Source organism: Sphingobacterium sp. NGMCC 1.201703 (genome assembly GCF_047784615.1).
In the GTDB taxonomy this organism is placed as follows: Bacteria; Bacteroidota; Bacteroidia; order Sphingobacteriales; family Sphingobacteriaceae; genus Sphingobacterium.
Genome location: NZ_JBLOHD010000001.1, coordinates 922,745 through 1,038,087, shown reverse-complemented (window position 1 = coordinate 1,038,087; position 115,343 = coordinate 922,745). Strand labels below are relative to the sequence as shown.

Sequence of the window (115,343 nt, the reverse complement as noted above, 5' to 3'; positions counted from 1 at the left end):
TATACGATCAACCAGACAGACCTCCCTACTCGATGCATCAAAGGAGACAAAGGAAGGGTAAGGACTGGTACGTTTTAGGAAAGTATACACACCGCGTCTGAACTGATCTTCGCCTTCACTTTTCACCCAGGACTCACCGCTATATACAGTCATCCAAACCCCATCCGGTTGATAAGGCATGACACTAGGGCCATACATTTTATTGCTTAACAAGCCACTGACAGCCAAAGCCTGATCGCGGATCTGCTCTGCGGAAAGTCGGAATCGGGGTCCTCTTGCCAGATAATAATTCTGTGGATCTTTTTTTACATTATCACTATTTAGTGTCGAAGATTGCCTATATGTACCTGAGAGGACGATTTCACGAATCAACTTCTTCATGCCCCATTTTTTTCCGTTCATAAGATCCAGGGCCAGATAATCCAATAATTCACGATGGATTGGCGGTGTGCTCTGAGTGCCCATATCACCTAGAGGTTCAACCAGTCCCCGACCAAAGAGCTGCGCCCAGACGCGGTTAACCAAAGTACGGGCAGTCAATGGATTTTCTTTACTCACAATCCATTGTGCAAAGCCCATACGATTTCGAGGGGCTCCCTTAGGGAAATCATTTAGTGACTCCGGAACCATGGGCTGTACTTCCGCGCCGAGAGACAAACGATTTCCACGGATAAATACATTGGTTTTCCGCTGCATATCTTTCGGGTTTTCGATCATAACAGGCACACCTTCGGGCTGTAGATTGACGAGCTGCAAAAAGGTACGTTGCAGATGCTGATTTTCCATCGGTTTCCCAAGAGGAAAATCTTCGCGAAAAGCAAACCATTCAATCATACATATTGGCTGACCAACTGCAACTGCTGCATTTTTAAAGACCAGGTAGAGATCATGTACGCCTGTTGTCGGTACAATCGCTGCCTGAATAACCTGTCTTCCTGAAGTTTTCGGCAACTCTACATTGCTTAACAGGGGTCCGTTGGGGCTATTAAGATGCACCTCCATTTTCCCGCCGACGGCATCAGTCCAGAAGTTCATAAAGAGCTGTCTTTTGCCGTCCAGCGTAATTGCTTTCAGACGTGCCGATCCACTGTTGCGTACACCAAGCCATTTTGTATCATACAATGCACCATCCACAATCTGATCGCTATAATGCGCATGAATCTTGGGTTCTAGCGTATGCAGAAACAGGTCTGCTGATTTCACCAAGTTTGTATTTCCATTTGCTGCCAGCCAATGCTTAATGCTATCGATGCGTTTTTCGTCCTGCGCAGCGTAAAAACGTAACTTCGGATGATCCCCCTGGGTATCTTCATCTCTTGTATTATTGAAAAATGCCAGCGATTTATAGTATTCTTCAAATTTAAACGGGTCATAGGTGTGGCTATGGCATTGTACACACTCAAATGTTGTACTCAACCATACCTGATAACTGGTATTTAAACGGTCCAGGACAGCCGCCATACGAAACTCTTCACTATCAGTTCCCCCTTCATCATTATTCATCGTGTTACGGTGAAAAGCTGTCGCAATAAGCTGATCTTTTGTTGGCTGAGGCAAGAGGTCTCCGGCCAGCTGTTCAACCGTAAACTCGTCGTAAGGCATATCTTTATTTAGTGCTTTAATCACCCAGTCCCGATAAGGCCAAATGCTACGGGATCCATCTTTTTCATAACCTTTGGTATCTGCATAGCGCGCCATATCCAACCACCAACTAGCCCATTTTTCACCATATTTGGAGGAGGCTAATAAGCTATCAACTCTACGGGAATACGCGTCGTCACGCTCATCTTCGATAAAAGCACGGGTTTCGGCCAAGGTGGGCGGTATACCGATGAGATCCAAATAAAGTCTTCTTAATAGGGTGGCCCGATCGGCTTCATCAGCAAAAGTCAGATCTTTGGACTTTAATTTATCCTGAACAAAATAATCAATGTCATTATTCACCCCTTTGGGTTTTATTCCAAATAATCCTGCAAAAGAAAAGGTCTTGGGTACCTCAACTTCTTTGGGTAAAGTATAGGCCCAATGTTCGCCCCACTTTGCACCTTGATCAATCCACCTTTTTAGAATATCGATCTCATCATCACTCAGTTTGGGTGCGTTGTAAGGCATACGTAATTCGGGATCATCCGATAGCAATCTCTTGATAAACTCACTATGTTCCGCATCCCCCCGGATAATCGCCGATTTGCCAGACTCAGCTTTAGCAAAAGCTTCATTTTCGAACAGAAAACTAAGCCCGCCATTTTTCTTCACGCCGCCATGACAGGTAATACAATGTTTATTCAATATCGGTTTGACATCTACACTAAAATCTATTGTTTCTTCTTTGCGAAATGTAAATATTGCAATGCAGGCTACAACTAAGGCCAATGATGCTAACACCATTATTTTTCTATTCATAGCAATAAGGTCTATTCTATATTAATTAGTTATTAGGTTTATTTATAATTCTTATGTAGCTATTCAAGTATCAGTTAATTTGGATAGTTACAAGTTAGTCAACATCAGTTTGGATATTGATTTATAAATTTAAAGAAGAACAATGGGATATACTAAAACTAGATTAACAGAAATATAATCGATATTACCCTTACACGGATCAATCTTCGTTTTTACCCCTATTCGCGCCATACGTCTACATTTACTGCCTATAACAATTTGGTTACGATATCGTAGTCAGCATTGCTTTTTATACTTTTATTCTGGTGCTAAGTTGCTGTTGTTTCTATCATACGACCTATTTACCCTATCTTTCCAGCGATAGCTGATAAGGTGGGCTATTATTAATTGGTCAGGGCGTGGAAGCATCAGATTTGCTCTTGGAGATATGAAAGGAAAAATAGCATACAAGAGGCGAAAAATAAGATACAACAAGGGTAAAATAAGCTATAAAAAAGCCTAAATAGTGTCAGCATTTAATCGATATGACTACTAAATTTGTAAAACCATCCACATAAATTATGAAATACGGCTTTCTTATATTCTTATTTTTCGCTGCGCATCTAGTTAGTGCCCAGCCATCTGCTGTTTATAATCTCAATCTTACGGATCTCGCAACACGATGGGATGAGGCCATCCCTTTGGGTAACGGTCAATTGGGTGCATTGATCTGGAAAAAGGAAAATACGATCCGGCTATCCTTGGACCGTGCTGATCTTTGGGATGAACGAAAAGCTTTTGAGATCGAAAAACATGATTTTAAATGGGTACAGCAGCAATTGAAAAGCAACAGCTATCAAGCGGCCCAACAGTGGGGCGATTCACCCTATGACCGTTCCCCCTATCCCACCAAATTACCTGCGGCGGCGATGACCTTTAACTTAGCTAAGTTCGGAAAAGTTGTATCCAATGTACTGGATATACAAACTGCTGTACATACACTGAAATTCGATGATGGAAAAACACTGACCTCTTTTATCCATGCAACCAGTCCAATGGGTTATTTTGAAATTACAGCGAAGGACATTGGCGACCTTGGCCCTGAGCTTATTCCACATCAATATGAAACCAAGACCAATACGGATGAGCAAAAAAGTGTTGTCGATGGTCAAAGTTTAGCCCGATTGGGCTACAAACAGGGGAATATTGTTAAAATGGGGAATGCGCAGCTATTACATCAGGAAACGTATGATCATCACTTTTTTGAGGTCATGTTATGTTGGGAAAAAGTCTCATCGACCAAATTGATCGGCTATTGGACAATCAGTAATGATGAAAAGGTCAAGAAACAACCGCTATCACTCGAACAATTTGAAAAAGCAAAGCGAAGCCATCTCGCATGGTGGACAAGCTATTGGTCTAAATCCAACATTTCCATTCCTGAAAAAGATCTCGAAAAACAATACTATCTGGAGCTTTATAAATTAGGGGCCACAGCACGTCAAGGAGCGCCGGCAATAACCTTGCAGGCGGTCTGGACAGCAGATAATGGTGGACTACCACCTTGGAAAGGCGACTTTCATAATGATCTGAATACCCAACTGAGCTATTGGCCAGCTTATACAGCCAACCGAATGAATGAAGCACAAAGTTATACGGATTGGTTATGGAAAATCAGACCGAAAAACCTTGCTTACACCCAACAATATTTTGGTGTCGACGGATTGAATATCCCGGGTGTGCTGACCTTGAACGGCTATCCTATGGGCGGTTGGATTCAATACTCCCTCTCGCCTACGGTCAGTGCCTGGACAGCCCAACATTTTTATTGGCAATGGAAGTACAGTATGGATCCTACTTTCTTAAAAGAACAGGCGTACCCTTATATTATAGCAGTAGCGACCTACCTAAAAAATATTACTTATCTCAAAGATGGGAAACGCTATCTACCCCTGAGCAGCAGTCCAGAATATAATGATAACAGCACGGCCGCGTGGTTTAATAGTTGGACCAATTTTGATCTCAGCCTGGCACATTATTTATTCGCTATAGCAGCCGAGGTCAGTACAGCTAACGGCAAAGCCGAAGCAGCAAAAGAATGGACAGGGTATGGCGCAGAATTACCCAATTTTGCCATCGATGAAACTGGTCTCCGCGTTGCAGAAGGTTTGAGCATGAAACATTCACACCGGCATATGTCACCCTACATGGCTATTTATCCCTTAGGCATACTTGACATCAATAACACTCAAGATAAATCGTTGATTGAAAAATCGTTATCACATTTAGAACAATTGGGTACACGGGCCTGGGTCGGATATTCGTTCTCCTGGATGGCCTGTCTCCATGCGCGGGCGAAACAAAGTCAACAGGCTGTCGTAAACCTACAGAAGTTTGCGCATAACTTTTGTTCCATCAATTCATTCCACCTCAATGGGGACCAAAATGGTGGTCAATATTCTGATTTTACTTATCGGCCTTTCACGTTAGAGGGAAATTTTGCCTTTGCACAGGGTATTCATGAATTGTTAATTCAGAGCAAAAATGATTATATCGAAGTTTTTCCGGCCACCCCTACGGATTGGAAAAATGTATCCTTTAAAAACCTGAGAACAATGGGTGGATTTATTGTGAGCGCTGAAAAGAACAACAACAAAATCACGCTGTTGAAAGTAACCGCTAGTCAAGATGGTATCTTCCGTATTTTTGAAAATACAGATCTTCAGGATATTTCAACTAAAAAGCGGCTTCCAAAAGATAAACAGCTTCAATATATCAGACTGAAAAAGGGTCAGACAGTTCAGCTAAGTAGCGTTTAACAAAATCCGTATTATCAATTCGTTATGATCAACCGAAAAAAATTCATCCAGTTAGGCGGTCTAGGCATAGGCGGTCTCTTTGTCAACAAGAGCCTTAAAAGTGCACCTACAACCTCGACAAAAAGCACTGTACTCAAAACTAACAACGTTAAATTTGGCGTTATCGCGGATCTCCATTATGATCTGATGCACGACGGTGCACGACGGGCCCAACTCTTTATTGACGCGATGAAGCGTGAAAATCCCGACTTTATTATTTCCTTGGGAGATTTTTGCGTCCCAAAAGCCGAAAATAAAGAATTAATGGATATCTGGAGCGGTTTTACAGGGGAAAGGCACTTTGTCATCGGCAATCATGATACCGATGGTGGATTCACGAAAAAACAGGTAAACGATTTCTGGAATAGCCCGGCTCCATACTATTCATTTGACAAACAGGGATTTCATTTTGTTATCCTGGATGGTAATGAAAAAAGCCAAAGCAAGAAAATTGCAGGTTACCCCCGCAGTATCAGTCAGCAGCAACTGGAATGGTTAAAAAAAGATATCCGCGGCACCAAAGACAAAGTGATCATTTTTTGCCATCAAGGCTTGGACAATGACAATGGCGGATTAGAAAATGGTATGGCAGTCAGGTATCTGTTAGAGCAGTTGAATATCGAGGCCGGATTCAATAAGATTTTACTTGTCCTGACTGGCCACCACCATCTCAACTATCATAATGAGATCAATGGCATTCACTATGTACAAATCAATAGCGCCTCCTATTACTGGGCAGGTGATACATTTGAAAGCAAAGCATTTGATGGAGAGTTCTACAAAAAGCATAACATTCTAAGACGGACATTGGTCTATCAAGACCCTATCTGGGCGACTGTCAGCATAGATCATAAAAAAAATATCCATATCCAGGGAGCTGAAACCACCATGGCCGGAATACCCTTGTCTCAGGTGGGTATAGATATCCATAAAGATGTATATCCCATCAGTTCAAAGATCGATAACAGACACCTGCGGTACTAATCGCAATCGATAACTCATTTTAGGACCGATCCATAATAACAATGGCCAAAGTATATCCGAAAAGATCTCTTTGGCCACTATTAATTTTATAATCCTGTTATTAACAGAACAATAGTTATCCTAATATCACCCCCTATTTTACGGTAGTTGAATCAAAAACTCGTCTTTCGGCACCCTAAATTTCTTCAGCTTCAACAACCAGTCCTCCTCACCTAAGCGATAGCCTAATGGTAACAAAACAACACTTTTTAAGCCTCTTTTATCCAATCCCAACAATTTATCCAGCTCATCGTTAGAAAATCCCTCCATTGGTGTAGCATCTACTTTCAGTTCTGCTGCTTGAGCAATGGCCATTCCAAAAGAAATATAGGCTTGTTTAGCAGCATGTGCTGCTTGCTGTTCTTCAGTAAGCGCAGCAAACATCTCTTTCAACCTGTTTTTGTATTCATCGGTTGTATCCAATGGTAATCCCCGGTGATTGTTCATATGATCAAAAGTTGAATCAATCCGCTCGTCTGTGTATTTATCCCATGCCGCAAAAATCAAAAGATGTGAGCTTTCTGCAACAATTTGCTGCCCCCAGGCAACTGGCACAATCTGCTCTTTCAATTGCTGATCGGTAATCAATATAACACGAAATGGTTGTAAACCTGAAGAACTCGGTGCCATGCGAGCTGCTTCGATAATTTTATCCACGTCTGTTTGATCAACTTTTTTTGTTGAATCGTATTTTTTGGTCGCATAACGCCATTCCAGTGTTTCTAATAATGCCATTTTCTTCTGTTTATTTACTTGTCTAATTTGTTTTTCATCCCCTATAATTAAGAGGTTTTCTATTCTAAATTTCATAAAAAAAACTAAATCTAGAAACAGTAGATGAACGAATGTTCCAATTTTTATTTTATATTACATTATAACTACATAAATGTTCAAACACAGAAAAAAATATAAGAAAGCTGTATGTTTTGAAAGACCGGGGCGACGTTAGTCTTTTTCGATGTCGCATTGTCTATTTTTTTTAAGACCTTTGTATATCACTGATTAAACAAGCAAATACGAGAAGCGGAATGTCTATTACCAACGAGAACGAATTGACTGGAATGCAAAAAGCGAGTGCGGCGGTTGCCCAGACGCTTAAAGCGATGTGCGACTATGCGAAAGTGGGCATGTCAACCAAAGAATTGGATGAATATGGAGCGAAGATACTAGAACAATTTGGTGCAAAATCTGCACCAGCGCTGACCTATAATTTTCCGGGTTGGACCTGTATCAGTGTAGACAACGAGTTTTGTCATGGTGTTCCATCCACAGATCGCTTCTTACAAGAAGGAGAACTTATCAATATCGATGTATCGGCCGAACTGGATGGCTTTTGGGCTGATAATGGGGCTTCTTTTGTGATCGGTCAGGATATTCACCATCACCAAAAATTGGTTGACGCTTCGAAGGAAATACTTCAAAAGGCTATAAAAAATATACGTGGTGGTGTTAAAATTGCTGACATTGGCCAACTAATGGAAACAGAGGCTAAAAAGAGAGGCTATAAAGTGATCAAGAATCTCGGTGGCCATGGTATCGGACGCAGTCTACACGAAGAGCCAGATGAGCTGCTCAATTATAGAAACAAATCCGATCAAAGGCGATTTAGAAAAAATTCAATTGTTGCTATAGAAACCTTTATCTCGACAACTTCGACCTATGCAGCGGAATTAAATGACGGTTGGACGATGGTCGGTGACAAAGGTGGATACATGGCGCAACATGAGCATACCATTATGATTACCGATGGTACCCCAATTATTTTAACAGCAGAAAATGGTATTTTCTGTTAGAAAAATTATCCCCGAAGATCTATTTTCCTTTATCATCCAAGGCGATAATCTTCGGGATAAATTACTTTTATAGAAATCTCCTTTTAAACTGACCTCTTCACAAAATCTAAAGACTTATCTTCATCAGTATTGGCATATTTTCACTTGTAGACGCTATAAAAAATATAAGGGGCCTCTCTTGACGAGAAAACCCCCAAATAATATATTTTTATATGGCTATCTAATCTTTCCTATAACAATCAAATAGTTCTTTTTTAGGATAAGAAATGTAAAGCACTTTTAAGTCAGTATTCACATGGGAAAAATATCACCATTAGGTTTTGCCTATTTGATTATGACATAAAGGTAAATCAATTCTTTCAATAAAAAAGTGACGAAAATCACATTTTTCATAAATCTCTTAATTATTTTAAAAAAATATTTTTATCCAAACTATTAAATAGACATAAGGAGGCTTATCGGCAAATTATGTTGATGCAAGATTGAACATATAGTACCGTATTTAGCGCTAACATTAGTACTTTTGACTTATAAAGTATACTGCTATTGAGAACGATAAAATTCCATAAAGGTGAATGTGGCGTTGAATTTCTATTAAACGTACTAAATCAACAGGAAACGGACTATACCCATCGCGAGACCTATCATAAAGACTTTTTTGAAATTTTATTTTTCAAAAAAGCTAAGGGACGTTTACGACTGGGGCAAGAAATCATCAAATTAACGGACAACAGCATTATATTTATTTCCGCCTTTCAGAAGCATACCTGGGAACTGGATCCTACGCATCTGGAGTTCACCACACTGATTTTTCAGGAAGATTTTCTCAATGAGTTTTTTGCAGATAAGCTTTTTACGTACCGACTGCTGTATTTCTACCAGTTGCACCATACGGTAAAAATAGTTGCTGATGATGTACATCTATCTAAATTTTACACACTGCTTGCAGAAATAAAATCGGAGCTTGTTTACACACAGCCAGACAGTGCACATATTATCCGTTCTTTGCTCTATTATTTGCTACAGACCTTGAATCGAAAATATGCCCGGTTGAATGGACTTTCTCTGCAAAAACCTGAGAATAATTTTGCTTATCAGTTCAGGATGTTACTCGAACAACATATTCAACAGAAACAACGGATCAACGAATACACGGCATTGATGGGCATTAGTCGTATCACCTTAAATCATGCCGTTAAAGCACAATTCAATACCACAGCAACACAATTGCTCAAACAGCGATTATTATTTGAAGTGCAGGAGTTATTGATACATTCAGACAAATCTATCAGTGAAATTGCTTTTGAACTGAATTTTTCCGAGCCTAACCACCTGATGCGCTTCTTTAAGGCGCAGACAGGTAAGACCATCAGTGCATTTATCCAGGAATTACGGTAATAGGTCTATTACGGGTGTCACGAACCAGATACCCATAGTACGAAAAAGCTGACAGTATATAACAACGCTGCTATATACTGTCAGCTTTTTTAGTTTTGCGCCAGATAGGTTTCTGTCGTCTGAATCCGCGCATAGAAGAAGTCCAATGCTGCAAGAAAGGCATGATGTACATCGTCAGCTTTTACCGTAACACCGTTAATTTCCAGGTCACGTGTCGCACAGGCATCCCCTATCACTGTGCATGGGAAGCCAAAATCAACCGCAGCCCGCGTCGTGGCATCAATGCACATGTGCGTCATCATGCCAACAACAACGAGTTCAGTAATTTGATTGGCTTTCAGATAATCAAAAAGTTCGGTTTCCCTAAAACCATTTGGAAAGTGTTTTTGAATCACTTTCTCTCCCACTAGCGGTTTAACGTTTGGATGGATATCAGCTGCACTGGTGCCCGCCACAAAAAATGGCATTTTTGCAGGCTCCGGAGAAATATGCTGAATGTGAATAATTGGTGCTTTCATTTCTCTAAAATGGCCGATTATTTTTCCTGCATTTAGACTTGCGACAATAGGGTTTACGAGTTCCATTCCGCCATTTTCAAAATATTCGTTTTGAATGTCTATGACAATTAACGCTGTAGTATTCATCTGTTTTTCTATTATTATGTTTTCGTTACTACAAAATTAGCTTGTCAACCAGGGAAGGCACTACCAAATAGCTCATCGACACTACCATTTTGATAAGAAGGGATGTTTTAGCTATCTTAGCCATCGAAAAGGCCCTTATAAGGCCATTTCAATTTGTTTAAAGGAGAAAACTATCGTGAAAGAATTACTACACAGCAAAATATACGGCGCGGAAAACGGTGGGACACCGCTTCTTGTTCTGCATGGCCTTTTTGGTATGGCAGACAACTGGGGATCTTTTGGACGTAGCTTTGGAGAAAAAAGACAGCTGCATTTACTTGACCTGCGCAATCATGGCCGAAGTTTTCACAGTGAAGACATGTCCGTGGAGGAGATGGTCGAAGATCTGCGCCTCTATATCGCTTCGATCGGAGCAGAAAAAGTCTTATTATTGGGCCATTCCCTCGGCGGTAAAGTTGCCATGCAATTTGCCATTGAGCATCCAGAACAGGTTGAAAAATTGATTATTGCGGATATCGCTCCCAAGGCTTATCCGCCACATCATGAAGATATCTTTAATGCACTTTGTGCGGTTGATATCAATAGTATGGACAACCGAAAAGATGTACAGACAAAACTCGAAAGCTTCCTTAATGATCCAGGAGTAATTCAATTTTTGTTAAAAAACGTCTATATAAAAGAAGACCGCAAACTGGGCTGGCGTTTCAACCTGGATGTGCTGCAGCGGAAATATGCAGATTTCATTACAATAGGCGTAAAAGCTGGAATTTATACCGGCCCTACCCTTTTTCTAGCAGGCGAAAAATCGCGCTACATTCTTCCTGAAGATAAAATCAAAATCAAGGAGCAATTTCCAGATGTTAGCTTTGAAACAATACCAAATGCGGGACACTGGGTACAAGCTGAAAACCCACAAGCATTCGACGCCTTTGTTGCTGATTTTTTGGACCAATAAAAAATCTACTATTAGATAGACCAATCCCACCTAGGCCGATAAGGTATGGTGGGATTGGCCTATACTAAGTCGTCGTTTACTTCAATGCTGCTGCATAAGTTTTTAGCGCACGTTCTCTGGCTGTCGGATGTGCTATTATTGGTTCGGGATAATCTGCTGTCCCAAGTTCAGGAATCCATTGTCTACTATATTCTAGTTTTTTATCAAATTTTTCGGCCTGAATGATTGGGTTAAACACCCTAAAATAAGGAGCGGCATCACAGCCACTTCCTGCTGCCCATTGCCAATTCCCGTTGTTCGAAGATAATTCATAATCGTTGAGCTTTTGTGCAAAATAAGCCTCTCCCCAACGCCAATCAATCAATAAATGTTTGCATAGAAAACTAGCTGCAACCATACGTACGCGATTATGCATATAACCGGTGCTGTTCAATTGCCGCATGCCCGCATCAACCAAGGGATAGCCTGTTTTTCCTTGACACCAGCGTTCAAACTCAGTTTCATTATTACGCCACTGGATATCGTCATACTTCTTTTTGAAGGATTCAATGACCACATTCGGAAAATGAAATAAGATCTGCATAAAAAACTCCCGCCAGATCAATTCAGACAGCCAGACCTCATTATGCTGTATTGCAAAAGCAACACAGCGACGAATACTAATTGTCCCAAAACGAAGCGCAATCCCCAAGTTGGTCGTCCCCTCTAAGGCGGGATAATCACGATATTTATCGTAGCTATCAATAATCACTGCATTCAGTTGTGGTGTTTCAAAAGTCAAATCCGTCTTTTTAAACCCTATTTTTTCCAAAGGAATTATCGGCACGTAGGTCTGCTGAAAAAAATGCCCATCTATTTGATCAGTGGATTGATAATCTCCTAACGTTAATTTCTCCCGCCATCTTTTTGCATAAGGTGTAAAAACGGTATAGGGTGTACGATCATTTTTCAACAGCTCATGCTTATCAAAAATAACCTGATCTTTTACTGCTTTAAATGGAATCCCTACTGTTTTAAAAAAATCAAATATCACACGATCCCGTTGAATCGCCTTAGGTTCGTAATCTCGATTACAATAGATTTCCTGAATATCGTATTGCTGATGCAATGTTTTGAAAATTGTCAAAGGACTACCATGAAAGGTCGTTAAAGTAGCCCCATATTTCTTTAGTTTTTTATTTATTCCATCAAGGGCCTGATGGATATAATCTACACGTCGGTCCAACTTATCTTCCAATCGCCCTAAAATATCCTCATCGAATATAAATACTGGCCATACGGGAATCCCTGTAGCTAATGCACGGGATAATCCGGCATTGTCTTCCAACCGAAGGTCCCGACGGAACCAGAACACCACAACTTTGCTTTTCTCCATAAAAATAGAGGTAACTCGATCAATTACCGTCGAGCTCCAACTGTTTAATTTGATAACACTAATAAAATAAACCCCAGGAAAAAACGCTGGTTTAGTTGTTTTTTAAACTATCCATATCGATAACAAAACGATATTTCACATCGCTTTTTAACAATCTGTCGTAAGCCTGATTGATATCTTGCATACGTATTAATTCTATATCTGAAGTGATGTTATGCTTTCCGCAGAAATCCAGCATTTCCTGCGTTTCGGCAATTCCGCCGATCATCGATCCGGAGAAACTTTTACGTGTAGGGATTAAGCTAAATGGAGCAACTGGCAATGGGTGTTCAGGAGCACCGACAAGTGTCAGTGAACCATCGCGTTTCAATAAGCTTAAGTAGGCATTGATATCGTGTTGCGCGGAGACACAATCTAAAATAAAATGCAAAGTACCAGCATTTTTTTTCATCTGCTCCTGATCGGTAGACAAAATGACTTCATCTGCCCCCAGGCGTTTGGCATCCGCTACTTTACTTTCAGAAGTTGTTATCACGACGACATATGCGCCCATTGCCTTGGCGATTTTTACCCCCATATGTCCCAAACCACCAATGCCCACGATGCCTACTTTTTGCCCAGGACCAACCTTCCAATGCCGTAACGGTGAATATGTTGTGATACCTGCACAAAGTAGCGGTGCAGTTGCAGCTAAATCTAGGTTTTCGGGAATATGTAACACAAAATCCTGATCTACCACGACACGCTCCGAATATCCCCCAAAGGTCTGTTTGTCCAAATGCTTATCATGGCCATTGTACGTTTGGATGTTTCCATTCTCGCAATATTGCTCCAATCCTTCTTTACAGCTCTCGCATTCCCGACAACTGTCAACCATGCAGCCAACACCAGCAAGATCGCCGACTTTAAATTTCGTTACATCGGAGCCTACCTTTGTAATCCGTCCCACGATCTCATGACCGGGAACATTGGGGTAAACTGTTCCACCCCATTCATTGCGAGCCGTATGTAAGTCAGAGTGACAAACACCACAATATAGAATATCAATTTCTACATCTCTTGCCGTTACCGCACGACGTTCGACCTCCAGTTGTTTTAAGTCTGCCGTCGGTGCCTCAGTTCCGAACGCTTTTATTGAAAATGTACTCATATTAAAATAATGATCTATGATGAATTGTTTCGTTAAAAATAACCCCTGATAATCAAAAAAGTTTAGTTTAGAACAGTAATATTTGAAAAATAATCTGTTTAAACTCATTATCAGCAAACGATATATTGAAGTTTCAATGCCACTTTTGAAATCATCACGCTGCTTTTGAAGCTATTTTATTATTTTTACTGTTATGATATCCGATACTTTCCCAATTTTAACAACAGAACGTCTTTATTTACGTCAAATCCAAGATGCAGATGCTCCCGCGCTATTTTCTTATTTTTCAAAAGATGAGGTAACATTATATTTCGATTTACCAACATTCCAGCATCTGGACGAGGCTTATGAGCTTGTAAAAACCTGGCAGAAAAACTTTCTGGAAAAAAAAGCCATCCGTTGGGCAATCTGCTTAAAGGACAACCCAGATCAGCTCATTGGTTCTTGTGGTTTTCATAATTTTTCCACCGAGCATTTTCGTGCAGAGATCGGCTATGAACTTCATCCTGACTTCTGGCAACAGGGCATGATGACAGAAGCGATTTCCACTATTATTTCTTTTGGTTTCGAAAGCTATAAACTCAATCGAATAGAGGCTTTTATTGACCCGGACAACTTAGCTTCCCGTAGGTTGCTGGAAAAAATGAATCTTGTTTCCGAAGGAATTCTCCATGACTATTTTTTTGAGAAGGGGCGTTTCGTGGATGGTGAAATATTTGCCTTGCTTAAAAAGAACTATAGCCAGCCTACTTCCTTTCGCCAGATTGTATAATCCATATCCTGCTGATCCAAAGTCGCCAGCTGGTCTAAATCATACACTGTATCAAGTTTCATCTGGGAAAGCTCAGGTAGATTCATCCGCAAACGTTGTTTATTGAGGTTCGCTTTGTCTTCGACCGGATAGATTCTACCATCAGCGGTCAGTTGTGTTCCAAAACGCTGTGCTTTGCCCTTAAAATAATGTATTCTATCGTATAAATAGGCTATATGAGCAGGGTTGATGTCTTCTTTTTCATTGATCATCAATTGATAGCAGTGTTGCATAAAATCGGGTTCTGAGATGGCATGCTGTACAATTAACCATGCCGCCTCACTGGCCTTTGCTCCTACTTTTGAAATACCGGGGTAACCTATCTCGGCAATTATCTCCCGTAATCGCTTCGCGTTATCACGGTGAACGACCGCCATTGCGGGATGATAGCCCTTTTGAAGTTCCCCCTTCTCGGCCAGTTCGTTCCGTAATAGGAGATCATCATCTGCTAATTGGACCAGTTCGTTCGCTAACTTTTTGTATAATATCATACCGATTGTCTCTTATATACTCACAACTAGATGTTATTGTTTGGTCAAATGCCAAGAAAAACCACATTTGACATGCGAGCACCTGGTTTATAGCAGCTTTATCATTTCAACTTGATTGATGCCATTGACCAGTCCCTGTTTTTCCAAAAATAATTTCACATCTTCCGCTTTCGCATCAACGTTGTTGAAACTTATTTTTTCCGCAGGCATTTCTTCTTTAAGCGTCTGAAAAAGCTGCGTTCCAATTCCTTTCCGCCGATATTCGGGTGCTACAGCGATTTGATATAGCCGATTGTTTTCAGAGGTAAAAAGAATGTAACCCACAAGTTTGTCGTCGATATAGGCTCCTAATGCACGGGGTTGCAAACGATCCATACTCTGTGCTGCGCTTTGCCAACTGGGTAAAATATCCCAAAACGATTGAAATTCCTGCCAGGAGAAATTAGACAGCGGCTGGATTCTCGCTACATTGCTCACCGTAACTGGCTGAATCGTACCATTGAAACATAGCAATTGTCTGTTGATCGAAAAACCATTTTTCATATAGGCCCGGATGGCCGCTTCATTGCTTTCTATTGCTTCCAAAACAATCCGTCTGACCTTATTCTCATTAAAAAAAGGAATTAGATAATGATACATTTTTCCGACTAACCCATGTCCCCGGAATTCAGGCAGTACACCCGTTCCACCATTATAGACCACAAGCTGATAATCTATCTCCCGCAGACCATGCATCATAAATGCGACAAGTTTGTTCTCCGTAAACACGGCAACAGACCAAGCTAACTGAATATCTTCCGTTCTGATTTTCTGTCGCAATTGTTCTATATCGAGCTGAAATGGAACAATATAATCCTTAAAAGCTCCATTAATAGTTTGCAGCAGCTCAGGAATATCCGATTGTGTTAATTGTCGTATTTTCATTGACATAGCATTTGTTTATTGCCAAAAAACAAAACAGTCCGAAGTACAGGCAAAAGCCGGAGGAATGGACTATTCTGAACAAGGCGATTTCCCCGATTTATCCCTGAAATTTAATGAGCGTCCCGATCTCCTTACAATAGGCTTCCAGTGTCGCAATTAATTTAGCAACATGTATTCCATCACAGACCGCATGATGCACCTGAATTGCGATGGGCATTAAGATTTCATCAGCTTGTTGCTGATACTTTCCAATTGTAAAAGAAGGTGCAAAATAATCTGTGAAGTCGGCAATATGGAGATTAAAACTATCAAAATTAATCCAGGGAATTGCCGAAATATTAAAATGATTCTCCGGCGGTGTCTCCGGGAAAAAACGTAAATCGTCGCCATGGCGTTCGGCTACGCGATTGTAATTGGCCATAAACGCTGCAAAATCCTCATCGTATACAGTCGATAGCGCTGAAAAAGTTTCCGTTTCCGGATGCAGCTCAGTATATATCGGATTTACATAGTCCCAGACAATGAGCCTCCCTTCCTTCATTGCCATCTTAAAAGCATCATGATTATTTACGGCTTTTGTAATTAGGTAAATCATGACAGGATAAAATTTATAGCCATTTTCCTTTATAAAAGGAAGTAGGTTAGTGATATTAATTTTTGTCGTTAGGCTAAAGCCACATTTCATCTGGCTACGATAGATCGAAAAGTGCTCCTTTCGCTTCCAGTCCGCTAAATTTATCGTTTTATAATCTGATCCTATTTTTCCCATTTTATTCTACTCATTAGTTAATATATACTGATTGGTATCCTCCTGAAAATCACCAATTCCTGTCGAGATCTTCTTTCCAGTCAAAAGGCAATAATTCTTTTAAGGATTTGAATACCCCATTTTTCACTTCCACGATTGCATCCAGATTAGTCTTGGCAAGCTGACTTATCAATTCTCTACAACGTCCACAGGGAGGCACTGCATTTCCCGCAGCATCCACCGCAACAAATGCCCTGATGTGAAATTCATGATGTTTCAGCATTTCAGCAACCGCGCTATGCTCGGCACAAAAACCCATAGAGCAAGCCGTATCAATGCTGATTCCAGTATAAATATTGCCTGCCACCGTTTCTATAGCAGCTGCCACACCAGCATATTCAACAAAGTCATTTAATTTTTTCGTACCAGCAAGCCCGCTTGCTATTTCTTTTAATTTGTTTGTCATATCTTCCTCCGATCAGATGCTAGGTATGTGATAAGGTTGCCACTTTCATGCGCTCTTCTTCTCATTGCATCCTCCCCTTGTGCCATGCCAAAGCGATTTTTTCCTGCGCTTTTAAAAATAGATCTTTTCCCTTATTATAATCATTTCCATCCCTCCAGTCGAGTTGGGTTAATTTTTCCTTAAGTTCCTGATAGCTTTCCCGTATCGCCGGATGTGCGATTAGATAGTCGCGTAATGCGAGGTGTCTTGTCCAATCTGACGAACCTTTTACAAATGCATGCAAATGTGCGATACGAAGGTCATGATCATGTAAGATGGCAGGTATATCATCCGCTATTTTTACAATATCTGGAACGTTGATTTTATACAAAGGTTCTTTCAATAATATAAAAAATCGGCGTTCTGGCCAGTCCTGATTATATTTTTCATAGTAAACAATATTTGGTAGTTTCAATAGAGCGGGTAACCGGTCCAGATCAGTTTCGTTCCCAAGCCCAATCTGTATATCAATTATTGGCTTCGCGGAAAGACCTTCCACCGCAGTACTGCCGATATGATCAATTTGAGGGTTGAGGGATTTCAACAGGAATTGAAGCTCTAGTTTAATGGACTCAAATTGTTTTTTCCATTTTGGATTATAGGGTTCAAAAGGTAATAGCATTTAAATAATTATTTAAAATCCAATACATTATTTGTTTTATACTGACCTTATCTATCAAGTTTTTAAAAATGGACGCGGGTGCTCCGATAGATCGGATTTACGCCGTAGTTGCCAATAAGTTGAAGCCGGTAAAACAATAAAACTTTGGAGGCCAAATTAAAGTTTTTTTCGATTTTCAATAAGCATCCATTTTTTTGTACAGCAAGTGCAAATTATAAGATTTTATAGGCTACAAAGCTTTTTGACAGCAAACTAGTCCATCAATATAGCGAATAATCACACTGGCTGCCTCACTGTAGATGTTTCTCTACAAGAAAAACTTCATCCACCCAACAATACTTCTTAAACAAAAAGTTCCATTTAATTTTGCGCAAGAAAAAAAATATTTGCCACGATCATTATCTATTACTGACACATCAAAACAACACACAGCTATTATCAACATATTCTTCGGGATACTGTTAAAAGCCCATAATAGCATAAAATTACATTAAAATAAAGAAATCCATTACATAAAAAGCGAATTACATGAATTTAAAATCTTATCGTAATCTAAAAAATATACTAATACTAACGTCCATTATACTAACAGGTTCTAGCCTTTACTCGTGTAAGAAGAGTGGTGAAACCACAGATTTAACAGGAGAAACAGTCGTAAAGATCAACCTACAGGGTGTTGAAGCTTATATGGAGGATGAGGGTAATGCTATTGGTCAAAAACAGGGGTCTACAAAAGCGTCTTTAGCTTCGAACAATACATCAGATGTTCAGGAAATGACCATCCCTTTTGGCAACGGATGCTCCATTGATGTTGTGCTGACAAACAACTCAGCGGCTGCCGTTAAAAGAGGGTTAGTTGCCTCATCGAGCCCCAAAGTTGCAGCTGCACAAGTAGCTGAAAAACCACTGGATAAAGATGTCAAGTATAAAGTTGTTGTTTATGACAGCCAAGGTAACTACGTTACTGAAAAGATCTACAGCTACGGCGGTGAATCAACTGCAGCAGGTATCGCTCTTGACGCAGGAAAAACTTATACCTTCATTGCTTATTCCATCAACAGTACAAGCACAGTACCCGCTATTAATAACCAAAACAAACTTTCTTCGGCAAGTTTAGACAACATTAGCGGAGATTTAATGTTCTTCACGGGTAACCTAACGTTGAATACAGGTGTAAACAACCTGAATGTTGTATTAAAACACCGCTTCAGTCAGATCGTCACGACTTTGACAATGGATCCGAACATGACGGGTGCAATTACCAGACTTGAAAATGCAGTGTTCAAACCAAGCCATTCAACTGCGAACTTCCAATTAGCAAATGAGGCTCTTACTTACAATGGTCTAAACGAAACTGGTGTATCGGCTCAATTTCCAAATTTAGGTATCGGTTTACGCACAGTGGTTAGTGCTCCTTCCCTATTGATCCATCCTGGAACTAGCAGCGGAACACTTAACTTAGGAACGATGACCATTGACGGTGAAACAAAATCAAATGTTACTATTCCTAATGTGAAGATCAATCCGGGACTAAAATATGACCTCAAACTTAATTTCAAAACCTGCACACAGAACGTAACAAGTGATGGCTTAAACTGGAGCTATCCTGAAACCAGTTCTGGTCGCAGAAAAGGAATTATGAAAGATGGTACATTCTATGCAAATGGAAGTATGATCTCCAACACCTTCACTGCTCCTGTGGCAGACTATGGTTTTGTATTTGATATTACTGAATTGGACAATGCTTTCAATATGGAAGTAAACGGTATCAAATTGGCAACGCAGGAAATTCAGTTCCAAAATGCGGGTGCCTCTTCAGCTCAAAATATTCAGTTTGCTGATGGAAGCAAATATGAGGGAACCGACGTTGAAACAAATAAAAGAGTCGGTAACATCTATGACTTAAGAGGCACAGCAACAAAGCCCTTGATTAAACTTGTAATCAGCAGAACTGGCCAGGTGACCATGTTTGGTAGCAAGACTTCTGGCGGTGAGTTGTATCCACTTGTATTAACGAATGGTAATGCATTCAATACTTTCCCATGGAATGGTACACAAAGCAATTCTGTGAAAGTGACCCAACTTGTTGATGGTAGAACCGTGATTAAAGGTGTTGGTGCTGGCAAGAAGAAAATACCTTGTAATTAATTAACTGGGTATACATGATAAATGCAGCTCGACAGCAAATTTATGACTTGTCTGCGATAACAACCATCGCACAGTCTATACTTAATCCTATCTAAGACTGTATCATAACAAAGCCAGCAAAAAACTTAAATGTTTTTGCTGGCTTTTTTGTTTTTCTTTAAACCTCTTTCCCCAAGATCTTGGTCAGATGACTGACATCTGTCAATCCAAATTCATCAGCAATTTCCTTTAAAATCATTCGTCCGGCAGCAATACGTTGCCGAATAAGTGTATTCCGATATTGGTGTATATATGCCCTTATGGTTATACCAGCATGACGTTTGAAATAGGTACCTAAGTAATCAGCAGCGATATTGAAATGCGGGGCCATTATCTGAGACCGCAACAGATTGGGTGTATAGATATTTTTGTGAATATAACAAAACATGGCCTGTAGATCGCGAGTTCCAGCACCATCCGTTTGTAATTCAGGCATATTTCTTGCCAGCAGCATTGAAACGCTGAGCAGCTGATGCCATATTAAATCCTGATTAGCAAAGATATCGTGTTTTAGAGACGCAATCACATTAAACAACAGGCGAACAGTTTTTAGATCAGCTGCAAGAAGTGGGAATCCATGCTGATGAGTTTCCCTGCTTTTAATTAAATACTCCAATTGACGGGTTAAATTACCCGATTCGGCTGTAGTTCGATAGATGTAAGCATCGGTAAATTTTAAATAAATAAAATGCGTCTCTTGTTTGATATTAAAATAATGATATTCTTCTGGTCCGATAAAAAAAACAGCATCATTTTGATAAGGTATGGCATAGCCATTGATCACATGAGTTCCTTCCCCGCTCACAATAAAGATAAGTTCGTAGTGATTGTGATTGTGCTCCGGATGTGTCCAAGCGCTGGATTTAAATTCCGAGATCAGGATAGGTTCAAATTGTCGATAGCGTTCCATTCCAGAAATTTACAAAATTATAGCCGATTTTTACCGCTCTTCGATTCAAAGCAACACTAATTTTGTTTAAAAAGCAATTCATATGGAAACTATAAAAAATACGGCATTGATTGTGGGTGCGAATGGTGTGATTAGCACAAATCTTATTGAACATCTTAGCAATCTTGGCAACTGGGATATCATCGGTCTCTCCCGCCGTGGTGGAACCGATCATGGTCCAGTTCGTTATCTCGCTGTAGATTTACTGGATTTAACAGACACGGTCAACAAACTAAGTCCATTAACTACGGTAACGCATATCTTTTATGCAGCTTATCAGGACAAAGATAGCTGGGCAGCATTGGTCGAGCCTAATTTGAGGATGTTGGTCAATGTAATAACGGCTATTGAACCCGTCGCCAAATCCCTGCAACATGTTAGCCTTATGCAAGGCTATAAAGTCTATGGTGCGCACCTTGGTCCATTTAAAACACCGGCCAAAGAATCTGACGCCGGTATCATGCCACCTGAATTTAATAGCAGCCAACTACAATACCTGCAACAGCAACAAATTGGCAAACGATGGACCTGGTCCGCTATCCGACCATCGGTTGTAGGTGGAACGGCACCGGGTAACCCAATGAATCTTGCTCTGCTGATAGCTGTATATGCCACTATTTCCAAAAAATTAAATATTCCACTTCGTTTTCCGGGCAAAATTGGTGCATACGACAGCTTACTCGAGATGACGGACGCTACTTTATTAGCTAAGGCAACTGTATGGGCAGCAACAGAACCTCAAGCGGCCAACCAGGCTTTTAATATTAATAACGGTGATTTGTTCCGCTGGAAAGATCTCTGGCCAAAGATAGCTCAATATTTTGATATGGCAGTCGATATGCCGCTCCCGCTAAACCTGCAAACGATGATGTCCGATAAAGAAAATATATGGGAAGACATCCAAAAACAACATGGATTAAATTACAATTATCAGGAAGTCTCGGCCTGGGCATTCGGCGACTTTGTCTTCTCCTGGGATTACGACTTTTTTGCAGATGGCAGCAAAGCACGGAGATTCGGTTTCCATGAGTACATTGATACCGAGCAGATGTTTTTTCGGCTTTTCGATGAGATGCGGAAAAAAAATATTATACCTTAGTCACAATTCCCGGTGTTACGGCAGCGATAGCGGCTGCCATAACACCGGGAATACGATTTCAATAATATCATAACAAAATCAACTAAAAATCAACTAAATAAATAATTTAAATTAGTTATTTTTAAATTATTGCAACCTAAATTTCACTTATGGGTCTTATTTATCCGTGAACACAGAAACAGCCATACAACGTCAAGCAGACCGGGCATTAGTCTCTCAGATCCTCAAACGGGATCCGAAGGCATTCCGCAAGCTTATCGTTGATCATGAGAAGCTCGTCGCCCATTTGGTTTACAAAATGATTCCAGTCGTAGCAGACCGCCGGGACATTATACAGGATGTTTATATTAAAGTTCACAATAATCTAAGACAATTTCGTTTTCAGAGCAAATTGTCGACCTGGATCGGACAGATCACGTATAATACGTGCTTGCATTATCTTCAGAAAAAACGGCCGATCCTGATGGAAAGTTTTTTTGAAAATGCTGATTTGTCCTATACCGATTATAAAATGGTACATACTGCTACCAATGAAACGGAAAATAGACTTTTTGCCCGTGAACTCAGCCAGACAATAGCACTAGCTGTAGCACAGCTCTCCGCATTATATCAAACACTGATCGGTTTACATTATCAACAGGAACTAAGTCTACAGGAGATTTCAGAAATCACACAATTACCGGAGGGTACCATAAAATCTTATTTGTTTCGCGCACGTAAGCAATTAAAAGACATTCTACTCAAATCACAAAAAAGAGAGGAACTATGAACAGTATACATTTAACAGAAGTACAATTGCAAGCTCTTGCTGATTCCACCGACGCTACAACAAGATTGGAAATGGATCATATTTCTACCTGTATGGCCTGCAGAATCAAATTTGAAAACTATCAGTTGATCAACTCGACTATCCATGAATTACCCATAGCAAGCTTTGATCCCGATCTAACCGATTATATTGTCGATATGCTAATGCCCAAAAAGGCTCCAATTCATTGGGCAGCCCTCCTTTCGGCAAGTTTAGGTGGTCTATTGGTTGTAGTTGCTGCTGTTATCTTTGGGAAACAATTTATTGCGTTATTTATTCAGCTTCCCGATATTTTACGTTATTTCTTTGCCCTCCTACCGCTTTCTTTAATCAGCATACAGACCATACTCTCCCTCATCCGGTATCGACAAAAAATGAACACCATCATAAAAAAAACAGATTCTTTGCAACCTAAATTGGATTGGTAGGTCTGATGTACTATAAAATTAATGATATGAAACGCATTTTGAACTTAACATTGATACTGCTTACGGTCAACACGATGCCTACGATGGCTGCGCAACAAGCTACTTCAGTGATGGCAGATAAAGAAGTAATTTTTTTCTCGCTCAACGCGATTGCTGTTTTGCTGTCCATTTGGATCGCTTCCTCTTTTTTGCTCAAGCTTATCAAGCTATTCTTAAACGATCGTTTGCGCAAAACATTGATTGAAAGGAATGCACCTTTGGAGATCGTTACTGAGATCCTTCCAAAAGAAAACAATCTTGTAGAACAAGCCTTAAGCTGGTGCTGTGTATTATTTGCAGGCTCCGTCGGACTCGCCTTATGTTATTTTACACAACCTCTTGGCTTTCACTCAGCCATTATCTTGAGTATGAGCTTAGCATTCGGTTTACTCACCTATTATTTCATTCGTAAAAATAAAAATCAATCATGAAAACAAATTACACCCTTATCGCAATAGCTATGCTATGTATTGGCCTATTTGCATCCGGCAAACAGTTGTTCGACCAGTACGTTCCCAATCTGTCCAGAACCACCGTTGTATACAATGAAATCGGCCCACTCTGTACCTTAACGGCAAACTTTCCAAAGGCAAAAACGGCCTCAATTGGCCAATACGTTAAAAATTGGAGTCAAAAAGCTGGTAAAACTTTGGTTTTGTCGGGTGACACAGCGATACTATCCTCGTTCAACGGCCCCCGTTACAAACTCTATATGGATGAGACCAACCTAAAAGTCATCGCAAATCGCAATCAGTTTGACCGGACAGCATATGCCCGCATGAAAGACGACTATAAATCGCTTACAGATTTTATTACAAAGGGGAGCGAACCGCGTAACTAAAGCATAAAACAAGTGAAAATAACAGCAGGACTTCTCACCCTTAGCTTGAGTTTTGCCCTATCTATGACCTTCCGAACTCAAGGTCAACAAAATATACCTGTGATTCAGGCCAGCAAGCCCATGGTTAGTATCCGTGATGGAAAGCTGCTAGCTAAGGATGTATGGAAATTAACCCCAACAACGGCACCTGATATTTACTATACGCAGGTGCCAAGAGCAGAGCGTAAGATCACATTTATAACGGATAAGGATTCCATATCTTTTACGACTACTTATGGTAAAACCTATGATTTTATCATACTACTGAATGGACGGGATCGTATGCTGACACGCATATCGGCCAATTATGAGCAACTATTAAATCCGACTGTACAACCTAAGCCAGCGATACACTCGTCGGATACCATTCCCTTTTTTATGAAAAATAGTCGTCTTTATTTTAAGGGAAGCCTCAATGGCCATAAAAACTTAACGATCATGTTTGATCTAGGTGCGGGTATCACCTGTCTCAGCGAGCAATCTCCTGCAAAAGCGGCTGTCAAATTTGATGGTCACATCAGTGTCCAAAATTCGGACGGTACAAACAATGAACCCAGTGCCAGTATCAATAGTTTGGAAATTGGCGGATTACGCTGGGATAAAGTTCCCTTGGTACAAATTCGAAACCTAGCGGATGGCGAGGATATGATCATCGGAAATTCACTGTTCCAGGACAAGATTATCGAAGTTGATTACGAGAAAAAGATTATGATCCTGAGCGATCAGATAAATAAAGATCTACTGGGTTATCAGGTTCACGATGTTGACTATTTCCAACATCGCCCCCGATTTGAAGTCACTGTCAATGTCGGGGAACAGGATTATCCCTTCCATTTTCTATTCGATACCGGTCGGGATGGCAGTATGCTTATTGGAGACGATTTTACGAATCGTTATGATCTTTGGAACAAGTATCATTCGCTATTTTCTTTTGGCAAAAAAAAGATCATTGTCATTCCGGAACTCAAAATCGGGAACCAGGTCTTTAAAAATATTATAACCAATGCCAATAATCCCGATTATCCGAATGCCAAGCAAAGCTTATTGGGCAATAAAATATTGAATCAATTTAATTTTATTCTGGATAACCGCAATGGCAAGATATATCTGAAAGCAAACAAATACCAAAATGACAACTACAGTACATACAACGAATTTAAGCTGGTAGGGATGTTAATTGTAATCTTGATCATCGGACTACTGATCTTTATCGGATACCGTATCCGAAAGTCATATCTTCGAAAACAATCCTCGTTATAAACTCAACTTTCCGTTATAAACTCAATTTTCACGCAACCTACATTTCCGGGAACCTATCTCCTACCAGATTAAGCAAGATATTAAATTCCAGATATGCTTTCAGATTGGCCAAAACGAGTGTAAATCCTTCGGTACTATCGCGTACCTCAGCAATGAGGGCCTCTGTTGTCGCATGTTCGAATGTATTTGTAACCGAGACAAAAGTTCCTCCTGTAATTTTTTTGAATTTCCATTCCACAAGGGATGGGCTGTCATGATTACGCCAATTGAAAATTAGTGTTTGGTTTTCGACAATCTCCAGCACCTCCACATTGACTTTATGGTTATACATCTCCCACTCCCATTCAATAGTCTTTCCCTTTTCTAATTTTCCCGAACTCTTGGTGAACCAGATTTTAGTAGTAATCGCAGGGTCTACCATCGCCTGAAACACTTCAGCGATATCTTTCCGGATAAACATTTCTGCTTTTGCAAAATTCTTCTTCATCGTTTTTATTTAAATACCAATAATTAACTATCTTTTTTAATTCTGAAACTTAATCAAAGTTTGATCCGTTTCAGGATACCGTATCCTTATTTAAAAATAGTATTTTCTTATTCAACAAAAGATCTTTGATCAACGACCATCATTATCTCAGACCTTGGTACTACTTAACTTGATACTCAATAAACGAAAAAAGCCAAGAATCCTGCAGAGGACTTCTCGACTTTATCTATCAAAGTACTTTAGTTCTACAATCATTGAAAGTTAATCCAATTTGTAAGATACTCGTTGATTGTAGGAGTAACGAAAATCTCATCATAATTAGCTCCTCCAGTCTCCTCAGCAGGCATTATGGTACATATTATTCTTTCACCTGGAAGAAAAAAAGCAGGATCTGGATTTTGGAAAAAGAACATCCCATAATTTCCAATCCCTAATTTCACTTTTTTACCTAAGTTGTTACTTGTAAAACTAGGTTCGTTCGTTCCTTTTTTTACAAAATCAAATGTGTAATATTCTGATTCTGAAATCGGGGGCAGCTCCATAGTTACAAACGATGATTTAGCAGGAATTGTAAATCGCAATTCAGGGCTTGTTTTTTTGACATCAGTCGTGTTCAAATTTCGAATATAAGCGAGCAAATCCACATCGCCACCAATAAACTTAGTTTCGATAGTATTTACATTTGTCAGCAGCTTAAAGGTCACGGACATCCCTTTTGGGTTTTTCAAAGCTGGAATAGTCAGATTTTCTAATAATTCGTTTCCTTCAAGATAGAATTTCAAGAACCTATTACTGTCGGCTTCTGTTATGGTTTTTGTTAGCAGAACTTCCTTTCCTCCTTTTTTCTTTACAGTGAGTACCCTTTTTTGATCTTTGTTGATCGGTATTGTTATTTGATCCTGTATTGGTTCTTCAAATGGACTCTGATACTTTAATACATCATCTAAGTACAGATCCAATTTATCTTTCGTATAGATTCTCAGATTATACTGTATACCAACATCATATATCTCGCCTTTATCATAATAAATTCTCAATACATTACTAAAATTTGTTCCATCAATACTATAGGTTTTCAATATTTCAGATTTTCCTTTTTCCCTAATATAAACCTTTCGATCTCCTTTCGAAATATTCAATTTTATTGAAACTGGCAAGCTATTGTTCTGCTCTCCTGTACTGGCAATGACAGCATTATCATAAAAAAACTCCAGAGGTACAGAAGTTGAACCGGCAAAAGAAATTTCCGCAATTTTGGGAGTATTTGATTCAAAGAGTTCGCCCTTTTTACAAGCTTGTAAAAGAACCATCATGAATACGAATAAATGCAATAATTTAAATATGGGTTTTTTCATATTTTTCATATGAGAACCTAGATTGGCTAATTAGCCAATCTAGGTCTTTTTATAAAACAATTTTTTTTAACAATGTTTAATAATTAAACTTTACCCAAAAGTATGCAGGCAATGGAAGACCTGAAGCAAAGCTTGGCTCATTGTAGAAAGGTTGTGATGAAATGCTGAACGTCGGAGCAGTAGTACCTACTGGAGCAACAGTGTTTGTGCCAAGGTCTGTGTAACCAGCTGTAGCAGCCAATGTAAATCCAAATAAGGATGATCCTTGAACAGAAGTCAACGAAGGAGTGGCATCACTATTAATATGCAAACCTGTTTTATATCCTGTAATTTTGGAGTTTACCAAAGCTAACTCGGCACCACGACGTACCAACACACCAGATTTAAATCCAGGGGCTGTTATACCTGTTTCATTTTTGGTTCCTACAATACGAACGTTGTTAAACGTAGGTTTGGTTTTAGGTAATGCAGTGAACGCGGTAGGGTGATTATCAATTTCAGCGCCATTTGAATCGCTATTTCCACCACTTGCACTATGTGTAGAAACTTTGTTCGCGAATGCGATTGAATTTGAAATAGTTCCTTGATAACCCAAATCAAAGTCAAACTGATCATCATCATTTGAGAAAGCAACTAAATCCGATCCATTTACACGACCACCGAAGAATTCAAATCCATCGTCTAATCCCCATGCTACCTCAATTTTGTTCAAGACAGTACCAGATCCTACACCACCAAGGGTTAATCCATTCACTTCAATATTGTCAGCCAATTTATATCCAGCGTACTCTATACGTACATTTTTGATGGTTCCACTGCTTTCAGCATTGTTAGCTGTACTACTGCTACCATAATAGAATTTTGCGTTATCAGCTAATCCCTCAATCAACTTTGTTCCAGCTGCCTCATTGATCTGTGCATTACCTAATACAATTAGACCTCCAAAATCGCCAGGTTTACCAACAGTCGCATTATCGCCATCCAATAAGTTACGGCTTGTAAATACGATTGGGTTGGTATCTGTACCCTGCGCATTTATCTTCGCTCCTTTAGCAATGACCAATACACCATTTTGTGCACCTGGTGTATTAACAGCAGCTTTAATATATGTTCCAGCAGGGATGGTTAGTGTAGCACCATTGGTCACGGTAACCACTCCTTTAATTTCATATACATTACTTGCAGACCAAGTAACATTGCTAGTGATATCCGCTGAAATAGTTACAACTGGTAGTGAAGATTGGCTGTAATCTGCTGCTGAAGTACTGCGATTATCGAAAGAATCATTTTGTAAAGCGTTATCTTTATTACATGCTGTTAATGAAGTAGAAGCGATTGCTAGAATAGCTAAAGTTTTATTTAGAGTTTTCATTTTTCTATTGATTTGTGTTAAAAAATTATTAATTTGCGGCCAGATAAATGGCAAGTCGACTTGTTTAGTGCCCTAGGCATTCTGCAAGATTTGTTGGTTTTCTTTTTAGGAAGCACATGACTTGTATATGCATTCAAGCGAGAGGTCCGTTTCAGCAAAGCCTTTCGCTTTTTTATTAAAGTCTTCCACTTTATCCTCCTTTCTTTTTTTATTTATTATTGTTAGAATTTATACGTTATTGTTGTTCCAAAGGTTCTTCCGAAGCGTTGTCTTAACATCACCCGATCTCCTTCATCAAAATCATTGCTAAATCCCGGTTTTAACCTTCTATTATCAGAAATATCTCCTGGCGCTGCATCCGGATTTGTTTCATAACTATTGTAATTATTATAGAACACAGATACGGCATCTAGAATATTTCCTGCATTCACCTTCACTTCCAAACGTTTATTTATAAATTTATAGCTGACCTGAGCATCCAAAAGGTTTCGTGGCTTTTCATATTCGGTCTCATCTGCCGTTACCGCGATGAAAGACGTCTTTCTGCCTGAACGATTAAAAACGATATTTAGTCCGAGCCGTTCACCGATATATTGCATACCCATATTAATCAAATAAGGGCTTTGACCATACATAGACCTTGACTGCTTAGATTCAACACGTTTAAATTCCTTTGTTTCGGGATCTTGCACATCCACAAAGGCGACTACATCACCCTTTTGCATCGTCAGGTTTCCATAAACAACGATGTTTTTCAACAATAAATGATCATAGATAAAACCCAAGTTCTTCCGTGCTTCAAGTTCCAATCCATATACTTTTGCCTGGGCTGAGTTGGCCAAGGTATACTGCCAATCATAAGTTCCTGTAGCTTGTGCGTAAATTTCAGCTGGTTTGTCAAAATGTTTATAATATGCTCCCAGTGAAAGGATTTCACCTAAGTCTGGAAACCACTCCCCTTTCAAGTCCCAACTTGTAATACCTGTGCTACTAATCCCAGTACTACCAAATACGCCTTCAAAAGTCGGGTTATAGCGTAAGAACTGACTGTTTTCGAGCATTTCAGGACGGATAACGGTTTTACCATATGCCGCCCTGATATTTAACGTATTGATTGGTGAGTAGGTTAAATTGGCAGAAGGTAGCCAACGAACCGCTGGTTCTTCAGGTAGTTTAAAATCAATAATGGATCCATCACTTTTGGGGTTATTGATCTCCGTATATTTATACGCATCCGCCCGCACACCCCAAACCAGACGGAGTTGATCAGAATACTTATGATCAAACATTAGGTATCCAGCGTGATTTCGACTCTTACCTTTGTAATAATCCAGATCCCATCCATCCATTTCATACATAAATCCATGTTCACCTATATTTTCAGGTTTAAAACGGTCTCCGATAGAAATGTATCTTAATTTCTGATCGAACGTTTTGTTATCTACAACCATCGCTGCAATTTGATAATGGAATGCTGCACGACGTTGTAAACCAAAATAACCGATCTTTGCCGTAGTCTTCACATTTCCAAAATCGAATGGGTGCATCGCTGACGCTCCCCAAGAGTAATGTGTCTCCCTATTGGAGTAATTATGTCGAGATGCTGGTTGGCTTCTGCCTTCCACCAATTGTGAATAATCATAGAGAAAAATACGTTCGCCGTTAATTTTTTCGGCAGACAGATTCTGGGTTAAAATACCCATATCCTTATCATCGCGATTGATACCAGATCGCGCGACTTCCCATTCTAGTTTTAGATCTTGAATCTGATGCTGACCAGTTAGCTTATTTTGCAAGAGTGTGGTAAAAGTCGGAATAGTAGTCTCTCTGATACGATCCGGTTTTCCATCTGGATCACCATCAACATCAATCCCCATTACTCGCGTTATGCTATTATTGAATACCCGAGTTACGGTATTTCGAAATGAAAAACGATGCTGGTCAATCTGCAAACCCATATTTAACAAACCGCCCCATGTTGTATTAAACTCATAAATCTTACCGGTATTTTTATCAGGAAACTCGTCATACCACGACCCTCTTTTCGTATCCTCAATATGCGTGATGTCTTGTCGATTGCGATAATTAAGCGTTCCTACAAAACCAAATTTACGGACACTTCCTCCTTTCAAATTATAGAGACGGCCAATTGTAAATTGATAATTTTGAGATGGTATAGTTTTATATTTATATAGCGTAAAATTATCCGTTGTGAAACGCTTACTTTGCGCAACAACATCCTCAATCGGAGATCTCGCTGTAGCGATATACAAATCTTTTGGAAAGGATCTTCTTCCATCATCAAAACCAAGGTAATCATGTTTTCCTCGTTTCGGACTCAGGAAGTCTTTTCCTATAGATTGCCCATTTATTGAAGTTCCTGCCCCAATAGTCATAAAGTTTTCATTTGGGATATCCTTGGTATTAATCTGAATAAGTCCACCACCAAAACTCACATTCATATCCGGTGTGATAGATTTCGCGACCACAACATTGTCTATAATAGCCGTGGGAATGATATCAAAAGAAAAGCTTCGACTCTGCGCCTCAGTACTTGGCAGCGTGGTACCGTCCAATGTCGCGGAATTATACCGTTCCCCTATTCCTCTAACAATAACAAATTTGTCGTTTATTGTAGACACACCAGAAATGCGTTTCAAACTCTCACCAACATTCCGATCTGGCGTCAATGCAATCTGTTCTGCCGAAATACCATTGCTGATTTCTGAAGCATTCTTTTGTCGTGCCAATAGCCCTGAGATGCTGGCTTTTTTATAGGAAGATGTCACAATCACCTGGCTTAGTGTATTTGCGCTTGCTTTCATCGCAATATTTAAGTTGGTGCTCTTCCCGTCAACGATTTTTATATCTGTCACCCGTTGACTTTCGTAAGAAATATAAGTGATATCAATGGTATATGTCCCCGCTTTTAATTCAATATTAAAATTCCCCTTGCTATCGGTCATGGCAGACTTACCCACTCCCTGTACGATAACCGTGGCTCCGACCAATGGGTCGCCGCTCGCGTCAACAATAGTTCCTATCATTCGTCCGGGGCTTACCGGCGGGGGTAATTTAAAGAGGACAACTGTATTGTTGCCTGCTGTTTTAAAACCAACGTTACTACTTGCCAAAAGCTGTTTTAATGCAGTTTCCACCGTGTAATTTTTTGCATGTAAACTCACTTTGGTCTGCCCGGAAAATATACTGCCATCGTAATTGATCTGCAGGCCAGATGCCGTCTGCAAATCTCGTAAGGCATTGGTAATGGGTACTGAGTTAAGCGTTAAACTCACTTTTTTCTGAAGTCCCTGTGCATAAGCACCATTGAAAACTACAGGAATAAAAAACTGTAATATACCGAAGACTGTCCATAAGAAGACCTGCCTCCAAGATTTTGAAAATTTTCTTTTGTTTTGAGAATATATGCTTATATTCATGGAATTCAACAATTTTTTTTAATTCAATTAATTAGAAATTTGTTTCTCGAACCGTTCTGTTGGTCCAGAGCGGTTCTATTTTCTTTTTTGTTTCTCGTTCGTTGTAATAGCGTTATTCGCTCTTTATGTTGCGATTATATCATGGGCATTCCTTCCTCCATAAGGTGATTGAATTTTGGTCATTGATCCGATAGCTAAGCTTACCTCCGCTCATCATTGTTAACTGCTCCATAATCTTCCCGATGGGCTGGTTGTCAAAACTGGCGTTAATACGATAATTATCAAATTTACACGAGCCCTTGATATCAAAATGAATGTTGTAATACCGGCTTAATTTCTTTGTTATTTCTCCAAGGTTGGCATTTCGAAAGCTCAGACGGTTTTCTATCCAACTATTAAATGATACGGGATCCTGACCTTTTTCGACAACGAAATCCCTCGTCTGCTGCTCATAGGTCAGACGCATTCCTGCGGTCAGATCTGCCAGTTTTTTTAATTGGTTCCCCCCATTACTGATCACACGCACCTTTCCACTGCGTACCGAGATCATTTGATTTTTATCTTTAGGATACGCATAGATATTAAAGGAAGTGCCCAATACCTGTGTACTCACAGCGCCCGTATGAACAATAAATGGACTGCTGGTATCTCTTTTAACCTCAAAAAAAGCTTCACCTGTCAATATAACTTCCCGCTTCCGTCCTTTTACAAATTGGTCGGGCCAGCGTAAAGTACTTCCCCCAGCCAGATAAATAATACTACTGTCACTTAATCTAATCTTAACTTTTTGTCCATCAGAAGTCGTTTTACTCGACCATGTTATGCTTGTGGTTTGCATAGCTTTTTCAGGTTTCTGAAAATAAAACCAACTCGATACAACTGAAAAAACTAATACTGCCGCCGCCGCGTAATACCAATACGGTACTATCTTAGCTGGCTTTCCTTTCTTATCTTTTGGGATTTCTTGCAAGATCTCAGCAAACTCGGCCCTCGTCTTGGCCGTGTCCTCCCGATAGACAGGTTCGTCTTTCCACAGATCAGCCATCATCTCTGCAAAGAGCTCCATATGCTCTTCTTCTTGATCTGTCTCTAAATAGTGCAACAGGATCTTTTTCTCCGTTGGGCTTGCCAGGCCTTGTCGGAAACGTTCCATGATGCTTTTGATATATTCTTTGTCTTGCACTTTTTTTTGCTTATTTATCTATAGAAAGACTGGCAAGGAAAGAACGGCTACTCGAAAGAAAAAAAAATAAATAATTGATTTTAAGAAAAATTGGCACTTAGGTCAAGGCCAAAACCAAGCACATGATACAGCCAAACGCTTCGGGATAGCTATGATGATAATAGGCACGAATCTGGCGCATGGATTTTTTGATGTGATTGCTCACCGTATTGGTCGAAATCTGTAGTTGATCAGCGATTTCCTGATGACTCAATCCTTCTTCCCGGCTCAGTCGATACACCTTCTGTGCCTGTTGGGGGAGGGACTCAATCGAACGTGTTAATACCGCATAGCATTCTTGATAGTCGATATATTGTGCGGTGAAATCTTGGTGCTGCTCGACTCTGCTTTGCGTTTCGAGAAAATTATCGTAGCGCAGCTTTCTTTTCCAGGCATCGAGCATACTGTACCGTACCATGACAAATAAAAGGCTCTCAATATTCTTGCTGGCATCTATTTTTTCGCGATTTTCCCAGAGTTTGACAAATACCTCCTGTGTCAGTTCTTTCGCCCCTTCTTGAGAACGTAAAAACTTGTAAGAAAAGCCAATTACCTTACTACGCATACGAAAATACAGTTCCTGAAATGCGGCCGTATCTCCCTGACGTAATTTATCCAATAACTGTTCGTTTGTTTCAATTGCTTTCCTTTTCATAACAAGTATATTGATGGTAATAACCCAAAGCTAAACAGCACCTATTAACCCACAGTTAACAACAGTTTAAGTATCTGTTATATAGTTGTTAATACATAAGCTGTTAATTGTTTATATGTAGGATATTTTGGTTCGTCTGCTCCCTTTTACTATCTGTGAGTATCCGCAGTGAACTTACCGAAGATTGTTTGCTTGCGCCCCGCTTGTCTAGGCTCTTGCTTCCTCCAATAAGACCAATAGCATGCTGAATCAAGGGATCATCCAGGGAAGGCAGCGCTTTTAATGGCAAGGATTCGAATTCGTTTGCATGATATTGTGGCACTATTCCAGCAGCATAATCTCCTGCTCCAAGCGCATTGGACAGCTTGTAAATAATTGGATGCATTTCCCAGGAAATTGTTTTTGAAGGCCGCATATCTTTGATAACGAAAGAAGCTTGGTCTTTTCCTCTGGTTGTCTCACCTACTGTGATGACATTCACATAGGGTTTAAGGTTATTGATCAATATCTCAGCAGCTGATGCAGTCGTAGCGCTCGTTAAAATGTAAACCTCTTTTAATTTCAGGCCGGTTTCCAGAACCTGCTGATATTGTAATGTACGATCACCGGAGGCACTTTGTCCGATACTTTCTGTCTTTCGCCCACCATTCTTATTACCGGTATAAATGATAAAAGGCGTATCAAAAGGTAATCCGCTAATCAATCCGGCAATACCCGCAGCCTCTGCAACCTGTCCCCCGGGGTTATAGCGCAGATCCACGATCAATGCATCTACGTTTTCATTTTTAAAAACGGTAAAATCTGACATCGCCGACTGTGCTATACCGCGGCTAAAATCATTGATATAGAGGTAAGCAATTGTCTTGGCATTCAAATGGAAAGTCTCCCGTAATATGGGCTGTTCCACTAACATCCCCATGTTTAAATCCACAGTTCGAATATCCTTCAGGGAATTATTTTCCAAAGCGGCTAAAGTCAGTTGCCCCTTGTCTCCTATTAACAGTTCATTTTGAAGAACAACAGCATTTGCGGCTGTCAATTGCTGTCCATTGATCTTACTGATGTAATCTCCCCGCTTCAATCCATTTCGGGACGCGGGCGAATCGCTGTAGACGTATTTGACAACGCCAAAGACGAGCTTACCATCCGCACTGCTCACCGTGCTATAATCAAATCCAAATTGATTCCGATTGGATTTTGGAAAGCTACCAGGATCTTCTGGATTGACCATATAGGAGAAGCGGTCGTTTGCATGCAGCAAAGACTTGAAAAACAATTGTGGATCCTGGTCTTTGTTGACCTTTTTTGGGAGAGATTCATTCCACAGATAATAGCGGCGAAGGCTATCCAATATCCAGTTGTTGACATAGGCATTGGACCCTACAGGATAGCTTGGTGGATCTTTCTTGCAACCCAAAAATTGAGCGACAAAAAGGAAAACAATCAAATTCAGTATATAATAGACTCGTTTCATGATATTCACGCTAAACGCTCGTTTGATCGCTAAGGCACAACAACTTATGCATCTAACATCAACTTATCATTATGATTATATTAAGTTTTAAATGAAAGAGTATACACTTCCGTTAAGATAAATCCAAGGGCGTTCTGGAAACGGAAATTGGGCTGTTAAAATATCAACAAAGGGACTCGCTTCATAAAGAAAAAATCTGAAGCCTAATCTAGATTAAACATATTTTAAACTATCTACCAACTCGCTAATACGGAGTTATATAGAAGTTTGAAATTTTCAACGGACTTTGTTGTAAATTGCTTATGGACAGGTTCGTCCCAAGTTCGCCCCCCTCCCGATTTCTAAAAAATATGGAGCCACAGTGAAAGCACCTCAAAAGGTGGACTCAACGTGGACTCACTGTACATTCACTCTGCTTACAAGTCGAATTTGGTAATAACTTGGTCAGCAGCAGTCCCCTCGATCGGCCGAGCCTCAACCGTCAAACATGATCAAGAAACCTGTTCTCCCTTTTTTCCTGCGTCCTCAGATTCTGTCAACTGAGCACCTTCATTGCCACTTGCAGATCATGGCGCTGGCGGATAAGATTTTGTTTTATTGTTATTTTATTCTTACTTTGATAAGGTTTTTGTGGGATACCTATTGTAAACAGAATTAAATTATGAATTTCTCCGCCTGTTCGGATCAGCAAATTTTTGAATCAGTTTGTCAAGGTGAGGAACGGGCACTACAACACCTGATGCATCGCTTTTGGCAACCCCTTTTCAAAACAGCATCTGTCACGATGCAGGATCCCGAAGTATGTCAGGAACTTGTCCAAAACGTATTTATCAATATATGGCGCAACAGGGAGAAAATCAATCTTAAATATTCCATCAAAACCTATCTATTTGGCTGCATTCGTTACGAAGTATTCCGAAATGTCAAAAAGAAAATGAATTATGTCGAATTGAAAGATTTAGATGAGGACTATGTTGATTCCTTCAATCCATTACTAAAATTGGAGTACAGCGAACTGCTGGATTACCTGGATCAGATGATCAACCAGCTTCCCGACAAATGTAAGGAGATCTTTTACCTCAGCAGAATGGAGCAGCTCAGCCATAAAGAGATTGCGGAGAAGCTGAATATTTCCGTAAAAACAGTAGAAAACCAAATCTCTATTGCGTTGAAACGATTAAAACAAGGTATGCAGAATATGCACATCTTTTTTCAGATTTTCTTTTTCTAACAAAAAACTGAAATACAACACCTTACAACAATCACAGGCTAATAAAAGATTCTTTTATATTTTCTTTTTTTAAAAAAGTGCAATTCCTTTTGGGGGCTAATTGAAAAAATGAACTCTATAAGAACGAATCAATTATAGATTTCATGAAAAAACCTGAAATTATAGACTTAATCAAGAAAATTTTGCGCAAGCAATCCTCCGAAGATGAATTGCGTGAAGTCGACGACAGGCTCTTGGATGCATATCATGATGCGACTTGGGACGAAGATAAATTCGGCCCTGCAGAAAATATAGAAACACAGATTAAGTACAACGTAGAACAACTTATTCATGCAGAAGCGGGCAATTCAAAAAAAATAAGCACTTTCCGTCGCTACCTGCCCTATGCCGCCTCATTGTTCCTGGCTGTTTCCAGCATCGCCGGATATTATTTCTTTAAAGGTCGGAATGCCGACTTACAAGTTACAAATCAGCGGGCCTACCTAAATCCGGGTGCAGAAAAAGCCTCTTTGAAAAATTCAGACGGCAGCAGCTTGGATCTGCAGCAACAGCAGGTTGGAGACACTGTTCCTTTTGGAAAGCTATTGTTTAAAATTGACCAGGAAGGTAGTATCAGTTATCAGGCAAAGACCAGGGAAAAAAATATGCAACCTCAACTTGTCACCTTAGCAACCCCGAAAGGCGGTAAATATCAGATTAATTTAGAAGATGGTACCAAAGTATGGCTCAACGCCGAGAGTAGCCTGATTTTCCCGGAGCATTTTGCTGCGGACCGTCGTCTCGTTCAAGTCAATGGAGAAGCTTATTTCGAAGTTGCCGAATCAAAACACAAACCATTTATTGTGGAGGGCAATGGATTTGGAATACGGGTGCTGGGCACGAAGTTTAATGTATCCGATCGGGACAAGCATCATATTGCAAAAGTCGCCCTGCTTCAGGGATCAGTAAGTTTAACATCAAAAGCAGGCCAGACGATGCTCAAACCTGGTGAGCGGGCAAAGATATCTGCTACAGATGTTCAGATCGATCAATTTGATCCAGAATCCGAAATCGCCTGGAAGAACAATTATTTTATCTACAAAGATGAAAATATCAAAACCATTATGGCGGATGTGGCGCAATGGTATGACGCCGAAGTAATATTCGAGGGAAAGGACTGGGATGATGTAAACCTCAAAATGAAAGTTTCCCGGAGAGAACGTATTGAAGAAATCTTATCGCTTCTCGAACTAACAAAATCAATCAAATTTAAAATTGTGGAAAGGAGGATCTACGTCAGCAAAAGATAAATAGAAAACTTAAGCCAGGATGCTGTCACATCCTGGCTACGAATAGAGTTTAAAAATTTTCTGTCAAAAATTAATTAACCTTTTAATTCTAAACAAAATTATGAAAATAATACCGGGAAAAGAACAGAATATGTTCTTAATTAAGACCCTATTGATTATGAAGTTCTATCTACTGCTCGCATTTTTTGGCGCTGTTCAGGCTAAAACTCCGGTTTATAGCCAAAAAATGAACCTACATTTTAAAAATAGTAAGGTCGATCTCGTTCTCGCAGAAATCAGCAAACAGGCTCAGCTTGACCTGCTTTACGATTCAAAGCTGATCAAGAAAGCAAGCCCTGTCACGCTTAATCTGGAGAATGCCACATTAAATGAAGCGCTGACAGCCCTGTTTCGAAATCAGGCACTTGAGTTTGAGGTCATCAAAAAGACCTTAATCATACGGCCAAAAGAGACTAAAGCTGCAGCCCGAACCAGTGAAGTTACCGAGAATCAAAAGGCCATTAATGGTTCGGTTAAAGATCAACAGGGAAAACCACTTGCCGGCGTAACTGTACGTGTAAAAAATACCCAGATCACGACCACATCCGATGGCCAGGGTAATTTTACCATTGCTCCGCCCTCAGGCTCTGGACAAGTGATCTTGACATTCACCTACGTAGGCTATGAGAACACTGAACGCCAAACAGATAACAAGGGGTATTTAAATGTGGTCCTAACGCTAGCCAACAACAACCTGGATGATGTTGTTGTGGTAGGTTATGGTACACAGAAGAAAATTAACGTAACGGGTGCGGTGAGTTCAGTAAATATGGCCGATATGCGCACACCAGTTCCCAACTTATCGAATGCTTTAGCTGGTAAAGTTGCTGGTATTATCTCCGTGCAATCAAGTGGCGAACCCGGTTATGACAATTCAACTTTTACAATCCGGGGAATCGGAACGTATACGGGTAATTCCTCTCCGCTAATTATCATCGATGGTGTACAGCGTGATGATGTCAATGGTGGTTTCGGTGGTTCTTTCAATAATATTGATCCCGAAGATATCTCTAGTATTTCTCTCCTAAAAGATGCTTCATCCACGGCAATGTATGGTGCCAAAGGTGCCAACGGTGTTTTGATTATTACGACCAAAAGAGGTGTCGCTGGCAAACCAAAGATTTCCTTTAAGGCAGAAACGGGCTTTTCCAGTTTTACGAAAACCCCACAAATGCTGGACGGAATAAAATATATGGAACTGCAGAATGAAGCTCGAAGAAATATGGGACTTAATCCCGTCTATACAGACGAATTGATCCAAAAAACAGCCAGTGGACTGGATCCCTATATGTATCCCAATGTGAACTGGATTGATGAGGTATATAAGAAGAATTCCATGCTCACCAATGCCAACATCAACATTACCGGTGGCGGTGAATCGGTGAAATACTATATTTCAGGATCGTATTATAATCAAACCGGTCCCTATAAAGTCCGTAATTTAAACAATTACAATCCGAATCTCGATTTCAAGCGTTATGATTTCCGGAGTAATGTGGATGTCAATTTATCAAAAACCACCTCCGTTCAGCTCAACTTAACGGGGATGCTAGTCAACTCCCGCTACCCCGGAATTGCTGCCGGTGATCTGTGGTATCTGGCTTATGCGACTACACCCGTCGCCTACCCAATTCAATATCCGGACGGTAAATGGGCCGGACCACTTAGCGGTGGCGGCGCCAATCCATTAAATGAAGTTCAAAACAATGGTTACTCCAGCGAATTCAAACCCATTGTGCAATCGGTATTGACCATTAATCAAAAATTAGATGCGATTACGGAAGGATTATCCGCCTATGCCCGGTTCTCTTTTGACAGTTATGGTGAATTCAACAACCGACGCTCAGGGAAAAATGATTTATGGCAGGCCACAGGAAGAACACCCGAGGGGGAACTCATTTTTAATCAAAGCAGAGTTGGTCAGCAATTTTTGGACTATAGTCAAGAATCTTTTGGTCAACGCGTCATGTACTTGGAAGGTAATTTAAACTACGAGCGTACTTTCAATGACCACAAAATCGGCGGGATGTTTCTCTATAATATGCGTAACCGTCTGGTCAGTCTATCAGGTAGTGTTATTGGCTCTATCCCCTACCGAAACCAAAGCCTGGCGGGGAGGATCAACTACGGATTCCGCGATAAATATCTTGTCGAAGTTAACGCGGGTTATACAGGATCTGAAAATTTCGAAAAGGGTCAAAAATTTGGCCTGTTTCCGTCCGCTTCTGCAGGTTGGGTGATTTCCAATGAGGAATTTTTTGAACCGTTGAAAAAGACATTCAGCTTATTAAAAATCAGGGGGTCCTATGGTATTGTCGGTAACGACAACATCGGCGATGCTCGAAATCGCTTTCCCTACTTAACACAGATCGGGGACGGTGGTTATACGGGTTTTGGTCTCAATGGTACCTGGGCCGGTGGAAAAACGGAGAGAATATTGGGTGTCGAGAATCTGACCTGGGAAAGATCCTACAAAACCGGGATCGGCCTTGAAATTGGATTATGGAACAAGCTCAATCTGATCTTTGACGGTTTCGCCGAGCGTCGGAAAAATATTCTGATCCGTAGGGAATCCATTTCATCTATCGCCGGCTATAATAGTCTTTTTGTTTACGCCAATATAGGTGAGATGGACAATAAAGGTATGGATGCCAGCATTGAATACAACGATAAATTTGGGGATGTCGGGCTCCGCCTTTTTGGTAACGTCACCTATAGCCGCAATAAAATTGTTTTTGCCGATGAACCAGTCAGACGCTATGGTTATCAATCCAAGACAGGAACACGCTATGGCGAATATCAGGGGCATATTGCCATGGGCTACTTTACGAGCAAAGAAGAGGTCGAGTCTGCTCCTCAGCAAAAATTTAACCCCGTGTCTCCGGGAGATATCCGTTACAAAAACTTAAATGCCGAGGACGATAATATCATTGATGCATATGACCGAACCTACCTTGGGAAATCCTGGTTTCCTTCCTGGCTATACGGTGCCGGTTTTTCAGCTTCGTATAAAAACTTTGACCTTTCCGTATTTTTTCAAGGGGTCGCTGATGTGGGTATCATGGCAAATGGCAGTGAAATTCCGGGGAAAGGTATGGGCGTCAATGGGGTCGGCGTGCTCCCTTTTTCAGGGCTAGGAATCTATCCCAACAATACCATGGCCATTGTTGAAGACCGTTGGACCGCAGAAAATCCACGTCAGGATGCTTACTATCCACGCCTAACCATGGCCAGCGGCAGCGACAACAATTATATCAACAGTACACACTGGTTAAAAGATGGATCTTATATACGGATGAAACAGGCCTCTGTTGGTTATAATATTAAAGCAAAAGGATTGGACAAACTTGGTTTCACTTCGCTTTATGTGTATTCATCGGGCCAAAACCTCCTGACGTTTAGCAAATTCAAAATCTGGGATCCTGAACTGGGAAGCAACGGTGCTAAATATCCATTAAATCGCATGATCACCTTTGGCGTTCGGGCACAGTTTTAAAATCTATACCACAACCATGAAACAGATTACACCAAAATATATCGTATCGGGCCTACTGGCACTGGCCTTATGTCAAAATATGCAAAGCTGCAATTATTTGGACAAGAAACCGGATAACCTCCTCACCTCAGACATGGTCTGGGAGACCCGGGCCAATGCAGAGTCTTACTTAAACCAGATCTATAGTTATATCGAAACACCCGTAGACGATTTTACAACCCTGGGAGCCAGCGATGAAACCTCCTGTAATATACCCGTTGTGAACGTCCGGCAAATGGCTGTCGGGAACTGGAATCCACAAAGCAGCTATTGGCAGCATTATTGGGATAACGCCTACGTCGCTATCCGGCAGTCATTTGTTTTTGAGGAAAACATCGACAAAGTTCCTGAAAGCGCATTGAGCACAGAACTTAAAGTACAATACAAAGCCGAAGCACGATTTCTGCGGGGCTGGTTCTATTGGAAATTACTACGACAGTATGGTCCTGCGGTATTGCTGAAAGGGACATTGGGTTTGAACGAAGATTTCAATAAGTATCCCCGTAATTCATTTCAGGAATGCGTCGATTACATCAATAGCATGATGGATCTTGCCGCAGCAGACCTTCCTGTGGTATGGTCCGCCTCCTCCAATTACGGTCGACCAAGTAAAGGAACCTGTCTGGCTATAAAATCACAGGTGGCGCTATGGGCGGCGAGCCCCTTATGGAATGGAAATCCGCGTTTTGCAAATTTCAAAAATAAGGATGGAAAAGCACTTGCCCCCCTACAGAACGATGCTAATAAATGGCAATTGGCCGCTGATGCTGCAAAAGCCGTTATTGACTTAAATGCCTATAAACTCTTTACGAATCTGGATGAAGGGGATTCAAAATTCGATCCTTACCTTTCTTTCCGTAACCTCTTTTTAACAAACTGGAATAGTGAGATTATTTTTTCTACGCACAAAGCGGACACCTGGCATTGGGGACATGAGAAACGAAGTGCGCCTGAACCCGGTGGGATTGCCATGATGAATGCTACACAAAATGTCGTGGATGCCCACCTGATGCGCAATGGTAAAACCATTGACGATCCCACTTCTGGCTATCGGGAGGATGGTTTCGTCGCAACGGATGATCCCGCTGAATGGGGCAAGAGCCGCGATGGAGTCAATAGAGGTTACATCGCAGGAAATTCCAATATGTATGTAAACCGGGAAGCGCGGTTTTACGTCAATATCCTCTATAATGGTAAGCCTATCCTACCCGCACCGACAGCCGATGACCGCAACTTCTTTTCCTCAGATGGCAATAAGGATGGACGCGGAAGAGCCGAGTTTTATTATTCAGGAAAAGCAGGGCTGGTTCAAAATTCAAATAGCGCTGATAAAACAGGGTATCTTGCACAAAAAAATGTCAGCCCAGCCAGTAATATTCGCCAAGACCGCGCTGTATATCGTCCGTATATTCATATTCGCTTGGCTGAAATCTATTTAAATTATGCCGAATCGCTCAATGAAGTTAATCCAAGCCATCCTGATATTCTGACCTATCTGAACCTCATTCGTCAACGGGCCGGTTTACCTAAACTGGAAACGGTATATCCGCAGGTGGTGGGTAATAAAGATGAACAGCGTAAATGGATTCTTCGCGAGCGACAAATTGAACTCGCTTTTGAAGGTGACCGCTATTTTACCCTCATTCGTCGACTGCTGATGGGAAACCCAGCCTCACGCGCAATATACCGGATGAATATCGCTTCAAACGATAATAATCAAGGATTTTTCTATCAGGATTTCTATAAAAGAAATTTATTGCAAAACAGATTCTGGGATGACAAAATGTATCTATTTCCGATTTTCCAAGATGATCTGGACAAGAATACAGCCCTTGTCCAAAACCCAGGCTGGTAATTAGGGTTTGATTTTTACTATTTATAAACCACCCTTAGTTGAAATTTCATTTATGTTACAGCTGTAAATGAAAATTTCAAACAGGGTAAGTCCATCTGGCGGATGGAAAAAAATATTGACAGATGAAATTAATATATAAAAAGATTTTATTCTTCCCCCTGCTCTCCTTTGTGATATTGGTGGGAATATCTTCATGTAAGAAAGATCAAATGGGTGCGACACATGATCCCAATGCAGCCATTGTTGTCACAGATTTCCTTCCAAAGCAAGGTGTCTATGGAACAGAAGTGCTGATCACTGGGGAAAACTTTACAACGGACACAGCTGCGATTTCCGTTAAACTCAATGGTATACCGTTAAAAGTCATTGGCGCAAACGGGACACAGATCATGGCTATCATACCCAAACGGGCTGGTAGCGGCCCTATTGAAGTGTCTATCGCTGGCAAAACAGGGACATCCAAAGATAGCTACAGCTATATCTACAAAAGAACGGTCAGTACCTTGGCGGGCAACGGGGCCGCGGGGTTTGCCAACGGAAAAGGTGCAGATGCGAAGTTTAATTTTGGAGGCGAATCCTGGTACCGCAATGGCGGTATTGCTGTAGATGACGCGTTAAATGTCTATGTCACTGACCCCGGTAACCACTGTATCCGTAAAATCGATCCTGCCGGAAACGTCAGTACTTTAGCCGGATCCCCAAATAATGCTGGTTTCGCGGACGGAAAAGGCGGTGAAGCACGTTTCAGCCTCCCTTATGGATTGACCATCGATGAACAGGGCAACTTATACGCTGTTGATCCGGGAAACTGGGATATCCGCAAGATCACACCCGATGGGACGGCAAAACTTGTGGCCTGGGCAGCAAGAGAGCCTTGGTTTATTGCTTATGACCGAGTGTCAAAAAAGCTATATTATAATTCTGTGACCTCCCCTGCTCCTATTTATCAGTTAAATACAGATGGTACAGCAGTAACGACCGTCATTGATGGATTGAATTTTCCAGCAGGTATGGCCTGCGGTCCGGATGGCAGCCTATACATCTGTCTACATGGCGACAACCAAATCAGAAAATATGACCCCAAAACCTGGAAGCCGACCATTATTGTCGGTTCCGGTAAATATGGTTATAAAAATGGTGTTAGTACGGCGGCTGAATTTGCACTCCCTTGGGGGATAGCAGCTGACAGCAAAAACAATGTGTATGTTGCCGGAAACGGTACTGCCGGCGGCGATAGCGGTTCCCCCGATCAGAGCATTCGTTTTGTGGATGGCAAAACATTTCAGGTAAGTACATTTGCGGGATCCAATATCGCAGGTTTTACAAATGCTGTCGGCGAAGCCGCTTCATTTAATGTGCCTGAAGGCGTGGCTGTAGATAAAAATGGTACAGTCTATGTGATCGACAAGAAAAATAATAGTGTCCGGAAGATTATATCAGAATAACCTAGCGGGTGTCCGAAATAGTACGATCGGACACCCTCTTTTCTTGATTTTTGTTTGCATCCCCGACAACATCTTTTCAATTTATGCATCCTCAGAGAGGCCAAGATCTAAATGGGGCAATAAAGATATGAGAGTCTATGCACTTTCGACAGCTTCTTCAAATTTCAAATGATTTAATATGATTTTTAAGCATCTATTTTCGTTGAGCTACGCACTATTGCAGGGGGTGCTATTGTGCGCGGCATGCAGTCATGCTGATCATCCCGAACCTATTCAGACCGACTCAGCCATTCAAAAAAGCAGGTACGTTTCGCTCACAGGTAATGACCAGAACAAGGGTACCGAGAGCAAACCTTTTCGTACTATCTCACGCGCTTTAGATGCAATATCAGCGGGCGACACCATTTTTGTGCGTGAAGGTGCCTACCATGAGAAACTATTGATTTCAAAATCGGGAAGTTCAGCGAAGCTCATTACGATAAAGCCCTATCCCAATGAAGCTGTGGCCATCGATGGCGAAGGATTATCCATTTCGGGCACAGAAGCATTGGTAACGATCAGAAATGCCCGATTTATTCAGTTTGACGGTTTTGAAATCCGAAATTTTAAAACACAGGACAAAGGCAATGATGTAAATGGGATTATTATTGATCAAGGTTCTAAAAACATAACCGTAAGAAATAATAGGGTTCATCATATCGAGAACAATGCCAGCCCACAGGATGGCCGAAGTGGGCATGGTATTCTACTCATCGGCAATACCACCGAGGCCTTACAGGATATTATTGTGGAGGATAATACGATCCATGACTGCAATACCGGTTACTCCGAAAACCTCACCATCAATGGATATGTTGATGGCTTTATTATCAGACGGAACAAGGTATACAATGGCGAAAATATTGGCATTGTTGCAGCCGGAGGATATGCCGCCAATGCTACAGCAAACCTGAATTATGTACGTAACGGACTGATCAGCCAAAACGAAGTTTATGATATTGATGGTAGAACTGGTCCTATCCCTGCATTTGCCCAGCATAACGGGGCCATTGGAATTTACATCGATGGTGCCCGGGATATCATAGTTGAAAGAAACAGTGTCTATCGCTGTGGACGCGGAATCGGCCTGGTCAGTGAAACCGACAATTTTCCTACACGTGACTGTATTGTCAGAAATAACGAGGTCTATAACAACTCCCTCGCGGGGATAAGCCTGGGTGGCTATCTAAACTATACCGGTGGTGGTACGCTGAACTGCTATGTTGTTAATAATACCCTATTTCACAACAATATCGACAAAGGATATTTTGATGAAATTGAAGGTGAAATACGACTTGTTGAGAACTGTATAGACAACATCATCCAAAATAATATTATTGCTGCCAGGCCCAATAGCGTGTTTATTCATAAATATACCAATACGGGCGCATCCAATGCGATTGACTACAATTTATACTTTAGTACTGGAGAAGATCAGTGGATATGGAATGGGAAAGTCATCCGGGATCAACAAACCTGGAAATCAACCCTTATTGGCGATACGCATGCGATCTTTGGACAGGATCCGGGGTTTATATCAACGACACAAGCAGATTTTGAATTAAGGGATTCATCTCCTGCCCTTGACAAAGGAAATTTTATTAGTCAAGCAGTCAATGGCGAATTGGATCTGAGCGGAAAGGCAAGATCAGAAGCAAATCGCATTACGATTGGAGCATTTCAAAAATAATCGTTTAGAAAGAAAATAGGCCAGTCAACACGAACTTGACTGGCCTATTCTGCACTTAATTCTAATTCTTTCCCTTTGATTTTAAAAATCGCTTGGTCAGATATTTTCGCACAGGGATATCGTATAATTTTAAACAAGCATAAGCGAGCACAATACTACCGATTACAACCGCTGCAGCACCGGGCAATGATTGCTCAAAACTGAGGTTTTCATTTTTCACCCAAGCGTAATATAAATAGATAAAAGGATAGTGCACCATATACAAAGGGTAAGAGATGTCTCCTAAGAATTTAGACAGTTTGTTTGTAAAACTGCCCCCTTTTCCGGAAGCCCCCAGAACAACTAGCAGTGGAAAAACCAGCACACAGCACAGCGTATCATAGAGTCCATTCATCCAGAGATGTTCAACTCCCCCGATACGAGGAATCGCCAAAAGTGAAACAAGGATAATACTACAGATCCAAAATGCACCTTTAATCCGAAAAGGCTTAAATACGCGCGATAAAAACAGTCCTGCAGTAAAGGAAAATAAAAGACGTAAGGATCCCGCTGTAAATTCTGTTCCGGTCAGTGAAAATCCTGCACAAATATCACCCAAAGGACCCCAGATCGCAAATATGGCTAATCCACAACCTGCAGCGACAACAAGTCCTCCAAGTGCTTTTGTTGAAAATTTACGGATAATCAAAACATAAAGGAGATTACCGATATATTCAAAAAACAAGGACCAACTCGGACCATTGAGCGGAAACATCTCACCCAATCCCCTTACTTCATGTTCGGGGAGAGCAGGGATCAGCAGTGCATTTAATACCGTCGCTAGTAATAAAGCCGAAAAAGTCACCTTCGATACATCCCAAACCGAACACCCCTGAAAATAAAACATAACAGCACCAATAATCGCCCCCATAATAACCATGGGATGTAGCCGTATAATCCGGCGTTTGATAAAATCCATTGTCGTCATCGTTCCCCAACGATCATCATACGCATAACCGACGACAAATCCAGATAACATAAAGAAAAAATCGACCGCAAGGTAACCGTGGTTAATACGTTGATCCAGATGGCTGGTTGCAAAGGCTTCGAAAATGTGAAAACATACTACCGTGATAGCTGCAACACCGCGTAAACCATCAAGCACGTTATAATGCGGCTTGGTATCAGCATAAGCGGAGGTAGAAACTGTTGTATCGGGCATAGAAAGAGTAAGATTAGTTTGATTGATTTCCTAAAAACAAAGACGTAAATATAAACAAATTTCAAAAACTGTTCTATGTCCGCCATTCAAACTAATCTTTTCTTATTTGACAAGGGGAATGTAGTCTCTCAGATAGACCTGCTCCTTCCGCATGTCCTGGATATATTCCTTACTAAAGATTTCCAAAAGTATTTCTGAAATAGCTGTCGTGGTGGGCTTGTCATCTTCGGATTCACCAAAGGAGAAAATTTCCTCCTCCGTACGATCTTTCTTCGTTAAGAAATAATAAAAATCCGGACTTTCCCAGCCTTTTATCCCTGAACCAGATTCCTCTGATATGTTGAGGGCTGTATATGTTTTTTGTAGAAAATCCTGAAGACTCTGGTAATCAGTTTTGTTTTTTGATGTTTTAGTCGCATATAAATAAGCAAATTTACCATCCTTATTTTCCGCCATCGCTAACGCGGGAAAAGCGACGCCATTCAACATGGCCAAAGTATCTTTCTCTTCGTTGTAGGACACGGTGGTATACCGGTAGCCATAATATTTCTCCGGTTTTAGCTTTTTGGTTCCCCAACCCGAAGTAGACTCCAGATAAAAGGGTGTAGGCAAACTTCCTTCACTATTAAAAATCGCCATTGTATCTTTCTTAAACATGGCTGTCTCAAAAGCCTCTTTTAACGCTTTCTTATCCATCTCTTTCACATCAGCAGCTAACATGGATTCCGTTTTCTTGATTTTTGGCGCATAAAAGGTTGAAACATCAAAGCTGGGATCTAATTTGTCCAAGAATACAACCGCTGAATCCTGAGATTGACAGGAATATAACAGTGTGGATAAAAACAGTAAAGAAAGAATACTTGTATTTGTTGACCTAAATAGCTTCATGGAAAATTGCTCAAAATTATCTTTTCATTTCTATCTTAAACCAACGGTAAAAGATATCCAAATATACAGCGTATGAAGCGATATTAACACGAATATTTACAATCCGCATACACTCATTTTAAAAACGTCATTTATTATTCCAGGGAAGGGCTGCACTTTGTAGAATGTAAAAAATAGATCTTAGTCTATTTAGGATGCAGTAGCTATTCATTATATTTGAGAAAATACGAACCATACCCCTTTTATGTCAATCGTTTACGACAGTATACTCAATCATATCAGTCAACACAGCATCTTATCGGAGGAAGAGAAAGAACGCTTTTGCGCAGCATTGACCTACAAAAAAATACGCCGCAGACAATATTTACTACAAGAAGGCAACATCTGTACACGCGAATGTTTTGTGATCAAAGGCGCCCTGCGGCAATATGAGGTTAGTCCCAGCGGTCGGGAGAATACCGTGCAATTTGCTTTTGAGAACTGGTGGATTTCAGATTGGTATAGCACCTTTCAAGCTCAGCCTTCGGTTTACAATATCGATGCACTGGAAGATACGGAAGTATTCTTAATAGAAAAAAGCCAGTTGGAAGAGCTGTTTATTGAAATCCCAGCTTTAGAAAGCTATTTTCGAAAAATATTTCTAAAAGCATTTGTTTCCCTTCAGAAAAGAATACTATTTCAGCAGAAAACAGCTGAGGAAAGGTATCTTGAGTTTATGAAATGTTATCACTGGTTTGAACAACGCATCTCCCAACAACATATCGCCTCTTTTCTTGGTATTACAAGGGAATCGCTGAGTAGACTCAAGGGACAACAGTATAAAAATATTTAAATCTGTGATAAATCGCACCGATTTTATTTATCAAATAGCACAGGTTAAAACATTAATTTCGAATTAAATTTGTTCATCATAAACCAAAGTAAGATGAACAAAAAGATTAAACAATGGATGCTGTCAACAGATAATAGCTGGACAGCCTTTATTTTACGGTTAACATTGGGGCTCGTACTATTTCCACATGCAGCCCAAAAACTATTTGGCTGGTTTGACGGTCCCGGGTTGCAGGGCGAGATTGACTACATGACCAGTCATGTCAATCTACCGATGTTCTTAGCCATTAGCGCAATTGCAGTTGAATGCCTGGGAACATTTTTTATCCTATTGGGCTTTTTGACCAGACTCACCAGTATTGCTATTTTTTTCCTATTTATTGGTATGATTGTAGTCGATCACGCCGCACATGGTTTTTTTATGAACTGGTTTGGAAAAATGCCGGCTGGTGCTGAGGGTTTTGAATACCATTTGTTGGTCCTGGGGATCTGTCTCGCACTCATCCTACAAGGTGGTGGCAGATATGCGCTGGATAAATTATGGCGCTCAAAGTCCTAAAACAGTCGTGATCAACACTAAATTTGCTTAAATTTGCGTCTTATTTAGACACCCACAAATGCGATATTTTTGCAATAAAGTCTGTCGGTGTTTTTAATCAAGAGATATGAATTTAGACGCTATCAGTTCGCTATTGATCGACCATTTCAAAGAGATTGTGCCACTCACTGAAGCGGATATACTGTCCATTCTCCCAAAATTGGAAATAAAAGTTGTAAAACGGAAAGAGTTTATTCTTCAGGAGGGGCAGATTTCCAAACACATGAGATTCATTGTAAAAGGAAGTCTATATGCCTATTATATGGAGGAGAATGGCAAAGAACATATAACGCAACTCGGGATAGAACAGTGGTGGATCAATGATCTGTATAGCTACCTGAGTGAATTACCATCTCGCTTATATATCCGTGCAAATGAGGATACCACACTCATACAGGTCAGCAAACGCAATCTGGAAATATTGTATAAGGAAGTCCCTGCCCTCTCCGAGTTTTGGCGATTGAAAATTCAGCATGCTTATGTGAATTTACAGGAACGTACTTTCGAAAATGTACGATCCGATGCGTATACCAAATACAGGAAATTTATCTCGGACTATCCTCCGATTGAACAACGGTTTCCACAATATATGATTGCATCTTATCTTGGGATTACGGTCGAATACCTCAGTTATTTGAGAAAAAAACACCTGTCACGTCTTTCTTAAGATTTCTTAATTTTTATCCCCTCCGCCTTGTCTAGTTATGCTCGTAATTCAAACGAGAGAACATGAAGACAACAGCTATTACACTTGCACTTTCTACCTTGGTTGCTGTGGCGACATATGCTCAGCAACTAACCTATACACCTGAGGTCGTCCTGGGACATCGTTCATACTTCTATATGCATCAGGTCAGCTACAAGATCAGTGATAAAATAAAAATCAACCTTTCGCTTTTTGATACAGAATATACAACCGATAAAGAAAACATCTTTTTTATCAGAAATACGGCTTCGTATACAGTTAGTAAACGATTCACATTGAATGCAGCTTTTGGAATGAAAAATCCCGGAGCTTTCTTTAGCGCGTTTGTACAATATCGCGTGAGCAAACCTACCCAGTCTTTTTCTTACACTATAGGCAGCACCTATCAAAAAGGATTTACGCTCGAACAGTCCTTATCGTTTGAATATACTCCCTATTTAACCGCACAGAAACAGGCCTATTTCAGTGTACTTGCTATCGGTAATGTAAATACCAAGATGTACCAGCGTGGACTTCAATTTATACGATTGGGCTTAAAACAGGAAAAACTTATGTATGGACTGGCATCCAATTTTGACCAATTTAATAACAGTAAAAAAACACTGGAAAATATTGGCGCTTTTGTAAAACACAACTTTTAAAAATAATATAATGAAAAAAAATCTTGATTTAGGCATTTTAATCAGTAGAGTAGCTATTGGCGGTCCCATGTTGGTGTACGGGATCAATAAGTTGATTCATGGCATCGGGTTCATTAAGGACATCATTGTCAGCATCGGACTTCCCTCCTTTTTTGCCAATGGCGTATTTGTCGGCGAAATCATTGCACCGATTATGATTATCCTTGGTCTACGCATACGTTTGGCGGGTGTAGTATTCGCCATTAACTGCCTTACGGCAATTTGCCTCGCCCAAAGCGGTAATATCTTTAAATTGAATGAATTTGGGGGCTGGGCGGTAGAGCTTTTGGTTATCTACATGCTGATTGGACTAAGTTTTCTATTTATGGGAGCAGGTAAATATGCCGTTTCGACAAATAATAAATGGGATTAATCGCACTGCATTAATTCGAAAGCAGAAATGGGCTGTCCAAAAAGATTTCGGACAGCCCATTTTCTTTTATTTTATTCGTCCCCCCTCTTACACACATGCACTACTTAGGGGATGTTTTTACTCTTCGGATTGCTTATTTTCCATTTATATCCTTATTGTTTGGTTCCTTCGAGTGTCGACACACTCTTTGCTGGAATAGTTAAGCTATATACCCCAGCAGTTGGCGCAATCGTGCCGGCAGGTGCCCAATGCCCTGTACTGGTCGCTGTAGTCTGATAATTGGATAATTGTCCCCCTACAAAACCTGACAGATTGATATCCAACGGAACACTACTGCTACCTGTATTTGTCACGACCATCGCAAATTTACCTGTTTGCGGATCTTTATACGCGGATATCAGTAATCCGTTGGCATTTTGTACCGCCACATTGATACGCTTGTAATTGGCTTTAATAAATCTGGAATAATGCCCCATCACGTCATAAGCCTTGGTAAACTCTAATGAACCATCACTCCGTGTACAGATTAAAGCCTCATTGTTTTGGAATGCGAGCATCCCGAGCCAAAAAATATAGGCACTGGCATCACAATCAGCAAGCAATTTGTGCATATTAACGGCAAGCTTCAATCCACCTTCAATTCCAGCATCGTAGTTTCCGCCATCGTCCGACGCTTCGGTTACCCACATAGGTTTGCCGCCTGTGGAAAATGTCCACTTTGATGGGTTTTGGTTGAATCCTCTTTTTCCGCCGATCAACTCTGTAATTTCAACATAACCATGACCTGCCAGAATATCGACATTACTCCTGTCCATTCCTGATAGGAAGGTATTGGCTGTACCCCAAGCCGCATTTTCAGAAGCGATGATTTTGGTACTTTGCAAACCTTCTTCATTTAAAGCTGGTCTGAGGTTGTTAGTGACAAACTCACCAAGTTTATTCGAAGCCCAATAAGATGCATCCCAATCCGAAAATACATTTTCAGGTTCGTTCGTTGGCGATATGGCATTAATTGTGATCCCTTCATTTTGATAGGCTTTAGCGAAACCAGCCAGATAGCGGGCAAATAGCGTCGAAGAGGTATTCAGATTAAGCCCATTAAACCATTTACCACTGATACTATTGGGATTTGTCTTCATATAAAGCGGTGGTGTCCAGGTACTGGCGATAATAACCGGAACCTGAAATCTTTCCTTAGCCTTTTTTAGAATCCATAGCTGTCCCAGATGCTCGCGCGCATCCGCCGAAAGTGCCTGATAAGCCGGACTACTCACTGCGACATCGATATCAACCCCTGCAGGCTTGATGGTCACCACCCTATTCTGTTGATTGAAAGGATAGGTATGTAATACCTTGCCGCGCAATATATTCAACTTCAAACCCGAATTACCCCAAAGATAGTCCAGAATACTATCTCTCTTCGGAGATTCAAAGAAAGGAACGATACGCCCTCCGAAGGCACCAAAACCGTCAATTTTTTGCCGTTCCTGGTTCCATTCCACAACGGCATTTGTCGTTACTGCGGCAGCCTGCGCATTTAACTGATTCAAACGATTCACCGCATCATCTTCATTCGTCGATAATACCTGCTTTTGACACCCCGTCATCCATAGGGATGCAACTAATCCAAAACAAAAGATGGATTTAAAAACCAATTGATTTCTGTTCATAAATTTTTATTTTATTAATTTGTAATAACAGTTATATCTTTAAATATGACTTGCGGTAAAATTGTTTTGTCAAATTTCAAACAAAATATTTTTTATTTGAAATTTAACAAAACAGTCAATGAAGCTAACAATCAGCTATTACCATGTTAACATTCAATAAAAATGGACAATTTTATACAAGATTTTGAAGTGCTCATAGCTGCTTTCCCGAGTGAACTTTCGGCCATTGATACCATAGCATTTAGTGCGAAGCCAGTTCCAGAAAGATGGAGCAAGAAAGAAATTTTAGGGCACCTGATCGATAGCGCAATGACAAACTATCTCCGGTTTATTAGAGCACAATCTGAGGAAAATCCGCAGATCTTTTACACACAGGATGACTTTTGTGAAAATGCAAATTATCAGCAGTCAGAAACCAAACAGCTGCTTGATCTATGGTTAGCACTCAACAAGCAACTTTTATTTCTATTCAAGACTTTGATTACTAAAAGCCTGACAATGCGAAAATGTAATGATCTAACACTTGCCTTTTTGATGGAAGATTATGTAGCCCACCTTAATCATCATCGTCAACAGATACTAGCTAAATCGTAAAAAAGGTCTAGTCCAAATAATCATATGATGCTAAGGACTAGACAAAATTCAGTTTACCTTTTACTCCACCAATGATAATAGTTGTGCAGTCCATCGTATTCAAAACCGCAACGTGGGTATAGCGTATTGCCAATGTCATTTGTTTTTTCTGTTTCGAGCATTAACCCGCAGGCACCGGTTTCGGCACACCATTGTTTGCTTTGATCTATCAGTGCTACGGAGAGTCCCCTACCGCGATAATCTTGGTGGACAAACAGATCGCTAAGCAACCATTGCATTTCTAATTTAGTGTAATGAAATAATTTATACAATTGTACAAAGCCCACGGCTTTACCGTCAGTGAGAACTAGAAAAACAATCGATTCGTCCTTCAAAAAGCGCTCCTTTAAAAACATCTTCCCTTTTTCCAGATCAGATTCCTGACGGTAAAAAATTCGATAAAGGTTAAACAATTCTGCGGTCTCGTTCAAGTCTTCAAGATTGGCTCTTTTAATTTGATAATTCATTTTAGTAAATATTTTGATTTATGCAGGCAAAAATATCCCTAAAAAGAATTCACATTATCATCCAGATCTGAGATGTCGGATAGTCCAGGCCTTGGACTTCATCAAATTGGCCTTTGTATCTGTTTCTATAATCTATCGGTGTCAATCCTGTTCTTTTCCCTATGGATGGAGCAGATTGAATCCTATGGTCACTATTCAAATCCATATTTCGTCCACGATTTTTCGGTAAAATGAAGGCCGAGGAAATCGGTATTTTAGTCTATAAACATACGGATCATCAATGAGACAATTCGGCATATGATCGAATATAAAATCTTTTCTGGCGGATTGTAAATTTAAAACGTATCTACTGTTGCACACGATTATATTTACGAAATAATCTATCGTTTTACATTACTATTGATCAATGAATAGGTTGATTACCTGAAGTAAAAAATAGATCTTCACTTATAGGGAGCTTATGGTTAATGAGGTGCAGTCTGAAAAGATTTATTATCATCCAAACTGGAAAAGAATCATGATCGCTGTTATTTTAGTGCTCATTGGAACAGGAACATTATGGATAGACATTACTTCTTTTTTGGGATCCATACCATGGCTACCATTAAAGCTGATATGCATCCTGATCGGGTGTTGGATGCTGAAGAACAACAAAAAAGCCGTTCGGGCGAAAACAGATTCAAGGGGATTTTATTTCACAAGAATGCCCGCTAGAAATACATTCAAAAAAGCCATTGCTGACCTAGATTTATTGGTATTTGTTCCATTCGTACAAATTGTCAATATCCGGATAACTGCAACTATATGGACAGGGACAAGACTCGAATTGGAAACTACACAGGGAAAAGAGATACTCACGATGTTAAACGTGTTGAGTAGAAAAGAGAAACAGCAGATTTATCAGACTATCAAAAGATTTGGTATAGCGAATGTGGTCAAAGCCCAGGAGGAAAAGGGGAAAATTGATTACATTAAAAAACCTGCTGTAGATTAGTTCCCTTTTAATTGAAGTTGTCCGATAATAGCTGATCGACATCTTCCCTAATTTCTTCGGGCAACATCAGGTAAACCGGTGTTTTTAAATTCTCTCTACTGGCCTCTCCTTCTATAAAAATGTTTTTAAATCCTTCATTGAGCCATTTTCCGTCTTCTTCCAAATAAGCTTTATATTTATTGTCCAAAATCTCAATAATGTTTTTGCTCTCTTTCATGTGTTCCGTCATTTATCTTATTGTAAACTGCATCTAAAAATATTTGACAGGGGAACATCAACATTGGTGCCACTCCTGCCCTGAATTTTTAAAAGAGGAATGGAAACATAAAATTTTAAGATTTCTTAACATCTTCAGCGATTTGCTTTCTTACATATTATTGTCGATTTTTGTTGTGTACATTTAAGCTATCTGTTACAGCGAAATGAACGGAGCCTGTTTCGGTTTTTTACACAGTTCTTTTATAAATCGTTTGATATGATATTGATTGCAGTATTACTACCTTGGTTATCTTTCTTTTTACGAGGTAAAATATTCAGTGGAATTATTTGTTTAATCCTCCAACTTACTATTTTAGGTTGGTTGCCCGCGGCAATATGGGCCGTTGCTTCACGTGTTGATGGTAAAAATCAACAACGCATACGCAGTTTGGAACGTAGTATGCGCCGTTAAATACCTCATCTGCTGTTCTAATCCAACGCATATAACATAAATTGGAAGATAATTATTCGGCCTCAAGGAATTTCTGAATTTGGAGGATAGTAAAATCAATTAATCCTTTATCTATTTGACCATCAAAACCTTTCATGATATAATTACCATGGTTAGCATGTAGAATCATGAGCCGTGCATTGGGAATCTGCTGTTGCATTTGTGCCAAATGCGGCCCTTTGACAACGTCCTGATCTCCTCCGATCAGAAATACCGGACAAGTTAGATTTTCTAAAGTACCCGGTTCGAAATCACGGAAATTTATCATGCGTTGGCTATCCTTTTCATACATATTTTTAAACTTTTCGGGATCCGGATTCAATTTCAAAAAATTTTCTTTCAAATAAGACGGCATCACTTCAATCGTAGAAGCTGACATGCTATCAAAAAAGCCATCTAACAAGCCCTCTCTTTTGGTGTTACCCGAAGCAGCAATTAATTTGTCTACCCTATCCGGGAAAAGAGAAGCAAGTGTCAAAATGGTCGTTGCACCATTACTGAAACCTAAAAATGAGGTTTTAATGATCTTTAGGTAATCCAAAACCGCGATAATGTCCCTTGCATCCTGTTCAAATGTTTCCGGAACTTCCCTATGCTCCGATCGACCATGATTTTGCATATCGAGCAAAATCAATTGATAGCGATCTTTCAATCTCGTGACGGTCTCTTCAAAATCACAAAATCCTGAGGATCCACCGCCGTGGATAAGCACAAGAGGCTTTCCGGTTCCATATATTTCATAATATAGTTTTATCCCGTTAGCTGCGGCATAGCCTGAGTGATTGTTCAATATGCTCATTATTCAATTTAATTGGTTTATTCTATTTACGATTTAGCTTTATCTACCTTCTACAAATTTTTTAAAGCTGAGCAGAACGGCGTCGGTGAAATTCTGCTGAAGATCAAGCGGTGTCACCGTGTCTGGTTCAAACGTCTCCCTTATAATCGTATTATGATCGATAGCCTGAAATTCAACAATACAGCTTCTTCCGCCACTGGTACTTTCAATATATTCGAAAGGGATAATACGTTCATATATCCCAACATAATCAAAACCTTCATGATCAATTCGCCGCTCCATTCGAAAATTAAATTGCCCACCTTCCCTAAAATTGTTTTCTACCTCCGGGCAATGCCAATCATCGAATGGAATATTCCATTGTTTTATAGACGCTGATCTGATCCAGTGCTCCCAGACATCTTCGAGCGGTTTCTCCACCAAAACAACTGAAACCAGCTTTTTTTTCCCTGAATTTACATCTTCCATATGTTATTTTCTAGATTAATTGCGATCCGTTAATTAATTTCCATCGTTTATTGGATAAATATTTCAACAACTGCCTTTGGTAAGCATAAAAAGCGGTGAATGAACATGTAGTATCAGCTGCAATACAATATTAATAAACATGCTATTAAATTAGCTTGCCCTATGGCAATATTTACGGTTCACTTATTTTTTTCGAATAAAGGATCAATTTGGCAAGTATGGTATATTTATTGCGCTGCAGAACAAAACATATAAAAACCGATTAAAATGAAAAAATTAGCATTTTTAGCACTATGTGTTACCCTATTTGCAGGATGTAATAATGCACAGCAACCGAACTCTGCTGAGAAAACAGACAGTGTGGCCAAAGAAGAAACACCATCTATCGGCGGCGATAAGGATGAACATGGATGTCTTGTCGGTGCAGGCCAAACCTGGAGTGAAGTTAAACAGGGATGTATTCAGGTCTTTAATGTAGGCACACGTCTGAATCCTGTTGATGTTAAAGAAGGGGATGCTATCATAAGTGCATTTGTTGTTGCTAATGACGATAAATCCAAAATGGAGCTATTTTTACCGGACGACAATAAAACAACGATTATTTTGAACAAAACTGAAAACAATACATACCAAAAGGATACCTTTAAATATGATGCTGATAAATCAGATCTATATGTAAATGGTGCAGTAAAATATAAAGGTGAAGTTAAAAAATAACATCCCTGAAACTTTATAGGACGTATAAGGTAATGCCAATGTTAATCACATCGGCATTTTTTATTTGTTTATTTTCTATTGATCTTTTTTTTACTAAGATATCCATAAGTTCGCTAAACTCGGTTTATTGGTCAAAAAGATACCGTCATAGGTTTTCACCGATATCTATAAGGAACTGCTATCTAACTATTCTATTTCGAAGATTGCCTGCGCCATAATAACATTGGTCAACACAACTAACATTACTCCGATAAGGGAAGCATATAATTTTTTCATTTTAAATCACTTATTAAATCTGACACAGATTTAATCATGCTTCCTTTATATATTTTGCCAAAAATTACACGCAAAACGACAACTAGAAATAGCGTATAAAGCAATTGGGAGTATATAAATTTTCTATATCTTTAAACTAATATATTTTTTTTTAAAATGATCGAAACTAATGCTTGTTTTCAGGTTGCAATAGAGAAATCTTCTCACTTTAATTATAGCTTCTGTTTCCATAATCTGTCGCTGGTGGAAAAAATTAAAATCACCGCGGTTACAAAGGATCTTGAACAGATGAAAATTGAGATTACTTCTGAAATCGGATTGTTCAGCCCCTACACATTTTATATAGACAGGTTTTTGGAAGGAACACCAGTGACAGTGGAAAATTTAGCTTTCGATTACAACATTCCATTTATCCGTAATCTGGTAGAGAAAGATTTGGATACGCTTACCTGTACGATTTATTCTAAAAATGAAATCTTATATCAGCAAAATTTCGCCGTAAACGTTTTACCGATGGATTATTTTGGCGGATTAAGTAAGTACCCCGAGTTATTGGCTTCTTACGTTTTGCCCAATCACGATATCATCTATACGATTAAAGCAGAGGCGGTCAAAATTCTTGAGAAAAACAGGTTAACACCAGCGTTTTTGGGCTATCAATCCGATAGCAAGGATCGTGTCCTGCAGGAAGTAATGGCCCTATATCAGGCTATTCTAAATATCAATATTACATACAGCGCCATGCCTGCAAGTTTTGAAACTGAAGGTCAGCGTATTCGTCTGGTCGATCAGATCTGGGAAACGAAGTTTGGAAACTGTATCGATATCTCGCTACTATTTGCGGCCTGTCTGGAAGCTATCGATCTGAATCCAATTCTTATTGTCACCCGAGGGCATGCATTTATAGGCGTTTGGCTCAGCGACCAGCGACTAGAAGCTGTTGTCAATTATGATCAGGCGGCTATTTCAAAACGGATCGCGCATGGAATTGATGATATCGCTTTGATCGAGTCTACGCATTTATGCCGAGGAAATGCCTATACCATGCGGGAAGCAATGAACATCGCCGAAACGCAGCTATTACATGCCAACAACTTTATTTTATCCCTTGATATCAAACATGCCCGTTCGCATGGGATCCTTCCCTTACCTTTTACTGGAAAGGACGAACTGAACAACGCAGCTTTAAAGAATACCACTGGATCAGCCAAAAAACAGGCTATCGATTATTTTAATATCGATGACAACAAACTGGATCTCGTTCTCAGTGAAGTCAAAGATCTAACAAAACAAAAAATCTGGGAACGAAAGCTGCTCGACCTTTCACTCAGAAATAACCTATTGAACCTCCGGTTCACTAAAAGTATGTTGCAAATAGTGGATCTGAAAACTGATCTCTTGGAAGATCATCTATCAAACGGAAAATCACTTACCATACATCCCAACAACAGTCAAGAGGTTTTACGACGTTACAATCTTTATTTAGAACCCTTGCATTCTTCCGAGCCATTATTCAAGCTTGCTGACGATGAATTCAGATATAATCGCCTGCTGACACTTTATCATCAGGATGATCTGGATAATATCTTAACACACCTGTACCGCAATGCGAAACTGGCCGAAGAGGAAAATGGAAAGAGCACCTTGTATCTGGGGGTCGGTTTATTGAAGTGGTTTGAACCCAAAACCAATCAACAGCCTAGACTTGCCCCCATCCTATTGATTCCTGTTGAATTATCACGCAGATCTGTCAACACCAAGTTTACGCTCCGAAGCCGTGAAGAGGAGGCCATGATTAATATTACATTGTTGGAGTATCTCAAACAGGAATTTAAGCTTAACCTCAATGCCTTGGAAGTGCTACCAATGGATGAGTCAGGGGTTGACGTACAAAAAGTATTCGCCATTTTAAGAAAGTCTATTTTAAACCTGGAAGGATGGGATATTCAGGAACAGGTTGTCCTTGGTAACTTCTCTTTTAACAAGCTTATTCTATGGCAGGACCTAACCAAATATGCAGAAGAAATTAAAAAAAGCACCATTGTAAAGAGCTTGATTGACGGGCGGCTTTCGGATCTATTGGATATCACCGCTGATTCGGAAAATCTGGAGCAGCTCCCCTCTTCCTTGTTAACATTGCCCATTCCAACAGACAATTCCCAGCTTGAAGCTGTACGTCACTCCAATGCGAATAAGAGCTTTGTATTACATGGCCCTCCCGGGACCGGTAAATCCCAAACCATCACCAATATTATCGCAAATGCACTAGCGAATGACAAAAAAGTGCTTTTTGTCGCTGCTAAAAAGGCTGCTTTGGATGTGGTACATCGCCGTTTGGTAAAAATTGGTTTAGGTTCCTTCTGTTTAGAGTTACATTCAAATAAATCTAAAAAATCAGATGTCCTACGGCAATTGGAACAGAGCCTGGAAACACCCAAGTATCAAAGTCATATCGATTTTCAGGAAGAAGCACAACGTATTGATCAGCGCAAAGCAGCATTAAGTCAATATGTTGACTCCTTACATCAGCCCTTTGCAGTGGGTTGGAGCCTGTATGATTCCGTTTCCTATTTAGACAGTCATCATGTCGAAATCAACACGGACTGGTTGCTATCCCTTCAACTGGAACATATTGACAAAAAGACCTGGAATAATTGGCAGGACTGGGCAATCCCCTTCGGAGAGTTAACGCATAAATTACCAGCGATTGACAAGCACCCATTGCACTTGATCCACTTGAAAGATCAGAACTTTGCTCACAAAAATAATATCGAGAAATCTATCGAAGATTATATACAGGCAGACGCTGAGGCAACAAAAGCTCTCTCAGATCTGCAATTGAATCTCCCGAAGAATTGGATCGAAAACAAGACCTCGCTATGTTCACTTCTCGAAAAGATCACTCAGTTTTCGGCGCATCAGACCATCGTAAATGTTTACTTTGATGTTCGCCAAAAAAATTTACTTGATCATTGGGTTGAACTGCAGAGCCAAAAACAGACATTAGAAAATGCGCTTGTTACAGATTTTGGCAACCGAATATTTACGACAGACTGGAATCTGATTGAATCCACATGGAATCAGTCAAAACATTCCTGGTTTCTACCCAAATGGTTGAAACAACGTAAAGTAAAAAAATTCTTAAATGGTTTTGCCACAAACAAAATTACTTCCGAACAGCAGGTTGATCAGTTCTTTTATCAGAAAAATTCCTTCGATCTGGTGGCAAAGAATTTGGCGGAACCGCAATTCTATCCGATAAACGAAGCGACGAGTTATTATCTCATAGGCAATACCTATAATTTAGCTACGCTGCAACAGCATCAGCAAGAACTGCGGGCATTCAATGAACTGGCGCAACAGCTCAAATTTGAAAACTTTCAATCTTGGTTAAACTATATACTCGCACATATAGATCTAAAGTTGAGAATACCAACCCTTATTTTAACGCTCCAACATTACGCAGATAAGCATCAGGCCATTTCGGCATTTTTAGTTCATATTCCAGAAGTCGATGTTTTAAATCAAATAAAACAAGATTTAGATCAACTTGAAGACTGGATCCGATACAATTATTATAAGGATCAGGGTATAAAACTGGGACTATCCTGGTTGATTGATCTACTTGAAGCGAACAAGATCAATAAAGATGCACTGACCATGGATATGGAAAGTGTATTGCATCTCAATTACTTTGTAAATTCTTTGGATCAGTCCAGCATTTTAAATGGTTTTGATGCGGCTGTATATGAGGCACAGATTTTACAATACAAGACACTTCATCAAGAGTTTACCCGATTGGTGCGGGAGCAATTGGTTTTGGAGCTCAGCAACAAAATCCCGAATCTCGCCCAAGAAGCAGTTCATAGTTCGGAAATCGGAATCTTACAACGTGCGATCCGAAATCGAGGTCGTGGAGTCAGTATCCGTCGTTTATTTGATCAGATTTCGACCTTACTTCCGCGACTCAAACCCTGCATGCTGATGAGTCCGATTTCGGTCGCCCAATATTTTGATGTAAATACCGATCACTTCGATCTGGTTATTTTTGACGAAGCATCGCAGCTACCGACATCAGAAGCAATCAGCGCCCTCGCTCGGGCAAAACAGGCCATTATTGTAGGGGATCCAAAGCAAATGCCACCAACGAGCTTCTTTGCCAGCAACAAAATGGATGAAGATCATCTGGAATTAGAAGACCTGGAAAGCATCCTGGATGATTCCCTCGCCTTGTCCATTCCATCGAAATACCTATTGCGTCATTATCGCAGTAAACATGAAAGTCTTATTTCTTTCAGTAACTCCAATTTTTATGAGAACAAATTGTTGACATTTCCTTCCCATGACGATCAGGACAAGAAAGTAAGTTTTCAATTTATCGATGGTCATTATGACAAGGGGAAAACCCGAACAAACCTAAAAGAAGCTGAGGCAGTGATCCAATATATAAAACAGCATTTGGAACATCGTCCTCATCGTTCATTGGGTGTGGTCACTTTTAGTCAAACGCAGCAGAATTTAATTGAAGATTTGTTGCAGTCATTATTCTCAGCGCATCCCGACTTAGAAGAAACGGCGCTACAGGGTGATGAGCCTATTTTTATTAAAAATTTAGAAAATGTCCAAGGCGACGAACGTGATTTTATTCTATTTTCCATCGGCTATGGCCCAGACGAAGATGGCAAGGTATCGATGAATTTCGGCCCTTTGAATCGTGATGGCGGCTGGCGCAGGCTCAATGTTGCTGTAACCCGGGCCCGATACGAAATGCGTGTTTTCTCTTCGCTAAAGGGAGATCAGATTGATTTAAACCGTACCAGTTCAGCTGGTGTGGAGGGACTAAAAGCCTTTTTAAACTTCGCTGAAAGAGGCGTATTGCAGACAGCTGAAGCAGTAGCCCATGATCAGGAAAAATATACGCTCATCCAATCGATTGCGAAATATTTAGACCAACAGGGTATAAAAGTGAAAACAAATATCGGTACCTCGGGCTATCGTGTTGATATTGGTATTGTGGATCCGCTGCATGCTCATCAGTATATTTTGGGGATATTGGTTGACGGGAAAAACTATTTCAATACACAGACAACCAATGACAGGGAACTGCTGATTCCGAATGTGCTGCAATCACTGGGCTGGAATATTTACCGCATCTGGACCTTAGACTGGATAAAAAACAGAGATAAAATACTGAATGAGATCCAAGCGGAAATTCAACGCATCGTAAACGATACAACGGCAAAAGAGCCTATCATCATCGATGCTTCTCAAGCACAATCGAAAACCACCCTTTCAGTGCTATCCGATGATGCCATTGTTTCATCTAAAATGAAACCTTATGTGAGCGCCAAAGTCAATCCAATGACAACAGCAAGTCCAGAATTAATTTATGATGCGGCCTATCGAACGGTATTGAGCGATCAGATCCTGAAGATCATCCGCACGGAATCTCCAATCAGTCAAAACCATCTCTTTCGCAAGGTACTACGTTTATGGAACACCACAAGAGCCACATCAAAACTTGTCCAGTATCTAACTGAACTGACGAGAAAATTGCCCGGAGTAAAGGAGGAGCTTTCCCATCAAATTTTTTATTGGGATCAGGAACAATCGGCCACAGCGCTGACATACTACCGTGACAATAACCTCGAAAAACGAGCGATCGAAGATATTGCGCCTGAGGAAATAGAGATCGCACTTATCGAGGTCATGGACAACAGTATCAGTTTATTAAGAGAGGATCTTGTACGCGCCACAGCCAGAGCTTTTTCCTTTTCAAAAACCGGTGCTCAAATTGATAGCATTATCAATACTTCAATTGATAAACTACTCCAACAGGGCTATTGGAAATCAATAAATGGGAGAATTGTTTTGATATAGATCAGGTTTAATAGCCTGATCTATACATTTGATTGATGTAAGCGGTATAAATTCCGATGGGAATCTTGCCAGTCACCATTCCACGCAGCGATTCGGGGCAGGCTGTCAAAATACTGTCCAATGAGAAAACAAATATATTCTCCACTGCATTTTGGAGTCTCCGCTCCCCTTTTTCGTGCATGTATTCCATCAGGTGCAGTGCTTTACCCAACTCATCCTCGCGTCCTTGCTCGATCATCTTTTTGATATACGATGTAAGGATGCGGATTGTTGTGATTGGATTGCCAGCATTTTCTGGCTGCGAAATTTCTGCTTGCGCCAATGGTATCACCGAAACAATGATCTCCTGAGCTTGCTTTATATTCATCATATATTCACTTTAAGCGGTTTAAACATTCTTGTTATAAAATAGCTTTTTATAAATCCGATATTAAATAACACCGGCTGTCATCCGAACTTTGGCCCGCAATCGATTTTGGCTTACAATCGGTTATACAAGCCCGCCGTATGATTACATTAGTTATTTTCATAGGGATAGTATTCGCCAGCTTTGTTTTTCTCCTAGTCATGCCTACCTTCTGGAAGAATAAGCTGTTGTATCGAAAGGGGCAAACGGGCCTCGAGGTGACTCCATTCAATCCTGTTACATGCTTTTTTAAATCTGGAGATGGTCTTTGGTAGTAATCCGTTTATTACAATCTGGAGTTCTGAAGTTCCGCGCTCAAGTATATAAGCCACGACCTGCATGACCCATTCAAAACGGCGCCAATCTTTGGCATAAATGACATCCTCAGCAAACTGAGATATGACATTGACAATATTTTTGTAGTCCTTTTTAAGTTCGGTTTTCCTGAGTCTAAGATTCAGCTCCGGGATTACAGCGGCAACAAAATCCACCGTCTGTCCTTCATCCATTTTTTTTCTTGCTTCCATTACATTGTTTTTATGAATACCTATTATTCATTGTTACTGGCATAAGCCAAACAACATTCCACAACAAAAAACAAGAAATAACAAACTGAAATACAGCTCTATAAATTTATTTTACAAAGTTTTTAATAAGAAAAATGATATCAAAATGAAAAGGTTATTCTCAAATTGGGATAAATCGATCTCCATTACATTGTCCAAAGACTCCATTTCGATTTTATTGCGGCTGGGTTTATTTGCGCTATTTTCTTATAAAATTTAACAAAATCTTTATTCCATAGGGTATAGTTGTGCGTAAACTTAAATACTATTTTTTGATTGACAGCTCCATTGATAATGACTTGCCAGACCCTTTGATTTGTGATTGTTATCGAAGTCTTGCTCAGCTCGATGATATCCGTTAGCGGGAAAACCGCCTTTCTCTGCTGTTTATTATCAATAGCATAAAAGTTTATATCATCAAAATAGAAATCTTCATCACTGACAAGATTATCTTCCAAGCCACACAGGAAAGGACGGGATGAAATCTTTCTGATCTCTTCTCCTACCAGATCAGCTGAAGCTTCATAACTGATCTGACTATTTTTAGGTTTAAATCCAGCAGTATACTTCCTGAAAATTAGGCTAAATAGTACAATGAATAGCGCAAAGCCTATTAAAAATATTAGGTATAAATACATTCTTCTCTTTATTAAACGAAACTTGTCTTTCACTCCAGACATCAAAAAAAACTGTCTAAATATGTAATGCAGTAATTAATTAGCCGCACAAAATTATCAAATATAATCCAATATGCAGATTTTTATGGACGACAGCGAAATAAGATGGGCCGAAGGTTTTATTTTACTGCTGAATTAACTATTTTAGGTACAGTAAGATCAAGATCGATGGATTATTTAAATAAGATAAGGAAGTTATTTGCTTTAGAACAGGATGGTATTGACGGATATAGCGAACTAGAGATCCAGAAACTTGAAGAAAAAATAAATATCGTTTTTCCTAAAACTTTACGGATATATTATCAGACTTTGGGTGCAAATAATAACATCAATTATTGCTATAATCGATTACTTAGCCCCGAAGATGATGTAGTGCTATTGGATGGTTATTTACCCATCTATGAAGAGAATCAGGCTGTAGTCACCTGGGGAATCAAAACGACAGATCTATCTTTGGATAATCCGCCGGTGTATGCAAATTACGATACCACATACGATTCAGACTGGGAGCTAGAAAAAACACATGTTTCAGACTTTTTGTTGATGATGGCAATCTATAATGGCACTTTTGGGGGTTTAAGGTATTATGCCAATTGTCTTCACACGATTCCCTCCACTATGGTGGCTGCAGTGGAAAGCAATTGGGAATTAATTCCGGAATTGAGTGTTGATAACCAAAAAATATTTACCCGAGATTATACGGATGTTGTTAGCCTATCTTTTGATGGCAACGGAGTATGCCAAGGGGCATTTGTCGGAACAATGGATCCGCAACTCTTTGACAATATACTTGAAGTACTTGATGTTGATTGGTCTTACATTTCATTTGAAGATGAAGATGAAGATGAAGATTAAAGCAGCTATGTATAAATTTTCTGCGAAGAAATCCGGCTATTTAAATGAAAATCATTGTTAAAAGTATGACTATAGAAGAAAAGAATGCCATAAAAGAGGCGAATATCAAGCAAATTGAGGCCGAAAATTACCGCTTTACAGCTTGGCTACCAGTTTTAGAGGATCCGAATACCAGAAGCATTGATGCAGTAAGAGGGAGAATGTCTGTCATGAATGCGTTGATCAATATATCCTTTGAAGCTCCAGTAGAAATTATCAGGAACTGGATCGACCATCATGGTCTGAGCAAACATTTATCGAAATGGGAACAGGAAATTCTACAAAAAGATAACGATGCACTTTCAGACCGTGAACTTAATTCATTAAGATGGTACCTTGAGGGGCTCTGGGCATTGATGTGGGCAACTGAACTAGTCGATAATCTAGATGAGACCGCATGGTGTGGCGATCATATGGCCTCCTTGTTGCCAAACCTCGAACGCAATGAAAATAATGAAAAAATTGATCGTCTGTCGTCGTTAAAAAGTGGAAATGAAATTTACGCCATGCTTGATTTTTATTACCGCTTACATTGGTACTGTGTTGATGAGAGGCTAAAGGGAAAACAAGCATTGATCAATGAAGGACTCGTCTATGAGCGCCGAAAAGCATTGGAATGGCTTATCAACAAAGATTCAGATTGGGATGATATCGAGATGGGAACATAAAAAATCACTCAATGCTTGTCATTGAGTGATTGATAAGCGGCATAATATGCCGCTATTTTTATAATAAACAACAGTATGATACGTATTTCCGTTTCTTGCGATAAAAAAGACTAACTTCCAAAACTGATAAAATACAAGGGTGTATCGCCGGAATGATTCTCGACACGATCAAGCCCCTCAAAGAATATATGATCCCCCAGTTCCTTGCCTATCAATTGTTTCTCCATCTGATACAATAGGTCCAGTGCGGTAAAATTCTTCCCATTGGAAGCTTGGATTCGGGCGCATATATCTACTTGAAAATACCCATCCTCTCCATTATCCTCATCAAAAGCCTCTTCTTCATCATCCATTAGTACCTCATTGGGATTCAAATCTTCCATCCCCTTGATCCAACACATATAACAAAGCTCTATTTCGGGCGCATCGACCACAATTTCATTGGCATCCCACTGCGCCCGATCAGCTAAAATATCACGCTGATACTCCGCAACATCGGCATCAAACTCCTGGGAGCTATGATACGACTTGGCCTGAAATGTCCAGGCAATAGCTGACAGCACACGGTCTTGGACTGGTTGGGTATTCCAATCAATATTATTCCAAGGACTGCCTATCTTTTCCCTTAAATAGCCAACATATCTTTTTAAATAAGATTTCCCGATTTTATTGTTCAGCCCAACATGATGTTCTCCCTCCAAAAATTTTTCGGAGAAAGTATGCCAGTCTTTAAAGTGCAATGTTGCGTAGGAAGAAAGCTTTTTCAAGATATCCAAAGCGTCTGATTTCGGCAAATATCCTACATCAGCTGCGGCGGTCGTGATATGACTACTGACAGTAATGGCAAGCGCATCCACACCGGATTTGCTGATATCCCAGCTTCCACTGTCGATCTGATCTTCCCGACCTTCCAAGACGGTACCCCCTGTCCTAATTCCGAGCAAGTTAAAATATGCTGCTAATATTTGCAGGCAGCATTCGGTATCTGCAATAGCGAAGTCTCTTTTCAATAGTTTCACCAGTTCATCGCGGTACTCCGCTTGTTTGGGATAAGTTCCGAACTGATATAGATGAACCGGATAAGTTCCATCATCACCTGCACTACCAAATACGGTAAACCAATCGCCAAAGACGATAACGCGGAATGCCGCTCCCAATGCTGTACCAAATTGTTCTTCATAAGGAATATTGTTCAGCATATCCTTACTGTTAATCTGCTGTTTTTTTGCTTTATCCAATTCCGCTTCCTCTGCGAGTTCCTCTTTCGCTTCCCTTACACCCTCCTTTGCTGCACTCAATAATTCTTTGAAAAATTTAAACATAATTTTAAAATATTATTTTTAGCTAATGATTCCTATTTACATTTTATCGCAACCCCAAAAGGCTTCATGCAGTGAGTTTAACGACTCATGACCACCTTTATGGGCTTAAGATTTCAATTTACTGCTGTAAATCTGAAAATAAATATTTACTTTTTATTCAGAAATCCATATTAGTCTGGAGCCCGGCCATATTTGTCGCCGAAGACTCCATATTTGAAGGAAGATAACAGGAGTAATTTTCATCATTATGAAAGCTCCATTCATTAAAGCAATATCAGACATGATTGTATTCAAAGATCTAATTACACCTGCCGTTTTTAAGAAAACGCTTACATTCAAGCGGAATGAACTGATTAAAAGCAGCGGAACTGTAGACTCAAAAATATACTTCATAAAAAAAGGCAGCCTTAAAATTTCCATCTTCCAACAAGATGCCGAACAGATTATCCGGCTAGGTTATACTGGAGATCTTATTGTGGCCATGGACTCCTTCTTTGATGGTTGCCATTCAGATTTCGTTATTCAAGCCATAAAGAAAACTGAAGTATTGGTCGCGGAAAAAGAAGATTTTATGCATTTCGTCTACGAAAATCCTGAGAACACTTCGCTTTACATCAACATATTAGAGGGATTGGTGAAGCAACAGCTTGACAGAGAACAGGATCTATTGCAGGACTCCCCTAAAATCCGATATGAGCGTGTTTTTAAGAGAAACCCTATCTTATTCCAAATTATTCCCAATAAACATATTGCCAACTATTTGAGGATGACACCTGAAACTTTTTCACGGATCAGTAAATCTTGAGTTCAATCAATTTTTTTGCCCTTTTTTTTCGTGTATTTTATCAAAAAAACGAAAATGAAATATAAATCTTTAGCATTACTTGATCAGCTCAGTACACAGACAAGGGAACATATGACTTTTGTTGAATCGTTGAAAACACTGTCGTTAGATGATCTCAATAAACGGCCCCATAAGGGCTCATGGAATACCTTAGAGTGTATCGCACATCTCAATCTTTATGGAAACTTCTATCTGCCCGAAATTTCAAGAAGAATGGCTGCTAGTCAATCGAATACAGCAAGCTATTTCACCAGTGGCCTTTTAGGAAACTATTTCGCAAAAAGTATACTTCCAAAAGATCGGCCCAACAAAATGAAGACATTCCAGGAGATGGATCCTATACATAAGCAATTGGACGAAAATGTGCTTGCTGTCTTTTTGGAACAACAGGAGAAGTTCCTTCAATTACTTGAGCAGGCAAAATCAAAAGATCTCAACAAAATCCGAACAAATATTTCCATCAATAAATGGATAAAAATCCGTCTCGGAGATACCTTCCGTTTTCTGGTTAACCACAATATCAGGCATATCGTACAGATAAAAAATATCCTTTCAAGCTGCTCCATTATTGATCAAACCAGTCCGATTTTACCAGCTGCCAATCACCAATAATAGCACCAACTTATTTTATTAAGAAATAGAAATGAATGCCTCTAAAGACCTCAAAGAGCATATTTCAGCGCTTTTAGACAAGATGGCTAAGGATACTTTAACTATGTAAATAATTTGAAAATATCCAGCACCGATGCGAGTATATTTAGTAGCTGTTTCATGGAAAAAATAGCGCAATTATCGCGCCATTAGGATGATCGTGGTGTAAAGAGCTCGATTACTCTTTCCAAGGGGCGGCCGATAACCGCTTTACCATCTTTAATAATGATAGGCCGTTCTATCAATATGGGGTTTTGCAGCATCACCTCAACCCACTCCTCATCCGTCAATTGAAGATGTTGAAATTTTTCAAGGAATAGAGCTTCATTCTTTCGAATAAGCGCTAGTGGTTTAAGTCCGAGTTGCGACAATATTTCAATGAGCTCAGCTTTACTGGGGACTTCTTCAAGATACTCTTGCACCTGCAGATCTACAGTATGCTCTTGCAAAAAATCCAACGCTGCGCAACTCTTGCTGCATTGTTTATTATGGTATATTTTAATCATAGTAGCTTTTTGTTGGGCCTTATTATTTGAGATTATTTTTCGAATCTAATAAAAATTCCAAAGGAAATACAGGCAGATTTCGTTTTCTCCGAGGGGGCGCAGGATCCTCCCAAGGGAATTTACTTTTCTCTTAGGGGATCTTGGTTTTCTCCTAAGAGGATGTGGCATTCTCCCTGGGGAGTTTACTTTTTCCTTAGGGGATTTTGGTTTTCCCCCAAGGGGACGCAGCATTCTCCCAAGGGAATATACTTTTCCCTTAAGGGATTTTGGTTTTCTCCCAAGGGGACGCGGCATTCTCCAAGGGGAATTTACTTTTCCCTTAGGGGATTTTGGTTTTCTCCCAAGGGGACGCAGCATTCTCCCAAGGGAATATACTTTTCCCTTAAGGGATTTTGGTTTCCCCCGAAGGGAACGCAGCATTCTCCCAGAGGAATTTACTTTTCCCTTAAGGGTTTTTGGTTTCCTCCGAAAGGGGGCACAGCATTCTCCCAGGGGAATTTACTTTTCCCTTAAGGGATTTTGGTTTTCTCCCAAGGGAACGCAGCATTCTCCTGGGGGAATTTACTTTTCCCTTAGGGGATTTTGGTTTCCCCCAAAATTCACCATCGAGAAACCAAAGCAGCAAATCATGCGATTAAAAGCAATAAATCCACTTTTTACAAAAAAACAACTTGTAATTCAATAAATCATAGGGGTAAAATTCTGCCAAAAAGTTTTTTGTGCTTTTTAGATTTTGGCAGAATTTTACCCCTCCAATGAGCTGGGAATTGTTTATATAGGCGGGCTAGTCTCTTATTTATTTGAGAGACACGGAAGTTATCAGCAATTCCTCTGGGAAAATTGAACTGTAAATGACCGTGGTTTGTAAAACGAATTTTATAATTTAGTAGTATGAACTCAGCTGAAAGTGTAACAGATTTCTACAAAAGACAACCGGGCTTTGCGAACCTAGACTTACCACTTAATAATACGGGTATTGGTCACTTCAATGTGTTTAGCCGAGAATCCTGTACTGTAGTCTCCCCTTATAACCGTCGTGATTTTTATAAAACTTCATTGATTATAGGTCGGGGTAAATTGTATTATGCTGATAAATGGATACAGATCGATCGACCTGCGATGTTATTTGCCAATCCGGTCGTGCCCTACGCCTGGGAACCGGAGTCTACGGCACAATCTGGATGGTATTGTGTCTTTACGGAAGAATTTATTCAACATAGTGAACGCATAGAGAGTTTAAAGGATTCTCCCCTTTTTAAAATTGGGAGCAACCCAATTTATTTTCCAAATACAGAACAGCTGGATGAAATCTCAACAATTTTCAAAAAAATGTTGTCTGAGATGAATTCAGATTACGCACATAAAGACGATGTCTTGCGCAGCTACCTGCATCTATTGATCCATGAGACAATGAAGTCAAGCCCTGCTCAGGAGTTTGGTGCATATACCAACGCATCTACCCGTGTATCGAGTCTATTTTTGGAACTTCTGGAACGTCAATTCCCAGTAAACACATTGGATACTGGTTTGCAGCTGAAAAGCCCAGGGGATTATGCCCATGCCCTTTCGGTGCATATCAATCACCTGAACCGTTCTGTCAAAGAAACAACAGGTAAAACCACAAGTGCACATATCGCCAGCCGCATTGCGCAGGAAGCGCGGGCATTGCTACTGCATACCAATTGGAATATCGCCGATATCGCTTATAAATTAGGCTTTGAATACCCTTCTTATTTCACAAACTTTTTCAAAAAACATACTGGAATGTCACCAAACCAATTACGGATGACGACTGTTTGAAAAATATAATTATCTGTTTGATTGTCTTAAGTAAGACACCGTATACCTTCGCTACTTTTGTATTGAACAAAATATAACAGTTATGAAATATAGAAATCTCGGAACAACAAACGAACAATTATCTGCTATTGGATTAGGTTGCATGGGAATGAGTTTTGCCTATGGACCTACAGACGAAAAAGAGAGTATTACTACACTTGAAAGGGCATTGGACCTTGGCGTAAACTTCTGGGATACAGCGGACATGTACGGCAATGGCGCCAACGAAGAATTGATCTCAAAAGTTCTGGTTCCCAATCGGGATAAGGTATTTATTGCAACCAAATTTGGCTTTCGTTTCAAGGATGGACAGGCGGGACCAAGCGGCACCGCAAACACTTATTTTGACGGATCACCTGCTTGGATAAAAATTGCTGTAGAAAATAGTCTCAGAAGACTTCGCATCGATACCATAGATCTGTATTATGCACATCGGGTGGATCCGAATATCCCGATCGAAGATACTGTAGGCGCTATGGCGGAACTGGTCAAAGAAGGAAAAGTAAGATATCTCGGACTGAGTGAGGCATCGCCGGCTTCGATCATCAAAGCCAATGCGGTTCATCCCATTGCGGCACTGCAAAGTGAGTATTCTCTGCTAACACGTGATGTAGAAAAAGAAATACTACAGACTGTACGTGATTTGGGTATCAGTTTAATCCCCTATTCACCACTTGCCAGAGGTTTATTTTCCAATACCTTAAATTTAGATAGTCTGGCAGCAGACGATTTTAGAAGAACACTTCCCCGCAATCAAGGAGAACATGCGGAAAATAACGCTCGTTTGATTGCTGAATTTGCGCTCTTAGCTCAAGATAAACATTGTTCGCCAATACAATTGGCGCTGGCTTGGGTGCTTGCTCAGGGGAATGACATCATTCCAATTCCAGGTACGAAAAAAAGAAAGTATCTAGAAGAAAACGCAGGTGCTATCGAAGTCCAATTGTCGGATTCGGATCTAAACGCCATTGAAGAAATACTTCGGAAATACCCGAATGTGGGCGCTCGTTATAGCGATGGTGCAATGGCATTGGTCAACAATTAATGGATCAACTTTAACCGATACGGGGTATAGCATGCATTTTACACTAAATGATCTCTCCGACTCCGTATTTGTTTTATTGAGACTTAAACCTCTATCCGCTTCTACCACTGAGACATAACCATACCCTAAAATGGGGTGATGTATTTTTCTAGGTATTATTTCAGGAACCTTGCTGTTGTCTATTGATCCAACAGCAAGGTTCATCTTTATTTAGAAACTAACAGTTAGTGCCATAACAGCCGTTGTGCTATTTTTCACCAAACTATTACTCCGATTTAGGAAGATTGCTTCTTTGTTGGTCAGATTACGTATTTCTGTCCGCCAGAGTACATTGGGGAGAATTGCATAATCAGCATTGAGCGAGTACCCAAATGTTTGGAACCCATTTTTTGCGTCGGTAGAGATAATGACTCCCTTTTTATCCTGATAGTATTCTCCCCGAGCAGTAAGGCTGAATTTATCGGATCCTGTATAACGTGCAATTAATACCGGGGTATACCAGACATTGTATTTGCTGCTCCCTTTTTCCTTTTGCTCTGCACCGATGTCAAAACCTACCGTGAATCCGACCTGTTTATTTAGCTGATAAATAGCATATAAGTTATGAAAATAGCGCATCTGTCTGACACTATCCGCTTTATCACTGCCGATAAAAGATCCACTATTGATCGTTAAATTACCGGTCGGCTTATATACAAGCTGATGTCCGAAGGCAGGCAAACTATTGCCATCGACACGCTGTATACGTTGCCAACCGTTTAATACAAGTCCGCTAAGAAATAATTTTCCAGATGCAGAGGTGTAAGATATTTTTGCGCCGGTTTCAAAATAGGGCGAATTATCGGCAAAAAGGCTCCTTGTCACTGTCCAATTGTCCTTTCCAATGGCACTTTCAAAACCCAAATGGGAAGAGAAAATACCGGCATCAATCCATAAATTATGCTTCTTTGAGATGCGTATACCAGCATTGGCTTCATAGATATTCTTCAATACTCCAGGCTCCGCCGCATAGTTGGCATTCATGTAGGTACCTGTTGCCAAGGTTACATTGGCCCGCGTCTTCTCCGTATTATAGGTAGCTTTTAGCATGGCCAGATTAATATTCACTTCATTGTTACGGTTATGGCTGTAAACAAAACCCGGACGTGTATTTCCAAGAGGGTTATTGAAATCCCGCATATAATAAGCTTCCACATATCCGTTGAATGAAAGCGGATTATTTTTCGTTGTGTCTTCCTGTGCAAATAGTGATGTTGTTGCCCCAAGTACGAGGGAGGCCAACAGGGTTAATTTCTTCATTTATTTAATTTTTGACTGTCATTTATTCTATTCGTATAGCTACGCTTTGGCATTTATTTTCCCATCATTGTCATTCTCCTATCACCTAGATTCGTTTTATTTCGGCTAAGGGCTGCAGCCCGTTGTATACTCGACATAGTGACTACTCCGACTATATCCTTTCACCAAAAGCTGATATCGCGATTGCATTTTCAAAATTTAACCGAGATACAGCTGATAGATCATGGTAAGGATCAAGATGATCATCACAACCTTCGCTATGCGATCCATATACAATTTTCGGGGCGACTGCTGCTCCTGATTTTCTTTTAAATCTTTCATGGCTAACGTTAACTTAAGTGTTGTTCTACTTTGTATTTTCTTAATTTTTCTCAAAGGAATCCATCACATTTTAAAGCATAACTAAAAGCAAAGTATTCGAGTTATTATCAGTACTCGTATTTTCACTTTGCTGTGGATTATTAAAGATTCGTGAACTATTATTTTCATTCTTGGAGATGTCATATCATCCGCGGTCGGTTTATCAGCTTCAATGTGGGCGGGCTCTGTGCCGATTCTTTTATTTTTCTAATCATCTTCATTTTTATATACGTTGTCCCTATATGCCAAACACTAGTCCACAGTTTTTACGAACAACGTAAAACACTAAAAGACAATAGATTTAAAAAGAAAAGATTAAAATCAAAATAGCTAGATCCTATCAGAATGAAAGGGTTATTTTATCAAAATGAGAATTGAACCCTCAGATAAACTATCGAAAAATAAAAACAAAAAACATGAATAATCTGTAAATTAGGTATTCAAGAATAGGGAGTGAATTTAACCCGTAACAATTAGATGCAAGAAAATAAATACGACGATCCAAAATTTTTCGAAGAATATAGCAAAATGTATCGGTCACAGAAAGGCTTATTGGGAGCTGGCGAATGGCATGAATTTCAAAAGCTCTTACCAAACCTGAGGGACAATGCTGTGCTCGATTTAGGCTGTGGGTATGGTTGGCATTGTCGATATGTGATTGAAAATGGCGCAAAATCTGTTATTGGCGTAGATCTATCCGAAAAAATGTTGGAGAAGGCCAACGAGATCAATAAACTGGAAGGAATCGAATATCAACGAAATGCAATTGAAGAGCTTACTTTCAGATCCGGACAATTTAATCTAGTGATCAGTTCTTTGGCATTTCATTACATACAAGACTTTGATGCACTCTGTCGGAATATTTACAATTGGCTCCAACCTGTAGGGAAATTTTTATTCTCGATAGAGCATCCTGTTTTTACCGCGCAAGGCAACCAAGATTGGATCTACAACAAAGATGGAGACAAACTCTATTGGCCTGTAGACAACTATTTTCTCATGGGGGCCAGAGAGACAACATTTTTGGGAAATACGGTTCTAAAGTACCATAGAACAATTACTTCTTACCTCAGTAGCATTCTACAAAGTGGATTTAAAATAAACGCTTGTGTTGAGCCTGAACCCAGTACAGAAATGCTCGAAAATTTTCCAGCAATGGGTGATGAATTGAGAAGACCGATGATGTTGATTATTTCCGCTGAAAAGTAGTTCGCTACATCGGCTTCCTCTGTAACAAATTTGCATAAGAGCCTGTATTTATAATGGAAAGCAAACATTAAAATTTATTTTAGTGTATCAGGTTCCTAAAAACATTCAAGTACAACAAACTTTAAACAATGATAAACTTAAACCTATTCAAAAAAATTGCAGTGGCTGCCTGTATCAGCTGTCTATTCTATTCGTGTAATAAGGAGGCTAGTGCTCCAAACACATTGACTGAGGAAGAACAAAAAGAAGGCTGGCAGCTCCTATTTGACGGCACTACCCTGAACAATTGGCATACCTACAACAATGAGAAAAAAGCACCGACGGCCTGGTTGGTGCGGAATGGTACAATCTATTGCGATCCAAATAACGAAAGTCAAAAATATGATCTAGTGTCCAACAGCGACTATAAAAATTATGAGTTCAAATTTGAATGGAAACTGGAAAAGGAAGGCAACAGTGGCGTTTTCGTCAATGTACAGGAACAGCCGGATATCAACGCGACTTATCACTCAGGCCCTGAATATCAATTGCTCGCAGATTCGCACCCTGACTTTGACAAACCATTAAAACGTGCTGGTTGTCTCTACATGTTTTTACCCCAACAAAATTTTGTCAGCACCAAAGCTAAAGATGATTGGAACCAATCAAGCATTGTGCAAAAAGACGGTAAAATAACCTTCTATCTGAATGGTACGGTCACCGCCGAAATGGATTTCAATTCGCAAAAATGGAAGGATCTGGTAAAACATAGTACTTTCAAAGATTTTCCGGAATTCGGTCAACATGTTAGCGGTAAGCTCGCCCTTCAAGATTGGTCAAGAGGTGTATCTTTTAGAAATCTAAAGATAAAGCAATTATAATCACACCTATATATAGCCTCAGAAGTCCTTCGTTCACACAAAAACGAAGGACTTTTTTACGCCTGATTTTATCTATTCCCCCCAACTACCTGATTATGCTTCTGATCTGGATAGGTTAAATCACAAATAAAGTTCAACCAATTTTAACACGATTTGCAATCACTCTCAATTTTAAATTTGAGTCCCTTTGTGCCGAATACCCGACAAATTTCGCAACATGTACTGTTCGTAAACGAACAATTATGCCCATCATCGGACACTTCAAAAGTTTATAAAAATCATATCTAACTTATAACAAAGCAACTATGAACTTGGCCAAATAATTGTCATCCTTCGGTTAATTAAAAATCCTAAATATTATGTTTAAGCTTATTCTGTCATTTGCTTCTATTTTCATTTTCAGTGGTAATCTACAGGCGCAAAACTGTAATTGTGCTGAAAACCTTAATTGGGTCAAAAAAATTATTGAAGAAAATGATGCTGGTTTTCAATATGCTTTAGATCAGAAAGGATTGGACGCTTACCAAGCGCACAACGTGAAGATAGAGCAGAAATTAGCAGCTGTTAAATCAAATTTAGACTGTACAAAACTCCTATCAGAATGGTTACAGTTTATCCGCAAAGGGCATTTGTCTATCAATCGAATCGATGGAAAAGATGTTGATGTACTTGTCTCCAAAGACGATCATAGCGTCAATATAGCTCACCCTTCCATCCCTTTCTCCGAAGAAGAATTTAAGCTTTACCTCTCTAAGAAAAAAAGACAAGATTTAGAGGGAATATGGGACTCTCCACCCTACAAAGTGGCTATCAAAAAATATCCTGAAGGATATAAAGGCATTATCGTCGGATCTACAACGGATAATTGGTTAGTTGGTGACGTCAAATTCACCCTAAATAATGAACTATCAGAAGGCACTTATTATCTTAGAGATAAATCCCAGGAAAAAATATCCTCCACATTAGCCATTGGAAAAAATATCTTTCAATTGGGTAATTACCTATATACTAGAAAATATCCAATAGTGGAAAACTCGCCTTTAGAAGCGGATTTTGCAAAATCATATTCAACAGATAAACCCTATCTTCAAAAGATTAATGCAAAAACAATTCTGTTACGTATCCCCAGTTTTAACGGTAGGCAAAAACAAACAATTGATAGCCTTATCGCCGCGAATAAACCACAGTTGAAAAAAACAGAAAACTTAATTATTGATATCCGAAATAACGGTGGCGGTAGTGATGGCAGTTATGCTGAAATTATTCCCTTCTTATATACAAACCCTATTCGTACCGTTGGTGTCACATTTTATTCCACAAAATTAAATAATAAGCGAATGTTGGACTTCTGCGAAAAGTATGAGGAATATGGGATTGATCCAAAAGACGTTCCTTTCTATAAAGCTGCTTATGATAGCTTGAGCAATCATTTGGGAGAATTTGTCAATGTAAGACCAAACAGAAAAATAATCAGCATTGATTCTAGCCATACGGCACTTCCCTATCCTAAACAAGTTGCGATTATCATCAATGGTGGAAATGGAAGCACGGCAGAGCAATTTTTACTTGAGGCTAAGCAAAGTAAAAAAGTTAAGCTTTTCGGCACAACAACTGCTGGTGTTCTTGACATCTCAAATATGTATTTTGTTGAATCCCCTTGCAAAGAATACAGGTTGGGCTATTCACTTAGCAAAAGTTACCGGATCCCTGAAATGGCCATTGATAATAAAGGGATACAACCTGATTATTATATAGACCAAAGTGTACCTGCCCACGAATGGGTTGAGCATGTCAGAAAAGTACTTGATGGTTCGAACTAACTGTTAAAAGAGAATTCCGACAACTTTGGCGCAATCTCCTAACAAGCTTCACCATTCGGTATTCGTTATGGTAATAAAATTGGCGTATATGGTGAATTTGGTTTCGGATATCTGGGTATCGCCAATGTTGGTGTATCTTTCAAATTATAATATTTCATACTATAAATTAGTATAGTTTTTCAAACATTTAGATGAAAATTATTATGATCAAATCTATCATATCATTACTATCTGTTGCGCTTATCAGCAGCAGTTGTTCAACTATCCAACATGCAGAAAAAATAGATTCAACTCAAGAGAATGTATCGGTAAAACTTCAGAATTCAAATCCCGTTACCATCAAAAATCCTTCTGGTAAAATTACCCTCTATGCTGTGACTGCAAACATCGCTGATGTACCAGCAACGATAATAGCTGAAAAAAGCTTTAAACAAAGTGAATTACCATTTGAGATTAAATTGGATCTTCCAAAAAATCATTACAAATTAATCAAACCGGCAGTTAACGAAACTGATCCCATAAAATATTACGTCGCTCTGGAATGGGACTCTAATGGTGACGGTACATTGGGCAAAGGAGATGTGAGGATTGACTTTAACAAGAAATTTCCAACCGTATATCTTGGAAATAATAATGAGGTATTTGTCTTATAAATGCTTTTGGAAAGTACAATTATAGACCGCTCAATTGCCCTTTGGAACTATTATCGCAAATCGATACGGGCATCGATCCAAAAGTACGCCCTGTTTTTTCGGAATAAATCATCGGGTAATTGATGGTTATAAATCAGTTCTTCCAATGTATTAAAATTGTAACGCAACACCTCATCGTTCTTAAACTGGATCGGACGTAAAATCGCGTCTTCATCATCAATAAAAATATCAGATTCGAAAAGATTGATTTGATTTGCTGTGACCCAAGCCATAGCGGCTACTCTATCCATTTTTATCAAAGCCTTGGCCGCTTCTTGATATTGTTTCATTTCCCAAGGGAGATCTTCGGGATAATGGGAGGCTACATAATCCTGATATATTTTTATGTTCCCTATTCGCAGGCATTCGTTACGAATCAACAATCTTGTTGTATCACGGGCAAAGCTCACATAGTCGGGATGCATAAACAAGCCGTACCGTTTACTATACAATGCTATCTTATCTGCCAATTCTTGCCTCATAATTTATGTACGCAACAAAAATCATCCCAACATCCTCTTTTATAGCAAGTTTTAAACTAAATTATTGATTTTTTAGTTGAGAAAATTTATTTTTCTCCAAATCAAGCAGCATATAGAAAATATCACAAGTTAATTTTTCCAATAAAGAGAAAGGATTCTGATATCACTCCCATTTATATGCAAAGCGATATCAAAATCCCTGATTGTTATTAAAATATTTTTAAGCCTACAATACCCGCCACGATTAACGTCGCCGACAAAAGTCTAAAGACGTTTGCTGAATCGCCGAAGAACAATATCCCGACCAGCAATGTACCGACAGCACCTAAACCAGTCCAAACCGCATAGGCTGTACCGATTGGAATAGCTTTTTGCGCGTAAAACAATAGTCCTCCACTGATAGTCATCGAGACGACAGCCAATATAATCCAACCAAATTTATTGCTATCTGGCTGTTGGGCCATCTTTAATCCTAAGGGCCAACCAATTTCAAAAATACCGGCAATAATTAATGCAATCCAATTCATTTTCAATTATTTAAATGATCCTCCACAAAAGTAGTGACTTGATCGGCTGCATTTTTTGATCTATATCAAAATCGTTCCTTATCGTCTGATCCGGCTCAAAGTCTCCTGTGTAATGCCCAGATAGGATGCAATGTGACCGAGGTTGACCCGATTTAGCAAATTTGGTTGCAACTTGATAAGTGACTGGTAACGTTCTATAGCAGATTCGGTATGCAATGAGATAATACGTTCCTCGAGGACGATACATACCTCCTCTGCGATTTTTCTTCCGATAAGGTTTAACTCCGGATATTTACGATAGAGTTCATTCAGATCATCCACAGCAATTGCATAGACCTCCGAATCTTCAAGAAACTGAATATTCTCAAAGGAAGGTTTTTCAGTATATACAGGTAATATCGATCCAAAAATTTGATTTTCTTCACCAAACCAGCTGTTGAGTTTCCGCCCGTTTTTAAAGAAATAAGCACGAATGAGACCTTTACTTAGTACAAAATAACTGGATACATGCTGGCCCTCTTTTAAAAAATGTTCTCCCTTACGCTTCGAAAAATAGTTGATCCTTTGTTCGATCTCTTTTTCGGCTGCTTCATTGAGATGCCCGTATCTTCTGAGTTGCTGGATTAATGGATTCATGACTTACTATAGACTAATGGATCTGAAGATACAAAACTCTCAAAAAAACGGTGAAAGATATGATAAAAAAGTCTGGTGTACTGTATCTTTGTTTAAACGGAAATCCTATCAATTAAAATTAATCCGTTTGGAAAAAAGCAGTACAAAAATCTATACATCGAAACATCGCGTTGAAGAATTCAAGTTGGGATCCGTTATCGCTTCAATCAATAAGTAAAAAATAATGTAAATTTGACCCATCCTCATTTAAGGATGGGTTTTTAGTTTAATATGGTATGAAAAAAATATTCTTTTCTTTTGTCGCGCTCATCGCATGTATTTCCTCCCAAGCGCAACATTTTGACTTAATCCCCTTAGGTATATATGGTGGTGAACAAGAGGATAATCTATCGGCCTATCTGGTCGGAACTCCAAATGACACTGCATTTCTCTGTCTTGATGCCGGTACAATAAATACCGGGATACGAAAGGCCATTCAGCAGAAAAGTCTTCATGGAACAGAAGAAACTATATTACACAATCAAATAAAAGGGTATTTTATTTCTCATGGTCATTTAGACCATCTATCCGGTCTGATTATCAATTCTCCGGCGGATAGCAAAAAGAATATTTTTGCTCTTGCTCCTGTACTTCAAATTTTGCAAAACCATTATTTTATAAACGATACCTGGATTAATTTTGCTGATCAGGGTCAAAAACCAATTCTTGGAAAATATCATTACAGTGAATTGCAAGAAGGAATAGAACTTGCGGCACAAAATACCCCTTTCTTCCTGACGGCATACGAATTAAGCCATGTAAATCCATATAAAAGCAGTGCGGTGCTGCTGCGCCACCATGATCATTATCTGCTTTATCTCGGAGATACAGGTGCTGACCGGGTTGAAAAGGCTGACCGAATTGACAATCTTTGGAACAATATTGCTCCATTGGTCAGAAAAGGTCAATTAAACACGATATTAATTGAGGTGTCTTTTCCCAATAGTCAAGCCGAGAACCTGCTGTTCGGTCATCTTACCCCTAATCTGTTATTAGAGGAGTTAAACAAACTAAAAGATAAGATCGGACAAAATGATTTAAAAGCATTAAACATTGTGGTCACTCACCGAAAACCAACAAGAGATAATCCAGAAATCATAAAAAAGGAGCTCCTAGAGAACAATCCTTTAAAAGTAAATTATATTTTTCCTGAGCAAGGAAAAAAGATTAGTCTACCTTAACCATATCTGATAACAGGATGTATCAAAGTGCTATTCCCCTAAAATTGAATTGCTAAAAGAAGGCAGTCGAGGTTACGAACAAAATTAAAAAACAATAGGGACGATCGATTTTTTTGGCCGCCCCTATTATTGAAAGAACTATATGGACTGAATAATATCCGCCATATTCAAACGTGACTTAGCTGTTATACTTGGTTGATTTGAATCCTCCGCATTGCGATAGCCAATGGCGACGGCAAATAAGGTATGGTATTGCTCAAGTCCCAAAATTTGATCATAACGATCATTCTCAATTCCCTCCATTGGTGTTGCATCGATATTATTTGACGCACAGGCCGCAAGAAAAAATCCCAAAGAAAGATACACCTGCTGTTTCATCCAAGATTGCACATGTTGTTCTCCCTGTGATTTTAAAAAACGATGGTAATAATTTATCGATCCCTCGGGAAGCGTGCTGTTGATCTGCTCCTCGAATCGCTGCACATCGTAAAGAGCACTAAAGACGACAAGATGACTTGCCTCATTAATTTTCTCTGCATTCCAATAGGATGCTTCAGCTAATTTTGTTTTTGTCTCTCCATCTGAAATGAAGAAAAACTTCCAGGGTTGGCTATTGATAGATGATGGACTCAAGCGAAGTATTTCCTTTAGCTCAGCAATCTTGTCCGCTGAAATTCTTTCTGTTGAATTATACTTTTTTGTTGTATAACGTTGTTTTGCTGTTTCTATAAATGCCATAACATACAATTTTAAATTAACTATATTTTTTATAGTTGCAAACTTAAATATAGTGTTATATATTTGCAATAACGGTCAAAGTTGATAGTAACAGATGTATTTGATAGACAACAAACAATACCCATGCAGTACCAGCCTGACAATGAAATACATAGGCGGAAAATGGAAAGCAGTCATACTCATTCATTTAATTGAAAAAAAACGTTATAATGAGCTTAGAAAAGAATGTCCAATGATTACCGAACGTACATTGAGCCTACAGCTGAAGGAGCTGGAAGCTGACGGTTTAGTTACGAGGACAGTACACACAGACAAAGCGCCATTAAAGGTCGATTATGAACTTACGGATTTTGGCAGGACACTTATTCCTCTATTGGAATCTATTGCATTATGGGGCAGGGAAACGGCAAGTAGAACCGGAACCGTTCAACAGGTTAAATAGAATCCAGGTAATAGCTGTACTTATCTAAAAAAAAGTAGGCCCTCTGTTCATAAGAGTCTTCATTCGGAAGCGTCTATCCCGATCGCTTCCGAATGAAGTTGAGATTAAATTTGTTGTGCGGCAATATTTCAAATCTACATCAGAAGTTTTCTTCAACCAATTCTTTATTAACCATTGCTCCAGCTAAATTTCCCGCTGCTACAGCATTAGCAACAGACCGCATCATGCTCGCATTATCGCCGCATGCAAAAATCCCTTTAATAGTTGTCTTCTGAAAATTGTCAACGACAATGTGCCCTTGTTCAGTCAGGTCACAGCCCAACTCAACAGGAATACTTGAATGCTGCCTAAAAGGGATTGCTGCATATACGGCATTAAATGCTATTGCTTTGTTGTCCTTGAAAATCACTTTTTCCACCCAGCCATTCTTGTGCTGGATTTTACTAACCGGTTCATCTATGACAGTTACACCGTGCTTCTTCAATTTTGCAGTCTGCTCCGCACTGAAATTTGCTTCTCCAGAAGTCAGTATTGTCAGATCGGTGGAGAGATTGTTGACTAAAGATGCCAAATGTAAAGCCCGTTCACCGTTAGCCATAATTGCTGTTTTCTTGCCCCTGAATTCATATCCATGGCAGTATGGACAATGGATAACCGAAATCCCCCAACAGGCCGAAAAACCTTGGATACCTGGCATGATATCTTCTACCCCAGTCGCAAAAATCAACTTTTTTGCACTAAATAGTTCACCATTTTCAGTATTGATTTCAAAGCCATTGCTTGTTTTCTTTCCACTTAAAGCAAGTCCTTTCTGGAATCTTACTGTTGGATAATTTAATACCTGCTCTTTCGCTTTTTTAGCAATAACCGATGGTTTTTCGCCATCATGAGTTATGAAATTATGCGAATGCGGTGTCTGTCTATTACATGGTAGACCACTATCAATAATAAGCACCTGACGTAGTGATCGCCCCAGTGCCATTGCTGCCGAAAGTCCCGCATAACTTCCTCCAATAATGATGACATCAAAATTTTTATCGTCTTTCATCTTTATAAATTTGATTTTAAATGCTGATGATACTGGCAGATTTATGGACCTGTAAGTAAGAGGTTTTCGTCTCCCGAACGTATTCATTCCAACAGGTGAATTAAATAAATCACAATAGTTTCATCTATGATTTTCTTGTTTATTCTATTTTTTACAAATGATCAAATAAAAAGGATAATTCTCTTCAACTTCCTTAATTTCAATCAACCCATATTTTTCGAACTCTGACCGAATAGACTCCAAGTCATAAAAGAACATGCTAACACCTCCAAACATTTCAAAACGATCGGTGCCTATGGCAGCCCCCTGCCCATAAATATTCGCCTGTTTTGACACGGTCGTAAAGATCATGTAACCATCGTCGGATAACTGCTCGTAACAGTCATGTATAAATTTCGCCCGCTCCTCAGTTCCCAGAAGATGTATAAGTCCGTAACAGAATATACCACCATATTTTTTGGTATCAAATGGCATATCTACGACCGAACCATGATGTATGATCGTCTGACTTCCAACATATTTTCGGGCGATTTCAATTGCTGTATTGGACAACTCAATTCCGGTAACAGCTATTCCATGATCAAGAAATACATGACCATTTCGCCCATAGCCAAAGCCCGGAATAAGGATTTCCTTTATATTTTCTGCTATAAAGAAATCTTTCGCCAGATGTGCTGAATGAGCAGGACTACCGCCCCACATCTCCCCTTTTTCTATAAAATTACGTTCCCAAAACTCCATATCTGTAGGCTTTTACTTTAAGTATACGGTCTATTTTTTTATTGAATTCTGCCTCCGATAAACTCTTTAATTTCAATAATGATAGAACGAAGGTAAGATATTTTATTATTGCAACTATGTAGCAACATTATTAAATGCAATTAAATTGCAAATAAATTACATTTAAAGATCGCTGTTCACATAATGGTTATTTATCAGTATTGAAAAAGACAGCATGCCAACGATATCTTTGCCTTTAGAAAAAAGAATACACCTCTTGCTAAAAAGATTATAATGAAACCATCATGATTTATTCAAACCGAGTCAACCGAACGATTGAGCTTATGAATACCCATGAGATCAACACTTATACCGCCAAAGGCAGCGTGAATGCCTTAATCTAAAAATAATTGATGAACAAATAATTTATACAAATGAAAAAAATAAAGACGCTTTTTGCGGCCTCATTACTTCCTTTCTTCGCTACACATACCTCTGCACAACAATTGGACAAGATGACCTGGTTTAACGAACCTACTGAATGGACAGTCAGTAACAACTCTCTTTCCATGTTTGTCACACCCAAGAGCGACTACTGGCGAATATCACATTATGGATTTACAGTAGATGACGCACCATTTTTCTACACGGAGAGAGGGGGTGAATTTGAGGTGAAGGTTAAAATTTCGGCCAAATATAAAAATCGTTTTGATCAAGCAGGCATCATGCTGCGTATAGATCATGAAAATTATATAAAAGCGGGAATAGAATTTGTCGATGGCAAGTACAACCTGAGTACTGTCGTCACGCATCGAACCAGCGACTGGAGCATCGTACCAATAGATAAAGAAATCCCTTTTATATGGATAAAAGCAATTCGAAGATTAGATGCTGTAGAATTCTTTTATTCTTTTGATGACAAGGAATATGTGATGATGAGAAATGCCTGGTTACAAGATAATCATCCTATCATGGTCGGTTTGATGGGTGCATCCCCGGATGGTGATGGCTTCCAGGCTAAGTTTGAACACTTTGGGATCAAACATTTTCCAGACCAGCGTCGAACCAAATGGCTAAAAGAAAATAATTCCAATTAAGCAACTTAATTTCAGGTCTGTCAAAAGCTAGTCTTTTGACAGATTCTTTACTATAGCGAAGTATCATCTTGGTCATACATTTTATTGTATATACTGATCGCTTCATGCGAGTTGCGCACTCGTAGTTTTTGCAGAATATTCTGTCGGTGCCGATTGACGGTATTAACGCTCAAAGCTAGCTTCTCGGCAATTTCTTTACTGCTCATACCTGCTCTAATACAGCGCAAAACCTCCTTCTCCCGCACACTCATGACATCCTTCATCTCCTGTTTATCAAGCGGAAAAACTTCGCCGCTGAACTGATTAAAAATATAGTTTTTCTTACTTTGACGATCTTCTCGATCAGGCATTAACGTATAGCAGCATAATGCCAGTTGCGGAAATTCTTGACCGGGAGTATCCAAATAGATAATTTGATGTGACATCAACATAATTTGCCCATCTTTTCCTTCTACGCGGAGTACACTATTTGCCTGATATCGAAAACGCTCTTTCGGTTCGGTTTTCTTGACCAGTTCAAGAAACTGCAGTTCAAGTGCATGTTTTACAGCTAGATCTTCAGGGTGTACGCGCTCTAGGAGAAAATCCTCCCATATACTATTGATCTCCAATTTTCTTTTAGCTGAACTCAAATGTAAACGTTCAGCAATCTCGCCCATAAAGGTAAAACTCCAATTGGCTGTCAGATCACTCAATACCACAACGCCGTTATGGATGTCGGTATATGTTTTGGCATATTGCTTATAGTATTTCAAGACAGATAGGTCTACACTTGTATTTCGCAGTCCTTTACCAGCAAGATTTTTATTTAGTGTCTTTTTTAAATCCGATCCCATAGTTAAATATTCGCAAGTTCATGGACATCCCCGGACCATTTTTAATTTATATACAACCTGACCGGACTTTTCGCAGCTCTCCCGTTAGGCAAACATTTACGCTTAAAAAGAAAGACCGATCCGAATATAAGGCAAAGTCGCCTCTTTGCTAAAACCCAGCACTCCTTGAATCGTTAGAAGCTCTCCCGGCATAAAATAAATTCCTCCGCCATAGCCCATATGCCATGTATCTGAACTTTCCGCTGTCATCCAAACCCGCCCAACATCGTAGAAACCAATCGCTCCTACCGTTCCCGGAACAAGATAGGATGAATAATTGAATAGTTTCAATCGCATGTCAAAATTATTATATACAGCTGTTTTCCCCGTAAAGCGTCTTGAATTATATCCACGCAGGCTCATCTCACCACCGATCTGTGCGTGCTGATAAAAATATGGATCTCCCCAAACAGCATCTATCCCCGTCCTATTCGCAAATGTGATGTAGTCATTGGCAATTGTTTTATAAAAACTCATCGCATGCTGTAGCTTTGTATATTTCCGTGTCTCACCACCAATCTCAGCATTCCACCCTATTCTGGTATGGATATGTATACCTGATTTTGGATTTGCAGCGTTATCACGTGTATCATAATCAATTCCCCCAGTAATTCCTGTAAAAAAATTGCTCCCATAAATAGGTTCAGAAGGAAACTTAGTATTAAACTCCTCAAAGTATTTTCCAGTATTATTAGACTCTTTACTGTTGTAATACTCAGAAGACGAACCATAAAATAATTTCAGTTTAGTATCTAGATACTTTTCCAGAAAAATATCGCCACTTACGATATCAAATCTATTTCGATAGTAAGAAATACTCCTTGATTCCGATTTTTCAAACAAGCTGTTGTTTCCATAACCAAAAAAATTGCTCAGATTCCTAGGGCCAAGTGATGAAAGGTGAATAGAAAGATCCTGATCTGCAATCAGTTTCTTAAAGTGACCTTTGTAATCAAACATAAATGATTCGCGTCCTGTTAAATAACTGGCCATAAACTGGTGCCGATAAGCATAAGGTTTCTTCCTAAACCCTTGATTTTCTATCAGGTATCCTAACCCAAAAATCAGACCGCGGTCAACACCATAATCCAGATTGACCACAACTCCTTTACGATCGTATACAAAATTATCGTACTCAAATTGGTGAATAGCGGTATCTGCGCTCAATTTTAGTCGTACATTTTTATCAACCTGAATGTTGGAAGGCTGTTGATTTTTAGAATCATAAATATAAACCGTACGGCCATTGACAAATTTATCAGAAGTACGATATAGATCTTCACCTTTTCCACCTATTAAACGAAGTTTGATAGGAGATCGGCCCGATCCATGGATTTTATATTCATCCGAGCCTGAAATCCCATAGATTCTGATTTCCTCGGTTTGACTGGGTAAAAAAGTACGTTTTATAAGCTTTCGACCCTCAGTACCATCCTTTTTCTTATTGTGTATATTGACCGATACAGAACCGTCTTTATTGTAATCGATATCAACGAATTCAGATTTGGCAGATAAGGGCAAATCAACAACACGGGCAAGAAAACGGTAATAGGTTAACCCACTCTCCATGAGATCGTCCCTTCTGGATCGAATATTTGTTTCCAGTTCATTCGCACTTAATTTTACGATAGTATCAGGCATAGTGAGCATAGCCTGATGAATCAGCGAATCGGCAAGTGTTTTCTGAACAAATTTTATTTCATCGATCCATTCGTCTTCTGTAAGATGGGTAAGAAAAAAGTGATCAAAATGACGTGCGTTAAAATTCCAATGAGCCACATTACGTATATGTGGGCTAAAGGGTTGTAAGTGGGCCTTTAACCATTGATAGGAAAGTAAAGTCGGAAACAGACCTGAGGTCTTATAATAAACCTTATCCCGATCACGTGGTACAGGGGTATAAATCTTTTTGCCCTTCTCTTTTTCGGGATCCCATCGCCAATTATCTTCATGACGGTCCCAATCCCCTAATGTAAAATCGAGTAATCGTGACCTTAAAGTTAGTTTTTGATCAATCTGGGTATCATTATCTTCCAGTACCTTTCGGATGACTTTTGCACTATTATCTGTCTTTTGGTCTTCAAAAGGTGTACGTGCCTCAAACATATAAGGTCTATTTTTAAAGACCTCGCGATACTCGCCAAATCCAGGATCATCACCAACAAAAACGAGTTCTGGAGATGCATGTGGAATACCTAAGGCCTTATTAAATGTCGGAACAGTCAGAGCACCAAATGGATGTTGTATCGATATTTGATCCTGAACGATATCTTTTGCAAATGTTTTTCGAAGACTTTCCGGAAGACTGCGTTCCGGATATTTCTGTATAGACCTGAGCACCCATTCTCTACCAGAAGGATCGGCCATCCGAAGTGATTGGGTCTGCATCCCCCCGCCCAGTTTAATAATATGAAGTCCCCCTTTTTCAGTTTGAAGATCCATAACACGCATTTTTACAGGCGTATTATATAATTTACGGTAGCTATCGCCCAACCAGAAACGATGAATCAAGCCCACTCGGTCATATTCAGGTGCAATTACAGATGTAATACTGTCAATTCGTTGGCCCTGCGAATTTAACGCACAACAGCAGGCAATTAAAGTAAATATTCTTCTCATTTTATCTAAGTCGGTCTTCGGTGGAATCAACACTCAAAATAACATATGCAGGTATCTTTCCGCATTAAGCAATAGATCAATAGTTGCCTGTCCTAAATAATCAAAGTACTAACTGTCTATTCAGGCTAAAGTTCATATTTTAAAGCATGGAATCAAAAACTTTCTGTTCCTTTTTTTAGCTGAAATCCCATATTTCCATAAAATTTGTTGCTTTCTGTTCGTGGCACTTACGCGCAAACGAATACAACCTTTCATTTTTTTCACGCTACCGCCCTATTCTCCAACGTACCTACCAACAACAATATTCTTGGTCGCTTATAGAATCGTCAGCATTTCTTTCAACTTTTCGGCATCATTGATATGCTTCAACCGTACGGTCAAATAGGTCGCCTCTTTATAGTCAGTTACTTTAGCGCTTCTTATTCCCATTGTGCTATAATTTGCGTTTCGAATTTACTGCATAACAGAAAGCCCTTATAATAAGATAATCAAGCACAAAACTAATGTATATCCAGCAGACGACGATGATAATTGATCTGCCCTAGATGATAGGTTAAATGTGTCGTTAAATGCACCAATAAATACTCCGTTGTTGTCATCTCGTCAAATACCAAAATAGGATATTCTGCCGCGAGATCATCTCCTTCCAGCTTATCCAAAGACTGATCAACGACCCTGATCGTATCATCTATACCATCTAAAAGCACCGTTCTTGGAATATCCCGTAATGCAAACTCTGCCTCCCTATTTCTGATATAACCTGTTTTTCCGATCTCCGCTCCTATATACGTCTGTAAATTCCCTATCAAATGCAAGCATAAATTTCCAGCTGAATTTGCGATATTCCGATCAACAATCCAGATATTCTCTTCTTTACTATAGGATGCAATTTCTGTTTTCAATCTATTTAGATCTCGATAAAATAGACTCTTCAATGTTTTTACAAGCATAACTTAATTTCAATATTTTTCACTATAACATCCTTATCATTTTTCTCAATCAAAACTAACGCTTTCAGAATAATAATAGTTTGCATATGCAAGGAAAAAAAACTACCTCATTCCATCAAAATTCTGAAAAAGTAGGCTTAAACCTATTGACAAATATATCCAAGAAATATCCATAAGATATTGTAATTTTATTGATATTAACGAGGGTTTACGTATGCTTCCAAAGATTCCAAAAGCGACTTGGCTCATTTTTTTTATTTTAACAGTAATCATAACCATCCTATTTTCGAAATTTGACAGTCCCTCGGATGGTAATGATACGATTGGTTTTCCCTTTTATCGGTACCTGGGCGGAAGGCATTCCCCAGAACCAACGGACAGAACATATTTCAACGGCATATATCTTCTTCTGAACCTTATTATCTATTTTGGAATCTCTTATGCCTTAACTTATTTTATAAAAAAGTTTAGGAATAAAAGAGTCAACACCAAGTAGATAATCTATTGTATGAAATGTTTTATTTTTAACACCTTACATTTTAATAACAAGAATTGCTATCACCATGAAAAAAAACACGCAGATAACCAACTTGAGTATAGAATCCGCCGGTTTACCTAAAGATCCAAAACTGGTCATTGCTGAATATATATGGAACGGCTTTGACGCAAAAGCTACCGAAGTCGACATTGCAATTGATAGTAACGAGCTCGGTTATATAAACAGTATCATCATCAGCGATAATGGAGAGGGGATCGTTTTCGATACACTTCCCTATTCATTTGGTAATTTCCTCGATTCAGTAAAGAAAACTAGCATCAAGCGAAGTTCCTATACAAGAGGGAAGAAAGGAAAAGGCAGATTTTCTTTTTCATTGTTTGCGACAAGAGCGATCTGGAATACCATTGTAAGAGAAGAAGGAGTTTTAAAAACATACCGTATCCAGATCGATAGGGACAGCAAAGAACAATATGACGTTAGCGAAAGCATCCCGGTAGAAAATCAGCGCACAGGCACCCAAGTGAGATTGGAGGGAGTATTCGGGCTAAATTCATCCCATTTGGAATCCCAAGAATTTATGGATTACATGGCGCAGGAGTTTGGCTGGTTTCTTTACCTTAACCGCGACTTAGGCTATACAATACGAATTAATGGAGCACAGTTAAAATATGATCATCTGATTCAAGAAACGGATCTGCTATCTTGGACCTTATATAGTCCGGTAGGTGATTCCTCCTATACTTTTCAGGTCAATTACATTCGTTGGAACCAGCAGATCGGAGACCGCTATTACTATTATTTGCGCAATAGCGAAAAAAGAGAAGTGGCAAAAGTTCTCAGTAGCTTTAACAATAATGCAATAGATTTCCATCACTCTGTCTATGTAACATCCAACTTCTTTGACACGTTTGAACAGGAAGATATCAGCGTATCTACTGACGTAAATCTCTTCACTGGCAAAGAAAAACAAGTTGTCTACCGTAATCTGCTTGCCGAATTGCGCGATTTTCTCGATCGTAAACAGAAAAAATACGTTCGTGAAAACGCTGTTGCTGTCAAACTCAGCGAATTGGAAAAGAAAGGATTTCTACCCCATTATGACCAAACAGAAAAAGACAGGAAAAGAAAAGAAATACTGCTTGCATTGGTTCAGGAAATCTATATCATAGATCCGCGCATCTTCTTTGGAGTCAAAACCGACCTGATCCGTACCTATTTAGGTTTCTTGGATCTCCTACTCCAAACAGAGAAAAGTGCAGAGATTCTGCCCATACTCGAACAGGCAATTCCATTGTCTGACAAAGAGCGGATCCGAATAAAACAGCTCCTAATACTTCCAAATAATCTCGATAAAGGAGTCATTTAAGCAATATTGAAGTGTATTTTTATTTAATGACTTTTCTATGTCATTAAATAAAATAAAAAGTTTCAATTTTGCTTAACACTGTTAAATCATTTATGCATTAAAGCATGGGTAGTAAAGAACGTATACAACGCCTCAAGGACGAGAATAGAACAAATATTCTCGATGCAGCTCTCCAAATCGTGAAAGAAGAAGGATGGCAAGCATTGAGTATGCGTAAGATTGCGGATATTATCGAATATACCGCGCCGATGATTTATGAGTACTTCGCAAATAAAGATGCAATTTTAAACGAACTCGCCAACCAGGGTTATCTCTTACTTGCCAAAAAAGTCAGACAAGCCAAATCAACTCAGTCCGACCTGGAGAAACAATTGGAAGCAATGTGGCTAAGTTATTGGGATTTTGCATTCGAGGAGCGCGAATTATACCAGCTCATGTTTGGCGTTGGAACTGCCTGCTGTGGATTTGAAAAAACGTATAAGTGTGCAGAATCCCATGGCAAATTGATTAGTGATGTGATTCGTGAGATCATGAAGGATAAAAATCCACCGGAAGATTTGATCTGTAGAAAGTATTTTACATACTGGTCAATTATACATGGGCTGATATCAATCAACTTGGTTAACCAGGGTAATGGTGAAAATACCAACCAAGAGGTGCTAAAAGACGCAATCTACGGCATCACCCGCTCGCTTACTGACTAAATTTTTTTACAGCAAAAAATACAACGTTAAAAAATCTAACACCGTTAAATACACCAAAACTTCAATTTTTAATATCACATGAAAACAAATGTATCACAAAGTCTTAAGAAGATTTACATTCCGGCACTTAACAGTGTTAAACGAATTAATATCGTAAAGACCGCATATGTGCTTAGTGCAATCTTTTTATACAGCTGTTCAACAGGAACCAGCAAACCTATTGACCCTCCTCCTGTTAACCTTCCTGTTGTTGCCATCGAAAATGGTAACGAGACAGTCTATCAGGAATATCCAGCAACAATAGAAGCCTCGGCTAATATTGAGATCAGACCCCAGGTTGAGGGGATTTTGGAGCAGATATTTGTCGATGAGGGTGCCAAAGTCAGTAAAGGACAGGCGCTTTTTAAAATTAATGACCGGCCATACCAAGAGCAGTTGAATCAGGCCAAAGCCAATCTATTGGCGGCGAAAGCAGCATTGGAAAATGCTGAACTGGAAGTTGAAAAGAAAACGAAGTTAGTAAATACCAAAGTATTGACTGACTTTCAGTTAAAGACAGCGATCAGTGCACGTAATGCTGCAAAAGCGAATGTTCAATTGGCAGTATCCGCGGTGGAGACCGCTAAAATCAACGTAGGATACACGCTAATCCGCGCCTCAGCTGATGGATATATCGGAAGACTACAAAGAAAACAAGGTAGCTTAGTAGGACCAACAGATCCACAACCATTGACAGCATTGTCAAATGTCAGAGATCTCCATGTTTATTTCTCATTGGGAGAAAATGATTTTATTGCTTTTAAAAATAATACGGAAGGTAATAATCTTCAACAAAAATTGAACAACCTCCCTCCGATCAGTTTAGTTCTTTCCGATCAGACGATCTATGATCAAAAAGGAAAAATAGATATGGTCGATGGTCAGTTTGATAAAAACACGGGTGCGATTACCTTACGCGCAACATTCAGTAATCCTGAAGGCGTTTTGCGCAATGGAAATACCGGCCGTGTCAGACTCCCAAAGAAATATGACCAGGCTTTATTGGTACCACAACTTGCTACACTTGAAATGCAAGACAAAATCTTCGTGTATACTGTCGGAAAAGAAAATAAAGTTGTACAGCAACCCATCACCGTCATTGGAAAAAGCGGCGCAAACTATCTTGTAAGTAAGGGAATCAATGCCGGAGACCGCATTGTTTACAAGGGTATAGATTTACTTCAAGATGGACAAAAAATCACGCCACAACCTTTATCAAAAGACAGCATCAATTAATATTATAAACAACAAACTTATGCTTAAGAAATTTATAGAGAGGCCTGTACTTGCCACCGTCATTTCCATATTACTTGTAATACTGGGAGTGATTGGTATACTGAAGCTGCCCTTACAGCAGTTTCCGGATATTGCCCCTCCAGCAGTACAGGTAACAGCATTATATCCCGGTGCAAATGCCGAAACAGTACTTCGGGCCGTGGCTCCTTCCTTAGAAGAATCCATCAATGGTGTCGAAAACATGAGCTATATGAGCTCTACCGCCAGTAATGATGGTTCATTAATGATCACGGTCTATTTTAAACTTGGCACCGATCCTGACCAGGCTGCTGTCAATGTGCAGAACCGCGTGGCACAGGCTACTAGCCAACTCCCTGCCGAAGTAGTTCAGGCGGGAATTACAACGGCCAAACAACAAAATAGCTTGATCATGGTATTGGATCTATATACCGAGGACGAAGGTAAATATGATCAAACTTTTATCACCAACTACGCGCAGATTAATATCATTCCCGAGCTTAAACGTATCCCTGGAGTAGGACAAGCATTGGCTTTCGGTGGTAGTAAAGATTATTCCATGCGTGTATGGCTTAATCCAAATCAAATGGCCGCCTACAAATTAACTCCGGAAGAGGTTATGGGGGCAATTCAAGATAAAAACGTCGAAGCTGCTCCAGGAAAATTTGGGGAAAGCAGCCGTGAAGCTTTTGAATTTGTCATCAAATATAAAGGTAAGCTTAACCAACCAAGCGATTACGAAAATATCATTATACGCTCAAATACAGATGGTTCCGTCTTGAAGCTTAAAGATGTAGCTCGTGTTGAACTGGGATCCTATACCTACGCGAGCCACACCCGCATTAATGGTAAAGCCGGACTCAACATAGGGGTCATGCAACTAGCGGGGTCCAACGCCAACGAAATCCAGATTGCTATTCAGGAATTTATGGAAAAAGCTTCCTTGAGCTTTCCAAAAGGTGTAAAATATCTTGTTTTATACAATACCAAAGACGCGCTTGACCAGTCTATTGATCAGGTTAAACATACCTTGATCGAAGCTTTTATTCTGGTCTTTTTAGTTGTTTTCCTATTTCTTCAGGATTTTAGATCCACACTGATACCGGCCATTGCCGTACCTGTGGCGATTGTGGGGACATTTTTCTTCATGCAACTATTTGGTTTCTCCATCAATCTATTGACATTGTTTGCGCTTGTATTGGCAATCGGTATCGTCGTGGATGATGCGATCGTGGTGGTCGAGGCCGTACATGCCAAAATGGAACATAATAATCTCCCACCCAAATTGGCGACGACCTCTGCCATGAGTGAGATCACCGGAGCCATTATCTCCATTACCCTGGTTATGTCCGCGGTATTCCTCCCAATTGGTTTTATGGAAGGTTCGACGGGAGTTTTCTATCGACAATTTGCCTTTACACTAGCTATAGCCATTGTAATTTCAGCGATCAATGCATTGACTTTAAGTCCAGCCCTCTGTGCATTATTTTTAAAGCCTACGCATCATAACCACGACGAGACGAAGAAACTTAATTTCAAAGAACGTTTCTTCACAGGATTCAACGTTGGTTTTGACCGCCTGACGAAAAACTATTTAGGCAGCTTACGTTTTCTGATCCGTTACAAATGGGTAGCTTTTGCGGGACTGGGTATCACCTTATTGCTGACAGTTTTTATGATCCGTCGTACACCTACCGGATTTATCCCTTCCGAAGACCAAGGTTTTATCGCTATCTCACTATCGATGCCTGCTGGAGCCTCGTTGGATCGCACCTCAGGTGCTTTGGCAGAAGCTGAAAAACAGCTTCAACATGCTGATTTCACCAAGACATTAAACGTTTTGGCCGGTTTTAATATTTTAACGCAATCCACCAGTCCTTCTGCGGGCGTTGCTTTTATTCTGCTGAAACCACATGAAGAACGTGGTAATATCAAGGACATTAACGCCATTATGGCTGATGTCAACCAACGTTTGGCAAATATCAAAGGTGCGAATTTCTTTGTATTTACCTTCCCTACGGTTCCCGGATTTAGTAATGTCGATGGTCTCGATATGGTTCTTCAGGATAGAACAGGTGGACAACTTGGCAAATTCAGTACAGTAGGTCAAGGTTTTATCGGAGAGCTCATGAAACGTCCCGAAATCATGATGGCCTTTACAACCTTTAAAGCCGATTATCCGCAGTACGAACTACAGGTTGATGATATTAAAGCCGAACAACTTGGTGTTAGTACCAAGAGTATCTTACAGACTATGCAAGCCTACTTTGGTAGCGCGCAGGCGTCAGATTTTAACCGATTCGGAAAGTACTATCGTGTGATGGTCCAAGCGGATGCAAAAGATCGTAGCGAACCAACTTCTATGGACGGAATCTTTGTTAAAAACAGATTGGGCGACATGGTTCCTATCAATACGCTGGTCAAATTGGAACGTGTATACGGTCCCGAAACGGCTTCACGTTACAATCTATTCAATTCGATCGGGATAAATGCAATTCCAAAACCTGGCTATAGTTCAGGTGATGCTATCCGTGCCGTAGAAGAAGTGGCCAAACAGCATTTGCCAACTGGATTCACCTACGAATTTTCGGGTATGACGAAAGAAGAAATTGTTTCCGGAGGTCAGTCTACGCTTATTTTTATACTCTGTTTGATCTTCGTGTACTTCCTTCTTGCGGCACAATATGAGAGTTACATTATCCCATTAGCCGTTATACTTTCTATTCCAACAGGTATATTTGGTGTCTTTGCAGCAATTAGCCTCACCGATACTGCCAATAATATTTACGTTCAGGTAGCGTTGGTCATGTTGATCGGATTACTAGCGAAGAACGCTATTTTAATTGTCGAATTTGCCATTCAAGGTCGAACACAGGGACTTTCGATACCAAGCGCTGCGCTTAAAGCTGCGCGCTTACGTCTGAGACCTATTATCATGACATCCTTGGCGTTCATTGTCGGTATGATTCCCATGATGACTGCCGTAGGTCCTTCGGCACAAGGTAATCACTCGATCAGTATTGCAGCGGCCGGGGGAATGCTTAGTGGGGTTGTATTAGGGCTTTTTATTATTCCTATCCTCTTTATCGTATTCCAATTTATACAAGAGAAAGTGAGCGGTACGCCAAAAGAAAAACAGCTGGAGAATGAGCATATTTCTTTGGAAATTTCTGTGCATACAAATAACTAGTAAACAATGACAACATCGAAATATATGAATAGAAAAGTAAAGCTACTAACGGTTTTCATCTTATCTTTTGTCGCTTGGTCTTGTAAAACAGATAAATTGGTTAGCAATAAACATCTTGCCCCCAATCTGCCTGAGCAATACCGTGATCAGGGAAAAGCAACACAAGAAAACAATATCGGTTCTATTCCATGGCGTGATTTCTTTAAAGATCCTGTTTTACAAAGCTTGATCGACAGTGCAATCCAGCATAATCTGGATATGCAATTGGCACTGAAAAATATAGAGTCGTCTCAGCTGAGCCTGAAACAGGCAAAAGCGAACTATCTTCCTTCGGCGCAGTTGCAGGTCAGAGGAAATAGTACCAACCCTTCCAATAATAGCATGAACGGATTGAGCTTGAATCAATTTTTAAAACAGCATCATGTAGAAGACTACACAGCATCCATTGGTTTATCCTGGGAGGCCGATCTATGGGGGAAAATCAAGAATCAAAATGCGGCAGCGTTAGCTTCTTATCTGCAAACGGAAGAAGCAAAAAAAGTGATACAAACCCAATTGATTGCCCAAGTGGCGCAAGGTTATTATCAACTTTTGATGCTCTATCAGTTACGGGATATCGCACAGCAAAATTTACAGTTGAGCGATACCACGCTCCGTATTGTTAAGCAACAATATGAAGTTGGTGATATTACCTTGCTTGCTTTGGAACAAGTCGATGCCCAACGTCTATCCGCTGCAGCTCTTATCCCTGATTTTGAACAACAGATCCATCTTCAGGAGAATGCGATTCAAATCCTCAGTGGTAAACTCCCCGCGGAAATCAAAACACAGGAACAATTGGTCAACGTTCGTTTTCCTGAAGATCTGGCCACAGGAGTACCGGCAGATTTATTAAGCCATCGTCCGGATGTGAAACAGGCAGAGCTTGCTGTCACTGCTTCTCAGGCCTATCAAAAATCGGCTAAAGCAAGAATGTACCCTTCGCTGGTCATTAGTGCCGAGGCAGGTGTCAATGCATTTAAAGCAAGTAATTGGTTTAATCTGCCTGCATCTTTATTTGGTGCAATCACAGGAAGTATTACACAACCTATTTTTCAGCGTAGAGAGCTGAAAACGCAATATGAGCTTGCCCGTATAGAACAAGAGAAGAATGTGATGATTTTCAAGCAAAAGGTCATTTCAGCGGCCGGAGAAGTTTCCGATGCCCTGATTTCAATCCAAAAATTGAAGGAAAAGCAACAGATTACTTTGGATAGAACGACTCGTTTAAAAGAGGCTACAAAACATGCCAACCTTCTCTTTGAAACCGGTATGGCAACCTATCTGGAAGTAATCACCGCACAAAGCAATATATTGCAGAGTGAACTTGAGCTGGCTCAAGTAAAGAAAGCCGAACTTTCGGCTGTGGTAGATCTATATCGCTCCTTGGGTGGTGGATGGAGCAATAACTAATTTAAATATTTGCAATTTTTCTAATTTTATATCACATATCTGGGAGACAGGGGACCGCGAGGGTCTCCTGTCTTATTTTATAACAACAGCTTTGAAGGAATAACGCTCCCCTCCTATTTGGTTATTCTTACTCTTACTCTTACTCTTAATTAAGCATCCTTCTTAAGTATCAAAACAATAAAATAGCCTCCCTTTTTAGAAAATCTAGCATGTCATTATAGTCATTGTTATAAATCCTTCAAACCTTGGAATAAAAGGAACAAATGCAACAGTTATAATGCAATTACTTTTGTGAAACAATAAATTTAATGATTATGAAAGATTTAAAAAAGATTGCATTGGTATGTTATATTGCCATTTGTACTTTGCTGATACCCAGCTGCAGTAAGGACGATGAAGTTACACCGGAGCCTCAGCTTACACCAAGCGAGGTATTAGCTAGTACCGCTTGGGAGACAACAAACGCCAAAAATAACAAAGGTGAAAATGTGGTATTGACAGATGCCAATGTCTCAAATTTTGTAGGTTTTGCCTACTTCAAATCCAATGGTACCTTTACTATGTTCAATCTGGATGACTCTCCTAAAATGCAGGGAGACTGGTCTGTTTCAGCAGATGGGAAAACCCGGACTATCGTTGCTAAAAATGCTGCGGGAGAAACACTTTTCACACGTGTAGTTGATATTACAGTATTGACAAAACAGGAATTTACATACCGGATCTATACGAACAACGACAATAAAGCCGTTTATTTCGATATTGTCCATACACCGACAACACACAAAGAACCAAAATAATCAGCTTTTTTGATTACATGGAGACGTAACTCCACTTAAACCATAAGGATTGACAAAAGAAACATTGTCAATCCTTTTTTACAACCGGACAGCTCTCCACCTTCCTACTTATTACTATATCAGTCGGTGAAATCGTCGAATTCAGTAATATCATGATAACCGAATACCTTAACGTCAGGATTTAGGGCTATAAAGCGACGGATTTTGTCCAGCGATTCTAATCGCTTATGATTATCTTCGGCTCTACTTTCGGCCAAAATATTCACAGGATGCGTTTGGTCAGTAAGTTCTACTTTCATGTAATACGCATCTGCGACATAGAGCAATTTGACTTCAGATCCTATAGCAACTCCACAGTGTCCTAAAGTATGACCAAAGAGGGGTACGAGATACAGCGGTACCTGAACATCAATAGCTAGTTTTCTAGCCTCAAGACCATGCCACTGAAAGTCATTTTTTGTATAAGTTTTGATTATCGGCTGATGCGACAACGGCATTTCCAAATAACGTGGGTTGCCGGCCAGATAGCTTTCATACTCCTCTTTTCCAACGTGAACAGTGGCATTTGGAAAATCAGCCAAGCCTCCAATATGATCGTTATCTAAATGGGATATAACACAATCGGTGACACAAGATGGATCGAATCCTAATTTTTCAATCTGACGGATGGCCGTCAAATCCTCGTTAAAACGATAACCAACCATTTCAACAAGTTCTTTACCTATCCGTTCCATCGGATAACGGGTATCCAACAAGCCGATACCTGTATCAACTAGAACCAATCTGTCTCCTTCCTTAATTAACAAACAATGCCCACACACATTGTCGTTCACCGGCGAAACAATCCGAACACAATTTAAATGAAATAACTCAATCATAACATGCATTATTTTTTACACCGAACAATTTAATAAATTATCAGGTTAAATATTGTTATTTGATTGTAAAAGCAATTCGAATTTGGTATATTAATATGGCATGATCGGGAATCGGATGATTTATAAAATATACGATTGGGTTGTACAAATTGATATTTCAGCTTGCTCTTTGTACGTTTCAGAATAAATTTGTGATTCAATCCTTAAATGAATTGTGAAATTTGTAGTGATTTAATAGCTATATACAAGTAAAACGAATGCAGGATAAGACCATCTATAAAAATGAGAAAAATCTAATCAGTACAAACAAGAAAAGGTTATTATTTACCTTACTTTCTTTTTTTCTCATTTATCTTGTTGCCTATATTATAGATCCATTCTCAAGTTGCTGGAATGGCTATTTTCAACGGAACATGTTCGAAATATTGGGAGAATGGACATTTACCATTATTTATAGCTTCTTTATTTCAGAGTTCAGTATCATTGTCCACAAGAAATTGGATCGTGTCTTAACATGGAAAGATAACCCAGCGGAAAGGCTTCTTATTGAAACCGTCATTAATCTGATTGTGGTTCTCCTTATCAACTTATTACTGGTTTACATCATTTCCCATTATTTTGAGCTGCAAAACCTCACACTTGCAACATCTCTGGAAGAAAAAAGAGGTACTATACAGAATATTTCCATCAGTGTTATGGTCGCATTATTGATTATGGGAATCAACATTGGTATCCACCTGATCAACAATTGGAAAAATGAATCCATACGTGCAGCCAAACTAGGGCAAGTCATTCTCGAGACAGAACTTCAATCACTGAAATTACAGATTGATCCACATTTTGTCTTCAACAATTTGAGCGTGTTATCTGAAATCATTTTAGAAGATCAACAACTAGGTTATGAATATGCTGAAAATTTCTCCAAAATATATCGTTACCTTTTAGTGAATTCTAAAAAAGATGTTATTTCTCTCGAGGAGGAACTCAATTTTTTAGATTCCTATATTTTCTTAATTAAAAACAGATTTGGAGAAGGTGTTCATTTTGAAATAAATGTAGATCCTGCGAAATCCAATTATCAACTACCGCCACTCACCTTACAACTTTTAGTCGAAAATGCACTAAAACACAACCAAACCAATAAAAAACGTTCATTAAAAATTAAGGTGTATACCAATGCCCATAACCAGTTAGTTGTCGAAAATATTTTGATCCCCATCGAGAATGTCTCTGAATCATCTGGGATAGGTATTTCGAATATCATTAAGAGATATGATCTATTGTCCAACTTGCAACCTGAAATCATGAACAATGGGAAGACATTCAAAGTTAATCTACCACTTATAGAACAAAACTCATGAGTATAGCCAACGTATTGATTATTGAAGATGAAAAATTGAATGCTGATCGTCTAAAACGTCTGTTGAAGGAAATAAAACCATCTATACAGATACTGGATGTCCTGGATAATATTACGGACAGTATCAGCTGGTTTCAAAGTAACGAATCACCAGACTTGGTCATGATGGATATCCGTCTTTCTGATGGTTTAAGCTTCGAGATTCTGGAAAGCATACAAATTGACTGCCCTATTATCTTTACCACAGCCTTTGACGAATATGCCGTCAGAGCTTTCAAGTTCAATAGCATAGACTACCTACTGAAACCGGTAGAAAAAAAAGAATTAGAAAGTGCGCTGATCAAATTAGACAATCTCAAGCTTCAACAGATTAGTTCGGATCCGATTCAGGGCCTATTGGATTTTATCTATCCCAAAGATTTCAGAACCCGCTTTCTCCTCCCCTTCAAAGACGGCTATAAAACAATACAAGTGGAAGATATTCAATATTTTTACTCCGAGTTTAAGTTAACACACGCCAAATTGAAATGTGGTACCGTCGAAATTGTTCCTCAAACCTTAGAAGAGCTGGAACAGCAACTAAATCCGAAAGTTTTTTTCCGTGCTAACCGACAATTTATTATCCATATAGACGCAATAAAGAGACTTCACAACCATTTTAATGGCAAACTTAAAGTGGAAATCAAACAAAGTGAAGATGTCGAAATCCTCGTCAGCCGGGAAAAAGCACAGCTCTTAAAAAACTGGCTGGATTATTAGTAACAACGATCTATAATTCCAAATTTTTGGATAAATTAACTAATCGTAACAAGGTGTGAAGTAGTCTCACTCTAATAAAAACGACAAAAAAGTTCTGTTTTGATTAAATAATATCAAAATTCAGTGCATTATAGCTACGTTTCAGTAAGCAATTGTTACGTCTCGGTAGATTTCCCTATTATATCTCTTAAAAGAATTCTTTCTTTTGCTTTAAATAAAATGATAAAATGGCACTAAGAACGATGAATTTAAAACCTATCCTTACATTTATTACAGCAGCTACACTTTTATCGTCCTGTGGAGGCAGCCAAGAACAACCGCAAGAGCAGGCAGTTACTGTTGACTTTATCGAATTATCCCCCGCACTTGCGGAGACAGAAAAAAAATACCCAGGCACCTTGGAGGGAACCGTCAATGTTGATGTAAAGGCTCAGGTGACAGGATATCTGGAGCAGATCTATGTGAAAGAGGGAGATTATGTCACAAAAGGCCAAGCCCTTTTCAAAATAAAAGCGGATGTATACAATGAACAAGTAAATAACAGCAGAGCGGCCTATCAAGCGGCACTATCCGCGGAACAAAATGCAAAACTGGAAATTGAAAAAATCAAACCGCTCGTAGAAGGTAAAGTGTATACCGAACTTCAGCTTAAAACCGCAGAAGCCAACTACGCTGCTGCAAAAGCGCAGGTCGCTCAAGCGCAGGCAGTCTTGGGTTCCTCACAGATCAATGCTCGATTTACATTGATCAATGCACCTGTTAGCGGTTACATTGGACGGATTCCCAATCGTATCGGAAATTTGATAACCCCTGCCGACGCTATGCCCTTAACAACATTGTCTGAAATCAATTCCATAAATGTTTATTTCTCCTTAAGCGAGGCTGATTTTATATCATTTATGAAAGATCATAATACAAAGTCAAGCAATCAACAGGCAACCTTAATCCTGGCTGATGGTACGGTTTATAATCATTCTGGAAAAGTAGAACTGGCTAGCGGTAATATCGATAAAACGACCGGTAGTATAACACTAAAGGCAATCTTTGCCAATCCAGATAAGATACTTCGTTCTGGAGGCTCAGCAAAAGTTGTCCTAAAAAAGACTCATGATAACGTATTGTTAGTTCCGATGGCAGCTGTCAAAGACATCCAGGATCGTTATTTTGTCTATGTTATTGGCGACAAAAACAAAATTGCCATGAAACAGATCGAGATTGCCGGAAATACGGCCAATGAATACCTGCTGAAATCGGGTCTGACAGCTGGTGAAAAAATCGTAATGAATAGAATTGATATGCTTAATGACGGAATGCAGGTTCAACCGACTAAGAAATAATGAACCTGTAGTAGATTTATCTAAAATTAAAATAAAATGCTGAAGAAATTTATTGACAGGCCAGTTTTGGCAACTGTTATATCTATCATATTTGTCATACTCGGGGTAATTGGCCTGTTAAGGCTACCGCAGACACGGTTTCCCGATATCGCTCCCCCCACAGTTCAGGTTACAGGGAGCTACCCCGGTGGTAATAGTGAGACCGTACTGCGGTCTGTTGTAACACCACTTGAAGAACAGATCAATGGTGTTGAGGATATGGAATACATTACCTCAACAGCAAGTAACGATGGTACATTCTCCGTACGTATTGTCTTCAAGGCTGGCGTAAATCCAGACCAAGCAGCCGTAAACGTACAGAATAGGGTGCAACAGGCAACACCGATCCTGCCACAGGAAGTTGTGCGGATGGGATTGACGACCTCCAAACAACAGAATAGTATGATCATGATTTTCAATATCTATACGGTAGACAACAAAAAATATGACGAACTATTCCTACAGAACTATGTGAATATCAACCTGATTCCACAGATCAAGCGTGTTCCGGGGGTAGGTCAAGCTATGGTATTTGGTTCGAAAGATTACTCTATGCGCGTTTGGTTGAATCCTCAGAAAATGGCTAGTTATGGTCTGGTACCACAAGAAGTCATTGCTGCTATTTCCAAGCAAAGTCTGGAGTCTGCACCCGGAAAATTAGGGGAAGAATCAAAAGCGCCCCTGGAATATGTTATTCGATATAAAGGAAAAAAGAATCTTCCTGAACAGTACGAAAATATTATTGTCAAAAACAATGATGTTCAGATCGTCCGGCTAAAAGATGTTGCCCGAATCGAATTCGGTTCGATCAGCTATAGTGGTAATTCGCAAAATAATGGATTGAACACGGTTACAATTGGTATCTTCCAGACTTCTGGTTCCAATGCCAACGAAATTGAAATAGGCATCGATAAACAGATCGAAATAGCGCAACGCTCATTTCCTCCTGGAATCAAGATTTTTAAACTGATCAGTACCAAGGAACGTCTGGATGAAAGTACTGCGCAGGTGCGTTCGACATTAATTGAAGCGTTTATCCTGGTGTTTTTAGTGGTTTTCTTGTTCTTACAAGACATCCGGTCGACCATTATTCCGGCAATCGCAGTACCTGTGGCCATCGTAGGGACATTCTTTTTCCTATTGGTGTTTGGGTTTACAATCAATATATTAACACTTTTCGCTTTGGTATTGGCCATCGGTATCGTCGTTGATGACGCCATAGTCGTGGTAGAAGCTGTCCATGGCAAGATGGAAAAATCGACCATGAGCGGGAATGAGGCAACGCACAGTGCCATGAGCGAAATAACCGGTGCCGTTATCTCAATTACCTTGGTCATGTGTGCTGTATTTATTCCTATAGGTTTTATGACCGGTTCATCGGGAATGTTCTACAAACAGTTTGCCTATACCTTAGTTATCGCTATTGTGATCTCAGCGATCAATGCATTGACGTTGACACCAGCTCTTTGTGCCTTGTTACTGAAAAACACACATGCCGAAAATCATGATGGGCAAAATCAAAAAACAGGATTCTCACAACGCTTTTTCAAAGCCTTTAATGCAGGTTTTGAAAACATGACAAATCGATACGTTGGCTCGCTGAAATTTCTTGTTAAGAAAAAATGGTTAGCCGCTTTATTAATTATTGCTACAATAGGCGCAGCAGGATATCTCATGAGCAGCACCTCAAAAAGCTTTGTCCCAATGGAAGACGATAACTTCGTCGTATACAGTTTGGAGATGCCCCCGGGTACCGGTCTCGATCGAACAACGAAAGCTGTAGAAAAAATAGAGAAACTATTGGCTGACTTACCTTCTATTGAAAGCCACACGAGTATCACGGGTTTCAATATGATTGGCAACAACTCCAGTGCGGCTTACGCAACAGGGTTCATCCGTCTAAAGGATAAGAAGAAACGTGGCGAAATGAATGATATTGATCAGATTCATCAGGTGATTTCTCAAAAACTAACTACTGTTAAAGAAGGTAATGCAATGGCTTTCCGCTCCCCTCCTGTTGATGGCTATGGTATGATGAACGGGGCCGAACTTGTGCTACAAGATAGAGCTGGAAAATCTCCAGTAGAACTTAAAGCAATGTCCGATTCTGTCATCGCGAAGATTATGCAACAACCAGGCGTACAATTTGCCTACACCATGTTCAGAGCGGATTATCCACAAATGGAATTGGAAGTTGACGAAGATAAAGCTGCTCAACTCGGCGTAGATGTCAGTGAAATGCTTTCGTCTGTCCAGACGTATTTTGCCGGTGACCAATCATTGAATTTCAATCGCTTTGGTAAATTCTACCGTATCGCTGTAAAAGCAGACGGAATTTTTAGAACGGATAAGGATGCATTCAATGAAATATTTGTCAAGAACAACAAAGGGGAAATGCTACCCGTAAATACCTTGGTAACACTTCGCAAAGTCTATGGGCCAGAATCTGTAACTCGTTACAACTTGTACAATTCGCTTACCATTAACGTCGTCAGTAATCCAGGTATCAGTAATGGTGCTATTATGGAAACACTGGAGAAAAATGTGCTGAACAAATTACCAGGAGACTATAGTTACGAATGGACAGGACTTAGTCTGGAAGAAAAATCTTCTGGCAATCAGACGATGATCATTTTGACATTGAGCTTATTGTTCGTCTACTTCTTACTTTCTGCACAGTATGAAAGCTACCTGTTGCCACTGGCGGTGCTGTTATCTATCCCAACAGGGATCATAGGATCATTCTTGGGAACGCGTGCTATCGGTCTGGACAATAATATATACGTCCAAGTCGGATTGATCATGTTGATTGGTCTCTTGGCGAAGAATGCGATCCTGATCGTTGAGTTTGCATTACAGCGTAGACGAGCGGGTTCCTCACTCATTGATTCTGCCTTGGAAGGTGCCAAAGCACGCCTTCGTCCAATTCTAATGACCTCACTAGCCTTTATCGCAGGTATGGTTCCTTTGATGTTTGCTAGCGGGGGGACGGCGACAGGCAACCACTCCATCAGTACGGGAGCTGCAATGGGTATGTTAAGCGGTGTGATCCTTGGTGTGATCGTTATACCGTTATTGTATCTGGTGTTTCAATATTTACAGGAGAAGGTCTCTGGTAAAAAACTCGTGGAAAAGACAAACGATTAAAATGAAAAAATTTCATCACTATAAAATTATTTTAGTAGGTATCCCTTTACTTCTTGCTTCATGTAGTGTGGGCAAAAAATATACGCGTCAGGATATGGACCTGCCTGAGAATTTCAGAAATAACGAAATTGTCCTGACTTCGGATACATTGGCATTATCCTGGCGAAAGTTTGTGAAAGATCCTAATTTGACGGCACTTATCGAAAAAGCACTGGTCAAAAATACAGATGTTAGCGTAGCACTCTTGAGTATGCAGCAGCTCGAGCTCGCTTATAAACAATCAAAAAAAGGGCTTTTACCGACACTTGATTTAAACTTGGGCGCGAATAGAACTTGGTTATCTACCAATTCCCTTAATGGATCGCTCAGTGACCAATTTATTGGGACACCCTATATGGATGACTACAACGCTACGCTCAGACTTTCCTGGGAGGTAGACATCTGGGGAAAGGCTAAGATGCAGAAAGAGGAAGCTTTAGCAAATTTCTTTGGACAGAAGGAAAATTTATCAGCATTAAAGACGCGCATTATTGTTCAGGTGATCCAATCGTACTACAATCTGATCTCACTGGACGAACAGTTAAAAATTGCGCAAAAAAATGTACTACTTAGTGATAGCACATTGAATATGATCCGTTTGCAATACAATTCCTCACTGGTGAGTTCTTTAGCTGTAGAACAGGCCGAAGCACAAAAGAAAACGGCGGAATTGCTGATACCACTCGCAAACCAAAATATCGCTATTGAAGAAAATGCAATCAGTATACTCTGTGGTGGTTTTCCCGATAAAATTCAGCGTTCCGAAGGTCTTGATGCAACGCTAGTCGGTGAAACATTCGCGACCGGCGTTCCGGCAGAATTGCTTAGCCGGAGACCCGATGTCAAAGCAGCCGAGTATGCCGTCGTTGCAGCAAACAGCAGAATCGGATTGGCCAAAGCAGCGATGTATCCTTCGATCAGTTTGACCCCTTCAATTGGAACAAACTCTTTTCAGTTCAATCGCTGGTTTGATCTCCCGGGGTCCATTGTGAAAACAATAGCAGGAAACATCGCCCAACCGATCTTTCAGAAAGGTGCATTGAAAACAAATTATGAAATTTCGATAATCGAACGGGATAAATTAGCGGTACAGTTTAAACAGTCTGTTATGCTCGCAGTTTCGGAAGTATCAGATGCTTTAGCGAAAATAAAGCATAGCGACCAAAGACTTCAACTGATTGAAGCGAAATCCCATTCATTGGCCAAAGCAACTTCCGATGCTGCCCTATTGTACAAAAGCGGCATGGCAAATTATCTGGAAGTTATTACTGCGCAAAACAACGCGCTACAAAATGACCTCGAACAGATCAGTATAAAACGGGAAAAACTAAATGCTGTAGTGGATTTATACCGTGCGTTAGGCGGAGGAAACGACAGCGAATAATAAATCATCGCGTATACTGATCTTGGTTCGCTCAGTTTTTACGTATATTCAGAATCACAATTGTTCAACTAAGGGGCTAACGAAAGTTTAGTCCCTTTTTTAATGGTCTTTAATCATCATATAAAATACAATTTCCCTTTAATAACTTACTGATGCTACAATTATTTGAATTAAACCACTGGATTTTATTATCTTCGGGTATAGAAATAGAATGTAATGAACCGAACAAGCTGTCTTCCTCCTCCAATCGCTTAATATTAATAAATATTAATAAAGCATGACACCGAATAATCGGCTGATTCCCCATGTTTTATATTCTCAATCAAATTTTATAACAATAGTATCTGTCTTTTCAAAGATAGATCTGGAAGACAATATTTTATGAAACATTCATATTTCATGCTACATCTCGCTGTAGTATGTTTGGGTATATCCGGAGTATTGGGCAAAGTCATCAGCCTAAATGAAGGTATGCTAACCTGGTATCGTGTATTTTTTTCGACCATTTTCCTTTTTTTAATTTCAAAATGGTCAAAATCAGCTGGTGAAGTCAGCTTGCCTGAAAAATTAGTGATCGCAAAAAATGGCCTATTGATTACCGCCTCCTGGTTACTTTTTTATGCCAGTATTAAATATTCCAATATTTCAATCGGAGTAGTTTGTTACTGTATGGCAAGTTTCTTTACCGCAATCTTTGCTCCCATCATTAACAAAACGAAATTTAAACCTTCAGAGTTTTTTCTGAGTGGGCTAACGCTTTGTGGCATCGCCTTAATATTTCATTTTGATACAGCACATCAATTGGGCATTATTTTCGGGATCATTTCGCCGGCCTTTGCTTCGCTTTATGCAATTTATAACGAACGCCTGGTCAAGCGACATAGCAGTATAGTCATCAACTATTATCAAATGATTGGTGGAACTGTTGGTCTTGGGTTGGTCCTCCCCTGTTATCTTTATTATTATCCGATATCATCTTTTATCCCCAATACAATGGATCTCATTTACCTCCTAATTTTGTCGCTGTGCTGTACCGTGGCTGTATACCTTGCTTTCACAGAAATTTTAAAGAAAATTTCTGCTTTTACACTCAATTTAAGTCTCAATCTAGAACCTGTATATGCTATCCTGATTGCATTTTTATTCTTCAATGAATCCAAAGAGCTTAATCTTTCATTTTACATTGGGCTTTTCCTAGTACTGCTTTCTGTACTTATACAGGCTCTCATCAGTAGAAAAAAAGAAAAATCGATTAATACAATAAAAATAAGAAAAGAATGATTGGATTGATATCCGATCATTCAATATCAGACTACAGAGATGCCCAAATTTGTTGATAGAAAATCCTATATTTACACTACATCAGACATCCAACTAATATTAGGAATTCTAGTCGATTCCTCCAACGAAAGATAACATCAATTAAAAAATATTATGAGCAATTCCTCTTTAGACAATAAACTCGTCCACGAACAAATTCAATATCTTGAATTTATAACCAGCGATCTTGAGCGAGCTAAAAAGTTCTATTCATCCAGTTTCGGCTGGAAATTTACAGATTATGGTCATGAATATACAGCCTTTGAGGGCAACCATGTGGATGGAGGATTTACGATCGGTACACCAATAAATAGCAGTATTTTGGTTGTTCTCTATTCGAATGATTTGCTATCCACACGTGATAAAGTCATCGGGGCAGGTGGCACCATCGTTAAAGATATTTTTAGTTTTCCTGGAGGTAAAAGATTTCAATTCAAAGACCCCGATGGCTATGAGCTTGCGGTGTGGACAACAGCTTAAATATTCCCAACAAAATAAAAACAGAAAAGAGCTTAATTTGTTATTAAGCTCTTTTCTGTTTTTGGTAGTTTTTATTTTTATTACGATTGAAACGTTTTCTTTTTTGTGGATTTTGGCTTTTCCTCGTGGGGTTATATTCAGGACCAGCTTCAAAGCCTTCCGGTAATGCAATCTGTTCTACGGGATAACCGATCAGGCTTTCGATCTGAGCAAAACGTTGCTGATCTTTATCATTGACAAAAGTAATCGCTGTGCCCGTTGTCGCTGCCCGTGCTGTACGTCCGATACGGTGCACATAATCTTCGGGATCCGGTGGTACATCATAATTTACCACCAAACTGATACCTACGATATCAATACCTCGCGAGATCACATCTGTTCCTACCAGTACCCTTACCTGACGTGATCTAAATCTACTCATGATATCCTCACGTTTAGTCTGCTCAAGATCTGAATGAAATCCCTCTGCGTCTATACCCTGCTTTTGAAGTTCCTGTGCCAGTAATTTTACAGTCGTTTTTTGAGAGGCAAAAATGATCACAGAAACATAATTAACGTCTTGTAAGATGATCTTCAAAAGATCCATTTTTTGCTTATCATACACTAGATAAACGCGCTGGTCTATACCTTCTGAAGGCTTTGAAATGGCGATATTGACCTCAACAGGTTGATAAAGGATCTTTCTCGCAAAATTTCTGATCTTGAGAGGCATCGTCGCTGAAAAAAGCAACATTTGTTTCTTTTTGGGCAGGTAGCTGACAATACGCAATATATCATCTTGAAAGCCCATATCTAACATGCTATCTGCTTCATCCAATACGAAATGTGTCAGATGAGTCAGATCGACTTTCATCGATGTAAGGTGACTGATCAATCTACCGGGGGTAGCAACAATAATATTAACCCCCTCTCGGATAGCTCGCTTCTGTTGTTCGTAGCCCATACCGTCACCACCGCCATATATAGAGATGGAAGTCGCTCCAGTATAATAAGACATGCCCATGATCTGTTGATCTATTTGCAAGGCTAATTCCCTTGTCGGGACCAGGATAATCGCACGAATAGACTCCTTTGCATCTCTAGCAACAGCATCTAAAATTGGCAGCATATATGCGGCCGTTTTACCGGTACCTGTTTGCGCACAGGCAATCATATCACTACCCTTCTTAATGACGGGGATTGTCTGTTCCTGAATAGGCGTAGCCTCTTCAAACATCATGCTTTCTAAGCCCTCTTCCAATTCCGGAACAAAACCAAATTCAGTAAATCTCAAATTTTATTATTTTATTAAATATGCGCTAAGTTACTAAAACTAATCTATATATGACGTCAGCATTTGTGATACTAGGAGCTGCATGGAAAATATATCCGCAGAACTCCCCCACTGGATCTTCGTTATTTTAGCCTAAGTTGTCTGAGCTGCTTTTGGAATTATCAGCCAACCTCAACAATGTGTACCCTAATATACCTGCACAAAGAGAAGCAATGAGCACTGCAAATTTAGCTTCCTCAACCAAAAAAGCATCATCAAAGGATAAGATCGCAATGAAGATAGACATTGTAAAACCGATTCCGCCGAGCAAACCGACGCCGAATATCTGTATCCAGCTTGCGCCCTCAGGAAGTTGTGCTATTCTGAGTTTCTTTGCGATAAAACAGATCAAAAATATGCCAATCGATTTCCCTGCGAGCAATCCAATAATAATACCTAGTCCCAATTTGGACGTTAAACCGCCAACCATTTCAGCATGAATTGGAATTAACGTATTTGCGAACGCAAACAAAGGGATAATAATAAAATTCACCGGTTTAGTTAATAAATGCTCCAACTTTTCCAATGGCGACTCTTTTTCATCAGGTGTGGTGGGAAGAGTCATGGCAACCAAAACCCCCGCAATAGTTGCATGTATGCCTGAATGGTGGATAAAATACCAAATGAATACGCCCGGAATAAGGTAGGCCCATAGGGCTTTTACTCCAAGTTTATTGAGGACCACCAAAAAGGCAAATATACCAAGCGCCATCAATAAATAACTGGTATGGATTCCACTACTATAGAACAAAGCGATCACTAGGATTGCAAGCAAATCATCCACAATGGCCAAAGCTGCCAAGAAAATCTTGAGACTTGCTGGAACTTTATTTCCCAACAGCGTGATAACGGCCAGCGCGAATGCAATATCCGTTGCCATGGGTATGCCCCATCCGTGCGCTGTATCCGCCACATCCTTATTGATGAAAAAATAAATTACTGCAGGCAGAAGAGCTCCCCCTACCGCTGCCAAAATAGGAAGGACAGCTTTACTTGCTGAAGATAGTTCTCCCTCGACGATTTCTCTTTTGATTTCCAATCCTACCAATAAAAAGAAAATAGCCATCAATCCATCATTAATCCACAGTAGCCACGAATATTTCAGCTGGATATTATCTGTTTCAAATCCTACCTCCCGAAGCAGAAAGTCCATGACCGCCCCATATAATGATGTATTCGCGACAATAAGTGCCAAGATGACGCAGGAAAATAGGATAATCCCACCGGCAAAACTAGATTTCAAAAATTCTCTGAAGACAGTTAAATTTATAAGTTGTGACATGACAATAATAGTTTTAAACGCTTAAAAGGTTCACAATATACGACTTTATGGCCATTAATCCGCCTGCAGAACGGGGATTACATCAATCTATTCTATCAGTCAGACTAAAAAATCCTTCATTCACAATTAATCCCAAATCTATTTTTTAAACAACAATTTGGCCAATTATACCCTGATTTAACTTTAAAATACGCTACCCAAAACAAATATCCCTCCTAAAACCAGCACCTTATCTACAAAGCATATAAAACCCCATTTAAATATTGTCATTTTTATAAAATTAATTTGTCTTTATTGCAAAAAATAGTTAGCTTGCTACTATAGTTAATAAACCGTTTATTATGTGCAAGAAGTGGATTTTCATGGTGCTTCTTTTCGTAGCAAATTTTACATATGCGCAGACGACAGAGGATACAACCCAACATCAACAACAATCAGGCTCCCATTATATCATTTTAGGGATCGTAGCAATTATTGTCATCGTTTTTATATTATACAGGAGGCAAAAGAGGAAATTTAATGAATAAGGGAGATCAATAGATCTCCCTTATTGTTTCTCTTTGAATTTTTATCGAAATAAATTTATCCTTTTTTATCCCCATCATTCTTCCTGTTTAATCGGCTCATTGGTTTGTGCCAAACGTTGCGATCCTGTATTCGCTGGACAAGCAATATCATCTGTCGCATTATAAACCAATTTTTCGACGTTCAAGTTCGTGATCAATTCTTCCGGTACATACGCCTGTACTTTGGTTATGGAGTAACCACTTGGAAGATAATGGACGAAATAACCATCGGGATGTAGTGTCCAGATTCCACTTGGAACACAGCTTCAAGTAGATAACCGTCCTGACCATTTTCAGTAAGGAACTCATGTTTGGAAATAGTTAAAAAATACAAGATTAAAACGTATCTTTGCGGCATGATTAATATATCAAACCTCTCCCTTCGTTATGGTAAACGTGTACTATTCGAAGATGTCAATTTAAAATTTACACCTGGCAACTGTTACGGTATTATTGGTGCCAATGGAGCTGGTAAATCTACTTTCCTAAAAATTATTTCTGGCGAAGTTGATCCCTCTACAGGTTCGGTGGCATTCACGCCAGGCGAACGTATGTCTGTATTGAGTCAGGATCACTATGCTTTCGATGAATATACGGTACTGGAAACAGTCATGATGGGTAACCAAGAGCTTTACAAAATCATGAAAGAAAAAGACGCCATTTACATGAAAGAGGATTTCTCTGATGCAGATGGTGAACGTGCCGGTGAACTCGAAAGTCTTTTTGCAGAAATGGACGGCTGGAATGCAGAATCCAATGCAGCTACCCTATTGAGCAGCT

The 115,343-nt window shown here is 39.7% G+C and carries 100 protein-coding genes (2 of these 100 running past the window's edge); 56 read left to right on the top strand and 44 right to left on the bottom strand.

Annotated elements, in window-relative coordinates:
• Positions 1 to 2,403, bottom strand: the 5' portion of a protein-coding gene (locus tag ACK8HY_RS04325) for a DUF1553 domain-containing protein (RefSeq protein WP_077434977.1). It extends 354 nt beyond the left edge of the window; the window shows 2,403 of its 2,757 coding nt (coding positions 1-2,403); the start codon lies at positions 2,401 to 2,403; its stop codon lies beyond the left edge, outside the window.
• Between the two features lie 560 nt (positions 2,404 to 2,963).
• Here ACK8HY_RS04325 and ACK8HY_RS04320 point away from each other — a divergent pair.
• Both ACK8HY_RS04320 and ACK8HY_RS04315 read left to right on the top strand, forming a co-directional pair.
• Positions 2,964 to 5,201 carry a glycosyl hydrolase family 95 catalytic domain-containing protein gene (locus tag ACK8HY_RS04320; RefSeq protein ID WP_416132885.1) on the top strand — a complete coding sequence of 746 codons (2,238 nt, stop codon included), beginning with the start codon at positions 2,964 to 2,966 and terminating at the stop codon, positions 5,199 to 5,201.
• Between the two features lie 24 nt (positions 5,202 to 5,225).
• Complete coding sequence (locus ACK8HY_RS04315; RefSeq protein WP_077434979.1) at positions 5,226 to 6,224, top strand: metallophosphoesterase family protein; 999 nt, start codon at positions 5,226 to 5,228, stop codon at positions 6,222 to 6,224.
• Positions 6,225 to 6,362: 138 nt separating this feature from the next.
• Here ACK8HY_RS04315 and ACK8HY_RS04310 read toward each other — a convergent pair whose 3' ends face one another.
• Complete coding sequence (locus tag ACK8HY_RS04310) at positions 6,363 to 6,998, bottom strand: nitroreductase family protein (RefSeq protein ID WP_077435917.1); 636 nt, start codon at positions 6,996 to 6,998, stop codon at positions 6,363 to 6,365.
• Positions 6,999 to 7,291: 293 nt separating this feature from the next.
• Between ACK8HY_RS04310 and map the strand changes: the two genes are divergently transcribed.
• Both map and ACK8HY_RS04300 read left to right on the top strand, forming a co-directional pair.
• Entirely contained in the window at positions 7,292 to 8,056 is a 765-nt protein-coding gene (gene map / locus ACK8HY_RS04305; RefSeq protein ID WP_416132884.1) for a type I methionyl aminopeptidase, read from the top strand.
• 546 nt (positions 8,057 to 8,602) lie between these two features.
• A complete protein-coding gene (locus tag ACK8HY_RS04300; protein WP_077434983.1) occupies positions 8,603 to 9,454 on the top strand; it encodes a helix-turn-helix domain-containing protein in 852 nt (283 codons plus the stop codon).
• 89 nt (positions 9,455 to 9,543) lie between these two features.
• On the opposite strand, the gene ACK8HY_RS04295 is transcribed toward ACK8HY_RS04300, so the two are convergent.
• Positions 9,544 to 10,098, bottom strand: a complete 555-nt coding sequence (locus ACK8HY_RS04295; protein ID WP_077434985.1) for a cysteine hydrolase family protein — start codon at positions 10,096 to 10,098, stop codon at positions 9,544 to 9,546.
• Between the two features lie 175 nt (positions 10,099 to 10,273).
• Here ACK8HY_RS04295 and ACK8HY_RS04290 point away from each other — a divergent pair, with 175 nt between their 5' ends.
• The gene (locus tag ACK8HY_RS04290) at positions 10,274 to 11,053 is read left to right on the top strand and encodes an alpha/beta fold hydrolase (RefSeq protein WP_217700032.1); all 780 of its coding nucleotides are present in this window, start codon (positions 10,274 to 10,276) and stop codon (positions 11,051 to 11,053) included.
• A gap of 76 nt (positions 11,054 to 11,129) precedes the next feature.
• Here ACK8HY_RS04290 and ACK8HY_RS04285 read toward each other — a convergent pair whose 3' ends face one another.
• Positions 11,130 to 12,428: a cryptochrome/photolyase family protein gene (locus ACK8HY_RS04285; protein ID WP_077434989.1), complete on the bottom strand. Its 1,299-nt coding sequence runs from the start codon at positions 12,426 to 12,428 to the stop codon at positions 11,130 to 11,132.
• Between the two features lie 91 nt (positions 12,429 to 12,519).
• Positions 12,520 to 13,578, bottom strand: coding sequence for an NAD(P)-dependent alcohol dehydrogenase (locus tag ACK8HY_RS04280; protein ID WP_077435919.1), 1,059 nt, complete (start codon positions 13,576 to 13,578; stop codon positions 12,520 to 12,522).
• 193 nt (positions 13,579 to 13,771) lie between these two features.
• Here ACK8HY_RS04280 and ACK8HY_RS04275 point away from each other — a divergent pair, with 193 nt between their 5' ends.
• Positions 13,772 to 14,350: a GNAT family N-acetyltransferase gene (locus ACK8HY_RS04275; RefSeq protein WP_077434991.1), complete on the top strand. Its 579-nt coding sequence runs from the start codon at positions 13,772 to 13,774 to the stop codon at positions 14,348 to 14,350.
• Here ACK8HY_RS04275 and ACK8HY_RS04270 read toward each other — a convergent pair.
• From ACK8HY_RS04270 to ACK8HY_RS04250, 5 genes are all read right to left on the bottom strand, one after another.
• Positions 14,314 to 14,880, bottom strand: coding sequence for a DUF6624 domain-containing protein (locus tag ACK8HY_RS04270; protein WP_077434993.1), 567 nt, complete (start codon positions 14,878 to 14,880; stop codon positions 14,314 to 14,316). The two genes, ACK8HY_RS04275 and ACK8HY_RS04270, sit on opposite strands and share 37 nt — an antisense overlap.
• 87 nt (positions 14,881 to 14,967) lie before the next feature.
• The gene (locus tag ACK8HY_RS04265) at positions 14,968 to 15,804 is read right to left on the bottom strand and encodes a GNAT family N-acetyltransferase (RefSeq protein ID WP_175992001.1); all 837 of its coding nucleotides are present in this window, start codon (positions 15,802 to 15,804) and stop codon (positions 14,968 to 14,970) included.
• A gap of 97 nt (positions 15,805 to 15,901) precedes the next feature.
• Positions 15,902 to 16,573 carry a type A chloramphenicol O-acetyltransferase gene (gene catA / locus ACK8HY_RS04260; protein WP_416132883.1) on the bottom strand — a complete coding sequence of 224 codons (672 nt, stop codon included), beginning with the start codon at positions 16,571 to 16,573 and terminating at the stop codon, positions 15,902 to 15,904.
• Positions 16,574 to 16,622: 49 nt separating this feature from the next.
• Entirely contained in the window at positions 16,623 to 17,018 is a 396-nt protein-coding gene (locus tag ACK8HY_RS04255) for a cytidine deaminase family protein (RefSeq protein ID WP_416132882.1), read from the bottom strand.
• Positions 17,019 to 17,079: 61 nt separating this feature from the next.
• On the bottom strand, positions 17,080 to 17,679 hold the full coding sequence (locus ACK8HY_RS04250; protein WP_416132881.1) for a GrpB family protein: 600 nt from the start codon (positions 17,677 to 17,679) through the stop codon (positions 17,080 to 17,082).
• A gap of 528 nt (positions 17,680 to 18,207) precedes the next feature.
• Here ACK8HY_RS04250 and ACK8HY_RS04245 point away from each other — a divergent pair.
• Complete coding sequence (locus ACK8HY_RS04245) at positions 18,208 to 19,827, top strand: hypothetical protein (RefSeq protein ID WP_416132880.1); 1,620 nt, start codon at positions 18,208 to 18,210, stop codon at positions 19,825 to 19,827.
• 157 nt (positions 19,828 to 19,984) lie between these two features.
• Here the strand turns inward: ACK8HY_RS04245 and ACK8HY_RS04240 are convergent, their stop codons facing one another.
• Entirely contained in the window at positions 19,985 to 20,776 is a 792-nt protein-coding gene (locus ACK8HY_RS04240; RefSeq protein WP_077435005.1) for a cupin domain-containing protein, read from the bottom strand.
• Between the two features lie 82 nt (positions 20,777 to 20,858).
• Between ACK8HY_RS04240 and ACK8HY_RS04235 the strand changes: the two genes are divergently transcribed.
• The 6 genes from ACK8HY_RS04235 to ACK8HY_RS04210 all read left to right on the top strand — a co-directional run bounded on the left by ACK8HY_RS04235 (position 20,859) and on the right by ACK8HY_RS04210 (position 25,329).
• Positions 20,859 to 21,914 (top strand): SDR family oxidoreductase, encoded by a 1,056-nt coding sequence (locus ACK8HY_RS04235; protein ID WP_416132879.1) that lies wholly within the window; start codon positions 20,859 to 20,861, stop codon positions 21,912 to 21,914.
• A 166-nt stretch (positions 21,915 to 22,080) separates the two neighbouring features.
• Positions 22,081 to 22,683 carry an RNA polymerase sigma factor gene (locus tag ACK8HY_RS04230; RefSeq protein ID WP_416132878.1) on the top strand — a complete coding sequence of 201 codons (603 nt, stop codon included), beginning with the start codon at positions 22,081 to 22,083 and terminating at the stop codon, positions 22,681 to 22,683.
• Positions 22,680 to 23,150 (top strand): hypothetical protein, encoded by a 471-nt coding sequence (locus tag ACK8HY_RS04225; RefSeq protein WP_077435011.1) that lies wholly within the window; start codon positions 22,680 to 22,682, stop codon positions 23,148 to 23,150. The genes ACK8HY_RS04230 and ACK8HY_RS04225 overlap by 4 nt, the downstream gene beginning before the upstream one ends.
• 26 nt (positions 23,151 to 23,176) lie before the next feature.
• The gene (locus ACK8HY_RS04220) at positions 23,177 to 23,620 is read left to right on the top strand and encodes a hypothetical protein (protein ID WP_139351068.1); all 444 of its coding nucleotides are present in this window, start codon (positions 23,177 to 23,179) and stop codon (positions 23,618 to 23,620) included.
• Positions 23,617 to 24,030 carry a hypothetical protein gene (locus ACK8HY_RS04215; RefSeq protein WP_077435015.1) on the top strand — a complete coding sequence of 138 codons (414 nt, stop codon included), beginning with the start codon at positions 23,617 to 23,619 and terminating at the stop codon, positions 24,028 to 24,030. Before ACK8HY_RS04220 ends, ACK8HY_RS04215 begins: the two co-directional genes overlap by 4 nt.
• Before the next feature lie 12 nt (positions 24,031 to 24,042).
• A complete protein-coding gene (locus ACK8HY_RS04210) occupies positions 24,043 to 25,329 on the top strand; it encodes a retropepsin-like aspartic protease (protein ID WP_416132877.1) in 1,287 nt (428 codons plus the stop codon).
• A 37-nt stretch (positions 25,330 to 25,366) separates the two neighbouring features.
• On the opposite strand, the gene ACK8HY_RS04205 is transcribed toward ACK8HY_RS04210, so the two are convergent.
• The 7 genes from ACK8HY_RS04205 to ACK8HY_RS04175 all read right to left on the bottom strand — a co-directional run bounded on the left by ACK8HY_RS04205 (position 25,367) and on the right by ACK8HY_RS04175 (position 35,334).
• Complete coding sequence (locus ACK8HY_RS04205) at positions 25,367 to 25,816, bottom strand: SRPBCC family protein (RefSeq protein WP_077435019.1); 450 nt, start codon at positions 25,814 to 25,816, stop codon at positions 25,367 to 25,369.
• A gap of 251 nt (positions 25,817 to 26,067) precedes the next feature.
• On the bottom strand, positions 26,068 to 27,171 hold the full coding sequence (locus ACK8HY_RS04200) for a hypothetical protein (protein ID WP_416132876.1): 1,104 nt from the start codon (positions 27,169 to 27,171) through the stop codon (positions 26,068 to 26,070).
• 76 nt (positions 27,172 to 27,247) lie between these two features.
• Complete coding sequence (locus ACK8HY_RS04195; protein WP_416132875.1) at positions 27,248 to 28,543, bottom strand: hypothetical protein; 1,296 nt, start codon at positions 28,541 to 28,543, stop codon at positions 27,248 to 27,250.
• Between the two features lie 221 nt (positions 28,544 to 28,764).
• Complete coding sequence (locus tag ACK8HY_RS04190; RefSeq protein ID WP_416132874.1) at positions 28,765 to 31,983, bottom strand: TonB-dependent receptor domain-containing protein; 3,219 nt, start codon at positions 31,981 to 31,983, stop codon at positions 28,765 to 28,767.
• A gap of 139 nt (positions 31,984 to 32,122) precedes the next feature.
• Positions 32,123 to 33,136 (bottom strand): FecR family protein, encoded by a 1,014-nt coding sequence (locus tag ACK8HY_RS04185; protein ID WP_416132873.1) that lies wholly within the window; start codon positions 33,134 to 33,136, stop codon positions 32,123 to 32,125.
• A 127-nt stretch (positions 33,137 to 33,263) separates the two neighbouring features.
• Positions 33,264 to 33,860 carry an RNA polymerase sigma-70 factor gene (locus ACK8HY_RS04180; protein WP_416132872.1) on the bottom strand — a complete coding sequence of 199 codons (597 nt, stop codon included), beginning with the start codon at positions 33,858 to 33,860 and terminating at the stop codon, positions 33,264 to 33,266.
• A gap of 103 nt (positions 33,861 to 33,963) precedes the next feature.
• The gene (locus ACK8HY_RS04175) at positions 33,964 to 35,334 is read right to left on the bottom strand and encodes a S41 family peptidase (RefSeq protein WP_416132871.1); all 1,371 of its coding nucleotides are present in this window, start codon (positions 35,332 to 35,334) and stop codon (positions 33,964 to 33,966) included.
• A 661-nt stretch (positions 35,335 to 35,995) separates the two neighbouring features.
• Here ACK8HY_RS04175 and ACK8HY_RS04170 point away from each other — a divergent pair.
• From ACK8HY_RS04170 to ACK8HY_RS04145, 6 genes are all read left to right on the top strand, one after another.
• On the top strand, positions 35,996 to 36,565 hold the full coding sequence (locus ACK8HY_RS04170; RefSeq protein WP_416132870.1) for an RNA polymerase sigma factor: 570 nt from the start codon (positions 35,996 to 35,998) through the stop codon (positions 36,563 to 36,565).
• Positions 36,566 to 36,708: 143 nt separating this feature from the next.
• Positions 36,709 to 37,854 (top strand): FecR family protein, encoded by a 1,146-nt coding sequence (locus ACK8HY_RS04165; protein WP_416132869.1) that lies wholly within the window; start codon positions 36,709 to 36,711, stop codon positions 37,852 to 37,854.
• A gap of 100 nt (positions 37,855 to 37,954) precedes the next feature.
• Positions 37,955 to 41,389 carry a TonB-dependent receptor gene (locus tag ACK8HY_RS04160; RefSeq protein ID WP_416132868.1) on the top strand — a complete coding sequence of 1,145 codons (3,435 nt, stop codon included), beginning with the start codon at positions 37,955 to 37,957 and terminating at the stop codon, positions 41,387 to 41,389.
• A gap of 16 nt (positions 41,390 to 41,405) precedes the next feature.
• Positions 41,406 to 43,283, top strand: a complete 1,878-nt coding sequence (locus tag ACK8HY_RS04155) for a RagB/SusD family nutrient uptake outer membrane protein (protein ID WP_416132867.1) — start codon at positions 41,406 to 41,408, stop codon at positions 43,281 to 43,283.
• A 122-nt stretch (positions 43,284 to 43,405) separates the two neighbouring features.
• Complete coding sequence (locus ACK8HY_RS04150; RefSeq protein ID WP_416132866.1) at positions 43,406 to 44,728, top strand: IPT/TIG domain-containing protein; 1,323 nt, start codon at positions 43,406 to 43,408, stop codon at positions 44,726 to 44,728.
• 178 nt (positions 44,729 to 44,906) lie between these two features.
• Complete coding sequence (locus tag ACK8HY_RS04145) at positions 44,907 to 46,457, top strand: DUF1565 domain-containing protein (protein WP_416132865.1); 1,551 nt, start codon at positions 44,907 to 44,909, stop codon at positions 46,455 to 46,457.
• A 61-nt stretch (positions 46,458 to 46,518) separates the two neighbouring features.
• On the opposite strand, the gene ACK8HY_RS04140 is transcribed toward ACK8HY_RS04145, so the two are convergent.
• Both ACK8HY_RS04140 and ACK8HY_RS04135 read right to left on the bottom strand, forming a co-directional pair.
• Positions 46,519 to 47,658, bottom strand: a complete 1,140-nt coding sequence (locus ACK8HY_RS04140; RefSeq protein ID WP_416132864.1) for an acyltransferase family protein — start codon at positions 47,656 to 47,658, stop codon at positions 46,519 to 46,521.
• Between the two features lie 102 nt (positions 47,659 to 47,760).
• Positions 47,761 to 48,546, bottom strand: a complete 786-nt coding sequence (locus tag ACK8HY_RS04135) for a hypothetical protein (RefSeq protein ID WP_416132863.1) — start codon at positions 48,544 to 48,546, stop codon at positions 47,761 to 47,763.
• 244 nt (positions 48,547 to 48,790) lie between these two features.
• On the opposite strand from ACK8HY_RS04135, the gene ACK8HY_RS04130 reads away from it, so the two are divergent.
• From ACK8HY_RS04130 to ACK8HY_RS04110, 5 genes are all read left to right on the top strand, one after another.
• A complete protein-coding gene (locus ACK8HY_RS04130) occupies positions 48,791 to 49,378 on the top strand; it encodes a Crp/Fnr family transcriptional regulator (RefSeq protein ID WP_416132862.1) in 588 nt (195 codons plus the stop codon).
• Between the two features lie 93 nt (positions 49,379 to 49,471).
• On the top strand, positions 49,472 to 49,936 hold the full coding sequence (locus ACK8HY_RS04125) for a DoxX family protein (RefSeq protein WP_077435049.1): 465 nt from the start codon (positions 49,472 to 49,474) through the stop codon (positions 49,934 to 49,936).
• 106 nt (positions 49,937 to 50,042) lie between these two features.
• Positions 50,043 to 50,642, top strand: coding sequence for a Crp/Fnr family transcriptional regulator (locus tag ACK8HY_RS04120; protein ID WP_416132861.1), 600 nt, complete (start codon positions 50,043 to 50,045; stop codon positions 50,640 to 50,642).
• A 62-nt stretch (positions 50,643 to 50,704) separates the two neighbouring features.
• Positions 50,705 to 51,322 (top strand): hypothetical protein, encoded by a 618-nt coding sequence (locus ACK8HY_RS04115; RefSeq protein WP_416132860.1) that lies wholly within the window; start codon positions 50,705 to 50,707, stop codon positions 51,320 to 51,322.
• A gap of 10 nt (positions 51,323 to 51,332) precedes the next feature.
• Positions 51,333 to 51,734, top strand: a complete 402-nt coding sequence (locus tag ACK8HY_RS04110; protein WP_346084330.1) for a DoxX family protein — start codon at positions 51,333 to 51,335, stop codon at positions 51,732 to 51,734.
• 152 nt (positions 51,735 to 51,886) lie between these two features.
• On the opposite strand, the gene ACK8HY_RS04105 is transcribed toward ACK8HY_RS04110, so the two are convergent.
• A complete protein-coding gene (locus ACK8HY_RS04105; RefSeq protein WP_416132859.1) occupies positions 51,887 to 53,404 on the bottom strand; it encodes a glycoside hydrolase in 1,518 nt (505 codons plus the stop codon).
• Positions 53,405 to 53,566: 162 nt separating this feature from the next.
• Between ACK8HY_RS04105 and ACK8HY_RS04100 the strand changes: the two genes are divergently transcribed.
• Complete coding sequence (locus ACK8HY_RS04100) at positions 53,567 to 53,998, top strand: DinB family protein (RefSeq protein ID WP_416132858.1); 432 nt, start codon at positions 53,567 to 53,569, stop codon at positions 53,996 to 53,998.
• Between the two features lie 53 nt (positions 53,999 to 54,051).
• On the opposite strand, the gene ACK8HY_RS04095 is transcribed toward ACK8HY_RS04100, so the two are convergent.
• Positions 54,052 to 54,504 (bottom strand): GNAT family N-acetyltransferase, encoded by a 453-nt coding sequence (locus ACK8HY_RS04095; protein WP_416132857.1) that lies wholly within the window; start codon positions 54,502 to 54,504, stop codon positions 54,052 to 54,054.
• 460 nt (positions 54,505 to 54,964) lie between these two features.
• On the opposite strand from ACK8HY_RS04095, the gene ACK8HY_RS04090 reads away from it, so the two are divergent.
• Positions 54,965 to 55,498 (top strand): hypothetical protein, encoded by a 534-nt coding sequence (locus ACK8HY_RS04090; protein ID WP_416132856.1) that lies wholly within the window; start codon positions 54,965 to 54,967, stop codon positions 55,496 to 55,498.
• Between the two features lie 7 nt (positions 55,499 to 55,505).
• On the opposite strand, the gene ACK8HY_RS04085 is transcribed toward ACK8HY_RS04090, so the two are convergent.
• The gene (locus ACK8HY_RS04085; RefSeq protein WP_416132855.1) at positions 55,506 to 55,715 is read right to left on the bottom strand and encodes a hypothetical protein; all 210 of its coding nucleotides are present in this window, start codon (positions 55,713 to 55,715) and stop codon (positions 55,506 to 55,508) included.
• A gap of 258 nt (positions 55,716 to 55,973) precedes the next feature.
• Between ACK8HY_RS04085 and ACK8HY_RS04080 the strand changes: the two genes are divergently transcribed.
• Positions 55,974 to 56,168 carry a YqaE/Pmp3 family membrane protein gene (locus ACK8HY_RS04080; protein WP_077435067.1) on the top strand — a complete coding sequence of 65 codons (195 nt, stop codon included), beginning with the start codon at positions 55,974 to 55,976 and terminating at the stop codon, positions 56,166 to 56,168.
• Positions 56,169 to 56,220: 52 nt separating this feature from the next.
• On the opposite strand, the gene ACK8HY_RS04075 is transcribed toward ACK8HY_RS04080, so the two are convergent.
• Positions 56,221 to 57,006: an alpha/beta fold hydrolase gene (locus ACK8HY_RS04075; RefSeq protein ID WP_416132854.1), complete on the bottom strand. Its 786-nt coding sequence runs from the start codon at positions 57,004 to 57,006 to the stop codon at positions 56,221 to 56,223.
• Between the two features lie 39 nt (positions 57,007 to 57,045).
• Positions 57,046 to 57,474: an SRPBCC domain-containing protein gene (locus ACK8HY_RS04070; RefSeq protein WP_416132853.1), complete on the bottom strand. Its 429-nt coding sequence runs from the start codon at positions 57,472 to 57,474 to the stop codon at positions 57,046 to 57,048.
• Between the two features lie 267 nt (positions 57,475 to 57,741).
• Here ACK8HY_RS04070 and ACK8HY_RS04065 point away from each other — a divergent pair, with 267 nt between their 5' ends.
• Together ACK8HY_RS04065 and ACK8HY_RS04060 are read left to right on the top strand one after the other, a co-directional pair.
• Positions 57,742 to 58,191, top strand: a complete 450-nt coding sequence (locus ACK8HY_RS04065; protein WP_416132852.1) for a hypothetical protein — start codon at positions 57,742 to 57,744, stop codon at positions 58,189 to 58,191.
• A gap of 519 nt (positions 58,192 to 58,710) precedes the next feature.
• Positions 58,711 to 64,347, top strand: a complete 5,637-nt coding sequence (locus ACK8HY_RS04060) for a DUF3320 domain-containing protein (protein WP_416132851.1) — start codon at positions 58,711 to 58,713, stop codon at positions 64,345 to 64,347.
• Between the two features lie 7 nt (positions 64,348 to 64,354).
• Here the strand turns inward: ACK8HY_RS04060 and ACK8HY_RS04055 are convergent, their stop codons facing one another.
• The 3 genes from ACK8HY_RS04055 to ACK8HY_RS04045 form a co-directional block, all read right to left on the bottom strand.
• Positions 64,355 to 64,717 (bottom strand): hypothetical protein, encoded by a 363-nt coding sequence (locus ACK8HY_RS04055; protein WP_416132850.1) that lies wholly within the window; start codon positions 64,715 to 64,717, stop codon positions 64,355 to 64,357.
• Positions 64,718 to 64,908: 191 nt separating this feature from the next.
• Positions 64,909 to 65,280 (bottom strand): hypothetical protein, encoded by a 372-nt coding sequence (locus ACK8HY_RS04050; protein ID WP_416132849.1) that lies wholly within the window; start codon positions 65,278 to 65,280, stop codon positions 64,909 to 64,911.
• Positions 65,281 to 65,465: 185 nt separating this feature from the next.
• Positions 65,466 to 65,957 (bottom strand): hypothetical protein, encoded by a 492-nt coding sequence (locus ACK8HY_RS04045; RefSeq protein WP_416132848.1) that lies wholly within the window; start codon positions 65,955 to 65,957, stop codon positions 65,466 to 65,468.
• A 207-nt stretch (positions 65,958 to 66,164) separates the two neighbouring features.
• On the opposite strand from ACK8HY_RS04045, the gene ACK8HY_RS04040 reads away from it, so the two are divergent.
• On the top strand, positions 66,165 to 66,851 hold the full coding sequence (locus ACK8HY_RS04040; protein ID WP_416132847.1) for a hypothetical protein: 687 nt from the start codon (positions 66,165 to 66,167) through the stop codon (positions 66,849 to 66,851).
• 65 nt (positions 66,852 to 66,916) lie between these two features.
• Positions 66,917 to 67,558, top strand: a complete 642-nt coding sequence (locus ACK8HY_RS04035; protein WP_416132846.1) for a DUF4272 domain-containing protein — start codon at positions 66,917 to 66,919, stop codon at positions 67,556 to 67,558.
• A gap of 110 nt (positions 67,559 to 67,668) precedes the next feature.
• Here ACK8HY_RS04035 and ACK8HY_RS04030 read toward each other — a convergent pair whose 3' ends face one another.
• Positions 67,669 to 68,880: a DUF1266 domain-containing protein gene (locus ACK8HY_RS04030; protein ID WP_416132845.1), complete on the bottom strand. Its 1,212-nt coding sequence runs from the start codon at positions 68,878 to 68,880 to the stop codon at positions 67,669 to 67,671.
• A gap of 247 nt (positions 68,881 to 69,127) precedes the next feature.
• Between ACK8HY_RS04030 and ACK8HY_RS04025 the strand changes: the two genes are divergently transcribed.
• Positions 69,128 to 69,685 carry a Crp/Fnr family transcriptional regulator gene (locus ACK8HY_RS04025; RefSeq protein WP_416132844.1) on the top strand — a complete coding sequence of 186 codons (558 nt, stop codon included), beginning with the start codon at positions 69,128 to 69,130 and terminating at the stop codon, positions 69,683 to 69,685.
• A 54-nt stretch (positions 69,686 to 69,739) separates the two neighbouring features.
• On the top strand, positions 69,740 to 70,336 hold the full coding sequence (locus ACK8HY_RS04020; protein WP_416132843.1) for a DinB family protein: 597 nt from the start codon (positions 69,740 to 69,742) through the stop codon (positions 70,334 to 70,336).
• 188 nt (positions 70,337 to 70,524) lie between these two features.
• Here the strand turns inward: ACK8HY_RS04020 and arsC are convergent, their stop codons facing one another.
• Positions 70,525 to 70,881, bottom strand: coding sequence for an arsenate reductase (glutaredoxin) (arsC, locus tag ACK8HY_RS04015; protein WP_077435085.1), 357 nt, complete (start codon positions 70,879 to 70,881; stop codon positions 70,525 to 70,527).
• Positions 70,882 to 71,772: 891 nt separating this feature from the next.
• On the opposite strand from arsC, the gene ACK8HY_RS04010 reads away from it, so the two are divergent.
• Positions 71,773 to 72,681 (top strand): helix-turn-helix domain-containing protein, encoded by a 909-nt coding sequence (locus ACK8HY_RS04010; protein ID WP_077435089.1) that lies wholly within the window; start codon positions 71,773 to 71,775, stop codon positions 72,679 to 72,681.
• A gap of 82 nt (positions 72,682 to 72,763) precedes the next feature.
• Positions 72,764 to 73,765, top strand: coding sequence for an aldo/keto reductase (locus ACK8HY_RS04005; protein WP_416132842.1), 1,002 nt, complete (start codon positions 72,764 to 72,766; stop codon positions 73,763 to 73,765).
• Between the two features lie 210 nt (positions 73,766 to 73,975).
• On the opposite strand, the gene ACK8HY_RS04000 is transcribed toward ACK8HY_RS04005, so the two are convergent.
• Positions 73,976 to 75,064, bottom strand: a complete 1,089-nt coding sequence (locus ACK8HY_RS04000) for a porin (RefSeq protein ID WP_077435093.1) — start codon at positions 75,062 to 75,064, stop codon at positions 73,976 to 73,978.
• A 198-nt stretch (positions 75,065 to 75,262) separates the two neighbouring features.
• Positions 75,263 to 75,385, bottom strand: coding sequence for a hypothetical protein (locus ACK8HY_RS03995; RefSeq protein WP_416132841.1), 123 nt, complete (start codon positions 75,383 to 75,385; stop codon positions 75,263 to 75,265).
• Positions 75,386 to 75,901: 516 nt separating this feature from the next.
• On the opposite strand from ACK8HY_RS03995, the gene ACK8HY_RS03990 reads away from it, so the two are divergent.
• From ACK8HY_RS03990 to ACK8HY_RS03975, 4 genes are all read left to right on the top strand, one after another.
• Positions 75,902 to 76,633 carry a class I SAM-dependent DNA methyltransferase gene (locus ACK8HY_RS03990; RefSeq protein ID WP_077435095.1) on the top strand — a complete coding sequence of 244 codons (732 nt, stop codon included), beginning with the start codon at positions 75,902 to 75,904 and terminating at the stop codon, positions 76,631 to 76,633.
• A gap of 128 nt (positions 76,634 to 76,761) precedes the next feature.
• Entirely contained in the window at positions 76,762 to 77,493 is a 732-nt protein-coding gene (locus tag ACK8HY_RS03985; RefSeq protein WP_077435097.1) for a 3-keto-disaccharide hydrolase, read from the top strand.
• Positions 77,494 to 77,852: 359 nt separating this feature from the next.
• The gene (locus ACK8HY_RS03980) at positions 77,853 to 79,313 is read left to right on the top strand and encodes a S41 family peptidase (RefSeq protein ID WP_416132840.1); all 1,461 of its coding nucleotides are present in this window, start codon (positions 77,853 to 77,855) and stop codon (positions 79,311 to 79,313) included.
• A gap of 203 nt (positions 79,314 to 79,516) precedes the next feature.
• Positions 79,517 to 79,966, top strand: coding sequence for a hypothetical protein (locus ACK8HY_RS03975; protein WP_139351077.1), 450 nt, complete (start codon positions 79,517 to 79,519; stop codon positions 79,964 to 79,966).
• A gap of 50 nt (positions 79,967 to 80,016) precedes the next feature.
• On the opposite strand, the gene ACK8HY_RS03970 is transcribed toward ACK8HY_RS03975, so the two are convergent.
• The 3 genes from ACK8HY_RS03970 to ACK8HY_RS03960 form a co-directional block, all read right to left on the bottom strand.
• A complete protein-coding gene (locus tag ACK8HY_RS03970; RefSeq protein WP_416132839.1) occupies positions 80,017 to 80,487 on the bottom strand; it encodes a hypothetical protein in 471 nt (156 codons plus the stop codon).
• A 209-nt stretch (positions 80,488 to 80,696) separates the two neighbouring features.
• Positions 80,697 to 81,014: a DMT family transporter gene (locus ACK8HY_RS03965; protein ID WP_077435105.1), complete on the bottom strand. Its 318-nt coding sequence runs from the start codon at positions 81,012 to 81,014 to the stop codon at positions 80,697 to 80,699.
• A 78-nt stretch (positions 81,015 to 81,092) separates the two neighbouring features.
• Positions 81,093 to 81,650, bottom strand: a complete 558-nt coding sequence (locus ACK8HY_RS03960; protein ID WP_416132838.1) for a Crp/Fnr family transcriptional regulator — start codon at positions 81,648 to 81,650, stop codon at positions 81,093 to 81,095.
• Between the two features lie 275 nt (positions 81,651 to 81,925).
• Here ACK8HY_RS03960 and ACK8HY_RS03955 point away from each other — a divergent pair, with 275 nt between their 5' ends.
• Positions 81,926 to 82,870: an MBL fold metallo-hydrolase gene (locus tag ACK8HY_RS03955; protein ID WP_416132837.1), complete on the top strand. Its 945-nt coding sequence runs from the start codon at positions 81,926 to 81,928 to the stop codon at positions 82,868 to 82,870.
• Between the two features lie 138 nt (positions 82,871 to 83,008).
• Here ACK8HY_RS03955 and ACK8HY_RS03950 read toward each other — a convergent pair whose 3' ends face one another.
• Entirely contained in the window at positions 83,009 to 83,608 is a 600-nt protein-coding gene (locus ACK8HY_RS03950; RefSeq protein ID WP_416132836.1) for a nitroreductase family protein, read from the bottom strand.
• Positions 83,609 to 83,750: 142 nt separating this feature from the next.
• Between ACK8HY_RS03950 and ACK8HY_RS03945 the strand changes: the two genes are divergently transcribed.
• Positions 83,751 to 84,050 carry a winged helix-turn-helix transcriptional regulator gene (locus ACK8HY_RS03945; RefSeq protein WP_217700033.1) on the top strand — a complete coding sequence of 100 codons (300 nt, stop codon included), beginning with the start codon at positions 83,751 to 83,753 and terminating at the stop codon, positions 84,048 to 84,050.
• Positions 84,051 to 84,189: 139 nt separating this feature from the next.
• Here ACK8HY_RS03945 and ACK8HY_RS03940 read toward each other — a convergent pair whose 3' ends face one another.
• Positions 84,190 to 85,098 carry an NAD(P)/FAD-dependent oxidoreductase gene (locus ACK8HY_RS03940; protein WP_416132835.1) on the bottom strand — a complete coding sequence of 303 codons (909 nt, stop codon included), beginning with the start codon at positions 85,096 to 85,098 and terminating at the stop codon, positions 84,190 to 84,192.
• Positions 85,099 to 85,242: 144 nt separating this feature from the next.
• On the bottom strand, positions 85,243 to 85,839 hold the full coding sequence (locus ACK8HY_RS03935) for a class I SAM-dependent methyltransferase (RefSeq protein ID WP_077435119.1): 597 nt from the start codon (positions 85,837 to 85,839) through the stop codon (positions 85,243 to 85,245).
• Between the two features lie 413 nt (positions 85,840 to 86,252).
• Here ACK8HY_RS03935 and ACK8HY_RS03930 point away from each other — a divergent pair, with 413 nt between their 5' ends.
• Positions 86,253 to 86,915 (top strand): DUF1349 domain-containing protein, encoded by a 663-nt coding sequence (locus ACK8HY_RS03930; RefSeq protein ID WP_416132834.1) that lies wholly within the window; start codon positions 86,253 to 86,255, stop codon positions 86,913 to 86,915.
• Positions 86,916 to 86,965: 50 nt separating this feature from the next.
• On the opposite strand, the gene ACK8HY_RS03925 is transcribed toward ACK8HY_RS03930, so the two are convergent.
• From ACK8HY_RS03925 to ACK8HY_RS03915, 3 genes are all read right to left on the bottom strand, one after another.
• Positions 86,966 to 87,751 (bottom strand): response regulator transcription factor, encoded by a 786-nt coding sequence (locus ACK8HY_RS03925; RefSeq protein ID WP_416132833.1) that lies wholly within the window; start codon positions 87,749 to 87,751, stop codon positions 86,966 to 86,968.
• Positions 87,752 to 87,853: 102 nt separating this feature from the next.
• Positions 87,854 to 90,409: a BamA/TamA family outer membrane protein gene (locus ACK8HY_RS03920; protein ID WP_416132832.1), complete on the bottom strand. Its 2,556-nt coding sequence runs from the start codon at positions 90,407 to 90,409 to the stop codon at positions 87,854 to 87,856.
• Between the two features lie 500 nt (positions 90,410 to 90,909).
• Positions 90,910 to 91,359: a DUF1572 family protein gene (locus tag ACK8HY_RS03915; RefSeq protein ID WP_416132831.1), complete on the bottom strand. Its 450-nt coding sequence runs from the start codon at positions 91,357 to 91,359 to the stop codon at positions 90,910 to 90,912.
• Between the two features lie 563 nt (positions 91,360 to 91,922).
• On the opposite strand from ACK8HY_RS03915, the gene ACK8HY_RS03910 reads away from it, so the two are divergent.
• The 6 genes from ACK8HY_RS03910 to ACK8HY_RS03885 all read left to right on the top strand — a co-directional run bounded on the left by ACK8HY_RS03910 (position 91,923) and on the right by ACK8HY_RS03885 (position 100,660).
• Positions 91,923 to 93,224: an ATP-binding protein gene (locus ACK8HY_RS03910; protein WP_416132830.1), complete on the top strand. Its 1,302-nt coding sequence runs from the start codon at positions 91,923 to 91,925 to the stop codon at positions 93,222 to 93,224.
• 104 nt (positions 93,225 to 93,328) lie between these two features.
• Positions 93,329 to 93,928, top strand: a complete 600-nt coding sequence (locus ACK8HY_RS03905) for a TetR/AcrR family transcriptional regulator (protein WP_077435134.1) — start codon at positions 93,329 to 93,331, stop codon at positions 93,926 to 93,928.
• A gap of 78 nt (positions 93,929 to 94,006) precedes the next feature.
• The gene (locus tag ACK8HY_RS03900; protein ID WP_077435136.1) at positions 94,007 to 95,203 is read left to right on the top strand and encodes an efflux RND transporter periplasmic adaptor subunit; all 1,197 of its coding nucleotides are present in this window, start codon (positions 94,007 to 94,009) and stop codon (positions 95,201 to 95,203) included.
• 19 nt (positions 95,204 to 95,222) lie between these two features.
• Positions 95,223 to 98,411, top strand: a complete 3,189-nt coding sequence (locus ACK8HY_RS03895) for an efflux RND transporter permease subunit (RefSeq protein WP_416132829.1) — start codon at positions 95,223 to 95,225, stop codon at positions 98,409 to 98,411.
• Positions 98,412 to 98,435: 24 nt separating this feature from the next.
• Positions 98,436 to 99,863, top strand: coding sequence for an efflux transporter outer membrane subunit (locus ACK8HY_RS03890; RefSeq protein WP_077435929.1), 1,428 nt, complete (start codon positions 98,436 to 98,438; stop codon positions 99,861 to 99,863).
• Positions 99,864 to 100,177: 314 nt separating this feature from the next.
• Positions 100,178 to 100,660 (top strand): DUF4822 domain-containing protein, encoded by a 483-nt coding sequence (locus tag ACK8HY_RS03885; RefSeq protein ID WP_416132828.1) that lies wholly within the window; start codon positions 100,178 to 100,180, stop codon positions 100,658 to 100,660.
• A gap of 119 nt (positions 100,661 to 100,779) precedes the next feature.
• On the opposite strand, the gene ACK8HY_RS03880 is transcribed toward ACK8HY_RS03885, so the two are convergent.
• A complete protein-coding gene (locus ACK8HY_RS03880; RefSeq protein WP_077435930.1) occupies positions 100,780 to 101,538 on the bottom strand; it encodes an MBL fold metallo-hydrolase in 759 nt (252 codons plus the stop codon).
• 257 nt (positions 101,539 to 101,795) lie between these two features.
• Here ACK8HY_RS03880 and ACK8HY_RS03875 point away from each other — a divergent pair, with 257 nt between their 5' ends.
• The 7 genes from ACK8HY_RS03875 to ACK8HY_RS03845 all read left to right on the top strand — a co-directional run bounded on the left by ACK8HY_RS03875 (position 101,796) and on the right by ACK8HY_RS03845 (position 111,403).
• Positions 101,796 to 102,899, top strand: a complete 1,104-nt coding sequence (locus ACK8HY_RS03875) for a sensor histidine kinase (RefSeq protein ID WP_077435140.1) — start codon at positions 101,796 to 101,798, stop codon at positions 102,897 to 102,899.
• Entirely contained in the window at positions 102,896 to 103,657 is a 762-nt protein-coding gene (locus ACK8HY_RS03870) for a LytR/AlgR family response regulator transcription factor (protein ID WP_077435142.1), read from the top strand. The genes ACK8HY_RS03875 and ACK8HY_RS03870 overlap by 4 nt, the downstream gene beginning before the upstream one ends.
• Before the next feature lie 227 nt (positions 103,658 to 103,884).
• Positions 103,885 to 104,994 carry an efflux RND transporter periplasmic adaptor subunit gene (locus tag ACK8HY_RS03865; RefSeq protein ID WP_416132827.1) on the top strand — a complete coding sequence of 370 codons (1,110 nt, stop codon included), beginning with the start codon at positions 103,885 to 103,887 and terminating at the stop codon, positions 104,992 to 104,994.
• 36 nt (positions 104,995 to 105,030) lie between these two features.
• Entirely contained in the window at positions 105,031 to 108,180 is a 3,150-nt protein-coding gene (locus tag ACK8HY_RS03860; RefSeq protein WP_416132826.1) for an efflux RND transporter permease subunit, read from the top strand.
• Between the two features lies 1 nt (position 108,181).
• Entirely contained in the window at positions 108,182 to 109,603 is a 1,422-nt protein-coding gene (locus ACK8HY_RS03855) for an efflux transporter outer membrane subunit (RefSeq protein WP_416132825.1), read from the top strand.
• A 381-nt stretch (positions 109,604 to 109,984) separates the two neighbouring features.
• Positions 109,985 to 110,884 carry a DMT family transporter gene (locus tag ACK8HY_RS03850; RefSeq protein ID WP_416132824.1) on the top strand — a complete coding sequence of 300 codons (900 nt, stop codon included), beginning with the start codon at positions 109,985 to 109,987 and terminating at the stop codon, positions 110,882 to 110,884.
• A gap of 153 nt (positions 110,885 to 111,037) precedes the next feature.
• Positions 111,038 to 111,403 carry a VOC family protein gene (locus ACK8HY_RS03845; RefSeq protein ID WP_416132823.1) on the top strand — a complete coding sequence of 122 codons (366 nt, stop codon included), beginning with the start codon at positions 111,038 to 111,040 and terminating at the stop codon, positions 111,401 to 111,403.
• 43 nt (positions 111,404 to 111,446) lie between these two features.
• Here the strand turns inward: ACK8HY_RS03845 and ACK8HY_RS03840 are convergent, their stop codons facing one another.
• Together ACK8HY_RS03840 and nhaA are read right to left on the bottom strand one after the other, a co-directional pair.
• Complete coding sequence (locus ACK8HY_RS03840) at positions 111,447 to 112,676, bottom strand: DEAD/DEAH box helicase (RefSeq protein ID WP_416132822.1); 1,230 nt, start codon at positions 112,674 to 112,676, stop codon at positions 111,447 to 111,449.
• Positions 112,677 to 112,803: 127 nt separating this feature from the next.
• Positions 112,804 to 113,997 carry a Na+/H+ antiporter NhaA gene (gene nhaA, locus ACK8HY_RS03835; RefSeq protein WP_416132821.1) on the bottom strand — a complete coding sequence of 398 codons (1,194 nt, stop codon included), beginning with the start codon at positions 113,995 to 113,997 and terminating at the stop codon, positions 112,804 to 112,806.
• Between the two features lie 922 nt (positions 113,998 to 114,919).
• Between nhaA and ACK8HY_RS03830 the strand changes: the two genes are divergently transcribed.
• Positions 114,920 to 115,343, top strand: the 5' portion of a protein-coding gene (locus tag ACK8HY_RS03830; RefSeq protein WP_416132820.1) for an ABC-F family ATP-binding cassette domain-containing protein. 1,202 nt of this gene lie beyond the right edge of the window; 424 of the gene's 1,626 nt are visible here — the first part of the coding sequence; it begins with the start codon at positions 114,920 to 114,922; its stop codon lies beyond the right edge, outside the window.

Bases quoted from the DNA above. Each gene is read 5' to 3' on its own strand.
- ACK8HY_RS04055 (WP_416132850.1), bottom strand. From the start codon at position 64,717: ATGATGAATATAAAGCAAGCTCAGGAGATCATTGTTTCGGTGATACCA.
- ACK8HY_RS03975 (WP_139351077.1), top strand. From the start codon at position 79,517: ATGATCAAATCTATCATATCATTACTATCTGTTGCGCTTATCAGCAGC.
- ACK8HY_RS04105 (WP_416132859.1), bottom strand. From the start codon at position 53,404: ATGAACAGAAATCAATTGGTTTTTAAATCCATCTTTTGTTTTGGATTA.
- ACK8HY_RS03920 (WP_416132832.1), bottom strand. From the start codon at position 90,409: ATGAGAAGAATATTTACTTTAATTGCCTGCTGTTGTGCGTTAAATTCG.
- ACK8HY_RS04020 (WP_416132843.1), top strand. From the start codon at position 69,740: ATGAAATATAAATCTTTAGCATTACTTGATCAGCTCAGTACACAGACA.
- ACK8HY_RS04185 (WP_416132873.1), bottom strand. From the start codon at position 33,136: ATGGAACGTTTCCGACAAGGCCTGGCAAGCCCAACGGAGAAAAAGATC.
- ACK8HY_RS03860 (WP_416132826.1), top strand. From the start codon at position 105,031: ATGCTGAAGAAATTTATTGACAGGCCAGTTTTGGCAACTGTTATATCT.
- ACK8HY_RS04275 (WP_077434991.1), top strand. From the start codon at position 13,772: ATGATATCCGATACTTTCCCAATTTTAACAACAGAACGTCTTTATTTA.
- ACK8HY_RS04045 (WP_416132848.1), bottom strand. From the start codon at position 65,957: ATGTATTTATACCTAATATTTTTAATAGGCTTTGCGCTATTCATTGTA.
- ACK8HY_RS04080 (WP_077435067.1), top strand. From the start codon at position 55,974: ATGATATTGATTGCAGTATTACTACCTTGGTTATCTTTCTTTTTACGA.
- ACK8HY_RS03850 (WP_416132824.1), top strand. From the start codon at position 109,985: ATGAAACATTCATATTTCATGCTACATCTCGCTGTAGTATGTTTGGGT.
- ACK8HY_RS04005 (WP_416132842.1), top strand. From the start codon at position 72,764: ATGAAATATAGAAATCTCGGAACAACAAACGAACAATTATCTGCTATT.
- ACK8HY_RS04130 (WP_416132862.1), top strand. From the start codon at position 48,791: ATGTCAATCGTTTACGACAGTATACTCAATCATATCAGTCAACACAGC.
- ACK8HY_RS03885 (WP_416132828.1), top strand. From the start codon at position 100,178: ATGAAAGATTTAAAAAAGATTGCATTGGTATGTTATATTGCCATTTGT.
- ACK8HY_RS04040 (WP_416132847.1), top strand. From the start codon at position 66,165: ATGGATTATTTAAATAAGATAAGGAAGTTATTTGCTTTAGAACAGGAT.
- ACK8HY_RS04240 (WP_077435005.1), bottom strand. From the start codon at position 20,776: ATGGAACGCTATCGACAATTTGAACCTATCCTGATCTCGGAATTTAAA.
- ACK8HY_RS03925 (WP_416132833.1), bottom strand. From the start codon at position 87,751: ATGGGATCGGATTTAAAAAAGACACTAAATAAAAATCTTGCTGGTAAA.
- ACK8HY_RS03915 (WP_416132831.1), bottom strand. From the start codon at position 91,359: ATGCTTGTAAAAACATTGAAGAGTCTATTTTATCGAGATCTAAATAGA.
- ACK8HY_RS04285 (WP_077434989.1), bottom strand. From the start codon at position 12,428: ATGGAGAAAAGCAAAGTTGTGGTGTTCTGGTTCCGTCGGGACCTTCGG.
- ACK8HY_RS04155 (WP_416132867.1), top strand. From the start codon at position 41,406: ATGAAACAGATTACACCAAAATATATCGTATCGGGCCTACTGGCACTG.
- ACK8HY_RS04225 (WP_077435011.1), top strand. From the start codon at position 22,680: ATGAACAGTATACATTTAACAGAAGTACAATTGCAAGCTCTTGCTGAT.
- ACK8HY_RS04315 (WP_077434979.1), top strand. From the start codon at position 5,226: ATGATCAACCGAAAAAAATTCATCCAGTTAGGCGGTCTAGGCATAGGC.
- ACK8HY_RS04065 (WP_416132852.1), top strand. From the start codon at position 57,742: ATGAAAAAATTAGCATTTTTAGCACTATGTGTTACCCTATTTGCAGGA.
- ACK8HY_RS04010 (WP_077435089.1), top strand. From the start codon at position 71,773: ATGAACTCAGCTGAAAGTGTAACAGATTTCTACAAAAGACAACCGGGC.
- ACK8HY_RS04095 (WP_416132857.1), bottom strand. From the start codon at position 54,504: ATGAATTATCAAATTAAAAGAGCCAATCTTGAAGACTTGAACGAGACC.
- ACK8HY_RS03845 (WP_416132823.1), top strand. From the start codon at position 111,038: ATGAGCAATTCCTCTTTAGACAATAAACTCGTCCACGAACAAATTCAA.
- arsC (WP_077435085.1), bottom strand. From the start codon at position 70,881: ATGATTAAAATATACCATAATAAACAATGCAGCAAGAGTTGCGCAGCG.
- ACK8HY_RS04180 (WP_416132872.1), bottom strand. From the start codon at position 33,860: ATGAAAAGGAAAGCAATTGAAACAAACGAACAGTTATTGGATAAATTA.
- ACK8HY_RS04280 (WP_077435919.1), bottom strand. From the start codon at position 13,578: ATGAGTACATTTTCAATAAAAGCGTTCGGAACTGAGGCACCGACGGCA.
- ACK8HY_RS03935 (WP_077435119.1), bottom strand. From the start codon at position 85,839: ATGGAGTTTTGGGAACGTAATTTTATAGAAAAAGGGGAGATGTGGGGC.
- ACK8HY_RS03940 (WP_416132835.1), bottom strand. From the start codon at position 85,098: ATGAAAGACGATAAAAATTTTGATGTCATCATTATTGGAGGAAGTTAT.
- ACK8HY_RS04265 (WP_175992001.1), bottom strand. From the start codon at position 15,804: ATGAAAATACGACAATTAACACAATCGGATATTCCTGAGCTGCTGCAA.
- ACK8HY_RS03875 (WP_077435140.1), top strand. From the start codon at position 101,796: ATGCAGGATAAGACCATCTATAAAAATGAGAAAAATCTAATCAGTACA.
- ACK8HY_RS04150 (WP_416132866.1), top strand. From the start codon at position 43,406: ATGAAATTAATATATAAAAAGATTTTATTCTTCCCCCTGCTCTCCTTT.
- ACK8HY_RS03960 (WP_416132838.1), bottom strand. From the start codon at position 81,650: ATGAATCCATTAATCCAGCAACTCAGAAGATACGGGCATCTCAATGAA.
- ACK8HY_RS03880 (WP_077435930.1), bottom strand. From the start codon at position 101,538: ATGATTGAGTTATTTCATTTAAATTGTGTTCGGATTGTTTCGCCGGTG.
- ACK8HY_RS04165 (WP_416132869.1), top strand. From the start codon at position 36,709: ATGAAAAAACCTGAAATTATAGACTTAATCAAGAAAATTTTGCGCAAG.
- ACK8HY_RS03855 (WP_416132825.1), top strand. From the start codon at position 108,182: ATGAAAAAATTTCATCACTATAAAATTATTTTAGTAGGTATCCCTTTA.
- ACK8HY_RS04270 (WP_077434993.1), bottom strand. From the start codon at position 14,880: ATGATATTATACAAAAAGTTAGCGAACGAACTGGTCCAATTAGCAGAT.
- ACK8HY_RS04030 (WP_416132845.1), bottom strand. From the start codon at position 68,880: ATGTTTAAATTTTTCAAAGAATTATTGAGTGCAGCAAAGGAGGGTGTA.
- ACK8HY_RS03955 (WP_416132837.1), top strand. From the start codon at position 81,926: ATGAAAAAAATATTCTTTTCTTTTGTCGCGCTCATCGCATGTATTTCC.
- ACK8HY_RS03890 (WP_077435929.1), top strand. From the start codon at position 98,436: ATGAATAGAAAAGTAAAGCTACTAACGGTTTTCATCTTATCTTTTGTC.
- ACK8HY_RS04215 (WP_077435015.1), top strand. From the start codon at position 23,617: ATGAAAACAAATTACACCCTTATCGCAATAGCTATGCTATGTATTGGC.
- ACK8HY_RS03930 (WP_416132834.1), top strand. From the start codon at position 86,253: ATGAAAAAAATAAAGACGCTTTTTGCGGCCTCATTACTTCCTTTCTTC.
- ACK8HY_RS04205 (WP_077435019.1), bottom strand. From the start codon at position 25,816: ATGAAGAAGAATTTTGCAAAAGCAGAAATGTTTATCCGGAAAGATATC.
- ACK8HY_RS04170 (WP_416132870.1), top strand. From the start codon at position 35,996: ATGAATTTCTCCGCCTGTTCGGATCAGCAAATTTTTGAATCAGTTTGT.
- ACK8HY_RS04195 (WP_416132875.1), bottom strand. From the start codon at position 28,543: ATGAAAACTCTAAATAAAACTTTAGCTATTCTAGCAATCGCTTCTACT.
- ACK8HY_RS03900 (WP_077435136.1), top strand. From the start codon at position 94,007: ATGAAAACAAATGTATCACAAAGTCTTAAGAAGATTTACATTCCGGCA.
- ACK8HY_RS03895 (WP_416132829.1), top strand. From the start codon at position 95,223: ATGCTTAAGAAATTTATAGAGAGGCCTGTACTTGCCACCGTCATTTCC.
- ACK8HY_RS04320 (WP_416132885.1), top strand. From the start codon at position 2,964: ATGAAATACGGCTTTCTTATATTCTTATTTTTCGCTGCGCATCTAGTT.
- ACK8HY_RS04145 (WP_416132865.1), top strand. From the start codon at position 44,907: ATGATTTTTAAGCATCTATTTTCGTTGAGCTACGCACTATTGCAGGGG.
- ACK8HY_RS03910 (WP_416132830.1), top strand. From the start codon at position 91,923: ATGAAAAAAAACACGCAGATAACCAACTTGAGTATAGAATCCGCCGGT.
- ACK8HY_RS04220 (WP_139351068.1), top strand. From the start codon at position 23,177: ATGAAACGCATTTTGAACTTAACATTGATACTGCTTACGGTCAACACG.
- ACK8HY_RS03995 (WP_416132841.1), bottom strand. From the start codon at position 75,385: ATGAAAGATTTAAAAGAAAATCAGGAGCAGCAGTCGCCCCGAAAATTG.
- ACK8HY_RS04110 (WP_346084330.1), top strand. From the start codon at position 51,333: ATGAAAAAAAATCTTGATTTAGGCATTTTAATCAGTAGAGTAGCTATT.
- ACK8HY_RS03950 (WP_416132836.1), bottom strand. From the start codon at position 83,608: ATGGCATTTATAGAAACAGCAAAACAACGTTATACAACAAAAAAGTAT.
- ACK8HY_RS03970 (WP_416132839.1), bottom strand. From the start codon at position 80,487: ATGAGGCAAGAATTGGCAGATAAGATAGCATTGTATAGTAAACGGTAC.
- ACK8HY_RS04075 (WP_416132854.1), bottom strand. From the start codon at position 57,006: ATGAGCATATTGAACAATCACTCAGGCTATGCCGCAGCTAACGGGATA.
- ACK8HY_RS04245 (WP_416132880.1), top strand. From the start codon at position 18,208: ATGAATTTAAAATCTTATCGTAATCTAAAAAATATACTAATACTAACG.
- catA (WP_416132883.1), bottom strand. From the start codon at position 16,573: ATGGGAAAAATAGGATCAGATTATAAAACGATAAATTTAGCGGACTGG.
- ACK8HY_RS04255 (WP_416132882.1), bottom strand. From the start codon at position 17,018: ATGACAAACAAATTAAAAGAAATAGCAAGCGGGCTTGCTGGTACGAAA.
- ACK8HY_RS04250 (WP_416132881.1), bottom strand. From the start codon at position 17,679: ATGCTATTACCTTTTGAACCCTATAATCCAAAATGGAAAAAACAATTT.
- ACK8HY_RS04125 (WP_077435049.1), top strand. From the start codon at position 49,472: ATGAACAAAAAGATTAAACAATGGATGCTGTCAACAGATAATAGCTGG.
- ACK8HY_RS04120 (WP_416132861.1), top strand. From the start codon at position 50,043: ATGAATTTAGACGCTATCAGTTCGCTATTGATCGACCATTTCAAAGAG.
- ACK8HY_RS04295 (WP_077434985.1), bottom strand. From the start codon at position 10,098: ATGAATACTACAGCGTTAATTGTCATAGACATTCAAAACGAATATTTT.
- ACK8HY_RS04090 (WP_416132856.1), top strand. From the start codon at position 54,965: ATGGTTAATGAGGTGCAGTCTGAAAAGATTTATTATCATCCAAACTGG.
- ACK8HY_RS04050 (WP_416132849.1), bottom strand. From the start codon at position 65,280: ATGGAAGCAAGAAAAAAAATGGATGAAGGACAGACGGTGGATTTTGTT.
- ACK8HY_RS04190 (WP_416132874.1), bottom strand. From the start codon at position 31,983: ATGAATATAAGCATATATTCTCAAAACAAAAGAAAATTTTCAAAATCT.
- ACK8HY_RS03905 (WP_077435134.1), top strand. From the start codon at position 93,329: ATGGGTAGTAAAGAACGTATACAACGCCTCAAGGACGAGAATAGAACA.
- ACK8HY_RS04235 (WP_416132879.1), top strand. From the start codon at position 20,859: ATGGAAACTATAAAAAATACGGCATTGATTGTGGGTGCGAATGGTGTG.
- ACK8HY_RS04200 (WP_416132876.1), bottom strand. From the start codon at position 27,171: ATGAAAAAACCCATATTTAAATTATTGCATTTATTCGTATTCATGATG.
- ACK8HY_RS03990 (WP_077435095.1), top strand. From the start codon at position 75,902: ATGCAAGAAAATAAATACGACGATCCAAAATTTTTCGAAGAATATAGC.
- ACK8HY_RS04085 (WP_416132855.1), bottom strand. From the start codon at position 55,715: ATGAAAGAGAGCAAAAACATTATTGAGATTTTGGACAATAAATATAAA.
- ACK8HY_RS03870 (WP_077435142.1), top strand. From the start codon at position 102,896: ATGAGTATAGCCAACGTATTGATTATTGAAGATGAAAAATTGAATGCT.
- ACK8HY_RS04000 (WP_077435093.1), bottom strand. From the start codon at position 75,064: ATGAAGAAATTAACCCTGTTGGCCTCCCTCGTACTTGGGGCAACAACA.
- ACK8HY_RS04025 (WP_416132844.1), top strand. From the start codon at position 69,128: ATGAAAGCTCCATTCATTAAAGCAATATCAGACATGATTGTATTCAAA.
- ACK8HY_RS04310 (WP_077435917.1), bottom strand. From the start codon at position 6,998: ATGGCATTATTAGAAACACTGGAATGGCGTTATGCGACCAAAAAATAC.
- ACK8HY_RS04160 (WP_416132868.1), top strand. From the start codon at position 37,955: ATGAAAATAATACCGGGAAAAGAACAGAATATGTTCTTAATTAAGACC.
- ACK8HY_RS04175 (WP_416132871.1), bottom strand. From the start codon at position 35,334: ATGAAACGAGTCTATTATATACTGAATTTGATTGTTTTCCTTTTTGTC.
- ACK8HY_RS03985 (WP_077435097.1), top strand. From the start codon at position 76,762: ATGATAAACTTAAACCTATTCAAAAAAATTGCAGTGGCTGCCTGTATC.
- ACK8HY_RS03945 (WP_217700033.1), top strand. From the start codon at position 83,751: ATGAAATACATAGGCGGAAAATGGAAAGCAGTCATACTCATTCATTTA.
- ACK8HY_RS04100 (WP_416132858.1), top strand. From the start codon at position 53,567: ATGGACAATTTTATACAAGATTTTGAAGTGCTCATAGCTGCTTTCCCG.
- nhaA (WP_416132821.1), bottom strand. From the start codon at position 113,997: ATGTCACAACTTATAAATTTAACTGTCTTCAGAGAATTTTTGAAATCT.
- ACK8HY_RS03965 (WP_077435105.1), bottom strand. From the start codon at position 81,014: ATGAATTGGATTGCATTAATTATTGCCGGTATTTTTGAAATTGGTTGG.
- ACK8HY_RS04135 (WP_416132863.1), bottom strand. From the start codon at position 48,546: ATGAAGCTATTTAGGTCAACAAATACAAGTATTCTTTCTTTACTGTTT.
- map (WP_416132884.1), top strand. From the start codon at position 7,292: ATGTCTATTACCAACGAGAACGAATTGACTGGAATGCAAAAAGCGAGT.
- ACK8HY_RS04070 (WP_416132853.1), bottom strand. From the start codon at position 57,474: ATGGAAGATGTAAATTCAGGGAAAAAAAAGCTGGTTTCAGTTGTTTTG.
- ACK8HY_RS04115 (WP_416132860.1), top strand. From the start codon at position 50,705: ATGAAGACAACAGCTATTACACTTGCACTTTCTACCTTGGTTGCTGTG.
- ACK8HY_RS03980 (WP_416132840.1), top strand. From the start codon at position 77,853: ATGTTTAAGCTTATTCTGTCATTTGCTTCTATTTTCATTTTCAGTGGT.
- ACK8HY_RS04035 (WP_416132846.1), top strand. From the start codon at position 66,917: ATGACTATAGAAGAAAAGAATGCCATAAAAGAGGCGAATATCAAGCAA.
- ACK8HY_RS04140 (WP_416132864.1), bottom strand. From the start codon at position 47,658: ATGCCCGATACAACAGTTTCTACCTCCGCTTATGCTGATACCAAGCCG.
- ACK8HY_RS03865 (WP_416132827.1), top strand. From the start codon at position 103,885: ATGGCACTAAGAACGATGAATTTAAAACCTATCCTTACATTTATTACA.